This window comes from Photobacterium sp. DNB22_13_2 (assembly GCF_052873915.1).
The window spans coordinates 634385-734663 of record NZ_JBNNXU010000001.1; the positions used below are offsets into that span (position 1 = coordinate 634385).

General features: G+C 48.1%; 83 protein-coding genes, 1 other RNA gene and 1 pseudogene (1 of these 85 only partly in view). 41 read left to right on the forward strand and 44 right to left on the reverse strand.

The genetic code is table 11. From position 1 onward, the window contains the following. Together ACVA58_RS02700 and ACVA58_RS02705 are read right to left on the reverse strand one after the other, a co-directional pair. Window positions 1-73, reverse strand: partial view of a Nif3-like dinuclear metal center hexameric protein gene (locus ACVA58_RS02700; protein ID WP_446508899.1) — the 5' portion only. It extends 686 nt beyond the left edge of the window; only the first 73 of its 759 coding nucleotides appear in the window; it begins with the start codon at window positions 71-73; its stop codon lies off the left edge, out of view. A gap of 152 nt (window positions 74-225) precedes the next feature. Further along, entirely contained in the window at window positions 226-432 is a 207-nt protein-coding gene (locus ACVA58_RS02705) for a DUF2517 family protein (protein ID WP_446508900.1), read from the reverse strand. A gap of 167 nt (window positions 433-599) precedes the next feature. On the opposite strand from ACVA58_RS02705, the gene ACVA58_RS02710 reads away from it, so the two are divergent. Next, window positions 600-1403, forward strand: coding sequence for a DUF1853 family protein (locus ACVA58_RS02710; protein WP_446508901.1), 804 nt, complete (start codon window positions 600-602; stop codon window positions 1401-1403). A gap of 76 nt (window positions 1404-1479) precedes the next feature. Here ACVA58_RS02710 and pgm read toward each other — a convergent pair whose 3' ends face one another. Beyond that, entirely contained in the window at window positions 1480-3126 is a 1647-nt protein-coding gene (gene pgm / locus ACVA58_RS02715) for a phosphoglucomutase (alpha-D-glucose-1,6-bisphosphate-dependent) (protein WP_446508902.1), read from the reverse strand. A gap of 39 nt (window positions 3127-3165) precedes the next feature. Next, entirely contained in the window at window positions 3166-3720 is a 555-nt protein-coding gene (seqA, locus tag ACVA58_RS02720; RefSeq protein WP_446508997.1) for a replication initiation negative regulator SeqA, read from the reverse strand. 102 nt (window positions 3721-3822) lie between these two features. On the opposite strand from seqA, the gene ACVA58_RS02725 reads away from it, so the two are divergent. From ACVA58_RS02725 to fldA, 3 genes are all read left to right on the forward strand, one after another. Beyond that, window positions 3823-4590 carry an alpha/beta fold hydrolase gene (locus ACVA58_RS02725; RefSeq protein WP_446508903.1) on the forward strand — a complete coding sequence of 256 codons (768 nt, stop codon included), beginning with the start codon at window positions 3823-3825 and terminating at the stop codon, window positions 4588-4590. Between the two features lie 77 nt (window positions 4591-4667). Continuing rightward, the gene (locus tag ACVA58_RS02730; RefSeq protein ID WP_107298499.1) at window positions 4668-4889 is read left to right on the forward strand and encodes a DUF2788 domain-containing protein; all 222 of its coding nucleotides are present in this window, start codon (window positions 4668-4670) and stop codon (window positions 4887-4889) included. A 154-nt stretch (window positions 4890-5043) separates the two neighbouring features. Next, entirely contained in the window at window positions 5044-5571 is a 528-nt protein-coding gene (fldA, locus tag ACVA58_RS02735) for a flavodoxin FldA (protein WP_446508904.1), read from the forward strand. A 62-nt stretch (window positions 5572-5633) separates the two neighbouring features. On the opposite strand, the pseudogene ACVA58_RS02740 reads toward fldA, so the two are convergent. After that, window positions 5634-6151: pseudogene (locus ACVA58_RS02740) on the reverse strand (DUF4442 domain-containing protein). A gap of 208 nt (window positions 6152-6359) precedes the next feature. Between ACVA58_RS02740 and fcrX the strand changes: the two are divergent. After that, window positions 6360-6806, forward strand: a complete 447-nt coding sequence (fcrX, locus tag ACVA58_RS02745) for a ferric iron uptake transcriptional regulator FcrX (protein WP_107350256.1) — start codon at window positions 6360-6362, stop codon at window positions 6804-6806. A gap of 131 nt (window positions 6807-6937) precedes the next feature. Here the strand turns inward: fcrX and glnS are convergent, their stop codons facing one another. From glnS to nagE, 3 genes are all read right to left on the reverse strand, one after another. Continuing rightward, the gene (glnS, locus tag ACVA58_RS02750; protein WP_446508905.1) at window positions 6938-8602 is read right to left on the reverse strand and encodes a glutamine--tRNA ligase; all 1665 of its coding nucleotides are present in this window, start codon (window positions 8600-8602) and stop codon (window positions 6938-6940) included. Between the two features lie 175 nt (window positions 8603-8777). Further along, window positions 8778-11459 (reverse strand): beta-N-acetylhexosaminidase, encoded by a 2682-nt coding sequence (locus tag ACVA58_RS02755; protein WP_446508906.1) that lies wholly within the window; start codon window positions 11457-11459, stop codon window positions 8778-8780. A gap of 242 nt (window positions 11460-11701) precedes the next feature. Beyond that, a complete protein-coding gene (gene nagE / locus ACVA58_RS02760) occupies window positions 11702-13192 on the reverse strand; it encodes an N-acetylglucosamine-specific PTS transporter subunit IIBC (RefSeq protein WP_446508907.1) in 1491 nt (496 codons plus the stop codon). 255 nt (window positions 13193-13447) lie between these two features. On the opposite strand from nagE, the gene nagB reads away from it, so the two are divergent. The 5 genes from nagB to asnB all read left to right on the forward strand — a co-directional run bounded on the left by nagB (window position 13448) and on the right by asnB (window position 20416). Continuing rightward, window positions 13448-14248 (forward strand): glucosamine-6-phosphate deaminase, encoded by an 801-nt coding sequence (gene nagB / locus ACVA58_RS02765; RefSeq protein ID WP_428653239.1) that lies wholly within the window; start codon window positions 13448-13450, stop codon window positions 14246-14248. Window positions 14249-14262: 14 nt separating this feature from the next. Continuing rightward, window positions 14263-15399, forward strand: a complete 1137-nt coding sequence (nagA, locus tag ACVA58_RS02770) for an N-acetylglucosamine-6-phosphate deacetylase (protein ID WP_446508908.1) — start codon at window positions 14263-14265, stop codon at window positions 15397-15399. A 2-nt stretch (window positions 15400-15401) separates the two neighbouring features. Then, the gene (gene nagC, locus ACVA58_RS02775; protein ID WP_446508909.1) at window positions 15402-16616 is read left to right on the forward strand and encodes a DNA-binding transcriptional regulator NagC; all 1215 of its coding nucleotides are present in this window, start codon (window positions 15402-15404) and stop codon (window positions 16614-16616) included. 215 nt (window positions 16617-16831) lie between these two features. Next, entirely contained in the window at window positions 16832-18418 is a 1587-nt protein-coding gene (locus ACVA58_RS02780; RefSeq protein WP_446508910.1) for a cation:proton antiporter domain-containing protein, read from the forward strand. A gap of 327 nt (window positions 18419-18745) precedes the next feature. Continuing rightward, window positions 18746-20416 carry an asparagine synthase B gene (gene asnB / locus ACVA58_RS02785; protein ID WP_446508911.1) on the forward strand — a complete coding sequence of 557 codons (1671 nt, stop codon included), beginning with the start codon at window positions 18746-18748 and terminating at the stop codon, window positions 20414-20416. 62 nt (window positions 20417-20478) lie between these two features. Here the strand turns inward: asnB and ACVA58_RS02790 are convergent, their stop codons facing one another. From ACVA58_RS02790 to htpG, 5 genes are all read right to left on the reverse strand, one after another. After that, complete coding sequence (locus ACVA58_RS02790; RefSeq protein WP_446508912.1) at window positions 20479-21018, reverse strand: outer membrane beta-barrel protein; 540 nt, start codon at window positions 21016-21018, stop codon at window positions 20479-20481. Between the two features lie 142 nt (window positions 21019-21160). Next, entirely contained in the window at window positions 21161-22465 is a 1305-nt protein-coding gene (locus ACVA58_RS02795; protein WP_446508913.1) for an inosine/guanosine kinase, read from the reverse strand. A 163-nt stretch (window positions 22466-22628) separates the two neighbouring features. Next, complete coding sequence (gene hemH, locus ACVA58_RS02800; RefSeq protein ID WP_446508914.1) at window positions 22629-23624, reverse strand: ferrochelatase; 996 nt, start codon at window positions 23622-23624, stop codon at window positions 22629-22631. Between the two features lie 182 nt (window positions 23625-23806). Beyond that, window positions 23807-24451: an adenylate kinase gene (gene adk, locus ACVA58_RS02805; RefSeq protein ID WP_107350267.1), complete on the reverse strand. Its 645-nt coding sequence runs from the start codon at window positions 24449-24451 to the stop codon at window positions 23807-23809. 178 nt (window positions 24452-24629) lie between these two features. Further along, a complete protein-coding gene (gene htpG, locus ACVA58_RS02810) occupies window positions 24630-26531 on the reverse strand; it encodes a molecular chaperone HtpG (RefSeq protein WP_446508915.1) in 1902 nt (633 codons plus the stop codon). A gap of 257 nt (window positions 26532-26788) precedes the next feature. On the opposite strand from htpG, the gene ACVA58_RS02815 reads away from it, so the two are divergent. Together ACVA58_RS02815 and ACVA58_RS02820 are read left to right on the forward strand one after the other, a co-directional pair. Further along, window positions 26789-27655: a winged helix-turn-helix domain-containing protein gene (locus ACVA58_RS02815; protein WP_446508916.1), complete on the forward strand. Its 867-nt coding sequence runs from the start codon at window positions 26789-26791 to the stop codon at window positions 27653-27655. Continuing rightward, a complete protein-coding gene (locus ACVA58_RS02820) occupies window positions 27646-28194 on the forward strand; it encodes a regulatory protein ToxS (RefSeq protein ID WP_446508917.1) in 549 nt (182 codons plus the stop codon). Before ACVA58_RS02815 ends, ACVA58_RS02820 begins: the two co-directional genes overlap by 10 nt. A 937-nt stretch (window positions 28195-29131) precedes the next feature. Here ACVA58_RS02820 and ACVA58_RS02825 read toward each other — a convergent pair. The 6 genes from ACVA58_RS02825 to ACVA58_RS02850 form a co-directional block, all read right to left on the reverse strand. Continuing rightward, window positions 29132-30127 (reverse strand): porin, encoded by a 996-nt coding sequence (locus tag ACVA58_RS02825; RefSeq protein WP_446508918.1) that lies wholly within the window; start codon window positions 30125-30127, stop codon window positions 29132-29134. 365 nt (window positions 30128-30492) lie between these two features. Next, window positions 30493-31095 carry a recombination mediator RecR gene (recR, locus tag ACVA58_RS02830; RefSeq protein WP_446508919.1) on the reverse strand — a complete coding sequence of 201 codons (603 nt, stop codon included), beginning with the start codon at window positions 31093-31095 and terminating at the stop codon, window positions 30493-30495. Window positions 31096-31098: 3 nt separating this feature from the next. Continuing rightward, the gene (locus ACVA58_RS02835) at window positions 31099-31428 is read right to left on the reverse strand and encodes a YbaB/EbfC family nucleoid-associated protein (protein WP_107350272.1); all 330 of its coding nucleotides are present in this window, start codon (window positions 31426-31428) and stop codon (window positions 31099-31101) included. A 27-nt stretch (window positions 31429-31455) separates the two neighbouring features. After that, a complete protein-coding gene (gene dnaX, locus ACVA58_RS02840; protein WP_446508920.1) occupies window positions 31456-33729 on the reverse strand; it encodes a DNA polymerase III subunit gamma/tau in 2274 nt (757 codons plus the stop codon). A gap of 152 nt (window positions 33730-33881) precedes the next feature. Further along, window positions 33882-34427 (reverse strand): adenine phosphoribosyltransferase, encoded by a 546-nt coding sequence (gene apt, locus ACVA58_RS02845; RefSeq protein ID WP_446508921.1) that lies wholly within the window; start codon window positions 34425-34427, stop codon window positions 33882-33884. Window positions 34428-34581: 154 nt separating this feature from the next. Next, window positions 34582-34962: a YbaN family protein gene (locus tag ACVA58_RS02850; RefSeq protein WP_446508922.1), complete on the reverse strand. Its 381-nt coding sequence runs from the start codon at window positions 34960-34962 to the stop codon at window positions 34582-34584. A 470-nt stretch (window positions 34963-35432) separates the two neighbouring features. Between ACVA58_RS02850 and ACVA58_RS02855 the strand changes: the two genes are divergently transcribed. Beyond that, window positions 35433-35798, forward strand: coding sequence for a conjugal transfer protein TraR (locus ACVA58_RS02855; protein ID WP_446508923.1), 366 nt, complete (start codon window positions 35433-35435; stop codon window positions 35796-35798). Window positions 35799-35923: 125 nt separating this feature from the next. Here ACVA58_RS02855 and ACVA58_RS02860 read toward each other — a convergent pair whose 3' ends face one another. Both ACVA58_RS02860 and ACVA58_RS02865 read right to left on the reverse strand, forming a co-directional pair. Next, entirely contained in the window at window positions 35924-36565 is a 642-nt protein-coding gene (locus tag ACVA58_RS02860; RefSeq protein ID WP_446508924.1) for a YccT family protein, read from the reverse strand. Between the two features lie 107 nt (window positions 36566-36672). Continuing rightward, a complete protein-coding gene (locus tag ACVA58_RS02865; RefSeq protein WP_446508925.1) occupies window positions 36673-37641 on the reverse strand; it encodes a porin in 969 nt (322 codons plus the stop codon). A gap of 539 nt (window positions 37642-38180) precedes the next feature. On the opposite strand from ACVA58_RS02865, the gene dinG reads away from it, so the two are divergent. From dinG to lpxM, 14 genes are all read left to right on the forward strand, one after another. After that, on the forward strand, window positions 38181-40265 hold the full coding sequence (dinG, locus tag ACVA58_RS02870; protein WP_446508926.1) for an ATP-dependent DNA helicase DinG: 2085 nt from the start codon (window positions 38181-38183) through the stop codon (window positions 40263-40265). A 10-nt stretch (window positions 40266-40275) separates the two neighbouring features. Then, window positions 40276-41049: a sulfite exporter TauE/SafE family protein gene (locus ACVA58_RS02875; protein ID WP_446508927.1), complete on the forward strand. Its 774-nt coding sequence runs from the start codon at window positions 40276-40278 to the stop codon at window positions 41047-41049. A 26-nt stretch (window positions 41050-41075) separates the two neighbouring features. Next, window positions 41076-41627 (forward strand): primosomal replication protein PriC, encoded by a 552-nt coding sequence (priC, locus tag ACVA58_RS02880; protein WP_446508928.1) that lies wholly within the window; start codon window positions 41076-41078, stop codon window positions 41625-41627. Next, window positions 41627-42550 carry a histone deacetylase family protein gene (locus ACVA58_RS02885; RefSeq protein ID WP_446508929.1) on the forward strand — a complete coding sequence of 308 codons (924 nt, stop codon included), beginning with the start codon at window positions 41627-41629 and terminating at the stop codon, window positions 42548-42550. Before priC ends, ACVA58_RS02885 begins: the two co-directional genes overlap by 1 nt. Before the next feature lie 31 nt (window positions 42551-42581). After that, window positions 42582-42755, forward strand: coding sequence for a pleiotropic regulatory protein RsmS (gene rsmS, locus ACVA58_RS02890; protein WP_446508930.1), 174 nt, complete (start codon window positions 42582-42584; stop codon window positions 42753-42755). A gap of 328 nt (window positions 42756-43083) precedes the next feature. After that, complete coding sequence (locus ACVA58_RS02895) at window positions 43084-44490, forward strand: hypothetical protein (protein ID WP_446508931.1); 1407 nt, start codon at window positions 43084-43086, stop codon at window positions 44488-44490. Between the two features lie 616 nt (window positions 44491-45106). After that, window positions 45107-46405 carry a TolC family protein gene (locus ACVA58_RS02900; RefSeq protein WP_446508932.1) on the forward strand — a complete coding sequence of 433 codons (1299 nt, stop codon included), beginning with the start codon at window positions 45107-45109 and terminating at the stop codon, window positions 46403-46405. 8 nt (window positions 46406-46413) lie between these two features. Further along, a complete protein-coding gene (locus ACVA58_RS02905) occupies window positions 46414-47982 on the forward strand; it encodes an efflux RND transporter periplasmic adaptor subunit (protein ID WP_446508933.1) in 1569 nt (522 codons plus the stop codon). Continuing rightward, window positions 47979-51107, forward strand: a complete 3129-nt coding sequence (locus ACVA58_RS02910) for an efflux RND transporter permease subunit (protein ID WP_446508934.1) — start codon at window positions 47979-47981, stop codon at window positions 51105-51107. The genes ACVA58_RS02905 and ACVA58_RS02910 overlap by 4 nt, the downstream gene beginning before the upstream one ends. Before the next feature lie 42 nt (window positions 51108-51149). Continuing rightward, window positions 51150-51668: a cupredoxin domain-containing protein gene (locus tag ACVA58_RS02915; protein ID WP_446508935.1), complete on the forward strand. Its 519-nt coding sequence runs from the start codon at window positions 51150-51152 to the stop codon at window positions 51666-51668. A 16-nt stretch (window positions 51669-51684) separates the two neighbouring features. Next, window positions 51685-52203 carry a CueP family metal-binding protein gene (locus tag ACVA58_RS02920; protein WP_446508936.1) on the forward strand — a complete coding sequence of 173 codons (519 nt, stop codon included), beginning with the start codon at window positions 51685-51687 and terminating at the stop codon, window positions 52201-52203. Between the two features lie 199 nt (window positions 52204-52402). Continuing rightward, the gene (gene dmeF, locus ACVA58_RS02925) at window positions 52403-53356 is read left to right on the forward strand and encodes a CDF family Co(II)/Ni(II) efflux transporter DmeF (RefSeq protein WP_446508937.1); all 954 of its coding nucleotides are present in this window, start codon (window positions 52403-52405) and stop codon (window positions 53354-53356) included. 13 nt (window positions 53357-53369) lie between these two features. Continuing rightward, window positions 53370-53786 (forward strand): MarR family winged helix-turn-helix transcriptional regulator, encoded by a 417-nt coding sequence (locus tag ACVA58_RS02930; protein WP_446508938.1) that lies wholly within the window; start codon window positions 53370-53372, stop codon window positions 53784-53786. Window positions 53787-54086: 300 nt separating this feature from the next. Further along, window positions 54087-55025, forward strand: a complete 939-nt coding sequence (gene lpxM, locus ACVA58_RS02935) for a lauroyl-Kdo(2)-lipid IV(A) myristoyltransferase (protein WP_446508939.1) — start codon at window positions 54087-54089, stop codon at window positions 55023-55025. A 105-nt stretch (window positions 55026-55130) separates the two neighbouring features. On the opposite strand, the gene ACVA58_RS02940 is transcribed toward lpxM, so the two are convergent. The 3 genes from ACVA58_RS02940 to ACVA58_RS02950 form a co-directional block, all read right to left on the reverse strand. After that, window positions 55131-55640, reverse strand: a complete 510-nt coding sequence (locus ACVA58_RS02940) for a glycine cleavage system protein R (protein ID WP_446508940.1) — start codon at window positions 55638-55640, stop codon at window positions 55131-55133. A gap of 198 nt (window positions 55641-55838) precedes the next feature. Continuing rightward, window positions 55839-57284: a methyl-accepting chemotaxis protein gene (locus tag ACVA58_RS02945; RefSeq protein WP_446508941.1), complete on the reverse strand. Its 1446-nt coding sequence runs from the start codon at window positions 57282-57284 to the stop codon at window positions 55839-55841. A gap of 254 nt (window positions 57285-57538) precedes the next feature. After that, window positions 57539-58027, reverse strand: coding sequence for a hypothetical protein (locus ACVA58_RS02950; protein WP_446508942.1), 489 nt, complete (start codon window positions 58025-58027; stop codon window positions 57539-57541). A 928-nt stretch (window positions 58028-58955) separates the two neighbouring features. On the opposite strand from ACVA58_RS02950, the gene norV reads away from it, so the two are divergent. The 3 genes from norV to ACVA58_RS02965 all read left to right on the forward strand — a co-directional run bounded on the left by norV (window position 58956) and on the right by ACVA58_RS02965 (window position 62361). Further along, a complete protein-coding gene (gene norV / locus ACVA58_RS02955) occupies window positions 58956-60443 on the forward strand; it encodes an anaerobic nitric oxide reductase flavorubredoxin (RefSeq protein ID WP_446508943.1) in 1488 nt (495 codons plus the stop codon). Further along, the gene (gene norW / locus ACVA58_RS02960; RefSeq protein ID WP_446508944.1) at window positions 60443-61585 is read left to right on the forward strand and encodes an NADH:flavorubredoxin reductase NorW; all 1143 of its coding nucleotides are present in this window, start codon (window positions 60443-60445) and stop codon (window positions 61583-61585) included. Before norV ends, norW begins: the two co-directional genes overlap by 1 nt. A gap of 389 nt (window positions 61586-61974) precedes the next feature. After that, window positions 61975-62361: a hypothetical protein gene (locus ACVA58_RS02965; RefSeq protein ID WP_446508945.1), complete on the forward strand. Its 387-nt coding sequence runs from the start codon at window positions 61975-61977 to the stop codon at window positions 62359-62361. A gap of 135 nt (window positions 62362-62496) precedes the next feature. Here ACVA58_RS02965 and ffs read toward each other — a convergent pair. Next, window positions 62497-62593: signal recognition particle sRNA small type (gene ffs / locus ACVA58_RS02970), an RNA gene on the reverse strand. Between the two features lie 147 nt (window positions 62594-62740). Then, window positions 62741-63475, reverse strand: a complete 735-nt coding sequence (locus tag ACVA58_RS02975; RefSeq protein WP_446508946.1) for a hypothetical protein — start codon at window positions 63473-63475, stop codon at window positions 62741-62743. A 76-nt stretch (window positions 63476-63551) separates the two neighbouring features. Between ACVA58_RS02975 and ACVA58_RS02980 the strand changes: the two genes are divergently transcribed. Next, window positions 63552-63857: an MGMT family protein gene (locus ACVA58_RS02980; RefSeq protein ID WP_446508947.1), complete on the forward strand. Its 306-nt coding sequence runs from the start codon at window positions 63552-63554 to the stop codon at window positions 63855-63857. 27 nt (window positions 63858-63884) lie between these two features. On the opposite strand, the gene ACVA58_RS02985 is transcribed toward ACVA58_RS02980, so the two are convergent. After that, a complete protein-coding gene (locus ACVA58_RS02985; RefSeq protein ID WP_446508948.1) occupies window positions 63885-64304 on the reverse strand; it encodes a YbaY family lipoprotein in 420 nt (139 codons plus the stop codon). Window positions 64305-64445: 141 nt separating this feature from the next. On the opposite strand from ACVA58_RS02985, the gene tesB reads away from it, so the two are divergent. Then, window positions 64446-65312 carry an acyl-CoA thioesterase II gene (gene tesB / locus ACVA58_RS02990; RefSeq protein ID WP_446508949.1) on the forward strand — a complete coding sequence of 289 codons (867 nt, stop codon included), beginning with the start codon at window positions 64446-64448 and terminating at the stop codon, window positions 65310-65312. Window positions 65313-65372: 60 nt separating this feature from the next. Here the strand turns inward: tesB and ACVA58_RS02995 are convergent, their stop codons facing one another. From ACVA58_RS02995 to ACVA58_RS03005, 3 genes are all read right to left on the reverse strand, one after another. Continuing rightward, window positions 65373-67193: an ABC transporter transmembrane domain-containing protein gene (locus ACVA58_RS02995; RefSeq protein ID WP_446508950.1), complete on the reverse strand. Its 1821-nt coding sequence runs from the start codon at window positions 67191-67193 to the stop codon at window positions 65373-65375. Continuing rightward, entirely contained in the window at window positions 67193-68932 is a 1740-nt protein-coding gene (locus ACVA58_RS03000) for an ABC transporter transmembrane domain-containing protein (protein ID WP_446508951.1), read from the reverse strand. Before ACVA58_RS03000 ends, ACVA58_RS02995 begins: the two co-directional genes overlap by 1 nt. 217 nt (window positions 68933-69149) lie before the next feature. Then, a complete protein-coding gene (locus tag ACVA58_RS03005; protein ID WP_446508952.1) occupies window positions 69150-69611 on the reverse strand; it encodes an Lrp/AsnC family transcriptional regulator in 462 nt (153 codons plus the stop codon). Window positions 69612-69755: 144 nt separating this feature from the next. Here ACVA58_RS03005 and ACVA58_RS03010 point away from each other — a divergent pair, with 144 nt between their 5' ends. Beyond that, complete coding sequence (locus tag ACVA58_RS03010; protein ID WP_446508953.1) at window positions 69756-70823, forward strand: PLP-dependent cysteine synthase family protein; 1068 nt, start codon at window positions 69756-69758, stop codon at window positions 70821-70823. 198 nt (window positions 70824-71021) lie between these two features. Then, complete coding sequence (queC, locus tag ACVA58_RS03015; RefSeq protein ID WP_446508954.1) at window positions 71022-71720, forward strand: 7-cyano-7-deazaguanine synthase QueC; 699 nt, start codon at window positions 71022-71024, stop codon at window positions 71718-71720. A 147-nt stretch (window positions 71721-71867) separates the two neighbouring features. Here the strand turns inward: queC and prmB are convergent, their stop codons facing one another. Continuing rightward, entirely contained in the window at window positions 71868-72800 is a 933-nt protein-coding gene (prmB, locus tag ACVA58_RS03020) for a 50S ribosomal protein L3 N(5)-glutamine methyltransferase (RefSeq protein WP_446508955.1), read from the reverse strand. Window positions 72801-72853: 53 nt separating this feature from the next. On the opposite strand from prmB, the gene smrB reads away from it, so the two are divergent. Then, window positions 72854-73384, forward strand: coding sequence for an endonuclease SmrB (gene smrB, locus ACVA58_RS03025; protein WP_446508956.1), 531 nt, complete (start codon window positions 72854-72856; stop codon window positions 73382-73384). A gap of 137 nt (window positions 73385-73521) precedes the next feature. Here smrB and ACVA58_RS03030 read toward each other — a convergent pair whose 3' ends face one another. Further along, on the reverse strand, window positions 73522-73884 hold the full coding sequence (locus ACVA58_RS03030) for a hypothetical protein (protein ID WP_255043658.1): 363 nt from the start codon (window positions 73882-73884) through the stop codon (window positions 73522-73524). Window positions 73885-73988: 104 nt separating this feature from the next. Continuing rightward, a complete protein-coding gene (gene sixA, locus ACVA58_RS03035; protein WP_446508957.1) occupies window positions 73989-74462 on the reverse strand; it encodes a phosphohistidine phosphatase SixA in 474 nt (157 codons plus the stop codon). Between the two features lie 326 nt (window positions 74463-74788). Here sixA and ACVA58_RS03040 point away from each other — a divergent pair, with 326 nt between their 5' ends. Next, on the forward strand, window positions 74789-77554 hold the full coding sequence (locus ACVA58_RS03040) for an insulinase family protein (RefSeq protein WP_446508958.1): 2766 nt from the start codon (window positions 74789-74791) through the stop codon (window positions 77552-77554). Between the two features lie 642 nt (window positions 77555-78196). On the opposite strand, the gene fadJ is transcribed toward ACVA58_RS03040, so the two are convergent. Both fadJ and fadI read right to left on the reverse strand, forming a co-directional pair. Next, window positions 78197-80311, reverse strand: a complete 2115-nt coding sequence (gene fadJ, locus ACVA58_RS03045; RefSeq protein WP_446508959.1) for a fatty acid oxidation complex subunit alpha FadJ — start codon at window positions 80309-80311, stop codon at window positions 78197-78199. Then, entirely contained in the window at window positions 80311-81621 is a 1311-nt protein-coding gene (gene fadI, locus ACVA58_RS03050; protein WP_446508960.1) for an acetyl-CoA C-acyltransferase FadI, read from the reverse strand. The genes fadJ and fadI overlap by 1 nt, the downstream gene beginning before the upstream one ends. 620 nt (window positions 81622-82241) lie before the next feature. Between fadI and ACVA58_RS03055 the strand changes: the two genes are divergently transcribed. The 5 genes from ACVA58_RS03055 (at window position 82242) to ACVA58_RS03075 (ending at window position 87686) form a co-directional block, all read left to right on the forward strand. After that, the gene (locus tag ACVA58_RS03055; protein WP_446508961.1) at window positions 82242-82808 is read left to right on the forward strand and encodes a sigma-70 family RNA polymerase sigma factor; all 567 of its coding nucleotides are present in this window, start codon (window positions 82242-82244) and stop codon (window positions 82806-82808) included. After that, a complete protein-coding gene (locus tag ACVA58_RS03060; RefSeq protein WP_446508962.1) occupies window positions 82801-83514 on the forward strand; it encodes a DUF3379 domain-containing protein in 714 nt (237 codons plus the stop codon). The genes ACVA58_RS03055 and ACVA58_RS03060 overlap by 8 nt, the downstream gene beginning before the upstream one ends. 306 nt (window positions 83515-83820) lie before the next feature. Then, on the forward strand, window positions 83821-85092 hold the full coding sequence (locus ACVA58_RS03065; RefSeq protein WP_446508963.1) for an outer membrane protein transport protein: 1272 nt from the start codon (window positions 83821-83823) through the stop codon (window positions 85090-85092). Between the two features lie 355 nt (window positions 85093-85447). Then, complete coding sequence (locus ACVA58_RS03070; RefSeq protein ID WP_446508964.1) at window positions 85448-86767, forward strand: outer membrane protein transport protein; 1320 nt, start codon at window positions 85448-85450, stop codon at window positions 86765-86767. A gap of 271 nt (window positions 86768-87038) precedes the next feature. Next, entirely contained in the window at window positions 87039-87686 is a 648-nt protein-coding gene (locus tag ACVA58_RS03075; protein ID WP_446508965.1) for a trimeric intracellular cation channel family protein, read from the forward strand. A 116-nt stretch (window positions 87687-87802) separates the two neighbouring features. On the opposite strand, the gene aroC is transcribed toward ACVA58_RS03075, so the two are convergent. The 9 genes from aroC to ACVA58_RS03120 all read right to left on the reverse strand — a co-directional run bounded on the left by aroC (window position 87803) and on the right by ACVA58_RS03120 (window position 99967). Beyond that, window positions 87803-88888, reverse strand: coding sequence for a chorismate synthase (aroC, locus tag ACVA58_RS03080; protein WP_446506366.1), 1086 nt, complete (start codon window positions 88886-88888; stop codon window positions 87803-87805). Window positions 88889-89126: 238 nt separating this feature from the next. Further along, window positions 89127-90284, reverse strand: a complete 1158-nt coding sequence (gene rluF, locus ACVA58_RS03085) for a 23S rRNA pseudouridine(2604) synthase RluF (protein WP_446508966.1) — start codon at window positions 90282-90284, stop codon at window positions 89127-89129. A gap of 198 nt (window positions 90285-90482) precedes the next feature. After that, complete coding sequence (locus ACVA58_RS03090; protein WP_446508967.1) at window positions 90483-91814, reverse strand: transglycosylase SLT domain-containing protein; 1332 nt, start codon at window positions 91812-91814, stop codon at window positions 90483-90485. Between the two features lie 29 nt (window positions 91815-91843). After that, window positions 91844-92434: a hypothetical protein gene (locus ACVA58_RS03095; RefSeq protein WP_446508968.1), complete on the reverse strand. Its 591-nt coding sequence runs from the start codon at window positions 92432-92434 to the stop codon at window positions 91844-91846. A 6-nt stretch (window positions 92435-92440) separates the two neighbouring features. Next, complete coding sequence (locus tag ACVA58_RS03100; protein WP_446508969.1) at window positions 92441-93490, reverse strand: hypothetical protein; 1050 nt, start codon at window positions 93488-93490, stop codon at window positions 92441-92443. A gap of 30 nt (window positions 93491-93520) precedes the next feature. Next, complete coding sequence (locus tag ACVA58_RS03105; RefSeq protein WP_446508970.1) at window positions 93521-94501, reverse strand: hypothetical protein; 981 nt, start codon at window positions 94499-94501, stop codon at window positions 93521-93523. Window positions 94502-94515: 14 nt separating this feature from the next. Then, window positions 94516-95265 (reverse strand): ETEC_3214 domain-containing protein, encoded by a 750-nt coding sequence (locus tag ACVA58_RS03110; protein ID WP_446508971.1) that lies wholly within the window; start codon window positions 95263-95265, stop codon window positions 94516-94518. Window positions 95266-95726: 461 nt separating this feature from the next. Next, window positions 95727-98864 carry a multidrug efflux RND transporter permease subunit gene (locus tag ACVA58_RS03115; protein WP_446508972.1) on the reverse strand — a complete coding sequence of 1046 codons (3138 nt, stop codon included), beginning with the start codon at window positions 98862-98864 and terminating at the stop codon, window positions 95727-95729. Further along, complete coding sequence (locus ACVA58_RS03120; RefSeq protein WP_446508973.1) at window positions 98864-99967, reverse strand: efflux RND transporter periplasmic adaptor subunit; 1104 nt, start codon at window positions 99965-99967, stop codon at window positions 98864-98866. Before ACVA58_RS03120 ends, ACVA58_RS03115 begins: the two co-directional genes overlap by 1 nt. Window positions 99968-100279 lie beyond the last annotated feature (312 nt).

A 100279-nucleotide genomic window follows, 5' to 3' on the forward strand; every position in this document is an offset into this window, starting at 1 on the left:
TCGGACAATAGTCTTTGATCTGGTGTGGGCTCAGCAGCTCGTTAAGCACTGATTCTAATTGGATATTGTTCATGGTCTATTTCCTTCTCCGCAATCTCGATATTTTATACCCAAATCCCAGTGCCTGTTGATCTAAAAAAGCTGCCGATCGGCAGCGTTATTTAGTAAGGTCACTATATAGCCAAGCACATTGAGGTTACTCAGGTATAGAGATGACAGATATGCTTAATAGAGATGTTGAGCTGCAAGCTCAGTTTGGATCAGCCAGACCGGCTTAGTACTGGTTTTCAACCATACCCGATGCAGGTAACTGTATAGCCGTGAGCGTGTTTCCATTGCGGTAAACATCATGACAGGAAAGGTCACTACACCGACAGTGATAACGAACGCACGGCGAGCAAAAATACGCAATGGTGAATAGCGAGTATACATAACGCCTCCTTGGCCAAGCAGAACAACATACTGGTCAGATACTTAGCTGATGAATGTGCTTATCCAATCAGCTCACCTTTAATGTAAAAAATAGGTTTAGGCATCACTACCTAAAAACAGAGACTTATTAGTCTTTATCATTATAAAAAGAAGGGTTTTATAGCAAAATGTCGATCCTTTACAATAAAACAACAGCTAGAGAGCATATTAATAACAGCCTCAATGCCATCCTAAGGCTCTCTCCTCTCTTGGCCGCCCATCCTTTTATTGCTGACCAACACTGGCTTGACGATTTTGCTAGCCAAGCCGTACTCCCCGATGAGATTGAATATCAAGGTGGGCGCCGTTTGGGCTTTTTCTATCAATGGTTATGGCAACAACTGCTCCTACACCACCCTCGTTATGAGCTACTTGCTGAGGAAGTCCAACTGACGGTCAACAAGCGAACCCTTGGCGCGATTGATTTTTTGGTGAAGGATTTACGCAGCGGGCAGGTCGAGCACTGGGAGGTGGCGATTAAATTCTTCCTTGCCTATGAAGATAGTTGGCCCGGCCCCAACGCCCGAGATAACCTGGATAAAAAAGCCAATAAGATGCTCAGCCACCAGCTGATGATTTCTGACCATCCCGCTTTCATTAAGCAGTACCAAACACAATTTGGCAAGATTGAACACCGCCGCCTGATCATGCAAGGTCGCTTGTTCTATCCAGCCTTCATGGGTTATACCGGCTCAGATATCAAATTAGCAAAAGGTGCCACGCATGGATTGTGGTGCTACTCCCAGCAAGCAGCTGACTTAGATCTGCGTCCTATTGCCAAGCCAGAATGGATCGCACCACCGCGCTTTAGCCAAGTAGCCGCTGAGCCTGCACTAACATCCGTTAGTAATCCGACCATGGCAATCGCGCCAGATGATAAAGTATGGTTCGTCATGCCCGAACACTGGCCGCAGTCTTCCATGAGTCGGTAGACCAATAAAAAAGACATAAAAAAACGCCCGCTGATAGCGGGCGTTTTTAATATCAATATCGAGAGAATACGAAAGGTTAAAGACCAGCGTCGGCAAATACCTTGCTAACGATTTCCTGTGCTTCTTTCTCAAGCAAGGCCAAGTGCTCTTTGCCTTTGAAGCTCTCGCAGTAGATCTTGTAGATATCTTCTGTACCTGACGGACGCGCTGCAAACCAGCCGTTTTCAGTGGTCACTTTCAGGCCACCAATCGCAGCACCGTTACCCGGCGCATGCGTCAGACGTGCAGTGATCGCATCACCCGCCAAAGTTTCAGCGGCAACCATTTCTGGAGACAACTTGCTTAGTACCGCTTTCTGCTCACCGTTAGCCACAGCCTGCAGACGGTTGTACTCTGACGCACCGTGCTTGGCAGCCAATTCTTCGTAGTATTGCTGCGGGTTCTTACCGGTAACGGCAGTAATTTCTGCCGCCACAAGGCAAAGTAGAATACCGTCTTTGTCGGTAGCCCAAGGCGTGCCGTCCATGCGTAGGAATGATGCCCCCGCACTTTCTTCACCACCGAAGCCAAGCTCACCGCTGTACAGTCCATCAACAAACCATTTGAAGCCAACCGGCACTTCGCAAAGCTCACGACCAAGATCGGCAACAACACGGTCGATCAGTGCACTGGATACCAATGTCTTACCCACGGCAACTTCCTGCGCCCAATCAGGACGGTGGCGGTAAAGATAATCAATACACACCGCGAGGAAGTGGTTCGGGTTCATCAGGCCAGCAGGCGTCACGATACCGTGGCGATCGTAGTCAGGGTCGTTACCGAATGCCAAGTCGTACTTGTCTTTGTGTGCCAGTAGGCCAGCCATCGCGTAAGGCGACGAACAGTCCATGCGCACAACACCGTCTTTGTCCAGAGACATAAAACGGAAAGACGGGTCGATAGACTCATCCACCAGCGTAAGATCCAGGCCGTAATGAGCGGCAATCTGGCGCCAGTACTCAATACCTGAACCACCCAGTGGATCAACACCAATTTTCAGGTTGGCTTTCTGGATCGCTGCCATGTCAATGACATTGACCAGATCATCAACGTAAGGGGCCACCAAGTCACGCTCTTCAACCAAGTCGCTCGCAAAAGCGTCTGCGATTGGCACGCGCTTAACATCAACCATGCCCGCGGCAATGATTTCATTGGCACGGGTTTCAATTGCTGTAGTCAGTGCACCTTCCGCCGGGCCACCGTGGACCGGGTTGTATTTAATCCCGCCATCTTGCGGTGGATTGTGTGATGGCGTGATAACGATACCGTCAGCTTTGTCTTCCTGTGCGTTGTTGTGGCACAAAATAGCATGGGAAATACCCGGTGTTGGGGTGTAGCCACTATTTTGCTGAATCACAACCTGCACACCATTTGCCACCAAGACTTCAAGCGTCGAGGTAAATGCTGGCTCAGACAGTGCGTGGGTATCTTTACCGAGGAAAAGTGGACCTGTTACGCCGTTGGCAGCTCGAACTTCAGCCACAGCTTGAGCAATCGCCCAAATGTGATGCTGGTTAAAGGTTCCTTTGTCGGCGGTTCCGCGGTGACCAGAAGTACCGAATGCGACCTTCTGATGCGGATTTTGAGCACTTGGCTCAATTAGGAAATAATTTGCCACCAACGCGGGAATATTGTGCATATCTTCTTGCAGAGCGCGCTGCCCCGCACGAGGATGAATAGCCATTAACGTATCCTTGTAAAAACTAAATTGGCATAATGCCAGTTAAATTACACCGCAAACTTTTTCAATGATATCGCCACCGAAGCTCATCTTGACCATCAGTTGCTCAACCATCTGACGTTTACGATCAGTATTCGTATTCGTGATCACCCAGAAAGGTGTTTCCGGAATTGGCTTAGGCTTAGTGGTTTTACCACTCGCTAGCAACTTCTCTTCAGTATCGGCGAAGTAAATACGGGTACGCCCTTTAATAGCAGCCGCTTCAGAGAAGCCTTGAGGATCAATACGATAAAGCGAGGTTAATACCAGCATAAATCGGCCAATCGCTTTTTCCTGCACGGCAAACTCGTCAGAAATCAACAACGAACGCATTTCTTTCACGCGATCATTATTAGGTACCACGTTACCCGCATCTTTGCTCACCACGACCCCTTTAGGACGCACCGGCATTACTACCTCATGCTGCAAGGTCGCAACAGATTGATGATCAGGCACCATCAGCAAGCGACGCAGGATATCCGAAGCACTTTCACCAATGTGCTGGGTCTGGCTCGCGATATAACGATATAGCTCTTCGTCTACCTCAATAGTCTTCATCGTAGTGTTCATTATCGTTCCGTTTAAAAATCACCGAGAGATTATAACGTGATCCGAAGTTATACTCTACGGTAAAGCGTTAACTACAAGAGAAAATAGTCAGTGAATCTTAATTTCCAAGTCGATGGCCAAGGCGATGCGATCGTCTTGATCCACGGCCTGTTCGGCAGTGCCGATAATCTTGGCCTAATGGCCAGATCGTTGAAAGATAAATATAAAGTGATCAGTGTTGATCTACGTAACCATGGTCGATCCCCACACAGTGCTCATTTCACCTACCGCGAAATGGCTCAGGATGTCCTTACGGTTATAGACCAACTTGACATCGAGCGCTTCTCACTGATTGGTCATTCTATGGGCGGCAAGGTGGCAATGGCAGCAACCGAACTCGCCGCTACCCGTATCAACCATTTGTTGGTCTTGGATATGGCTCCGGTTCACTACCACGTCCACCGCCACGAAAACGTGTTCAATGGACTGCGTGAAGTCTCTCGCCACACTATTAGCAAACGCAGTGAAGCAGAACCTTTGCTTGCCAAACATGTAGTTGAACCGGGTGTTCGCCAGTTCCTGCTGAAATCCTTTGCTAAGCAAGAAAGCGGGCTGTTTGACTGGCGCTTCAATGTTGAGGGCCTGATAACCAACTATGCCACGATTATGGGCTGGCAGAGCATCACGCCGTTCAGCGGCAAGACCTTGTTTATCAAGGGCCAGAATTCTGAGTATATTTTACCGGAACACCGCACGGCGATTGGCACCCAATTCCCCAATGCTAAGGCACATTTGGTGGCTAATACCGGCCACTGGCTGCATGCTGAAAAACCAGAAACGGTTAATCGTATCATTTTGAACTTCTTGCAGACCGCTTAGCGTTAACAGGCGGGCATTGTCTATGATATAGTGCGCGCCTGGCTCAAAAGTGACGATAATGTGGAAAGGAGACACACATGTTGTATGAGCACATGGATTTGCTTGAATCTATTGGGCTGGATTTGCTCTTTGCCGCGATATTTTTCTTTATCGGCATGGCCATTAAAGACGTGCTAAAACAAGGCAATGTTCCGCCTTTTGGCCGAAAAATCGTCTGGCTGGTTCTTTTCCTTGGGTGTGCCGGTTTTATAACCAAAGGCCTGATCCAAATCAGCTGGGAAGGCGCAGGCATCGGTTAATACTTAACGAATACTGTCATTGATTGCCAAAAGCAGCAGCATGCTGACTTTACTTACCGCGATCATTGACCATCAGGGTATACTCCTGACAAGGCTATTTCTATCGTTGGCAAGTAGGCTAACAGTCAAACATTAATAACGGGTAATTTCTACTATGGCAAGTGTAGGACTCTTCTTTGGTAGCGACACTGGTAACACAGAAGCGGTCGCTAAAATGATCCAGAAACAACTGGGCAAAAAGCTAGTTGAAGTCAAAGATATCGCAAAATGCAGCAAAGAAGATATCGATAACTTTGACCTACTGTTGCTAGGTATCCCAACTTGGTACTACGGTGAAGCACAGTGTGACTGGGATGATTTCTTCCCAGAGCTAGAGCAAGTCGACTTCTCAACCAAACTGGTTGCTATCTTTGGCTGTGGTGATCAGGAAGACTACGCTGAGTACTTCTGTGATGCGATGGGCACGGTACGTGAAATCGTTGAAGGTCGTGGCGCGACTATCGTTGGTCACTTCTCTACCGAAGGCTTTGAGTTCGAAGCATCTAAAGCCCTTGTAGACGACAACCACTTCGTTGGCCTGTGTGTTGACGAAGACCGTCAGCCAGAACTAACCGAAGAACGTGTACAAAAGTGGGTTAACCAAATTTTTGATGAAATGTGCCTAGCAGAACTTGCTGACTAATATTTTATCGACCTGAAATTAAAATGCCGGGCCTGATGCCCGGCATTTTTATATCCGAAAGCCTAAGATAGCGCCTCACGTTCCTCTACCGAGCTTTGATCATCTTCTGCAACACCTTCACGATACTGTGTTTTTTTGCGCACATATAAAACCCGCTTTACTTGAGAAACAACATCACCACGGGTGTTTTTAACCTGCACCACAAACTCAGCGAAATGCTTGTCTCCGTTGTCTGTCACACGGTGTATTTGACCCAGTTGCTCCTTGCTGATCACAAAGTCCGCATACAAATCGGTATTACCGGGCTTAACAAAATGAACTTCAGCCTGCTTATCCCAGATGAAATATTCCTTTCCGAGTATCCCTATCAACATCAAGGCGTACACCGGATTGGTCAGCGAAAAAACGCCTCCACCGTATTGAGTACGATTAGCATTTTTATTCCACCATCTTAACTTTAATTTGATTTGTACTTCGTGGAAATCATCTGAAATACGAACAATACGTATTCCCGCCCCCAAAAGGGAGGCCATAGATTCAGGGCAAACTTAACGATTGGCGGTCGGAAAAATTGATACACGGCAACATACCCTCAGAACGGGTACGATGAGTTTGTATTATCGTGCAACCGTACATTTCCACAACACTTAAGTAACAAAAAGAAAAGTTAGATATCAGCAAGATTGACCTGTTTTTAGGTTTATTGTTACCTTGTGGTCACTTATAATGAGGAAAGAAGAGAAAGACTACCGTATCATGAGGGTGCGGGTAGCCAATAGGAAACTCCAATGTCAGATAACAATCACGCACTAAAACAAGCTGGCCTGAAAGTAACCCTTCCACGCCTAAAAATTCTGGAAGTGCTACAACAGCCGGATTGCCAGCATATCAGTGCTGAAGACTTGTATAAGAAGCTAATCGATATCGGTGAAGAAATTGGCTTGGCGACGGTATACCGCGTTTTGAACCAATTTGACGATGCCGGCATTGTTACGCGCCACCACTTCGAAGGCGGCAAATCGGTATTCGAACTGGCAACACAACACCATCATGACCACCTAGTATGCCTAGACTGTGGCAAAGTTATTGAGTTCTCTGATGACATCATCGAAGAGCGCCAAAAAGAAATCGCTGCTAGCTTCAATGTTCGCCTTACCAACCACAGCTTGTACCTATATGGACACTGTGCAGAAGGCAACTGCCAAGAAGACAGCACGCTACACGACAAAAAATAATTAGGCCCAAGTAAAAAACAATAAGGCCATGAGCTCAACACTTGGCCACTCAATCAGCCGCGTTTTTGTTGTTGTACACAAATAAAAAACCAGCCATTAGGCTGGTTTTTTCATATCTAACTCTGGGAGGCTTAGTCGCCAATCTTCGCCCAAGTATCACGCAGGCCAACAGTGCGGTTGAAGACCAACTTCTCTTTCGAGGAGTCTTTACTATCAACACAGAAGTAGCCCATACGCTCAAACTGGAATGCTTTTTCCGCTTCGCCTTCAACCAATGACGGCTCAACCACGCCATTCATTACGCTCAGTGACTCAGGGTTGATCACAGAGACGAAGTCATCTGCTGCACCTGGGTTTGGCACTGTAAATAGGCGGTCGTACAAACGGATTTCAGCTGGGATACCCTGCTCTGCAGATACCCAGTGGATCACGCCTTTAACCTTGCGGCCATCAGCTGGGTTTTTACCCAACGTTTCATTATCGTAACTACAGAAGATAGTGGTAATGTTACCGTCTTCGTCTTTCTCGATACGCTCGGCCTTGATCACATACGCGCCACGTAGACGCACTTCTTTACCTAGTACCAAACGCTTGTACTTCTTGTTCGCTTCTTCGCGGAAGTCTTCACGCTCGATGTATACTTCACGAGTGAATGGTACTTGACGGCTGCCCATCTCTGGCTTGTTCGGGTGGTTAGCCACTTCCAGCATTTCAGCATCGCCATCGAAGTTTTCGATCACAACTTTTACTGGATCCAGAACGGCCATCGCACGCGGTGCGTTCTCGTTCAGATCATCACGGATACAAGATTCCAACGAGCTCATTTCAATGGTGTTATCTTGCTTGGTCACACCGATACGCTTACAGAACTCACGGATCGACGCAGAGGTGAAACCACGGCGGCGCAAGCCCGAGATAGTTGGCATCCGCGGATCGTCCCAACCATTTACCAAGTTCTCGGTTACCAGCTGGTTAAGCTTACGCTTAGACATCACTGTGTACTCAAGATTCAGGCGGCTGAACTCGTACTGGCGAGGCTGACAATCAATAGTGATATTGTCCAACACCCAATCATAAAGACGGCGGTTGTCCATGAACTCCAAAGTACAGATAGAGTGCGTAATGCCCTCTAGCGCATCCGAAATACAGTGGGTGAAATCGTACATCGGATAGATGCACCACTTGTCACCAGTTTGGTGGTGAGTGGCAAAACGTACACGGTAAATAACCGGATCACGCAGCACCATAAACGGTGATGCCATGTCGATTTTAGCGCGTAGGCTCATTTTGCCTTCTTCAATTTCGCCGTTCTTCATTTTCTCGAACAGCTCAAGGTTCTCTTCTACGCTGCGATCACGGTACGGGCTGTGCTTACCAGCTTCGGTAAGGGTACCTCGGTATTCGCGCATTTGCTCTGGACTTAGCTCATCAACGTACGCTAAGCCTTTATTAATCAATTCAATAGCAAACCCGTGCAGCTTATCGAAGTAGTTCGATGAGTAACAAATCTCACCGCTCCACTCAAAGCCCAACCAGTTAACATCGTTCTTAATAGACTCAACGTATTCGATGTCTTCTTTCTCAGGGTTTGTATCATCAAAACGAAGATTACATTGACCCTGATAGTCCTGAGCAATACCGAAGTTCAAACAAATAGATTTCGCATGGCCGATGTGCAGGTAACCATTCGGCTCCGGCGGGAATCGGGTATGTACGCTTGTATGTTTGCCACTAGCTAAATCCGTATCAATAATCTGGCGGATAAAGTTAGTTGGACGAGCTTCAGATTCACTCATCAATTAGACCTCGTGTGCTTACAGGATTTTTAAGTCCCCTATGATCCATAAATATAGGGGCCGACTCAACAAATAGTGTACATTGTTTGTCGATATGAATAAAAAAACCCCGCAATAGCACGGGGTATCTAAAAGAATAGGCCGAAACTAGCGGGGTTACCCCCGCCAATTGCAATTACAGCGTGACCGAGCGGCTGAAACGCTGACGGTCTGCACTCATTGCACGGACCTCAACATCCCCTGTGATCGCAGGCTTGCGCTTGGCATCATAATTTTGCCATGTGGCTCCTGCATCAATCGAATATTGCAACGTCAGACCCGGCATACTGATATTCATATGCAACACACCACTGTCTACTTTGGCGCCCGGTACCGGCACCCGATACTGGATGCCAGCGGCATCTAGCTTGGCAAGCTCACGTTGGCCCAGTAAGTTAGCAAACTGCGACCAATCACTATGCAATGCTACTTTGTCGACATACTGAGTAGACTGGCTGTATTCCACACCCGGTTGATAATCACGTTCCCAATTAGCTTGGTGCCATGCTCGCTCTGCTGCTGCGAGAACACGCGGGAAGACCATGTATTCATATTGTTCGTCAGTTCGAACTGTCTCGCTCCATAGTTGGGCTGAAAGTCCATGGAAGCCATCGAACTGTGCGGTACCTTTACTGCTAAAGCCGTTACCGTCGCGATCGACTGACGTCTCGGCATTCTGCGGCAGGTTCTCCGGTGCAAAACCGAACATCTTACGGGTGTCGGTCGCACGGGTTGCCCAGTAATAGCCACGCTCCTGCGGATCCACTTCGTATGGCATGTCCATATAGACATAATCCGGGTTGGAGAGGATCAGATCGTACCCTTTCGCAGCCCAGTCATAAGCTGACGCACCGCCGCCCCAGTACAGTACGTCCCAGAAGTTGACACGCACATTGTCAGTCGCAAATGCATCGGCACCCTCGGAGTACTTCAGGCCATCCTGCCATGCTTGGAAGTTTGCGATACCCTTGTCCGCGACCACCTTGCTGACTTTCTCGGCAAAGTAGCTTGGCAGATGGGCGAAATCCGAGACCACACCTTCAGCAATTGCCTGCTGGCACATTGGTGATTTAGCAAAGGGCTTATCTTGCTGGGAAAGTTCCAAGTCCCCTTTCCACTCAACTTGGTCGGTGGCATTGATATCCTGGAAACCAGCCCCTAACTTGATGTTCTTGGCTTCATCACCACCGAAATGCCAGGTATTTAGTGGCATACCTACCTGCTTGTGCATTGCTGCCATTTCACTGATCACTTTATCGACAAAGTTCAGCGAAGAATCCATACAAGGGTTGATGAAGCTACGCTTATCATAGAACTGAACTGTCGTGACATTCGACGTATCTTGCGGATCCATCAGACGGTACTGGTTGGCAGCCGCCAAATCCCCTTCGCCAACCAAGCGCTGGTAACGCGCTTCCATGGCCACGACAGCCGCGCGTGAGTGCGCCGGCATATCAATTTCCGGGATCACCTCGATACCACGCGCCTTGGCGTAAGTCAGGATATCCAAGTAATCCTGCTTGCTGTAGAAGCCGGAGCCAAAGTTATCATTTTCAGGCCCTGAGCCCAATTGCGGTAACAGACAAGTGGTCTCCGACAAATCATGGCAGCGCTGTCCACCGACTTCCGTCAGCTCAGGCAAGCCCGGGATTTCGATACGCCAACCTTCATCGTCCGTCAGGTGGAAGTGGAATTTATTCATTTTGTACGCTGCCATTTGGTCCAGCGTACGCAATATAGCGTCTTTCGAATGGAAGTTACGGCCAACATCCACCATAACACCCCGGTAGTCAAAGCGAGGTGCATCATTCACCGTCAAGGTCGGTATCGCCTGCTCGGCACCCGTGCCCATCAAAGACATCAGCGACTGCAAACCGTAGAAAGCACCTTGGGAGTCATAACCGGTGATTGTGGTATTGCCTTTTTTGATCTCAAGCTTGTAGGCACCAGAAACCTTGTTAGCCTTGTCAAAGCGCTGTGGATCCAGTATCAGTTTCACTGGATACTGTCCTTGGGTATCGACCCCCAGGGTTGCCATACGCTCAGTAGCAGCCTTCAGCATTGGGGTCGTCAGTGCTTGGTTATCAATGCTTAGTCCCTCAGATAGAGACACTGAACCACCTGTCAGGCGAGTTGCCATCGGTGTTGGGATAATGGTTCCAGCCAAATCTTCCTTGGCCAGCAAATCAACATCACTGTTTTTCTCAAAACGCGACTGGGCTGTCGCCAGAATATTGTTATCTGATGGAGTACGTTTCCAGTTTTCGCCGTCGATGGCAGACAGGTATGCCGATGGGTCTTCGCTGTCCATGCTTGCCAGCGTTTTCGGCTCAGAGTCGCCAGCCACCACGTAGGCGCGAGGCATGTAATCATTTTCAAATAGGGTCCAGTACTCACCGATATACGGGATCACGACACTTTCCCCAGCACCAAAGCCCTGAAACTTGTCCGTTGGCTCCAGAGTATGCAAATCACCCGTAATATGAGTGACTTTGAACTGTTCATTCTGAACATCCAAGATCATACGGATACTGTGGAAATAGATTTTCCAGTCAGTATCGTTCAATGCTGGACCATTATTGGTCAACGTCAGGTTGATCAAATCACATGACGCCCACTCCGCGGCCAACTCTCGGCATTGCAAGCCTTCGTTTGCACCATGATTGGTAACGACTTGATAATTTACGCCCAAGTTTGCCGCCAGCGCATCAGCAAGTTGCTGATCGAAGTGGGCATTTGAACGAGATGAATCAGAAGCACAACCTGTTGCTGCTATAGCAACTACAGAGGCCAATAGGCTTAATTTGAATGTTCTCACGAGTAACTCCTTATCCCGAACCCCGTGGCAGTACCAACCGCTGGTACCCTCCCGGGAAAACAAACATAACAATGATCTGAAACCGTAGGCACCAAGCATCGCCCTTGATGACTCAGGCGCAAGCCTGTAAGGGGAGAGATTGCTTTGATGGTGTGTGGTAGCAGGTGATTGTTGAGTCTGATGGAATATCGGCCTCCGAATGGAGGCCGATATAGTCGTTATCTATGACTTAAGAAAAGTCATTAAGGAAGCTTTACCGCTGATAGGTCTTCGTTTGGAGAGACTTTCTTCATCTCGCCGGCAACGATTTCAGCTAGAGGGCCAAGAATAACCTGTAGGTTGTTAGAACCTAGTTTCACCACACCCATTGCACCCAATGCCTTCAGTGTCTTCTCGTCAGCAAGGCTGCTGTCTTTTAGTGTTAGACGTAGACGAGTGATACATGCATCGATGTTTTCTAGGTTAGATACACCACCTAGAGCGACAACGTACTGCTTAGCTAGCTCACCAGTTTCCTGAGAACCACCTACATCAGACGCTGTTTCATCATCGTCTTCACGGCCAGGTGTCTTCAGGTTGAACTTAACGATAACCGTACGGAAGATTGCGTAGTATAGGCCGAAGAATACTAGACCCTGTACAATCAGCATGTACCAGTTAACCGCTAGCGGGTTACGTGTTGATAGAACCATATCAACCAGACCTGCAGAGAAACCGAAGCCAGCAATCCACTGCATTGAAGCTGCGATGTATACAGAGATACCCGCTAAGAATGCGTGAAGTACGTATAGGCCTGGTGCTAGGAACATGAATGAGAATTCTAGCGGCTCAGTAACACCGGTGAAGAATGAAGCGAAACCTGCAGCAATCATGATTGATGCAACTTTTTCTTTGTTCTTCGCTTTAGCAGTGTGGTAGATAGCTAGCGCAGCACCTGGTAGACCAAACATCATGATTGGGAAGAAACCAGCCTGGTACATACCAGTAACACCTGGGGTTGCAACGCCTTCAGCAATTGACTTCGCGCCACCTAGGAAGTTAGGGATATCGTTAATACCAGCTACGTCGAACCAGAATACAGAGTTCAGTGCATGGTGTAGACCCACTGGGATTAGTAGACGGTTGAAGAATGCGTAGATACCCGCACCTAGTTCACCCATCCCCTGAATACCTTCACCGAAGTTTACTAGACCACCGTAAACTGTTGGCCATACGTACATTAGTACGAAGGCAATAAAGATACCGGCAAAAGAGGTCAAGATAGGTACAAGACGCTTACCAGAGAAGAATGCCAAGGCTTTATGCAGCTCAACGTGTGAGAAGCGGTTGTAGATCTCAGCAGACACGATACCGACTAGGATACCCACAAACTGGTTGTTGATCTTACCAAAAGCCGCTGGAACAGTGCTTGCGTCAATACCTTGAATCTGAGCAACTGCGCCCGGAGAAAGCAGTGTGGTCACAACAAGGAATCCAACGAAACCAGATAGTGCTGCTGCACCGTCCTTATCTTTAGACATACCGTAAGCAACACCAACTGCAAACAGTACCGACATGTTATCGATGATTGCGGCACCAGCTTTAATCAAAAAGGCTGCCAGCGCACTGTTCGCACCCCAACCGTTCGGATCAATCCAGTAACCAATACCCATTAGAATTGCTGCTGCAGGAAGCGTGGCGACTGGCACCATCAATGCTTTACCTACTTTTTGAAAATATCCAAGAATGTTCACCCTTAGTTCCCCCTATGGTTTTCTTAGATTCGATTTGGATAACTTATTTTAGTTATCCGATTAAGTTACTTGCAGTTTAAGAATTTTATTTCGCCCCGCAAATTAAAAGGTCATCATTTGTGATCTTAGTCACCAGTATTGGCAATTGGCAGGCGATTTTGCTAGCTCGATCATAAAACTTATTTTATCATGCAAAACAAATGCGGTATCACGCTATGATTTAAATGTAATCTAATTTTGGAATGAGGTGTCACTGTGAGACTAATCCCACTGAATGAAGCTAAAGATGTAGGTTTGTGGTCAGCACGCTATATTGCTGATCGTATTAACAAATTTAAGCCAACAGCGGAACGTCCTTTCGTATTAGGCCTACCGACAGGTGGCACCCCGCTAGCTACGTATAAGCGTCTTATCGAGCTTTATCAAGCAGGCGAAGTAAGCTTCAAGCATGTTGTTACCTTCAACATGGATGAATACATTGGTATCCCAGCTGACCACCCAGAGTCATACCATAGTTTTATGTTCAACAACTTCTTCAATCATGTTGATATTCAAGAAGAAAACATCAACTTACTTAATGGTAACACTGAAGATCACGACGCTGAATGCCAACGCTACGAAGACAAAATTAAGTCATACGGCAAAATTAACCTCTTCATGGGCGGCGTGGGTAATGACGGTCACATTGCATTCAACGAGCCAGCGTCCTCTCTTGCTTCTCGTACCCGCATCAAGACCCTGACTGAAGATACCCGTATTGCGAACTCCCGATTCTTTGATGGTGATATCAATCAGGTACCAAAATACGCACTAACTATCGGTGTCGGTACCCTACTCGATTCCGCAGAAATTTTGGTTCTAGTGACCGGTCACAACAAAGCCCTAGCACTGCAAGCGGCGGTTGAAGGTTCTGTTAACCACTTATGGACAGTTTCTGCGCTTCAGCTTCACCCTAAATCGCTTATTGTGTGTGATGAGCCATCCACACAAGAGTTGAAAGTGAAGACTGTTAAGTACTTCCGTGAGCTTGAAGCTGAAAACATCAAACATCTGTAACCAAGGAGTTATTCATGTACGCGCTAACCAATTGTCGCATTTACACCGGTAGCGATGTGCTGAATAACCACGCCGTCATTATTGACGGCGTGAACATTCACGCTGTCTGCCCTGTTTCAGAACTTCCTGCGGAGATTGAAATCCGTGACCTTGATGGTGCCAATCTGACACCAGGCTTCATCGACCTTCAGCTGAATGGCTGTGGTGGTGTTATGCTCAATGATGAAATCAATGCCGACACCATCCATACCATGCACCGTGCAAACCTGAAATCAGGCTGCACCAGCTTCCTTCCAACGCTTATCACCTCTTCAGACGAAGATATGAAAGCAGCTATCGCTGCCGAGCGCGACTACCAGAGTCAATATCAAAACCATTCACTAGGCTTGCACCTCGAAGGTCCTTACCTGAATGTGATGAAAAAGGGTATCCACTCTGTTGACCATATCCGCCGCTCTGACAATGCGATGATTAACGCCATCTGCGAAAATGCCGATGTGGTGACCAAAGTAACCCTTGCACCTGAGCAAAACGACCACAGCCATATTGAGCAATTGGTCGAAGCCGGTATCGTGGTATCAGCGGGTCACACCAATGCCACTTACGTCGAAGCCCGCAAAGGTTTTGCGTCAGGGATCACTTTCGCTACCCACCTGTTCAATGCTATGACCCCTATTGCAGGTCGTGAGCCGGGCATGGTAGGTGCCATTTATGACACGCCAGAGGTCTATACCGGTGTGATCGCTGATGGTTTCCATGTCGATTATGCCAACATTCGTATGGCCCATCGTATGAAGGGCGACAAACTTGTTTTGGTCACCGATGCAACTGCACCTGCAGGAGCAGACATGGATCACTTTATTTTTGTCGGCAAGAAAGTATATTACCGTGATGGTAAGTGTGTTGATGAAAATGGCACACTTGGTGGTTCGGCACTCACTATGATCGAAGCGGTTCAGAACAGTGTCGAACATGCAGGTATCGCCCTGGACGAAGCGATTAGAATGGCAACCCTTTACCCTGCTCGTGCAATCAGCGTCGATCAGAAACTAGGGGCCATCAAAAAAGGCATGGTTGCAAACTTGGCCATTTTTGATCGTGACTACAAGGTTCGGGCGACTGTTGTTAACGGTGAATACGAGCAGAATTAACTATGACAGGCGGACAAATTGGTAATGTTGATCTGGTAAAACAGCTGAATAGTGCAGCGGTTTACCGGCTCATCGACTTGCAAGGCCCTATATCTCGAATCCAGGTTGCTGATATCAGTCAGCTCGCACCTGCAAGTGTTACTAAAATCACCCGCCAACTGCTGGAGCGCGGCCTGATTAAAGAGGTCGCGCAGCAGGCTTCCACTGGAGGCCGGCGTGCAATATCGCTGACCACAGAGTCAGCACCTTTCCACTCGATTGCGATTCGCCTAGGGCGAAACTACATCGAGCTTACGATTTATGATCTCAGCGGCAAGCATATTGTTGGTACTGCGCATGCTTTCCACTACGCCAACCCGCAAGAACTTATCGATGGCTTGCTTGAGCATATCCGCAAGTTTATTGCCGATAACCAAAATGTTCTCCGCGAGCTGGTTGCCTTCGGGATCACCCTGCCGGGCCTGATTGATCCTGAAAGCGGTGTGGTTGAGTACATGCCTCATATCGACGTTGATAACCTGCCATTGTCGGAAATCATCACAGACAAATACGGTGTTGCCTGCTTTGTCGGCAATGATATCCGTGGTTTGGCACTGGCTGAGCATTATTTCGGCTCGAGCAAAGACTGTAAGGATTCTATCCTTGTTAGTGTCCACCACGGTACCGGTGCGGGGATCATCGTCAACGGTCAGGTATTCTTGGGCTTTAACCGAAATGTCGGTGAAATAGGTCATATCCAGATCGACCCACTTGGCGACAAGTGCCAATGTGGCAACTTTGGCTGCCTAGAAACCGTGGCTGCCGATCCGGCGATTATCCGTCACGTTCAAGCCCTGCTTGACCAAGGCTACCCGAGTTCTCTGCAAGAGCTGGAAGATGTCACCATGCCAGCTATCTGCGAAGCGGCCAATAAAGGCGACGAGTTGGCAAGCCAAGCGCTGATCAAGGTGGGGAACCAGTTGGGCAAAGCCCTGGCAATGACGATCAACTTGTTTAATCCACAAAAAATTGTCGTAGCGGGTAATATCACCCAAGCAAAAGACGTGATTTTCCCAGCAATTCGCCGCTGCGTGGAAACCCAGTCGTTATCGACCTTTAATAAGGATTTGCCAATCGTAGAGTCAGTGCTTTACACCCAGCCGACCATTGGTGCATTTTCAATGATCAAGCGTGCTATGCTCAACGGCGTCTTGTTACAGCGTTTGCTAGAAGAGTAACGAGAAAACAAAGACGATGAATATCTTTCTAAGTTATTCATCCTGTTACAAAATATTAAGGGCAGACTTCGGACAGAAGACTGCCCTTTGTGTTATATTCCGGCCATTAATAAAGTACCCGCAAACACAAAGGTACCTACCCAGTAGCCGGTCCACACATCTAATAAATCCATTTTTGGGCCTGGCGAAGAACCATAAAGGAACGTCAGCCTAACATGGAACTTATCTATATCATCGCCGCCTTTTTGGCCGGTTTCATCGCACTTCGGTGCAAGTTGCCCCCGCTCGTGGGCTTCCTTGTCGCAGGTTTTGCCCTCAATACAGCAGGCTATGAATCAACCCCGGTATTATCGACTCTCGCTGATCTTGGTGTAACACTACTGCTTTTTACCATTGGCCTAAAGCTCGATGTCAGAACCTTGCTCGCCAAAGAAATATGGGGTGGCGCCACCCTGCACAACCTGCTCACAACCGGCCTGTTTACCCTCGCCTTACTTGTGCTCAAGCAACTAGGGATTGGTATGATGGCGGGCCTCGATGTGGCCCAAATTGCCTTGCTGGCCTTTGCTCTTTCGTTCTCCAGTACGGTATTTGCTATCAAAGCGCTACAGGAAAAAGGCGAGCTCAACGCAACTTACGGTACCCTAGCCATCGGGATCCTGGTTATGCAGGATATCTTTGCAGTGCTTTTCCTCACCGTCTCGACCGGGAAAATCCCTGAGATTACGGCCCTAGCCCTGTTTGCCTTACCACTGCTTCGCCCTTCATTGTTTAAGATCCTCGACCGTGCTGGTCACGGTGAGATGCTGGTGTTATACGGTATTTTCCTAGCATTGGTCGCTGGCGCCGGTTTATTTGAGTTTGTCGGTATGAAAGGCGATCTCGGGGCGCTAATCATGGGGATGATGCTTGCCGCCCACCCCAAGTCCTCTGAGATGTCGAAATCGCTTTTCAACTTCAAAGAGCTGTTACTGGTTTGCTTCTTCCTCAATATCGGCTTAGCAGAGCAACCGACCCTCGACGGATTACTGATGGCACTGTTGCTTATGGTTATGCTGCCACTCAAGGGAATCTTGTACTATGTTATCTTCAATTTGTTCCGTTACCGGGTCCGTACCTCCCTACTAGGTACCCTAACTCTGTTCAACTACAGTGAATTCGGTCTTATCGTCGGTGGACTCGCCTACAAAATGGGTATGCTCCCAGGTAACTTCTTGGTCGCTATCGCCATTGCGGTCTCTCTATCATTTCTTGTTGCCGCCCCGCTCAACAGCTTGGGACATCGCCTATACAAAGACGCTTCAAAGTGGCTCAAGGAATTCGAACCTGAAAAACTCAATGCCAGTGATCGCCTTATTGATCTGGGGGATAAGCAAGTCCTGATCTTGGGGATGGGTCGGATTGGTAGTGGAGCCTATGACGAGCTGGTTGCAACCTACGGCAATAAGATCATCGGTGTTGAGGCGCGAGAAGACTCCGTTGAGCTACACCAAGCTCAAGGCCGCCATGTCATCCACGGCGATGCAACTGACTCAGATTTTTGGGCCCGAGTGATCTCCAAGCAAAATATCCAACTGATCCTACTTGCCATGCCGCACAGCCAAGCCAACAACTTTGCCCTCGAACAAATCCGTGAGCGCAATTACCAAGGCCAAATCGCCGCCATCGCCAAATACGGTGATGAAGAAGAAGAGCTCAAAGCACTAGGAGTCGATGCTGCCTTCAATATTTACCATGAAGCCGGTAGCGGTTTTGCCCGCCATGTGTGTGAACATTTGACGCCACAAATTAAGTCTAACTAATTTTCATCTCTTCACGGTAAAACGGCAGCTTCGGCTGCCGTTTGTTTTTGTGCGCAAAATATCACCCGCAATTAACTTTCATTCGGAATTTGATGTTTATTTTAAATAACATTCACCAAGAGCTCTTTTTGTTTATCGAATTGAAATTGATGGTTGCATTTCATTGTTGAATACGCAATTTTAACAATTAACGAAAGGACAGCGATGATGTGGCCAAGATCTGCTTGGCACATAACAAAGTGCTAACGCATCAGAGATGTAAACCGCCACGCTGGTTCCGGCAATTTTCATGGATAGCAACATTTAGTTAATTTTGGGGTAGGTAGTATGTGTTCAGTATTTGGGATCCTAGACATCAAGAGTGATGCAACGGCATTACGTCAAACCGCATTAGAAATGTCTAAAAAAATGCGCCACCGCGGCCCTGACTGGTCTGGTATTTATTCATCGGATAAAGCCATTCTTGTTCACGAACGTCTGGCTATCGTCGACCTGAACAGCGGTGAGCAGCCTCTTTATAATGCTGATAAAACACATGCCCTTGCGGTAAATGGTGAGATCTACAACCACAAAGAGCTACGTGCTGAATTTGCCCCAGACTACCCTTTCCAGACCGAATCTGACTGTGAAATCATTCTGGCGCTATACAAAGAGAAGGGCCCAGAACTACTTGATTACCTCAACGGTATTTTCGGCTTTATCCTGTATGATGAGCAGGAAGATGCCTACCTGATCGGCCGTGACCATATCGGCATCATTCCGCTATACCATGGTTATGACGAGCACGGTAACTACTACGTAGCCTCAGAAATGAAGGCATTGGTTCCGGTTTGTAAATCAATCAGTGAATTCCCTCCTGGCCACTTCCTATGGAGCAAAGCCGGTGAACCAACACGCTATTACAAGCGAGATTGGATGGAATTTGATGCAGTGGTTGACGCCAAGACGGATAAAGTCGCGCTGACCGATGCATTGGAAGGTGCGGTTAAACGCCAGCTAATGACTGATGTACCTTACGGTGTACTGCTTTCCGGTGGCTTGGATTCCTCTGTAATTTCAGCCATTACCAAGAAATTTGCCGCCAAGCGTATTGAAGATGATGAGCAATCACAAGCATGGTGGCCAACGCTTCACTCTTTTGCCATCGGCCTTGAAGGTGCACCAGATCTGAAAGCGGCCAAAGTGGTTGCCGACAGCATCGGTACAGTACACCACGAGCTAACTTATACCGTACAGGAAGGCCTTGATGCTATCCGTGATGTGATTTACCACATTGAAACTTACGATGTGACAACCATTCGTGCTTCAACGCCAATGTACCTGATGTCACGTAAAATCCGCGCTATGGGTATCAAGATGGTTCTGTCTGGCGAAGGTGCCGACGAAGTGTTCGGTGGCTACCTGTATTTCCACAAAGCCCCGAACGCACAAGAATTCCATGAAGAAACGGTCCGCAAGCTACTTGCACTGAACATGTTCGACTGTGCCCGCGCCAACAAGTCGATGGCAGCATGGGGTATCGAAGCCCGCGTACCATTCCTTGATAAAGAGTTTTTGGAAGTGGCTATGCGTCTTAACCCTGAAGACAAGATGTGTGGCAACGGCAAGATGGAAAAACACATTCTCCGCGAATGTTTCGGCCATTACCTACCAGAATCGGTTGCTTGGCGTCAGAAAGAGCAGTTCTCTGATGGTGTAGGCTATAGCTGGATTGATTCTCTGCGTGAGGTTGCGGAAGCTAAAGTCTCGGATCAGCAGCTTGAAACAGCGAAATTCCGTTTCCCATACAACACACCGACAACCAAAGAAGCTTATGTGTACCGTGAGATCTTCGAAGAGCTGTTCCCGCTAGAAGATGCAGCCAAATGTGTTCCAGGCGGCCCGTCAATCGCTTGTTCGAGTGCGAAAGCTATTGAATGGGATGAGAGCTTCAAGAACAGTGCCGATCCATCAGGCCGAGCTGTGGCAGCCGTACATAACGAAGCCTACGGCGCCTAACAATATTGAATAAAATACAACGGGAGCCCTAGGCTCCCGTTTTTATATCAACAGCTGTGGTACTAAAAGTAAAAGCGAGTACCGAAGACAAAGCGGGTAAAGCTATCTTCAACACCGTCTTTGGTCACATTGATATCATCAGTTGCAATGTTGTAATTCACCTCGGCACTGATAGCGACATGTGGGTTAATGAAGTATTTAACGCCGCCAGACAACTTGATATTCAATGCGGTCGCATCTTCTAAATCAAAGTCAGCATCGTCACCACTAACCGATAAGTTTGCTACCTGGGCGGCCGCACCCAAATATGGCACCCAGTTACTTGTATTAGTAAAGTTATATTCCGTAAAAGCACCAAATTGAAACTGCTTATTATTATCACTCATACTGACATCCAGTACGCCACCAACTTCCCAGTTCTCGCGAACAAAATAGCCATAGGATGTGTTAAGGACAAACAGATAGTCATCAACATAATCAAGGTCAAGACTACCCTGGAGGCCAAACTCTTGTGTTCCCTGCTCCAAAGTAACCCCTGCTAACGCTGGCGTTGCTGCTCCCAACGCCAATAATGTTGCGATTGCCACTGCATGCTTCTTCATGATTATTCTCTCCTTGTTGTATATTGCAAAATAATCATAGATGCGAAAGCAAAAAGTTACTAAGTTGTTGCCTTTTTTATTTAGACACAAAAAAGGCCAACTTTCGTTGGCCTTCTTTTTTAGCGTCTACCGGCATTAAAACTTAACGTTCCCAGTATGCTTCTTCCAAGCTGTCTTCACGCTCAGGCAACCCACGAGACAGGCGAGGAGAATGCTGCGCCAGTACTTCGTAACTCACGCGGTTCGAGTACAAGCAAACCTGTGAGAAAGACGAGTAAGTCAGGAAGTCAAACTGATGCTTGCTCGACTTAGGTACATTATCTTTGTGATAACGGTTTGCAGACATATCGTGCAACAACGCAGACAAAGCACCATCACCGGCACCGTTGGTATTCTTGATACGCTCAGGGCCACCCATGTATGGGGCAATATGCGAGTACACCTTGATTGGAGTCTGACACTCTGATTTCAGCATCGGGCGGCTGAATTCGTAACGGTTGAACTCAGGAATTTCACCCGGCAGCAACGGTAGACTCGTTTCGCGCTTGGCTTCATCTTCGGTGTAACCCGCAGTGTACAAACCAACAGGGCCCGCCGTGCATAGCACCAAGTCTACCCACTCGAGAGTCTTCTCAGAGGCAACCAACGGATCGGACTCACCGGTCAGGGCTTCGGCTTCATCTTCGTTCATCGCAACAACCGTCACATGATCACGAAGGAAGTCACGCCACCACTGTGGATCATCTTCAATCACAAACTTGGTACCCAATGTCAGAACGACAGGCACATCATGCTTCTTGGCATATTCAATTGCCTTCATGGTGGCTGCAGGCATTGGGTCGCCGTCTTTACAACGTACCAAGTAAGCCGTCAATACCAAAGCAGAAGCCCGCTTGAACACATCTTCAGGGATACTACTAGGATCAAGTTGGTTCATGCGGCCTTCGTTAATCGCGAAAGTACGCTCACCTTCTTTAGAGATCAGAGCAAAACAACGGCCAATAGGACCATTGACTGGCTGTAAGTAGTTCATATCCATACGGCTTGACGTGTTGCACAGATAGCGGTAGGCATAGCTGCCGATCTCGATATCTTTACTCATCACGCCCAATAGGACTGATTTGTCATCAGCCAACACCGAGTAGTTATGAAGGGTATTACCGATAGTGCCACCAGCAAATTCATGGCTGATCAATTCTTTTTCTTTCAGCTCACGGTAAAGCGCTTCGGCTTTCTCATCGGAGATCACCAGCGAGTGACCTTTACTTAGCTCATAGCGTTCCAGGAATTCATCTTCGACGCAGGCTTCAATATCAACCAGAGTCTGGTCAATACCGACAATATGCGTACGTGTTAGTCGCTTGTCTTGCTTGGCTTGACTAAGAAGGGGATCACGAGCATGGACCGGGAAGTAATGCTTCGATTTGCGTTGGCCTGGAAATTTCATGTCAATGAGCTGTCTGTTGAGAAATTTTTGCGAATTCTATCACAGAATATAGAACAAAAAAGAAAAAGCTCTCACAGAATGTGAGAGCTTTATTACTAATAAGGAAAGTTATCCATACAGGGCGTTAAGCTATGCCGACACTCGGTCGCTATTAGGTTGATCCCTACCACCCTTGGCTATGTTGCTGTACCAGCGAAGCCATCAATTTGATATGGCCAGGGCTGTCATTCAGGCAGGGGATCAAATTGAAACTCTCCCCGCCGGCTTCAATAAAGACCTCTTTGCACCCTTCGGCTATCTCTTCCAGCGTTTCTAGGCAGTCCACCGAAAATGCCGGGCAAATCACGTCAAGACGCTTCACGCCTTTTTGAGCCAACTCTCGAATCGTCCCTTCAGTATAAGGCTTGAGCCATTCTTCACGGCCGAAGATAGACTGATAGCTCATACTCATTTTCTCACGCGGCATATCAACCTTTTCCGCTAGCAATGCAGTAGTACCGTTACAATGCTCAGGGTACGGATCACCATTGTCAGCATAGCGCTTCGGGATCCCATGGTAAGAACACAGCAAATAATCAGCTTTGCCGTTCTCTTGCCAAAAATCAGCGACTGATTCAGCCAGCGCTGAAATGTAGTCAGGATGGTCAAAATAGTGGTTCACAAAACGTAACTCTGGGATCTCAGCCCTCGCCTTCAGCACCTTCGCCACTTTATCGAACACCGCTGCAGTGGTGGTGCGTGAGTACTGCGGATATAAAGGAAGCACCAATACGCGTTCGCAGCCCTGCAGCTTGAGCGCATCAAGACCATCAAGCATACTCGGACTACCGTAGGTCATCCCCAACTCTACGGGTACACCCAGGGAGTCTTTCAATGCCTGCTGCTGACGTTTCGAATACACCATCAGTGGGGAGCCCTCATCCATCCATACCGACTGATACAGCTTGGCAACTTTCGGCGCGCGGACAGGCAAAATCACCCCGTGTAAGATCGGACACCATAGCCAGCGGCTCATATCAACCACACGGTGATCATGAAGGAATTCAGACAGGAATCGCTTCACTCCAGTCGGTGTTGCTTCATCAGGTGTTCCTAGATTAACTAGCAGCACCCCATACGGGCGGGTTTGATTATTGTTATCTACGCTTTGCTCGCTCATATCATCCTTCACGCTAACGGCGGTAATGGCCGATCAAGTCAACTATGGGTTGGTATAACTGTATCAGTTTTCTTTTCAGTCGGTTATACCTTATCAGGCAATAATTGGATCATTTTTCTGCAATAAAAAAACGGGCTGACCCTAAGGTCAGCCCGCTTGTGAACTTGCTAAGCAGCTTGCAATTAAGCCAGTGCTTTTTCCAGCTCTGCGCTTACAGCGGCTACAGGCTGAGTACCATCGAATTTCAGGTACTTAGTGTTGCCTGCGTCTGCTTCTTTGTTGTAGTAAGCAATCAAAGGAGCAGTCTGCTCGTGGTATACACCTAGGCGAGCACGTACAGTTTCTTCTTTGTCGTCATCACGAACAACAAGATCTTCACCAGTTACGTCGTCTTTACCTTCAACCTTAGGCGGGTTGTAAATTGCGTGGTAAGTACGACCAGAAGCTAGGTGGGCACGACGGCCAGCCATACGCTCAACGATCACGTCGTCAGCTACGTCAAATTCGATCACGTAGTCAACTTCAACGCCAATTTCTTTCAGGCCATCAGCCTGAGGAATTGTGCGTGGGAAGCCGTCAAGCAGGAAGCCTTTTGCACAGTCGTCTTCAGCAATACGCTCTTTAACCAGACCTAGGATGATGTCGTCTGACACAAGCTGGCCAGCATCAATGACGGATTTCGCTTGTTTACCTAGCTCAGTACCTGCCTTGATTGCTGCACGTAGCATGTCACCAGTAGAGATTTGTGGAATACCAAATTTCTCCATGATGAATTGTGCCTGAGTACCTTTACCTGCACCTGGAGCGCCCAGAAGAATGATGCGCATCTTGTTCCCCTATAGATTTGAATGGAGTTTTCAAAGAAGTGAAAAATACACTGATTACGGCACAGTCGCAAGCCCAGTCCCTGACTAGGCTGCGATTACATGCTGTATCAGAATACAATTTGACACCGGTAGCTGGCGATTAGACCTTAGTCATACCTGTTCCGGTTTGTTGTTTTTGCTATTTACCCAGTAGTTTATTCACTGCGGCAAGGAACTGAGACGGATCATCCATAGTACCCTTCTCCGCCAGCATCGCCTGCCCCAATAACATTTCAACCCAACGGCCAAAGACTTCCTCGTCAGCTTCATCGGCCATCTTAATCACCAAAGGGTGCTCCGGATTCAGCTCAAAGATGTATTGGACTTCTGGTGCGTCATGGCCTGCAGCAGCCAGAAGTTTCGCCATCTGGGTACCCATCTCATTTTCATCGGTGACCACAACAGCTGGAGTGTCTTTTAGCTTGAACGTAGTACGTACGTCTTTCACACGCTCGCCAAGGTATGTCTTGCTTCGCTCAACCACCGACTGGAAGGCTTCTTCTGTTTCCTTGCGCTTCTCTTTCTCTTCTTCCTGTTCAAAGGCTGACAGATCAAGGTCGGCTTTGGTGATCGCTTGGAACGACTTACCATCGAATTCTGGCAAGTGGCCCATCAGCCACTCGTCGATGCGATCGTGCATCAGCAACACTTCCAACCCTTTGCTGCGGAACTGCTCAAGGTGTGGGCTGTTCTTCGCCGCGCTGAAACTGTCGGCCGTCAGGAAGTAGATCTTATCCTGACCTTCTTTCATTCGTTCGATGTAACCAGATAGCGAAACAGTCTGCTCAACGGTTTCGGCATGGGTCGAACTGAAACGAAGTAGCTTCGCGATCTTCTCACGGTTAGTGAAATCTTCCACCGGGCCTTCTTTCAGTACCTGACCGAATTCATTCCACAATGTTTGGTATTGCTCAGCGTCTTTGTTCGCTAGACGCTCCATCATGGTCAGGGCACGCTTGGTACATGCCTTGCGCAGTGACTGAGTCACCTTGTTGTCCTGTAGGATTTCTCGCGATACGTTCAGCGGTAAATCGTTCGAGTCAATCAGGCCGCGCATAAAGCGCAGGTAAGACGGCATAAACTGCTCAGCATCATCCATAATGAAGACGCGTTGAACATACAGTTTCAAGCCGTGCTTGCTGTCGCGATTGTGCATATCCCAAGGCGCTTTAGACGGAATATACAGCAGGCTAGTGTAATCCTGCTTACCTTCGACCCGGTTGTGGCTCCAAGTCAACGGCTCAGCAAAGTCATGGGAGACATGATTGTAGAATTCTTTGTATTCTTCTTCAGAAATATCTGACTTATTACGGGTCCAAAGCGCTTGCGCTTTATTGATTTGCTCCCACTTACGACCTGTTTCCTTGCCTTCCTCGTCGCGCTCAACGGTTTGGATATGAACCGGAATACCGATATGATCCGAGTATTTGCCGATGATCTCGCGCAGGCGGTGCTCACTCAGGAATTCCTTCTCGTCTTCACGAAGGTGAAGCACGATCTCGGTACCTCGGCTCTCTTTCTCTATATCTTCAATCGTGTAGTCACCTTCACCACCCGACTGCCATGACACAGCTTGATCGGCTGCCACACCGGCTGCACGGGTATTCACTGTCACTGAATCTGCCACGATAAAAGCAGAATAGAAACCGACACCGAACTGGCCGATCAGCTGAGAGTCTTTCGTCTCATCTTCGCTCAGCTTGGCGAAAAAATCTTTGGTACCTGATTTGGCAATCGTTCCCAGATGCTCAATGACGTCGTCACGGCTCATACCGATACCATTATCACTGATAGTTAGCGTGCCAGCCTGCTCGTTGAAGGATAGCTTTACGCCTAACTCGGCATCGTTCTCATACAAGTCTGGCTGAGATAGTGCACGGAAGCGCAATTTATCTGCGGCATCGGACGCATTAGAAATCAACTCGCGCAAAAAGATTTCTTTGTTGGAGTACAAAGAATGAATCATCAATTGCAGCAGCTGCTTCACTTCAGACTGAAAACCACGTGTTTCCTTGTTCTTGTGGATAGTGTGTTCGCTCATTTCAACTCCGAAACTTATATCAATAAACATTCAGGGGTCTAAAACAGCCGCATACCTTGTGCTGCATCCCTTTAAGTTCACTTTAAGCAAAGTGCCTTGAGTATATAGATGTGGCCAAACGCATCAATTTCAACCTAAAATACACCTTTTATGTTTTTGATGTTTTTTCAGAACCGTTTTTTATAATTTTTATATTCAGAAGAGATTCAGGGTATACATGATATATATTCGCCGTAGGCGTACCCTTGGTGCTAAAAATGAATAAATTAGAAAGTAAATTCCTTATTGGTCAACGCTTTTTGTTTGACCCATATGACAACAGCTTGATCGACCAACACGAAAGTGATGAACTTACCCGCCTCGGCAGTAATGAAAGCCGGGCACTCGGTTTGCTCATAGAAGATCCAGGAGCCATCATCACTCGCCACCGTCTGCATGAATATGTATGGCGTGAGCAAGGTTTTGAGGTTGATGATTCAAGTCTAACCCAAGCCATTTCTACCTTAAGAAAAGCGCTTAAAGACTCCACAAAATCACCGGAATTCATCAAAACCGTTCCTAAACGCGGTTACCAGATGATTGCCACTGTTGAATCGCTGTCGGAGATCGCCTCTAGTGTGAGTGCCGAGCAGGCCGACTCCCTTGCTGAAAAGCTGGATGAACCTTCAGACATTGAGCGTGAGTTGTTCGAACACAGCCAACAAGCAACTTCAACTAACGCATATTCTGCGCATTCTCATCCGCAAACAAAAAAACGTCCGCTACCGATGGCAGCCATTTCAGGTGTACTGGTACTAATTGCCCTACTATTACCTGTTATTGTTAACCTTGGTGTACCACCCAAATCAGCGGCTTTCGAATCTTTTACAGTTGTCGATGATATCCCGGTACTGACCCCTATCAATCACCCATCGCTAACACAATGGGAAACCATGATCACCCAATGTATTGAAAGCTACCTTGACTACCACACGGCAGACAAACGCCCGATGGAAGTGATTGTTTCTGGCGGTCAAAATTCTCAGCTTTGGGTCAACTACGTCCATTCACTGGAAAACCCAGCCGAAAATGTCACCCTACGTTTGTTGACTAGCCAAAAGGACGATATCTCGATATGTCAGTAAATACTCACCAAACGCCAGTTAAGCATTTCGTTTCTAAATACTGGGCGTTTATCCTACTTGGCCTATCAATCCTGTTCAGTGCTTGGTTTTATTTCTCTAGCGACTACAAGCAAGAGCAACTGTTGATTTCTCGCGAATGGCAGTCAAAAACAGTTAGTCGAATTCAGGAAACCGAACTTGAGCAACTGGGTATGCTACGCCGTGTAGAACAAACCAGCCATGTGGTATATTTGCCGAACAATACCTATTCGCGCATTACCCTGATGAGATTATTCAGTGATAGTGAACAACCTTTGACCATTCATATTTCAGAATCAGGTAACTGGAATGTCAGCGGTAAGTATCTACTGACCGAGCCTAAAGAGTTCAAAGATATCACTTCGGGCACCAATGAGGACTTCCAACCGGAGCACTTGCGGATCATCAACCAAATCTACCGTATGGATGCACAGCAAAGCCGTCGCATGGATATCATTGATGAGAAGACTATCTTGCTTACCAGCTTGTCGTACGGCTCGCATATTCTTTACTCCCTGTAAGCCAAACATTCGAATTGAATGACTATTTAAACCGCTCAGCAATGGGCGGTTTTGTTTTATTGGGATATTAGGCAAGGGCGATGGGTGCTGGGTGCTGGGTGCTGGGTGCTGGGTGCTGGGTGCTGGGTGAGTTTGTTTTATCGTTTTCGAAGTCAACTAATTATCTAAATTTAACTGCTCTCCCTAGGGTGAGACCCGCTTTTCCCGCTCTAAAAACAAGAACGGGCGCAACTTTCGTTGCGCCCTTAGGTCTTACATGCAGCATTCCCGCTACTATGGTGCTCCCTGCATCATTCCATTGAATTGCTGTAGTCCGTCAGCATATTCCTTTTATTCTTCGTCCTGAAGTTGTCCTTTGGCCATCCTGACCTGCCAGCATATCCTATACTGACTCTCAACATCCTTCCTGGAGGGGTCCTTGACTTCGTCCTGAAGTGGTCCTTTCGTCGTCCTGACTGGCAAACATCCTGCTTACCACTTGCCGTTCCTCGGCATTCCCTTCACAGTCCTTGTTCGACATACCATCCTAGTACACCGGCCTCATCCTGAGACTCCCCAATCCTTGGGTATTTCCTGTTCCGTTCCGTCAGCTCCTTCCGACACCTATAAATATACGCGGATCGGCTGAATTAAGTATCCACCCTAAGGTTAAATCTTGGCTGCAATAGCATTGAAACACAGGTAAAACCAACAAAAACATTTTATAAACAGTAGCTTAATTAAAACACGAGCGACTTAAACCTATCTATATCACCTTTATCTCCCACAAGCTTGTAAGATATCTCTCACAAGATGGACAGAGTATTACTGATGAGACGTTTAAGGTTATGGATGATGGCGCTTTTGCCTATAGCCACTAGCCCGTATGTTTTCGGCAAAAAAGGGGGGAAGCCAAGCTTCCCCCAAACACAATGAACAGTCTAGCAATTATCTAAAATTAGAAGTACAGACGCATACCAATGGTGAATGCGTTATCGTCATTACCAGCATTTGCCTTATCGAAGTCTTGATCAGCGTATTCCATGTAAGACACGACTTGGCTAGTTAGCCAGTAGTCAGCACCAATGGTGTACTGGTTCAGTTTGTCGTTTTGTGTATCGTAATCTACGTAGTCATACACACCGTACAGACCGAAGCCCATTGGGAAGTCGTAGCGCGCCATCGCACCAACACCGGTTTGCTCATCACCCGCGAAGTCGTAATCAGAGTACATTGCCGCTAGAGACAGCGCCTGCCATTCATAAGTAGCGTTCAACGTCCAAGACGTGTCTTTGTCGTCACCGTAGATGCTCTTTTCAGTACGCTCTGATTGGGTGTAAGTACCTGATAGTCCAAGACCGAAGTCAGATGCCCACGCCGCACCTAATGCAAACGCCTGATCAATTTCGATATTATCGTTACCTTCAGTACCCGTGTGGTACTGCGCCATCAATGTGAAGTCGTTGACATCAATCTTGTACTGGATACCGTTGGTCAAGCGATCAGTCGCAGCGTCATCAGATTTGATGTTTGCCGTACCGCCGTATTCCCACGTGATATCGTACTGACCAGCCAAGGTATCTTGAACTGCTGACATACGACCCATGCGGAACTCACCGAACTCACCACCAATGGCAACCGAGCCGAATTTCAAGAAATCTTCGTCATCAAAGCCATCACCGTCTTCAGGGATGATATTGAACTCTTTCAGTACATCACCGTTGATGTACATGCCGTTATCCATAAAGTAATTGATACTTAGGCCAAGTTCAGTACCTTCACCGGTGAAAGTGCTGTCTGCACCCATCAGACCATTGTCTGTCGTCTCATAACGGGCACGTAGGTTACCGTACACGTTAACAGATAGATCATCAGACTTATAAACCTCTGCCGCCATTGCTGACGCGCTAGCCACTACCGAGCCAATTACGGCTGCAACTACTGTCTTTTTCATGTTCACTCCTAATCGTTCCCTGACCTTAAATAGTCGAAAACTTAGTATTAATTTTTTATGTGATACGCCGTTTAATGACGGTCCATTTACAACCATCAATAATAATTCTCGGCAAGTAACGCTATTATTTAATACATGAAAACAATCAGTTAGAAACAAAAATTCTATTAAAGAATATTTTGATAGAAATAATTAGAAAGCAACTTTAACTAAAAACTAAATTTTTCTTTAGCGCTCTAAAATAGCAAAATTCGGCTTTTTAAGTGATTGATAAAACAAGAAAGTGATAAAAAGACAAAAAAATACCAACGATGAACGTTGGTATTTTTATGAAATAACTTTATATAAAACAGGTTTCACATTTATCAATAAAGTTTTTGTCGCCCAGCAAGTGAGTGTGACAATGTTGTACCATCAACGAGCTCTAGCTCACCACCGACAGGCACCCCATGAGCAATCCGAGAGGCCGGAATAGAATACTCACTGCACAGCTCGGCAATATAATGAGCGGTCGCTTCGCCTTCCACTGTAGGATTAGTGGCCAAGATCAACTCATTGATCGACTCGTTTTGTAAACGAAACTCAAGAGTATCCAAACCAATGTCCGAAGGGCCAATGCCATCAAGTGGTGACAGGTGTCCCATCAAAACAAAATAACGGCCAGAGAACTGCCCCGTCGCTTCTACCGCCACGATATCCGCCGGTGATTCCACCACACAGATCTCACCGTTCTCCTGACGACGAGGGTTGGAGCAAATCGCACAAACCTCTTCTTCAGTAAACGTACGGCAATCACGACAATGTCCAATCTCGGTCATTGCCTTGCTCAGGGCATCAGCCAGTTGCAGGCCACCCTGTCGATTTCTCTGTAACAAACTGAAGGCCATACGTTGCGCTGACTTGGGGCCGACCCCAGGCAGGCACCGTAAGGCCTCCATTAGTTGTTCCAGTAAGTGACTGGTACGCATTAATTAGAATGGCATCTTGAAGCCGGCTGGTAGATTCATACCACCGGTTACGCCTGCCATTTTTTCTTTCTGCGCTTCTTCGATACGACGAGCGGCGTCGTTGAACGCTGCCGCAATCAGATCTTCAAGCATATCTTTATCGTCTTCCATCAAGCTTTCATCCAGCTCAACGCGACGTACACTGTGGCTACCAGTCAGAGTCACTTTTACTAGGCCAGCACCAGACTCGCCAGTCACTTCCATATTTGCGATCTCTTCCTGCATTTCCTGCATGCGCTCTTGCATCTGCTGCGCCTGCTTCATCATGTTAGCCATACCGCCTTTACCAAACATATCTTCTCTCTCTGTGGTCTGGTTAATCTATAAGGGTCTTACGCTATCTTCATCAAGTACAGCAGAAAACCGCTGACAAATGAAATTAACGTTCGGATCGGACATTAAGCTTTGCTTGGCCTGATCCAATTTCTGCTGATAAATCGCCTCACGCCATTCAAGGGGCGAGCGGCCATTATCATTCAATTCAACTTCCAACGACACAGTCTCGGCAAAAAGTTCACCCATTGCCATCGCCAGTTGCTCCCGTGCCTTGGGGGTATTCAGGTGCTGCTGAGAAGGACGAAGGCTTAATTTCACCCGATTACCTTCTCTTTCGAACGCTGAATTAAGTGCCAACTGCTGAACCATACGTCCAACCTGCAGCTTGGTCACCCAATCCGCCCAACTATCCTGATTTGCTGCTTCCTTGACAAGCAATTTCACCATTTCAGGTGTCTTTTCATGCTCTAAGGCTTGTTTCAAAAGCTTGGGAGCAACGACTTGCTGAGTCTCGGTCGGTTCAGAAAGCATGGTTGGGCGCCATCGGTACTCAGAGGAATCATCTCCTCGCTGATCCATGGCGTCAGCCTGCGCTGCCGCTGTTATCGGTGCACCCGGTACCGGCATCGCATTTCCAGCCGTCGCTACCTGACCATTTTGCTTATTGGCAATACGATCAAGTACGCTGCTGCTTGCAATCTTTTTAGCCCGTACCGGTTCACCCTTTTTTCCGTTGTCCGGCGCACTGCCGTCACGCTTGTTTTTACTACGAAGCTGGTTTCTTGCTGCCAGTAACCCAGACGCTGCCGATGATGGAGTGGACTGGGATTGAGCCGGTGCTGTCGGAGCCATTTGCTGTTGAGGAGCAACCTGAGTTTGTGCTGGCTGATTGCTTGGTACTGGCGCAGTGCCGACTGAATCATAACCCGCTGGCGGCTGGAGCCCAGGCATCGACTGTTCATAACCGGTTTGTGGTTGACTATACTGCGGCTGACTTTGCTGTGGTTGACCAGGCTGCAGCTGATCCTGTGGTGACTGCCCCTGAGGCGACATAGTCGGCTGCGAAGCTGGCGCTGCCATTTGCTGAGACTGAGGAGCAGCCGCCTGACCGCTATTCATCTGTGCTTTCAGTGCCTGCACCCGCTGAATTCCCTGCCCTTGTGCCTGCGACGGTTGTGCCGCTGTTGGCTGAGTTGCTGGTACAGCGATAGGCTGAGGTGTCACGGCATTAACCGATACCGGCCTAAAGGCCAACATACGAAGTAATACCATTTCTAGGCCGGTTCGGCCATCAGGGGCAAAAGCCAAGTCCTGGCGTCCCTGAAGCGCAATTTGATAACACAACTGGACTTCTTGCGGTGATACCGATTGGCTCAGCGTGCTAATTCGCGATGCATCTGGAGCACTGTCATCCAGCGAAGCCGGCAGGGCCTGATGCATAGCCACACGGTGAAGCTGAGTCGCCATTTCACGTAGCAGGCTGTCCCATTCAACACCGACCGAGGCGAGCTCTTCCAGACAAGCCATTGCGGGCTGAGCTTCGCCGCCAGCAACCGCTTCAAGCAGATAAAGTGCCTGTTCGGTATTGAGGGTACCCAGCATTTCCGACACGGCATCCGTCTGAACCTGACCATTACCCAGCGCAATCGCCTGATCGGTCAAGCTCAGTGCATCTCGCATACTGCCTTCGGCTGCACGAGAGATCAGTCCCAGAGCCCGAGAGTCGAATGCAACTTGCTCTTCGCCCAGAACCTTTTCCAGCTGCGTCTGGATCTGGCTATTGTCCAGGTGCTTGAGATGGAACTGCAGACAGCGGGACAGGATAGTAACTGGTAGTTTTTGCGGATCGGTGGTCGCCAGAATAAATTTCACATACTCAGGCGGCTCTTCAAGCGTTTTCAGCAAAGCGTTAAAGCTATGGCGAGAGAGCATGTGCACTTCGTCAATCAGGTAAACCTTGTAGCGACCACGCGCCGGCTTGTACTGGACGTTATCCAGCAGATCACGGGTATCTTCTACCTTGGTACGCGATGCCGCATCGATTTCAAGCAAATCGACAAATCTACCTTCATCGATTTCTCGGCAGGTTTCGCACTGGCCACATGGCGAGGCGGTGACACCTTGCTCACAGTTCAGGCCCTTGGCAAAAATACGGGCAATCGTGGTTTTACCTACCCCTCTTGTTCCACTGAACAAGTAGGCATGGTGAAGACGGTTATGGGCAAGCGCATTGGCCAGTGCCGTCAAGACATGGGACTGACCGACCACATCATCAAACTGGTGCGGACGCCATTTACGTGCCAGAACCTGATAACTCATGTTAACTAACCTTACAGAATCAAGAACTCAATGCTAGCACAGGGAGGATTTTTGAGCGAGAGGACGCTCCAACAAGCGCCCAATGAATAGCCAGCTACCACAGAAAAATATGACTTAGAGGTAGGCTGAATGACCAAAACAGAAGAAGATGATTAGTGGCCGTCGAAATCACAGATACTGAACACGTTCAGGTCGATCCCTTTCAGGCGCTCTTCACCACCAATGTCCGGTAGGTTGATAACAAAAGCAGCATCTTCAACGATACCACCCAAGCGGCGAACAAGCTTAGTCGTCGCTTCAATCGTGCCACCGGTTGCTAGCAAATCATCGACTAGCAAGACCTTATCACCTTCTTTGATCGCATCGACGTGGATCTCAAGCGTATCCTGACCATATTCAAGCTCATAGCTCTCGCCAATCACTTCGCGTGGCAGCTTTCCAGGCTTACGAACTGGCACAAAACCTACGCCCAGTTCAAGGGCTAGAGGTGCACCGAACAAAAAGCCACGCGCCTCAGTACCAATGACCTTAGTGATCCCTTTATCTTTATATTTCTCGATAAGAATTTCCATGGTCGCACGGTAAGCCGCTGGATCTTCCATCAGGCTAGTCACATCGCGGAACAGGATCCCTGGCTTTGGATAATCAGGAATGGATTTGATGCTATTTTTGATCAACGCGAGCTTTTCTTGAGTCATAATATTTTTCCAATAAACAAAACGGCAGCATGATGACACACAGCCGAAAAAACTGGTTCAGATAGTAGTTTTTTTCCCATGGCGGGGCAAGGATTGCGACCGACTCAGCACCAAGAGGATGATCCAGATAGCATCAATAGCAAACTTGGGCCGGTTAACCCTGTAGTGTGGAATTATCCCGTTCAGGCAGACGATTGAACCATACCAGTAGAATGACCAGCATGGTCACCAGCATGACTTTGTGCCAAAGCAGCGGCACGAGAAAAATGGACAGGCTGAAACTGGCGACAATCATGATATTGGCCCGACGCTTAACATGCTTGGACACCGCTCGGTGATGGTGCCAATTCTGTAAAATGGGACCAAACCTCGGGTGGTTAAGCAGCCAATGGTTGAGCTTTGGCGATCCCCGCATGAAACAGGCACTGGCCAACAGTAAAAAAGGTGTCGTGGGTAACAACGGCAGAAATGCCCCAACTAGCCCCAGGGCAACACAGACCCACCCACATAACAACAGAAGTGTTTTTCTAACCATACGACCTAACCAATGTGAAAAGGCTTTTACCCTTAATTACGAGTTTATACCTATGCGGGCACAAACAAAAATACCAACACCCCATATCTGCTCGGTATGCATTATTGGTATTGGCATCATGCCTAGTCAAGTTCGTTAATTGCTTACGATGAAAACATGCCGACGAAGGTCAAGATAGCGGGCAGTGTCGGCAGTGCCAACACGGCTATAAACCCGAGGAAATATTTAACGTTGTATGGATCTTGAAATCCCTGCTCCATGGTAGACTTCCTTTATTGACTGATTAGATGTTAACGGCTCTTGGGCCATCAATTATTTGTCCAGCCAATATAGCGGAAAGCGACAGGGACAAAAACCGAGGGAATTTAAGGTTATTGCCATACAACCCCATAATTGTTTGATTCAAATCACAATCGTTCTCAAGAATCGTCTTAGACTGAAATAATCACTAATAAAAAAATAAAAGGCTTATGACAACGTCAGATAAACTTTACGAGCAGCTGCAACAGCGCCTGGAACAAGAGCACAGCATGTTGTCACGCGAGCTCAAGCACGAGATGCTGCTTAATACCTTGGTGCCGTCGGCAACAGCGATTGAGAATGCAGAATTGAGTGAGTTAATCGTGATGGCCAAATCTGCTTTCATTCCCAACCTGTTCGACTTGGCCGTTCGGATGGAACGCATCGATGCTGCAGTTTGCTCAGTAAAACTGGGAATGTATGGACTCTGCGTAGATTGCGAAGAAGAAATTGCGATAGACGATCTTGAAAAAGACCCAGCTCAGCCACGCTGCAGCAGTTGCCGCGAGCACAGCCGCTACCACCACGACAACTAATCCAACAATAAGCGGGCTTTCCCGCCTATTGTTTTAAAGGTGCTGTTTTTCTAGACCGGCTTCGTTGGCCTGCTTTTTTAAGTAGCGCTTTGGTCTAGATACATCAGGAACAACAAGCAACTGAATTATGGCGCTGACTGTTGCTTAACCCACTGCTCAAACGCCGCTCTTTCTTCCGCATTGGCCTTGCTGTACCACAGCTTAAGCTGGACAAACGCATCACCTGTAATGCTGACTTCCCCTTTTTCACTCACTTCTACTGCTGCCTGCTCTAGATCAACCGCGTAGCCTTCTTCAAAGGTAATACCGTGTTCGCGGTTGTAATCAGCCACCAAGCCTTCCATATCACTATAGGCAGCGAAACCTTTGCCTTGTAGCTCAACATGATCAAGGTTTTTGGTCGTGCCATCGGCCAGCTCAAGTTGCCATTCAGGGCCTCGCTGGAAATACGCTTTAGCCTGGCTCATAGAAGAGAGTCGAGGTAAGACAATAGTGGCATCTTGTTTGGGTACATCCATCTCAAACAGGTATGGGCGCGTAGTGTACATCTTACTCTTCGAGCCATCTTTGAGTTCACCGTCAAAGCGTACCACCACCTGATGGCGACCTTCAGTCAAATCGATGCTATCCGCTTCAGACCAAAAAGACGACTCAACTTTTTTACCATCCACTACCAGCAGTTTGATATTCTGGCCGGTACTCAATGTGGCTGCCTGCAGGCCCATCGGCAATGCCAATAGCCCAAGGGTCACTAACCATTTTTTCATTGCTATTCCCTTATTCACTGTCATAACACAATTTTGTCATCACTAAGATAACAAAAAGCCGCCTGGAGAGGCGGCTTTTTTGGGAGAGTTTTAACCGAAAAAGACGATTAGAATACTACTTCCATACCTACTAGGTAACCTACATCTAGGTCTGCATCATCAGAATCAGCCCAGCCTAGTTCACCGTAAACTTTCACGTTGCTGTGTAGTTGGTGAGTCACGTTACCGTATACGTTGTCGATAGTGTCGTTAGTCACATCATCATCAAGACGGTTGTAACCTAGAGCAAAGGTGTTTTTGCCCATAGTGTAAGAACCCGCTAGTTCGATAACGTCTGCATCAACAGTTTTAACGCCCGCAGCTTTGTTCTCGATCTGACCGTAAGAAGCAGCAAATGCGAACTGACCCATTACGTACTCACCTTCAAGGTTGAAGATGTCACGCTCTAGCTTAACAGCGTCTAGAGAAGAGTTCTCAGCTGTGTAGTAGTATGCACGAACGTCGAAGTCACCAAAACGCGCACCGATACGGCCGTCAGTGATAGTACCGTCAGAGTTTAGGAAGTCAGTAGCAGCATCTGCTTTTGAATCAGCATCTGCATCTAGGTCGTGAGAAAGACCTACGTAGAATTGACCGTTGTCAAATACGTACTTGATAGTTTCGTTACCTTCAGTAACACCGAAGTCGATTTGCTCGAAACCTAGCTCGTAGTCTTTACCGATACCTGCGTCATCAGAGATAAGTAGCTGACGACCGAAAGTTAGCGTACCGAAATCGCCGCCAAGACCAACCCATAGCTCATCGTTAGTTACGTCGCGGTCTTCGAACGCAAAACCGATACCTGCTACAGCGTTTAGCTGGTCATTAACTGCGATAGTGGTGTTTAGCTGTAGGTCACCGTCATCTAGGTGTAGACCTGAGTCAGCGTTGCTATCTTTATCTTGGATTGGCTGAAGGTACTGAACTTCAGCTGCACCAGAAAGGTCAACAACTACGCCGTTTGCGTCATATAGATTGATGCCAGCTTGCGCTGAACCTGCTGCTAGTACTGATAGTGCTAGAAGAGTCTTTTTCATGATATCCACTGCCTTTTCTTATTTTAGACTGGAATTCCTGTTCCCAGAATTCCTTTTCTTTTTTTATCCCCAATTTTCCATGCCCTATAAACATATAACGCATGAAGAAAACTAAAGAGTCGAAATTTATGGAACTCATCCTGACAGAAGATTCCTCTTGGTGTCAAATCTTCTAAAGCCAAACTAAAAAAACATCAACGCCCATTAAATTCAATAAGTTACAAACCAAAAGAATGCTAATTGAGCATTGTTTTTATATAAAAAATGTCTATTCATAAAAAAGTAACCTGCGAATTATCAACACAAAAAACTACAAACTTAGCAAAATAAAGCCAATAGGAGCACAAAACACCATGCCTGGCAGTTATTTGTGGTGATTTAGCATTGAAAACCTCTTGCACAGATCTGCTTCTAACTAGTTCAATCTTATTTCGTGAACTGGTTCTCATTTTTAAAAGGCAAACCTCAAAAACCTGCGAGCGGTCACATTCAGATGTTCATGCTATAATGCGCGCCCCAGTCCCGATGAAGTTTCAGATATGTTACACAACCAGATAAAGAGTGATATCAAGCAGTGCTATGAGAACCTGGGCAACCAGCTCGATAACTTTATACCTAGAAGGGCTCAAAACTATCTGGTTGCCGAGATAGCCAAGACACTTGGCGGTGAATACCATGCCAAACACCGCATGCTGGTCGGCGAAGCCGGCACAGGAATAGGTAAATCACTCTCCTATCTATTGGGGGCGATCCCGTTCGCGGTGTTCAACAACAAGAAAGTGTTGATTTCAACCGCGACCGTTGCCCTGCAAGAGCAGCTGATCAATAAAGACCTGCCTCTGTTCAACCGTATTTACCCCAAAGAGTTCAGTTTTATCCTAGCCAAGGGCCGCCAACGCTATTGTTGCAACCATAAATTAGAAGCTAGCTGTAATAGTGATGAAAGTCAGCAGGTTAGCCTATGGGATGAAAAACCTAAAAAGTCAGATTTAGATCTTTTGAAGCGGATGTTGATAGCCAGCGAGGGTGGGAAATGGGATGGCGACCGGGACAGTTGGCCCACGACCATTCCCGATCGCATCTGGCAGCAGATTGTCGCCGATAAGCATAGTTGTCATGCCGGCTTGCCCAAACACCGGGACTGTCCATTCTCCAAGGCCCGCGAGCATTTGGAGAAGGCCGATGTCATTATTGCCAACCACGCCCTACTGATGGCAGACATTGAATTGGGCGGCGGCATTATCTTACCTGAGCCAGAAAAAACCATCTATGTCATTGATGAAGCACACCATTTGCCTCAGGTCGCACGCGACTTTTCCTCGGCAGCGGCTAGCCTTAAAGGCGCGGCTAGCTGGCTTGAAAAGCTCAATCAATCTGTCGGTAAACTGGCAGAGCTGGCCGATTACAAGAAATCAGGCCGATTCCAGACCGCACTGAGCGAGAACATTGCGACACTAATCCCCACCCTGCGCCAAATCGCCAGCAGTATCGATGACAGCCAATTCAATAAAGACGGTGTTTACCGCTTTGAACATGGTGAACTCCCAGCATGGCTGCAAGAAGAAGCCAAGGGCTGCAAAGATGCGAGTAAAAAGGCCTTGCAAGCGCTGGGGAAAATTCACGATTTGATCTCAGAACGTACGAAAGACAATGAAATCTTACCAAGGCTCGGTGAGCAAGCGCTTGCTGAATCAGGATTTTATTTACAGCGACTTGAAAACCTTGAGAAAGTCTGGAGCTTGATGGCCCAGCCCAACAAGGATAAAGGCGCCCCGCTCGCACGTTGGATAGAAAAAAGCCAAGACCGTGAGAATGACTACATCATTGAAGTCTCCCCACTTGAAGTCGGCTACCGCCTCGACCAATTACTTTGGAGCCGTGCTGTGGGCTCCATTCTGGTATCGGCAACCCTACGGGCATTGAACCAGTTCGACTACTTTTGTCGCCAAGCCGGTATTTATGAAAAAGAAGCCACCCGGTTCTTGGCTTTGGCCTCACCGTTTGACTACCAGAACAACGCTCGATTGGTGATCCCGGCCCTGCCTCTTGAGCCGCAAGCAGATAAATTTACCGATTTGCTCATCGACACCCTGCCAGAATACCTCGAAGGGGAAACATCTAGCCTTGTCTTATTCTCTTCCTATTGGCAGATGAACCAAGTCGCGGACAAGCTGCGACCTCTGGCGAAAAATAACCGCTGGGAACTCCTTGTTCAGGGTGAAGAGTCACGTCAAATCACTCTAAAAAAACATAAAGAGAACTGTCAAAAAGGTAAAACCAGCATTTTATTCGGCACTGGTAGCTTCTCTGAAGGTCTTGATTTACCAGGCGATTTACTTAAAAACCTAATAATTACCAAGATCCCATTCGCGGTGCCTACCTCGCCAGTAGAAGAAGCCCATGCAGAGTACATTGAAAGCCGCGGTGGTAACCCGTTTTTGCAAATATCGGTACCAGAAGCGAGCAAAAAGCTGATCCAGTCAGTGGGCCGCCTGCTGCGTAAAGAGGAAGATACCGGTAGAGTCGTTCTGCTCGACCGCCGGGTGATCACCAGACGCTACGGCAAAGCCTTGCTCGACTCTCTGCCACCTTTCGAACGTGTCATCGAACACGTCAAAAAGTAGATAACGACTCATGATTGAAATGATAGAGCCAGGAGTGTGGCTCTTACTTGGATTGGTAGCCCTTCTGGCCGGTTTTATCGACGCAGTCGCGGGTGGAGGCGGTATGCTGACCGTCCCTACTCTGCTGTCTATTGGTCTGCCACCCCATATTGCATTAGGCACCAATAAACTGGCGGCTACCTTTGCTTCATCAACAGCAGCTTGGACTTATTATAAGAAGCAGCTGTTTTCACCCTTATTTTGGCGCCAGTCCTTCATTGCCACTCTAATCGGTGCGATAGGCGGTACCCTAGTGGTTGATATGATTTCTACCGAGTGGTTGGAGAAAGTACTGCCGCTGATCATCCTGACCACTGCGGTATACACCCTTTGGCACCCACATCCCAAAGGAAATAACCGCTGCTTACCGCAGAAATCCCCAGCTCTGACCAAAAAACAGTGGGTACAGGGCACAAGCTTGGGTTTTTATGATGGTGTTGCAGGTCCTGGAACCGGTGCCTTCTGGACTGTGTCGAATATGGCGCTTTACCGCCTTGATATCCTGATGGCATCCGGCCTTGCCAAAGCCATGAACTTTACCAGCAACCTGACCTCGCTGGTGACCTTTGCTATCTTAGGGCATATTAATGTAGTACTCGGCCTGACAATGGGTGTCTGCCTGATGATCGGTGCCTATATCGGTGCCCACTCCGCCATTCGCTTTGGCGCACGCTTCATCCGCCCTGTTTTTGTCACCGTTGTGATCATTTTGGCCGTCAAACTGGCCCTGCAGGCTTGGTTTTAACCCGCCGCTGAATTTGGAGTCATACCATGCTCGATTTCCAACGACTGGAAGAAATCGCCACCCAACTGGCCGACGAGGCTACCAGTACCGATAGCAAGCGGGGAGAAGCCCAGCGCCCGTTATTTGATGAGCAATTGTTTCATTGTCGTAGCAAACTGCTGGTTCCTTGTGTCGAAGAGATCCGTGAAGAAATCCTCGCGCTAAGCCGTGAGCACGCTCAAGGCAAACTCGATCCCAGTCGTACCCAGCATGTTTGTGAACGCATCGTTTCACAAATCCAGGCGGTACAGCGGGAACTTGCCACACAGCAAATTCGCAAAAATGAACCACAACGAACGAGAAGCTGGCGCAAGCCGATATATGAGCTCAAGCAAGATCTCGCCCAGCACCAAGAATGGGCCAAACGCTTAGCCACTATGCAGCGCACCAAAGAGCAAGCCGTGAACCGATGCCGCTCAGTTGAAGAACGACAGAGCTTGGAGAGCGAAGCCGCAACCTTAGCTGATCGCTTGTACCGCTGCCGTGCCGCACTGGCAAAACTCGAAAAACAGATCAGCATGCGGGAGCGGAAAGGTTAATGGCACTTCATTTGGTTTATCACCCTATTTACTCAGAGCTTGATCTGCCACCGCAGCATCGCTACCCCATCCACAAATATCGGATGCTGTATCAGCACCTGAACCAACAGCTGGGACTCGACGGCCATCCACATATCAAGCTGCACCAACCGCACCCCATTGATATTGACGAGATCAAACAACTGCACCACCCCGATTACATTGATGCCCTGTTTAGCAACACCTTGCCTGCCGCGAAAATGCGCCGAATTGGTTTTCCATGGAGTACGCAGCTTATTGAGCGTACCCTGACCTCTTCGGGTGGCACCAAGTTGACCGTCGATTTGGCCTATCAGCACGGGATAGGGATCCACCTTAGCGGTGGCTATCATCACGCCCATCATGATTTTGGCAGTGGTTTTTGCCTTATTAACGATCTGGCACTTGCTGCCCGCCACGCCCTTACCCTCGACGGTATAGACAAGGTCATGATCATTGATTGTGATGTCCACCATGGTGATGGGACGGCGACCTTATTGGCTGATGATCCGGAAATAATTACCTTTTCCGTTCACTGCGACAAGAACTTCCCTGCCCGTAAGCCAGCATCAGATATCGATCTCGCCCTTCCCCGAGAAACGACCACCGAAGAATACCTTGATGCTTTTGCTGGTATCTTGCCCCTTGCGCTGGCACAGCACCAACCGGATATGGTGATCTACGATGCTGGTGTCGATATCCACCAGCACGATGAATTGGGCTACTTCAATGTGTGTACCAGTGGTATTTATCAGCGCGATCATCTGGTAATGAGTCATTGCCGCAATACCAGTATTCCCGTTGCGGCTGTCGTCGGCGGTGGCTACCGCAGTGAGCATCAACAACTGGCCAACCTGCATGCCCAGCTTATATACTCGGCATTAGATATACTGGCGCAGCGCTAGCTCTTGTAACTAACCAGACGATGTGAACATTATGACTGAATCAACTTCATCCCCCCTCGACAACGCTCCGGACGATATCAAATTGGCGGTAGATCTTATCTACCTACTCGAAAACAACGAGGTTGATCTTAAAACGGCATTGTCAGCAATCAATATCGTGAAGGGTGATCTAGAAGCCAAGCTAAAAGCATCCAAAGGCCAATAGCCCGACACATTGTTAACCCTTCATTACTGCATTTCAGCACAAGCAGCTTAACACCTAACGGAGTCACTCTCAGGCTGCTTGCCTATTGCCATAGCTGCTAATGTTATGAGCTATATATTCCTAACAGCAAATCGTCAAAATAATGACCATCTCGTTATTTTCCCGTCATCAAAATAACCACTAACTTCAATTGAAATATTTTTAAATAAATAATTAAACCGTTGGTATTCCACTTATTTTTATATCGTTCTACAATCTTTGCCGCAAATAAATCTAATTATATTTTCAGAACATATTTTTACTCATATACATACCAGTTGGAGCTGTAATGAAAAAGGGACTAACACTAACGGCTATTGCTGTTGCTGTGCTTTTATCGGGCTGTGCGTCTGATTCTGATGCAACAAAAACACTTCCTCTAGAAAGCAATCAGTCTGAAATCTCCACCCAGATCAATTCAATTGCTCAGAACATTAATCAAGCTAAAGAAAAACTTAGCAATGCAAAAGCGGATGACCTTCCTTGGTTTGCAACAAAATCATTCCAGGATGCAGATAAAGCACTCAGCGACGCTAAAGAATACTACGCGGTGTTTGAGACGGACCCAAGCAAAGCACACAGCAGTACCGGCTTCTTTAGCTCAAGAACCAATATTCAAGCGACAGAAGAGGCGCTGAACCTATTCAATTTAAATATTGCAAAAGCAGAAATGACCCGCGAAAAGGCATTATCTGTTCTTGATGAAGCATTTTCTTACCGTGCACAATTAGCGTCTTTAGACGTCAATGAATATTATCCGCAAACCAATGCACGCTTAGAAACCCAGCTTAAAACATTGGTCAACTTTATTGCCGATGACAGAACAGAGCGTGCTACGTCTGGCCAACCGGATTTGGTTAGCCGACAACGTGCGCTAGAAGTCAAAACGGTCACTCGTATTTATCTATCCGACGCACAAAAAGAATTGGCGCGATTGAAAACGAGTAACACGGCACTACATGCGCCAGATACCCTAGCTGTAGCCGCAACACGTGTAACTGCTGCTGAAGCCTTCATTGGTGCTGAGCCTCGTTCGATTAACAAGATTGAAGACAAGGCAGCTGAAGCCATGTTCTCTCTAAAACATGCCGAGCATATTGCTGACGTAGTACAGAAACTAAAAGCATTACCAGAAAAAGACTATGAGCGTCATGTACTGACGTTTGAAAAACTACTGGTCAACATTTCCAAAGCACTTGGTAGTGACGATCTGCGTGATAACCCAATTAATCAACAAGGCAAGCTTCTTGTCTCTCTGATTGAACAGCAGAAAGCCCAATCAAGCGAAGGTGAGCAGAACTTGCAACAACTTCTGGCACAGCTGACTGACGAGCAGGAAAAAAACACAGAGCTTGAAGCATCACTGACAGCAGAGCAGCAAGCTAGCGTTCAAACCAGTGAGAAAGTGAAGCAATTGGAAGCCAAGATTGCCGAACTCAATGCTTCCCTTGTCGCAGCTTACACCCAAGCGAACGACCAAGGCGAAGATGCTATTGTTCAACAAGAGCAAAACGCTAGTAAAGAGGACGCTGTAGCTGAAGAGTCAGTCACAGAAGAAGTAGCTACAGAAGATGTTAAAGTCGCTGAAGCAGCAGATAAAACGTCCGATGTTAAAGCAACGGAAGTAGAGGCCGTAGAGGTAGAAACGGCACCTCAAAAGCTTACTGCTGAAATTGAACCAGAAGCGGCAAGCTAACCCCCCTAAACCATCTCAATAATAAGAAGTGGCCAATTGGCCGCTTCTTTTTATTGACGTTTCCCCTAGGGGAAGGTTTACACTTATTGGTAATCTTATAATTTACAGTTAGATATTGATGACTTTGCGCCGACCGCACAATATGCTGGCATTACTTCTGGTGTTGATGATTAGCCTAGCGATCAACCCAGTTTTTGCTATGTCTGGTCATCAAGTAATGCTCAGTCAACAAACAGTTTCAAGCCATCATACAGACTCTGCATCATCGACGGCCCATAACACTGCTCATCACAGTGTTCATAACCAAGGCATGCTTCACTGTGATAACTGCGTTGATGGTTCTACAATGGACGCTAACCACTGCGGCAATGATGGTGATAACAAGCATTGTAAAAGCTGCAACAGCAGCCATTGTCAGTACTCCACTCTGCCCGAATTCTATTTCGCACAAGCAAACTTATCCGCTCAAGGTGCTCCCCAACGCTTATTGGTAAGCGTTCCAATTTCTCGCCCCGAAAATAGCCTCCGCCCCCCTATTCACTAATTCGCTTCCGTTTACAACACTGGGCCAGTTCGCTTGTCCAGTCGCTATTTACGTCGAAAAAGTGAAAAACATATGCATAACAACAAGATCTACCGTGCGATCTGCATGGTGTCTCTCATTGGTTTTGCTGCCAGTTCTTGGGCGAACTCTTATCCAGACAACGCCCTTTCTGAGCCAGCGACATTAAATGGGTTAATTAACTGGGCGGTTGAACATGATGTTGCCCAACAGCAAATACAGTTTCAGGCTAATGCGATCAGCGAAATGGGGATTGCCAATAGCCAACTCATGGATCCCAAAGTGAAGGTTGGTATCGGCGGTTTACCGGTCGATAGCTTTGCTTTCGATGAAGACCCAATGACCAACATTTCAGTCGGCTTAATGCAACAATTTGGCCGTGGCGATAGCTTATCTCTGCAGCAAAAGCTGAGCCGGCAACAAGCTGGGAGTGTTCGCAAACAAGCCGATATCCGCAAGCTGGATGTCACCAAAGCGATTACAACAAGTTGGATCGAACTGGCCTACCTTGAACAAAGCCAGCTATTGATTAAACAAAACCAAGATCTCTTCCGCGAACTCACCCGCTACCTCAGCACCAACTACGGTGTTGGGGCTAGCCAAGCGCAGGATTTGATCCAAGCCGAGTTACAGGTCAACAAAATTGATGATCAACTTCAGTCAAACCAACAGATGCAACAGCAGCTGCGTGCCCAGTTATCTGAATGGTTAGGCGAACAAGCTTGGCAGATCAAACCCAAAGCCTATCCACAATGGCTGGCTCTGCAAACCTATCTAGTAGCGTCAACACAGGATCATTATCAACAACTCGCCAGCCATCCGAATATTCTCGTGACAGATGAGCTGATCAAAAGTAGTGAAACCGGTGTGGAAATTGCCAATGAATCCTACCAACCGCAGTTCGGCGTCGAGGTGATGTATGCCCATCGTCAGGCGGATCGTATGGATGGCTCTGCCGCTCCGGACTTGATCAGCGCCTATATCACCATGGATCTCCCGCTGTTCACCGAAAAACGTCAGGACAGAAAGCTGTCTGCCGCCCAGCATCAGGTCGGTGCGGCCAAAACACAGCGTGATCTCATGCTGCGCCAGATGCATGCACAGATCAGTGCTGCCGTTATCAACAGGGATAACACCCAGCAGCGTCTGGATCGCTACCGCTCAACCTTGCTAAAGCAAGCCAAGGAAAAAACCCAGGCGGTCGAGCGAGGCTATCAAAACAATACCAGCCAGTTGGATGAATATATCCGGGCTGCCAGTGAAGAGCTGGCCATAGAGCTGGAACAGGCACGCCTTGCCGCCGACTTACAACAAACAAATAACACCTTGGCTTACCTGCTGAACAAATATTAAGGGATATCATGAAACAGTCATTTTCTGTTGCCTTCATCGCGCTCGCCATTGGTGCTGGCCTGGGTTATTTCAGTAACAGCTACTTCGCTAATAAACAATTAGGCACAAGCCATGACACAAACAGCCAAGCAGCTAGCAACGAGCCTCTTTACTGGGTCGCTCCCATGGATCCGAACTACCAGCGTGATAAGCCCGGTAAATCACCGATGGGGATGGATTTAATCCCAGTCTATGAAGAAGATCTTGCAGGCGGCAATGATGACCCGGCCGGTACCGTCACTATCAACTCAGCGGTTGAGAACAACCTCGGCGTCAAAACAACCCAGGTTGAACGCCAGCAGCTCGCCCCAAAAATTGATAGCGTGGGCTATGTTAGTTTTGATGAAAGCCAGCTATGGCAGATCAACAGCCGTGTCAGCGGCTGGATCCAAAACCTCAGTGTCAATGCCATTGGTGAGCGAGTACTTGCCGGACAAGTATTATTCGAGATCTACTCACCAGATCTAGTCCGAGCCCAGGAAGAGCTGATCAATGCCAAGCGCATGGGTAAAGCGGTGCTGGTCAATGGCGCCAAAGATCGCTTGCGTTCATTAGGCGTGGATAACGGCCAGATCAGCGATATTCTTCGCCGTGGCAAACCGCGTCAGTATATTGCGATCAAAGCCCCTGCCGATGGGGTCATTGCCACCCTCGACATCCGTAATGGTGCTTACTTGTCGCCACAGCAGACTGTCATGAGCGGGGGGTCACTGTCTGATATTTGGGTCGATGCCGAAGTGTTTGAGCGCCAAGCCCATTGGATCAAACCTGGCACCAATGCGGATATGTGGGTCGATGCCCTTCCGGGTAAACATTGGCAGGGCCAAGTTGATTATATCTATCCGATTTTGGATCCTGCTACCCGTACTTTGCGAGTACGTTTGAAATTCAGTAACCAAGAAGCCAACCTAAAACCCAACATGTTCGCCAACTTAACCTTGATCCCGCAGACCAAGGAATCGGTGTTCGTGGTACCGGAACAAGCGGTGATCCGCTCAGGCAATATGGCCCGTGTTGTCCTCGCTCTTGGTGAAGGTAAATACCGCTCGGCAAGAATTGAAACAGGACGAACCGCCGCTGGCATGATTGAGGTAATTGATGGGCTAACGGCTGATGATACCGTCGTGACCTCGGCTCACTTTATGCTTGATTCTGAATCGAGCCAAAATGCCGATCTCAGCCGCATCAACACCCAGACACCGAGTCAACCTTCCAGCCAAGTCCACACCACCGGGGTGATCCGAAATATCATGCTGGATCACAAGATGCTAACGCTGGAGCACCCACCCATCCCTGAATGGGGCTGGCCTGCCATGACCATGGATTTTACGGTCAGCGATGACAGTGATCTAAACCATTTAGTCGGTGGCCAGTCGGTACGGTTTCTAGTGACCAAGCAGGACAATGGCCAGTACACGCTTTCAGGTATAGAAGCAGATGACGGGGAAAGTGGTGCAATAATTGACCACAGCGCCCACGACCATCAAAACATGGAACATGATACCCAGACTCCAGCGACCAAGGAGACTGAACAATGATCGGTGCCGTGATCCGGTGGTCAATCCAAAACCGTTTTCTGGTTTTGGTTGCCACCGCTTTTTTAATTGCTTCCGGCCTATACAGCGTCAAGCAAACTCCGATTGATGCCATCCCAGATTTATCGGATGTACAGGTCATAATCAAAACCAGCTATCCCGGCCAAGCACCGCAAGTGGTAGAAGATCAAGTTACCTACCCGCTGACCACTGCCATGCTGGCAGTACCAGGGGCAGAAACGGTTCGTGGTTATTCCTTCTTCGGCGATTCCTATGTCTATATCATCTTCAACGATAATACCGATATGTACTGGGCACGCTCGCGGGTATTGGAATACTTAAGCCAAGTCGCCCCAAACCTACCTGACAGCGCCAAGCCAACACTAGGGCCCGACGCTACCGGTGTCGGCTGGATTTACAACTATGTTCTGGTTGATAAAACCGGCCAACACGATTTGAGCGAGCTTAGAAGCCTACAAGACTGGTTCCTGAAATACGAGCTGCAAACCGTGGAAGGCGTATCGGAAATCGCCACGGTTGGCGGTATGGTAAAACAGTACCAAGTCAAGATTGATCCCAACAAACTACGCGCCTATAACCTGACGCTACAACAGGTCAATATGGCGATTCAGGCCGGTAACCAAGAAGCAGGGGCCTCGGTGGTTGAGCTGGCCGAAGCTGAGCACATGGTGAGGGCAACCGGCTATGTTTCCAACATCGACGACCTCAAGAGTATACCGCTCAAAGTCACCGACAAAGGCACACCACTGCTACTTGGCGATATTGCCGATATCAACCTCGGACCACAAATGCGCCGGGGGATCTCGGAGCTAAACGGTGAGGGTGAAGCGGTTGGCGGGGTTGTAGTCATGCGCTATGGCGAAAATGCTCAAGAAGTCATCAACAACGTTAAAGACAAGCTCGCAGATCTAGAGCGCAGCTTGCCTGATGGCGTGGAGATCGTAACCACCTATGACCGCTCAGGCTTGATCGACAGCGCAGTAAAGAACCTCTACGAAAAATTACTTGAGGAATTTATTGTTGTCGCCATCGTCTGCGCCCTGTTCCTATTCCACTTCCGTTCATCACTGGTAGTGATTATCAGCTTGCCTATCGGCATTCTGTCTGCATTTATCATCATGCACTGGCAGGGGATCAACGCTAACATCATGTCACTCGGGGGGATTGCGATTGCGATCGGCGCTATGGTCGATGGTGCCATCGTGATGATCGAGAATGTCCACAAACACATTGAACGGACCCCACTTACAGATAAAAACCGCTGGCAGGTGATCAGCCGAGCAGCAGAAGAAGTCGGCGCACCGCTTTTTTTCTCGCTGATTATCATCACCCTAAGTTTTGTACCTGTGTTTGCCTTGGAAGGCCAAGAAGGCAAAATGTTCTCGCCGCTGGCCTTCACCAAAACCTTTGCCATGGCGTCGGCTGCTGGCTTGGCAATCACCTTGGTACCGGTACTGATGGGCTACCTGATCCGTGGCAACGTGATGCCCGAGCATAAAAACCCGATCAACCGCTTGGTGATTGCACTCTACCGTCCATTGCTTAATTTCAGCTTGGCGTTCCCAAAAACAGTGATTGTTATTGCACTGGCGTTGATGGCATCGGCCTACTATCCAATGCAAAAGATGGGCAGCGAATTCATTCCACCGCTGGATGAAGGCGATTTGATGTATATGCCTACCACCTACCCGGGAATATCAATCGGTAAGGCGCGCGAACTGTTGCAACAAACCGACAAGCTGATCAAAACCATCCCTGAAGTAAAAACCGTCTGGGGCAAAATCGGCCGGGCTGAAACCGCGACTGATCCCGCACCGTTGACCATGATCGAAACCATTATCCAGCTCAAACCGAAGGAAGAGTGGCGCGAAGGTGTCACCACAGAAAGCTTACGTCGTGAGCTGGATAGCTTGATTCAGTTCCCCGGTTTGACCAACGCCTGGGTAATGCCAATCAAGACCCGTATCGACATGCTGGCCACCGGTATTAAAACCCCAATAGGGATCAAAATTGCCGGCCCAGATCTCAAACACATTGAGCAAATCGGTGCCCAGCTGGAAACCGTACTGCAAGGCGTTGAAGGCACAGCGTCGGTCTATGCCGAACGAGTCGCCGGAGGCCGCTACATCACCATGGATATCAAGCGCCGAGAAGCCGCCCGCTATGGCCTAAGCATCCGTGATATTCAACAGGTGATCAGTACAGCGGTTGGTGGCATGAACGTTGGAGAATCTGTCGAGGGACTGGAGCGCTACCCTATCAATGTCCGCTACCCGCAGAGCTACCGCGATTCATTGGATAAATTGCGAAATCTGCCTCTTGTTACTCCTAATGGTGCTCGGATCGCACTGGCTGATGTCGCTGATATCCGCTTTGAAGATGGCCCACCTATGATCAAAACCGAAAATGCCCGTCCCAACGGCTGGGTCTTTATCGACATTGATGGTCGCGATCTCGGATCTTATGTTGAGGATGCCCAGCAGGTGGTTGCCGAGCAACTTGAGCTACCCGCAGGGTATTCGCTGGTGTGGTCAGGCCAATACGAGTACATGGAACGGGCCAAGGCCCGACTGACTGTGGTAGTACCTGCCACCATTGCCATCATCATGCTGTTGTTGTACTTGAGCTTCCGCCGTGCTGGAGAAGTCATGATCATCATGGGTACCCTGCCTTTGGCGATGGTTGGTGGGGTATGGCTGATGGAATGGCTAGGCTACAACTTCTCGATTGCCGTCGGTGTCGGTTTCATTGCCCTTGCCGGAGTGGCGGTAGAAATCGGGGTCATCATGCTGGTTTATCTCAATCAGGCCTGGAAGTACCAACTGGAAGAAACCGAGCACACCAACAAGCCATTGACGCTTGCGTCTCTCAACAAGGCAATTCAGGAAGGGGCGGGACTGCGGGTGCGGCCAATCATGATGACCGTATCAACCGTCATCATCGGCCTTATCCCTATTATGTACGGCTCAGGGACTGGCTCAGAAGTCATGCAGCGTATTGCCGCACCGATGATTGGCGGTATGTCCTCGGCGCTGTTACTCACGCTTGTGGTATTACCTGCCTCCTTCCAGCTTTGGAAACGCTTTAGCTACAAACTCACGCAATAACGACAAACACAATTCCCGGTGCCCTGCACCGGGTAAGGAATTATGATGAAAATAAAAACCACCTTATCACTGGCTCTAATACTGGCTACTCCCTTGAGCTTTGCCGCTGGGGGCCACGCTCATCATCACGAAGGGCACGGTAATATGTCTGGGCACCATGAGATGCCTGGCCACGGCGCGATGGCCTCAGCAGTTGGTATGCCTGCACCAGTCGCTCAGGCGAGCCAAACCTATCAAGTGGTACTAACCGACGATATGAAAATGCAATTCGAGCCAAACTTGTCCATCAAACAAGGTGATGTGGTTCGGTTTGTTATCACCAACCAAGGCCAGATCCCCCATGAGTTTTCCATCGGCAGTCTCGACGAACAAGCCAAACATCGCGAAATGATGCGGGCAATGCCGGATATGGAGCATCATGACGGAACCACTCTCACCTTAGCACCAGGTGAAACCGCAGAAATGGGATGGCACTTCATGGGCCAGAACTTTGTTGAGTTCTCCTGCAACATTGCGGGCCACTCCGAGGCTGGCATGAAGCGTAATACAATTTTGAAATAACGAGATGGAACACACGATGAAATACCTACTACCTGCACTTCTACTCTCTTTAAGCAGCGCACAAGCACTAGCAAGTACAGATGCACAAGCTTTCAGTGAGCTGTCACCGCAAGCGGCGCTTGAACAATCCCATCAGTGGCACCGGACTGGCGAGGCAACCGTGAGAATCATGCCTGACGCTATCCATGCAGAGTTCGCCGATGGCACAAAGGCGACCGTCCCTGTTGAAGAAGAGTTTCTACTCTCTATTGCCCCGTTCGAAAAAGTGACCCATGGTTGTACCTTCCATGTTCCAACTGGCTGCCAAGGGGAAATGGTCAACAAAGCCATGACGGTGGAAATTACCGATACCCAAACCAATGAAGTGGTTCAATCTGGCATGGTGAAAACCCAAAAAGACGGTTTTATTGATTTCTGGATGCCGAAAAATGGTAACTACCAGTTCACATTCACCTACCAAGGCAAAACAGCTACGGAAGTACTTAGCACAGAAGGTAACAGCCGCACCTGTATCACCACTATGCAGCTAATCTAAAAAGCGTCATCACGCTATAGCCTCCCCCTGCAGACCATAATTCTGCAGGGTGTTTTTCTATGCGCCACACATTCCCTCGTCTCTCGTCTCTCGTCTCTCAATATACTTTGACTTTCAAACTATATGATTACAAAATACCTTGACCATCAAAATATATTATTATCAAACAAAATAGCTTATACCAATCTGGGGAACGCTCATGCACAGCTCTAATTTGCAACAATGGCAGCATAGCCATGACTTTGTTTCAATCAACCATAAAGGGGAACAGCGGACGCGATGGGTGCTAGGGTTGACAGTCGTGACTATGGTGGCAGAGATCACCGCAGGTACACTGTATGGCTCGATGGCGTTATTGGCAGACGGTTGGCACATGGGGACCCACGCAGCCGCTTTCCTCATTACCTTGTTTGCCTACCGCTATGCCCGCAAGCACACCAACAACCCAACGTTCTCGTTCGGAACAGGCAAAGTCAGTGTTCTCGGAGGGTTCACTAGTGCCATCGCACTTGGCCTTGTTGCCTTATTGATGTTGGTTGAATCTTTAGACCGCCTGCTTAATCCACAAACCATACAATTCAATGAAGCCATTCTTGTGGCTGTGATCGGTTTATTAGTCAATATCGTCAGCGTATTCTTGTTGCACGGTAGCCACCATGATGATCATGGTCACCATCATCATGAACATAGCCATAGCCATGACCACGGGCATAGTCATGGTCACGATCATAACCTCCGCGCAGCCTATTTCCATGTATTGGCAGATGCCCTGACATCTCTATTGGCCATCGTTGCCCTGTTGTTTGGTAAATACCTTGGCTACGACTGGCTCGACGCCATCATGGGCATGGTCGGTGCGATAATCATTACTCGCTGGGCATGGGGCTTGATGAAGCAAACCAGCCCAATCTTGCTTGATGGCAGTATTGACCATGAATACCAACAAAAAATTGTCGACACACTTGAAAGTAATGCCGATAACAAAGTCAGTGATATCCATATCTGGAAAATCAGCGCCGACCATTATGCTGCGATGATTTCGCTGGTGACCCACCAACCCAAAGCAGCCAACGAATACAAGCAATTACTGAAAGAATTCGATAAACTTAGTCATCTCACGATAGAGGTCAACCCGTGCCAAACGGCACACTGACAACGAGACAGAAATGAAAGACATTGAACAGTTGAACCACACCATCATTGAATTCTACGAAAAGCTCTCTTCTTGGGAGCAATCCGTTGTCCGTGGCAAGGGCTTCTCCCTGCCACAGATTCATGTCGTTGAAATTCTAGGTGCCCATGGTGCGATGAGGATGAAGGAGTTGGCGGATAAAATTGGCGTGACAACCGGCACCCTGACTGTTCAGGTCGATAAAATGGTCAAGTTGGGCCTTCTGGTGCGCCGTCCACATGAATCAGATCGTCGATCGATTTTGGTTGAGCTGACGGCAAAGGGAGAAGAGTTGTATCAAGAACACGATCAACTTCATCTCAGCCTGACGCAAGACATCACCGCCAAGCTCAGTACTGATGAGCGGCAACAGCTTCTTGCTAGCTTGACCAAAATGAACCAAGAGTTCTAAACACCACGCTCCTACCGACTTCTTGCTATCCATCCTAAACAGGTACGGACTCGTACCTGTATGCCCTACTCCCTTCGCGCCATAAATATGCACCCTCTATCTTATGGAGTGGTTGAATAAACATCACATAATCATTAATTTAGCAATAAAATGTTGGTAACGTCACATCACCTGCTTACAATCCTGAACCTTTACTGAATAACAGTTGTCTGCTTCTAGATACGAATTTCAATGCACGCTGCTTGCAGCACCGGCCACTAAGGTTTACCTAACTGATTTTGGCCAAATATGGACATGGATATGAGCGATACCACCTACGGCCAGTACAACCCGGCCTTTCAGTTTTCCTTTTTACACCCTCGTCATTGGCTATTATGGGCTGCAATACCCGTCATTTTTTTACTGGCCCTACTACCACACAACGCCCGCAAAGGCATTGCTCGCTTTGCTGCCAAGCTAATTCTAAAGAAAAAAAAAGGGGCCAAACGGCGCGCATTGAAAAACATTGAGCTTTGCTTTCCTGACTACAACGAAAAACAACGGCTCGCCTTGCTGGAAGACACATTCACCGTTGCTGGTTGTATATTATTAGGCTTCGCCCAGCCTTTTATCAAAGGCCGCCGCTACATGCTCAATAGCCATGATGTTCAAGGCCTGGAGCACCTGGAAGCCCTACAAACCCAAGACAAAAACATTATCATGCTCGTGCCCCACAACTGGGCCATCGACTTTTCGGCGCTTTATTTTGCGGCCAATGACATGCCAATGGTGGCAATGATCAAACCGCAAACCAACCCAATCATCAACTGGCTGATGAACGTGCAGCGCAAGCAATTTGGCGGACGTATTTACCAGCGTAACCAAGGCATCAAACCTTATCTGCGTTCGATTAAAGAAGGCTATCTTGCCTATTACTTGCCAGATGAAGAGCATCAATTACAGCAAAGTGTGTTCGCTCCATTTTTCGGCCATGAAAAATCCACGGTCAAGGGGGTGGGCAAACTGGCCAAGCTCTCCAAGGCTGTCGTGTTACCGGTTTTTCCTTCTTATGATTTAAACACCGGTAAATTTACCATTACCATCCAGCCACCCTTAACTGACTTTCCTTCAGGCAATGAACAACAAGATGCGACAAGAATGAATCAAGAGCTGGAAGCGATGATCCGCCAACAACCCGAGCAGTACATGTGGATCCTCAAAATCTTGCGTACCCACCCTGACGGCAGCAGGCGCTATTAACTTCACCAACAGACATGAAAAAGGGCCAGATGCAAGTTGCATCCGGCCCTTGTTCTTTCTTTTTGTTATTATCTTCTTCAGCGTCGTGTTTAATACGCTATAGCGTTAAGCCGTTTCTAACACTTTCACTATCAGACCATCGTCGACTTGCTGCAACGCTTCAAGCAACTGTTCAGTATCCACTTCGATAGGCACATCAACCTGCAACTCGGCAAAGAATAAAGCCTGTCCTAGATCAGGGACACCTATACGGTGATTTTCAATCTTCACAATACCGATGCCGATATCATCCAAAATACGGGTTATATCATTGACGATACCCGGGCGATCCTTCGACTCGACCTTCAGTGTAAGGTGGTCGGTTTTGATCTCACCAACTTCCGCCGCTTCAATGATCCGGATATCCAATTCTTGCTGGGCTTGGAAAAGCTCCCTTAGTTGACCCACAGACTGCGCAGGAATATCAATCTTCAAAATCCCGACAACTTGGTTATCCAGCCTGTTAATTTTACTGATCAGCCACTTGCCCCCAAGCTCGTGAGTCTTGGCTGCCAATTTATTGATAAGTTGAGGATGATCTTGTCCCGCCAGTGTTACGGTTAGTTGAGTATTCATACGCTCTCCCCCTCTACAATCCAGCCAGAAACACACTGGCTATATAGTCAGACTAGCAAGCAAGTCGGCAATGTGCCGTGACAAGGCTCCATTCTGGTTATGAAAATCATTGTATTCCCATACTGAATTCACAGATCCATGTAAAAAAGCCAGTTACTGACGTAACTGGCTCATTTGTAATGTGCTGGATTATTGATCTCAGCTATTGGTGCGATATTTATGCAAAATCTCACCCAACTGACGAGAGGTATCCCCCAAGCTAGTACTGTTATCAATCGACTGTTCACTCATGGTACGGATCACTTCCGACTGAGAGCGGATATCATGCAGCTCTGAGGCAATATCATTGGCAACCGTTGTCTGTTGATGTGCAGCCGTTGCAATCTGGGTACTCATATCCATCACCTGACGGGCTGATAGGGCAATGTTGTCCACATCACGGCCAATTTCAGTGATCATCTCGCGGCTGTGATGAGACTGCTCTAAAGTCACAGCTGTAATGTTAGAGATACTATTTGTCTCAAGTTGCAGCTTATCGATCATTGCCTGGATCTCAACCGTCGCCTGTTGAGTGCGTCCAGCCAGCGTCCTCACTTCATCTGCCACTACCGCAAAACCACGGCCCTGCTCACCGGCACGGGCCGCTTCAATTGCCGCGTTCAGAGCAAGCAAGTTGGTTTGTTCAGAGATCGCATTGATCGTGGTGATCACCGCATTGATTTCTTCAGCTTTCTCATTAAGGCTACCAACAGCACGTGAAGCTTCGTCGGTTTGCTCAGACAACTGGGTCACTTTTACAATAGCCTGTTGGACATTGCGGTTCCCCTGCTCGATGCTTTGCATGTCAGCATCCGATTGATCTGACGTTTGCTGTGCCAAACCAGCGATGTCTTTAGCCGACGCTGTCATTTCTTCCATCGCCGTCGCTACTGAATCGAGCGAAGCGTATTGCTGGTTCACTTGTTGGCCAGCGCCTTGTGCATCATTACCAAAATTACCGGCCGCAACCTGCAGATCCTGCGCGCTGTGTTTCACGGTATTCACTAACTCGCTCAAGGTATCCATGGTACGGTCTAGTTCATAACCGATAATACCAAACTCATCCCTACCAACGTGGAAGCCCAAACGTGACGTCAAATCACCATCGGCAATACGCTTGGTGGCCTGATGCATTACCCACAAGGCACCACCAAGGAAAGTCGCCATCCAGTAACATAACAAGCCAATTGGAAGCAGTGTTGCCAGTGAATAGAAAAAGCGCTGCAGAGCCTGATCTTTTCCGGCCTGTAATGATACCGATAGTTCCTGTGAAAGGCTCGCCGTGCCCATGGGAGTTATCACCTGCGCTTGCTCTCGGGCTGCCCCGTAAGTATTGCCGGTAAAATTCACACCTTGTTGTTGCAACAAACTACGCTGGGCATCATCGTTCAAGCCTGATACCCGAACGGTTTCGACCATTGCTACAAGCCTTGCTTCGGTCACCGCCAGTTGTTGCCGTTCAAGTTGGGTCACGCTTTGGCGGTAATGCAGCCCGGCAATCGCCGTGACGACCGTGGTAATCAGTGCAAAGAGCACCCAAAACTTATCGTTGACCGACATCTTGACGAACAGCCTGTCAACGGTACGAAATTCAACCTCTCTCATCCTCGTTCCCTGTAGTTATTATTGGGTTTCGCTATATGGTAACAGCTCACCGCTTACAGTTGTGATGTGGAGTTTATTTTTCAGATAACAAGAGAGGAGCATTTCACAAAAAGTCGATCCCTATCACGATTGATGTCATTTAATGGCTTGTACGTGGCGTCCAGGCATAAAAAAACCGGCCAGTATCGCTCCGAAACTCAGAGCGATACCAACCGGTTTTGCATGTTACTTTTCGCGGATAAACGAAGGTGAGCTTAGATACCTGCGCGTTTGAACAGACCTGCCATCAAAGGCGAGTTTGCTTTAACTTGCTTGGCTTTATTCTTGAACTCACGTGCCAGCGACGCATCTTTGATATCGTTGGCAATATAAATCATTGACTGGTACATATCACCAGCGGTCTTGATTCGATCTTTATCGTTCATCGGGCTGATGATTTTCACTACATCAGAACCCTTCATGCCTTTTTCAGTTGCATAAATCTCAACCGAGTCCAACAGCTTATCTAAATCATTCACGAAGTCAGAATTTTCAACACCTAACTTCTTAATCTCTTTCAGGTTACGTTTGCGTACCTGCTTAATAATAAATGCTGGCTTGTTGATTTTCTTATAGCCGAAGAAACCGGCAAGAATCAGCAAGGCAACACCACCAGCTACATAACCCCAAATCGAACCCGAAGATTCAGCAACTGGCTGGATCACTTCGGCGGCGGTTGTAACAGACACTGGTACATCAGACATATTGGTAACCTTTCATTTCTCTGGAACAGAACAACAGTGACATTATGCACTCCAGCAACAAAGAACTATGCGTTTTATCAATTTTTGTTGCAAATAGGGTGACCGACTTCAAGCTTTGGGAAATAAGCCAGCGAATATATCGTGCCACAAAGCATAACATTTCACAAAACTCAGTTCTGGCATTCAATATAGATGAAGTTAGGCTTCATCGTTAACTGCTCAAAACGCTGTGGATCAATGTCCGCTATTCCAGGCGCTGGGTTGCCTTCCGAGAATCCAACCACACTTATGCCCGATGTAAATACCGCCTCAAAGAGTTCGGTAAGCGACCGGCGATAAAACGACACTTCCACCGGTTGACCAATCGTATCCCATTCTTCCGTGATCAGCTCTCGCTGGAAATCATTGCCAGACGGTTATACTTCAAAATCAACCAATAGATGATGAGTCGAAAAGACAGAAGCCCCGCCTTTAGCCAAGTATCTTTGGACAGCGACGACCTCAGCGCATGCTTGAAGAGGCCGAAGCCCAAACTAGTGATTGGTCTTTTCACTCATTGCTGACGCCTTTTCAGGTATATACAAAACCGTATACCAGCGTGCAGACACGCCTCCCCAGATGAAGCCTAATGCCCAACAAACAAATAATTTGCCCGGTTGCGGCGAAAAGCAGCGGATTTGCGACGCTCGGTGAAAAATAGCCAGCTAATCCACTGTTTTTGTCGTGTCGAAGCAATGTCATATTGACAATTAAATTGTCAATATGACACTTTCAGAGCTGTCATATTGACACCACAAAATCCGACAGCACTCGAAATTCGCATAAAAATCAAGCACGCAAACCTTTGCGTAAGCGATTTAAAAGTTGGCACGGCTAGTGCAATACCCTGTTCAGTTTTTATGTTTAAGCCAATAGAGTAAAAGTCGATATGAACATTCAAGTTAAGAACAATGTGAAATGGGTAGGTATCAAGGACTGGGAAACAGAATACTTCCACGGTACAGAATATAAGATGGGCCGTGGTACCAGTTACAACAGCTACCTAATCCAAGAAGAAAAGACTGTTCTCATCGACACCGTAGATCATCAATTTGACGAACAATTCATTGCCAACCTAGAGCAAGAAATCGATTTAAACCAGATTGATTACATCATCACGCAACACGCTGAGCATGACCATGCTGGCGCATTATCGACGTTGATGGCAAAGATCCCAAACACGCCCATCTACTGCACTGAAGCGGGTGTTAACAGCATTGTCGGTCATCACCACAATCCAAACTGGAACTTCCGCACCGTCAAAACCGGTGACACACTAGATATCGGTAACGGTAAGGCACTTGTATTCGTTGAAATGAAGATGCTTCACTGGCCTGATTCCATGGCTACCTACATGACAGGTGATAACATTCTGTTCTCGAATGATGCCTTTGGCCAGCACTACTGCGACGAGCATCTATTCAATGACGAGATGAACCAGACTGAGCTCTTTGATGAATGTCAGCGCTACTTCTCAAACATCCTGACGCCGTTTGCTCCGCTAGTAAAAGCCAAGATCGAAGAGGTGCTCTCCCTTGGTGTCCCTATCGATATCATTGCCACATCTCACGGCTGTATCTGGCGCGAGAACGCCACTCAAATTGTCGAGAAGTACTACGAGTGGTCACAGGCTTACAAAGAAGACTACATCACGCTGGTCTATGACAGCATGAGTGGTAACACGCGCATGATGGCCGATGCTGTGGCTAAAGGTATTCGCAGCCAAAGCCCGAATACCACCATCAAGATTTACAACGTATCCCGTCATGACAAGAACGTTATCCTTGCCAGCCTTTTCCGCTCTAAAGGTGTGCTGGTAGGTAGCTCTACCATGAACAATGTGATGATGCCAAAAGTGGCCGCACTGCTCGAAGAGGTGCATGGTTTGCGCTTCAAGGAGAAGTCAGCAGCAGCCTTTGGTTCTTCTGGCTGGACGGGCGGTGCAGTCACGCGTATTGATGCTCGCCTACGTGAAGCTGGCTTTGAGGTGGAAGAGCCTTTGCACCTTCACTGGAAACCTGACACCGATGGCCTGGCTGAATGTTTTGCATACGGTGTGAACATCGCCAAAGCCTGGGATGATAAAAATGCTGTAATCGCTGATAAAGGTGAGAAACCACAAGATGCTGAAACCGTTTCAACACAACACGTTGAAGAGTCGACAGTGCTTGCAGAACAGCCACAAGAGACAAAAGAGGAAGCGCACCCAGCAGACTGCAGTTGCTACCAGTGCACGGTCTGTAACTGGATTTACGATCCAAAACTGGGCGAGCCAATGCAGAGCATCGAACCGGGTACAGCATTTACCAATCTGCCTGATTGGTTCTTGTGCCCGGAATGCCAGCTAGGTAAAGAAGTCTTTGTGGAGGTGAAATAATGGCTCACCCAATCATTATCATTGGTAGCGGTTTTGCGGCTCTGCAAACCGTAAAAATGCTCCACCGCAGCGGCTGTGCCGATAAGATAGAGCTGTTTACTTCAGGTGATGGCAGCGAATACAACAAGCCGGACTTGAGCCATGTCTTCAGCAAAAACCAAATGCCCGAAGAGCTGCCAACAAAAACAGCTGCAGAGCTTTCACAACAATATGGAGTGACGATCCACGCGCATCATCTTGTGAAAGATATTGATCATGAAGCTCATACCATCAGGGTCAATGATCAGTTCCACACATATTCTAAGTTGATTATTGCAACAGGTTCTAGCGCGTTCATTCCGCCAATTGAAGGAATTAATAGCAATAGAATTGTTACCCTGAACAGCCTTGATGAGTTTGCCGCGAGCAAGAGTAAGGTTGACGAAGCCAATAGTGTCTCTGTTATTGGTGGCGGTCTTATCGGTGTCGAGCTGGCCCTTGACCTCGCTAAAGCAGGAAAAAAAGTCACCATTGTTGAGCCAACATCTCATCTATTGTCATCGTTAATACCTGAGTTTGTCGCCACTGAGCTACTCAAGGCATTATCGAAGTTTGATATTAACGTGCTGACAAACAACTATGTCGTCAGGGCGAGTGAAACGAATAATGGGATGACAGTTACCACTAACCAAGGTCTCAATATTTCCTGTGACATTGTTCTGAGCGCGGCAGGTGTGCGTCCAAACATCAAATTAGCCGCGGAGGCAGGGATAGCAACCAACAGAGGGATTGTTGTTGATGATGCAATGAGAACAAGCGCACCAGATGTGTATGCGGTTGGGGATTGCGCTGAAATTCATGGCCGTGTTTTGGCATTCCTCCAGCCAGCAATAATGTCAGCGAATGTTATTGCCAGTCAGCTGGGTGGTGGCTCAGCCACGCTTAACCTTCCAACAATGCTCGTTAAGGTTAAAACACCAGAGTATCCCATCCAATTAGCAGGTAACTCTATGCATGACATTACCCGTTGGTCTGCAGATATGAAAACAGATGGCATGGTTATTAAAAGCTATGATCCTGATGATAATTTTGTTGGTTTCATCTGCACGGGTGAACACGCGAAAATGGCTTTCCCCATGCTAAGAGAGCTTCACGCTTCATAAAAGTAAGTCTGTAACGACTACCTTTCTCCTAGCCGGCTGTCACAAGCTGGCTTTGTTAGACTCGATCGTTTCGCTGTGTAAGGATAACCGGAGTTTGCTATGCCAACCTCGTGTTATGTACACCCCATCCTCCCCGAAACTCACTTAACCTGTGCAATAAGTACTGCGGTAATTTGACTAATTGAATGCACAAGAAATAGGATATATACCCAAGCTACCTCAATATGCAGGTTCAGCGAGAATTTATAAGCTTATAAACAAGGCATTGTTTTAAAGATCTAGTGGCTCTAAATCAAGAAACAATAACGCTGTATATGAGCTTAGAAAACTCGCCCTTCGGGAGGGTGTCAGCTAAACGAATACATCCTTGATTAGTAAGAGTTATCCAAATGTCTAATATCGTTCAGTTCTCTAAGTTCAGTGGTAGTAAGAAAGCCAACACCACCCCACCTAACAAATTACCGAGCCCTAAAGCTGCAAGGGAGCAGGCAGCATTGAAGCAAGACAACCGCTGTTACTTCTGTGGTAAGCGTAAAGAACCGAAAGAGCTAAACTGGCTGGATAAGACTGGTTTTAAGGCAAAGGCTCATGTTGTCTGCAGTACTTGCAGTTCTGCTGCAAAGTCACGTTCAATGGATGAACTGCGGATAATCCTTGCGCTGAAAGCTATGGATTTCAGAACGGTTAAGCTTCAGCAGTACCTTGAGTTGAGAGAAAAAGGTGTTCATATAGACGGTGTACGAGAATACAAGTTCTACTTTGAAACTGCTGAGTGACTCGGGCGATGAGTTAAAGGCAAGTGAGGTTGTCTATTAAAATGACTATGTCAGCTTACGCTGCAATTTATGTACGGTACGAGGGAATATTTGCAAGGATATGGTGCAGATTACCAAACGCTAGATGGGTGGAAGCCCCACCAGCCACATCTCGGCACACACGTCGCTCGCTGCGGCTGCTCCCTTCCAGGCCTGACCGGGTTCACGAGGTAGTGTTGCGAGAGGACCAGCAGGGCCTCCATAGATTCTTTGTCTCTGTTCGAGAACGGAATGGATTATCCGCTATGGCCGAGGTGATTGCAATAGCTCACTAGCAGATTACCAACCGACTGCTGATTTATTGGTCAAGGCTCCCTATTTTCACACAGTTAGCTTAGTCCTAGAGCTCTTCTTCCGGGTCTTCCAGCAAGTACTCACCCAACAATGCCCCGCCCAGTACCAACAACCAAGCAACCAATATCGGATTCGGCACGTCAAACCATGGCACCAACACCAAGGTGGCAAAACCGACAGCAGGGAGGATCCACATCATCCGGGGTACCCACTCGCTGAGTTTGCTTTTTGACATCCCCTGCAGGGAAGCAATTAACCCGGTGACACAAAGGGCAACCAGTGCAGCATGGGCTAAACCACCGACCCAAAGCGGAACCACCAAAAACAGCGGCCACCAAGTATTCCCTTCTACCGGCCGCCAACTGCGTGCAGCTATCCAAATTACGCCGACAGCAAGGATCTGAATGATGGTGTAGATAGGACTACCCTCTAGCTTACCTTCAGCTTGCAGAGCCATCAGACCAACATCCATAGCAAGGACGATGGAGATCAACAATGCAGCTAGTTGCCAAGAACTCTTTGCAGAGAAACTCACAGCAAAAACCGGCAGCATCATAAAGACACTCACCGATAAGGCAATGGGTTGTTCAGGGAGAACAATACCGAATGTACCTAGGCCAATTAATAATAGCCAGGCAGACACGCCACCTTGTGGTAATAACCATAAGGCGGGTATGGCAAGGGCCAATGCAGGCAGCTCTCCTTGGCTTTGCCCCAATCCACTGACTCCGACAATGGTCAACGCTATGCTGACCATAACAAGTAACGCGGCATACAACATGGCAGCACCTCCTTGCGTTCTCTGATAACCGTAATACCATATCCAGCAATCAGGTTTGTTTGGTACAGGTATAAATATGGATGATTTTTCAGCGCAAATCTACACCCAAGTTCACCAAATTCCACATGGAAAAGTCACAACTTATGGCGATATTGCCAAATTCGCCGGTTTTCCTGGATATGCACGCCAAGTTGGTCGCCTGATGGCGACGTTGCCAGAAGGTTCAACCCTGCCATGGCACCGAGTAGTGAATTCAAAAGGGGAAATTTCCCTGACGGGACATGATTTACAACGCCAACGCCGTAAATTAATTGATGAAGGAGTCGAGGTGAGCGAAGCCGGACGGCTTAAATTGAAACAATATCGATGGGATGGGATCTAATACCGCCGAGTGGGCGGCATCTAGAAATTACTTCACCTTTATCAACACCAAGTCTTTGTAAGTAGACTCAAACTGATCGGTCAGCACATGGTTAGCCGTATCGGTGATAAACAGCAGTTTGCCATCCAATTCTATACGAGCACTGACAGCATAAGTATGGTTAGGAACAATTTCCTGGCGAGAAAAGTTTAACTGGTATTCAAACGGCACCTGTTTGCCACCGGCCAAAAAAGCCTGGCTACTCAGTACCTCCGCAGCAACGTCCATTTTAGATACATCCGCCAGCGTCACGGTAATACGGGCATTATCAGGTAATGCTATACGCTCTTTGTAGGTTAAGGTTCCCTTCACTACTTCCAAGTCTGCATCTTGTTCGATCAAACTGGTACACGCCGATACGACCAGCGCTATCGCTAATGCCGATATCAGTGCCAAAACCCTTTTCATTGTCTCTCCTAAAGCAAAACTGTCATTTTCTTGTGTGACAAGCACTTGAACTCACGTTTAAACTGAATGATCATCCATTCATTAGGAATGATTGTTCCACTCCTCACAGCGCTTAATAATAACATTATTTATGGAGTCCCAATGAGCAAAGAACTGAATGAACTTCTCACTCTGCTACATTTAGAGCAGCTTGAACAAGGATTGTTCCGTGGACAAAGTGAGCATTTGGGCTTACCACAAGTCTATGGCGGCCAAGTCCTTGGCCAAGCCCTTTCAGCGGCGAAAGAGACCGTCGATGAAGATCGTCAGGTTCACTCGTTTCATAGCTACTTCTTGCGACCGGGAGATCCACACAAACCCATTATTTACGATGTCGAAAACCTACGTGACGGTGCCAGTTTCAGCACCCGTCGGGTAAAAGCGATTCAATTCGGCCGCCCAATCTTCTATATCACGGCGTCTTATCAAGCTGAAGAAAAAGGCTTCGAACACCAGTCACCGATGCCACAAGCGCCTTCGTATGAAGGGTTGATGTCGGAGCAAGAGTTGGTGATGTCACTCGCCGACAAACTCCCTAAAAGCGCCGTGAAGCATTTTGGTTGCGATCGCCCGATAGAGGTCCGTCCGGTCAATGTGATTAACCCTCTCGCCCCGAAGCCAACCGACGCCAAACAGTACCTGTGGATCAAGGCTAATGGCGAGATGCCGGACGACCCACGTGTCCACCAGTACCTATTGGCCTATGCCTCTGACTGGGGATTCTTGGTCACCGCATTACAGCCCCATGGCGTCAGCTTGTTCAATCCCCAGATGAAGGTAGCAACCATTGATCACTCTATGTGGTTCCACCGCCCTTTCCGTATGGATGAATGGTTGCTCTACGCGATCGACAGCCCGTCGGCGAGCAATGCTCGAGGTTTAGTTCGCGGTGAGATCTACAACCAAAAAGGGGAGTTGGTGGCTTCTGCGGTACAGGAAGGTTTGATGCGCCATACCGGGAGCAAATAGTCCGCCGGTCGTCAATGTTCACTGGCAAGCCACTGACAAGATACAAACTTAAGAGGCGGCTTACCCCGCCTCTTGTTTTTCGGCACTGGGTACTTGGGTGTCACCACTTTCACTTTCCAGCTGCTTAAGGTGCTCACCAGCTTGCTGTAGCTGGTACATCTGACGGTAATAGCCGTTCTGCCCCAACAGTTCATGGTGTTTCCCTCGCTCAACCGCCTCTCCGTGGTGCAACACCAATATTTCATCGGCTTCCATCACCGTCGATAAACGGTGGGCTATCACAACCACACTCATATCACCACGCAGCTTGTTCAATGCCTGCTGGATATCGCGCTCGGTACCTGAATCAATGTTGGCCGTTGCTTCATCGAGGATCAGGATTCTCGGTTTGCGGTACCATACTCTTGCCAGTGCCAATAATTGTTTTTGCCCAGCCGACAGGTTCGCAGCACCACTGCCCAACTGGGTATCCAAGCCGCCTTGGTAACAGCGGATTTGCCCAGCAAGCCCAACCGCTTCCAGAGCTTGCCAGATGGAATCGTCCTCGGTTCCGTCATCCAAGCAACAACTCAAGGTGATATTCTCCCGTACCGACGCACTGAGAATATGCGGATCCTGCTGGACCATGGCGATCCCAGAACGCAATACATCATGGGATAGGCCTACCAGCGGCCGGTCATCAAGAAGGATCTGACCTTTCGACACCGGGTAAAAGCCCATCATCAACGAAGCCAGAGTACTCTTGCCGCTACCGGTATGCCCAACCAAGGCCAGGAACCCCTGATGCGGCATTGCCACATCTATCCCCTTTAGAATGGGCTGCTTACCATCATAGCTAAAGTCAATCCGACGACATTCGAGCTTTCCAGAGGTCAACGGTGCAGTATCACGACCATACCCTTGTTGCTCGGCGTCAATGAATCCAAAGATACGCTCGCTGGCCATCAACGCCTGCTGCAACAATGACAGCTGTTGGGTTAGCTCAATTAATGGCTCGGTCACTCGCCCCAAATAACTGATAAAGGCATATAAGACCCCGACGCCAATAAGCTCGACGCCACTCACCCCAAACAACGCCACCAGAGAGAGCAAGGCGACACCAGAAAGAACGTCGATCAACGGCCGTAGCATGATGCCATTAAGCCTGACAACACTTTGCTGCGCTTCCAGATGACTGTCTGTCAGTTCAGAAAATTGGCTGTAGAATGTTTTTTCCTGTCGCATCAACTGGATCAAACTCATACCCTGAATCGATTCACTCATCGAGGCGTTGATATCAGCCAGCAAGTCTCGCATTTTTCTATAGGCATCCGAGCTACGACGCTGGTAGAGCACCATGATACCGACCACTATAGGTAACAACACCAGCACCACCAATGTTAGACGCCAACTCAACAACGCCATAGCCACCAGCATCACCAGGATTAAAGTGATATTCCTAAGTGCCGTACCAATAACATGCACATAAAAATCCTTGAGCGATTCGGTGTCATTAGTGATCCGTGAGATCAACTTACCTGACGGCATATAATCAAAAGCTGACAGAGGTTGGTTAATGATCCGCGAAAATAGCTGTTTACGTACCGTCTGTACGACCCCAACCGCCAGCTCATTGAATCGCAATGCCTGCAAATACCGCAACCATGCCGTGGCGAACATCAAACCGATATAGCCCGCTGCCAACATAACCAACTCGAACGTTGGAAAGCTGTCCTTGGCAATATTGTTATCAATAAAATGCTGGATCAACCATGGTCCCGAGACATCTGCAATAGAAGCCAAGAACAATAAACCCATTGCCGCCGTCAACTGTCTCTTATCCGCCAACGCGAAGTGTAACAAGCGAGTAAACGTCGACCTTTTTATGGTGTCTTTTTCCATTATGCGTCCTCCATCGCCTGCTCTAATTTTTGATAGCGGTACATTTCCGCATACCAATTATCCTGAGCCAGCAAACTGCGGTGATCACCCTGTTCACTGATCCGCCCCTGATGAAGAACCAACGTCATATCCGCCTCTTCTAGTGCCGTTAAACGGTGGGCAATCACAATCACCGTCCGCTTTTTCTGGCCGCGCAAATTAGCGAGGATATGGTGCTCCGTCTTACCATCGACGGCTGACAGCGCATCGTCCAAAACCAGAATCTCCGCCTCCAGCAGCAACGCACGAGCAATTGCAATACGCTGTTTCTGACCGCCCGATAAAGTAATACCTTTTTCGCCAACTTGCGTTTGGTAACCTTCTGGGAACTGCATGATATCGTCGTCAATACAGGCCACTCTGGCCACTGCACGGATTTCCTCCATACTGGCCTGCGGCTTACCAAGGGCAATATTGTCAGCAATGGAGCGGGAGAATAGGAAAGGTGACTGACTCACCACGGCAAACCGGCTACGCCACTGAGAAAGATCCGCCTGCTTGAGCGCGACATCACCATAGCAAATCTGCCCATCCTCGAGTTCCTGCTGTCGCAGTAGCAACGACAGCAAGGTCGATTTACCACTCCCGATAGGCCCGGCAATACCCAGCATATGGCCACTCATCAGGGTAAAATGGACATTATCCAGCGCAGGCTGAGTTTGGCCAGGCCAGGAAAAGGTATCAATCGCTACCTTCAGGGGCTGATAGTGACGATCAAGCGCCTGCTCACCGCTGACAATATCCGGTTTTTCATCAAAAATATCAGCCAACCGGTTCCATGCCGCCGAGCCGCGCTCAAGAATATTGAACAACCATGCCATCGCCAACATTGGCCAAATCATCAGACCCTGATATAGGGTGAAGGCCGTCAGCTCACCTAACGTCAACCTCTGTTGGCTGATCAGATAGGCACCACCGGCAATACTGAGAAAAAAAGACATCCCAATGGCAATTTGAATCACCGGATCAAACTTGGCATCCACTCGCGCCACTGCCAAGTTTTTCTCACCCACATCATCGACCACTCCAGAAAAATCTTGTTGCTGACGATTTTCCAACCCAAAGGCGCGGATCATCCTTACCGCATTGAGACTCTCCTGAGTTTTGTCCGTCAGGCTTGAAAATGCCGCCTGTGATAAAGAAAATCGACTGTGTAACTGGCGGCCGAGGAAGAAAACGACCACCGCCATTAGCGGCATCGGTAACAATGCCAAGATCGTTAGCTCCCAGCTAATGAAGGTGGTCATCACAAACAATACGGCAATCCCTGTGATGAGAGAGTCAGCAGCCGTCAATACACCTTCGCCGGCAGTCATTACCACCGCATTGACATCATTGGTTGAACGGGCCATCAAATCGCCCGTTTTATAGCGTTCAAAAAAGGAAGGGGAATGGGATGAAAAGTGGCGATACAGACGATTACGAAGCACGGTACCGAGCTCATGCGCCGCGCCAAATAACCAGCAACGCCAGATGATCCGCAGAAAATACACCACCAGCCAAACGACAGCCAAACCCATCAACCAGCCAAGCATCACGGTAGGCGTCATACTTCCGCTGACAACATCATCAACAATCCAGCCGATCGCTTTGGGTGGTAACAGCTCAAACAGGGAGACAAGGACCAAAATACCAATGGCACCACCATAGCGCCGCCATTGCTGTCGGAAATACCACCTTAACTGCCAAAATATTTGCATTTATCCCCCTCCCTGCCGTGTCACCCTTTAATTGCGAGTGATATTATGCTGTCTTCTTCTTTTTTATTTCAATTACTTATAACGCTAATTTTGTGATTTGGTATTTCATCCTGATTTTTATCTCTTCACATTCCAAAGCACTGAAATATAGGGAGCGAGTCACCATCATATGGAGGCAAATATGCGTATCGGCAGAATAGCTGTACCGACACAATCGCTATACCGGTAAAGCGGTGGTGTACTTCAGTGGCTCCATGGCAAATGTCGACGTGACATTGGTCAGCCCCTCGATGCTATTGACCAGCTTCTTGTAGAACAGATCGAAAGCGGACATATCGGCTACCTGTACCTTCATCATGTAGTCATACTCACCGGCCATGCGGTAGAACTCCATCACTTCGGGGAAATCGGATACCGTGTCGACAAACTTGTGGTACCACTCCTTGGAGTGATTACTGGTTTTGATTTGCACGAAAGCAGTAAACGATAGGCCGAGTTTTACCGGATCAAGCAAGGCAACCCGCTGGCGTAAAATACCACTTTCTTCAAGCCGCTTAAGTCGCTTCCAACACGGTGTGGTAGTCAGGTTCACTGCTTCAGCCAACTCAGCCAAGGCCAATGTGCCATCCTGTTGCAGTAAACGAAGAAGCGTTCTATCTGTTTTGTCTAGATTAGCCAATTTGTTTCACCTAAAAAATAAGTTTTAGAAAAATTTTCTCTATTTTAAGTGATTGGGAGTAATATTGATAAAGTTTTTTTCTGCTCTTCGTCATACATTATCACCATAATATAAATAGTCAGACACAGCGTAAAAGGAACTCCCATGAGCCACGACCCACAATGGATCCACACCGCGATCCGCAAAATTGAAGCCGACTTCCAACGCTCAGCCGATACACACCTGATCAAGTTGGACATTCCTTCTCTGGAAGGGATTGATATCTACCTAAAAGATGAAAGCACCCATCCAACCGGTAGCCTCAAACACCGCCTGGCTCGTTCGCTGTTCCTGTTTGCTCTGTGTAATGGCTGGATTAGCAAAGATACTCCAGTCATTGAATCCTCTTCTGGCAGTACCGCTGTATCAGAAGCCTATTTTGCCCGTTTGCTTGGCTTGCCGTTTATTGCCGTCGTACCGCGTAAAACCGCACGCAAGAAAATCGAGCAAATCGAGTTCTACGGTGGCCGCGCGCATTTCGTCGACAGCCCAAGCGAGATCTATGAAGAATCCCGCCGCTTGGCGAAAGAGCTCAATGGCCACTACATGGATCAGTTCACCTATGCTGAGCGGGCCACCGACTGGCGAGGCAACAACAACATCGCTAACAGTATTTTCGACCAAATGAAACTCGAAGAGCACCCGATCCCAAGCTGGGTGGTGATGAGTCCAGGAACCGGCGGCACCTCTGCAACCATTGGCCGCTATATCCGCTACCAAATGCATTCGACCAAGCTTTGTGTGGTTGACCCAGAAAACTCAGTGTTCCATCAGTACTACAAAACCCGTGATACCTCGCTGACCGGTGATTGCGGCAGCCGCATCGAGGGAATTGGCCGGCCACGGGTCGAGCCGAGCTTCATTCCTGACGTAGTCGATGAGATGCGCACCATTCCTGATGCTGCAAGTATTGCCACGGTACACTGGTTGGAAAAATTGCTTGGCCGCAAGGCTGGCGCATCGACCGGTACCAACCTTTATGGTGTGCTACAGCTCGCCTGTGAAATGAAAGCTCGCGGCGAGACTGGCTCGATTGTTACCTTGCTGTGTGACAGTGGTGAACGCTACCTCGATACCTATTTCAATAATGAATGGGTTGAAAGCAACATTGGCGATATCAGTAGCTACCTTGCCCAGCTCGAGACATTTGAGCAAACCGGAAAGCTAAGCTAACTCCCCCCTGTTTTCATCTAGCCGCAGCGATGACTAACAAGAACTGCGGCTTTTCATCACAACGCTTTTTTCTTTGCCATTGCTGCGGTAGCATGAGCCTGCCAATAGAGAACCTGCTGTTGGCCTATCCTTAATTTCAATAAGGGGTAGTCCCTACCGACTGTTTTTCGGTACGACAACAACATAGGAAAATTTTTCATGCGCAAAGCCGTAGTTGTATTTAGTGGCGGCCAAGACTCCACGACCTGCCTGATCCAAGCCATGGCCCATTATGATGAAGTGCACTGCATTACATTCGATTATGGCCAGCGTCATAAGCTGGAAATCGAAGTGGCTGAATCTGTCTGTAAAGAATTGGGTGTTAAAGCACACAAAGTGATGGATGTGGGCCTGCTCAATGAACTCGCGATCAGCTCCCTGACCCGCGACAATATCCCTGTCTCCCACGAATTACAGGAAAATGGCCTACCAAACTCATTTGTTCCTGGCCGCAACATTCTGTTCCTGACCCTTGCCGGTATTTATGCCTACCAGATCGGTGCCGAAGCGGTGATCACCGGTGTTTGTGAAACCGATTTTTCCGGCTACCCGGATTGCCGTGACGAATTCGTCAAGTCACTGAACCAATCGCTGGTACTGGGAATGGATCGAGCACTGAAAATTGAAACCCCGTTGATGTGGCTCAACAAGGCTGAAACTTGGGCGCTGGCCGACCAGTACGGTAAACTCAACTTCGTCCGAGAGAAAACCCTAACCTGCTACAACGGTATCATTGGTGATGGCTGTGGTGACTGCCCGTCATGCGATCTGCGCAAAGCCGGTCTTGATGACTATCAAGCCAACCAAACCGACATCATGGCAGAGCTAAAATCTAAGCAACAGGCTGGTACCGCTTAATAGTCAGAACCTGCATTGAACATGTTTGCAAAGAAATTGCTCATAGCTGGCTGGCAACGAAGAATCAACACTACCCCAGCCTAGCAATAAAAATGCCGCCAACCTTTCGGTTGGCGGCATTTTTTGTAACTGTGAGAATGAGGCTAATTAATCGCGGTACAACGCAAACTCATCAGCACACTCAAGCAACTGCTCACGGGTCATCATAAATACGCCGTGGCCGCCGTTTTCAAACTCAATCCAGGTAAATGGAATATGCGGATATTGCTCTTCCATGTGGATCATCGAGTTACCCACTTCGCAGATCAACACACCGTCTTCTTTCAGGTAATCCGGCGCGTTGGCCAAGATACGGCGAACCAGCTTCAGACCGTCGGTACCCGCAGCAAGGCCCAGCTCAGGCTCATGGCGGAACTCATCCGGTAGGCTGTCCATATCTTCCTGATCAACATATGGCGGGTTGGTCACGATAAGATCGTATTGGTCTTTCGGCACATCACGCAGCAAATCAGAGCGCAGTGGGATCACCTGCTGCTCCAGACCGTGGTCCTGAATATTCTGCTCAGCAACCGCCAGCGCATCGGTCGAGATGTCAACGACATCGACTTCAGCTTCCGGAAATGCATGGGCCGCAGCAATACCGATACAGCCAGAACCGGTGCACAGATCCATGATGCGAGTCGGGCGTTCTTTGAGGAACGGTTCGAAGAAGTTCTCAATCAGCTCACCGATTGGCGAACGTGGCACAAGCACACGCTCGTCGACAAAGAATTCTAAACCACAGAAGTACGCTTTGTTGGTCAAGTAAGCAACAGGAGTGCGTTCGTTGATACGGCGGATCACTCGCTCAACAATACGGTGACGCTCGCTGCTGGTCAGGCGTGAATGACGCACTTCCGAAGGGACGTCAAGAGGTAGGTATACTGTTGGCAGAACAAGCTGAACGGCTTCGTCCCACGCATTGTCTGTACCGTGACCATAAAAAAGACCGGCAGCATTGAAACGGCTAACCGTCCAACGTAGCATGTCCTGCAATGTATGAAGTTCGTTGACAGCTTCGTCGACAAAAATCTTATCCAAAATAGACTCCGAATGGCGCTACAATACCGCTATAAAGTTGTTGGAATTTCACTATGAGCAAAAAAGATACTAACCTGGACGATGATCTGATGCTCTTCCAGGAAGCGGTTAAGGGCGTAAAAAAGATCACCAATGATACCATAATCACGCCTCGCCGACAGGGTCCAAAGAGTGATAAGCCGAAACTCTCGGCAAAAGAGACACAAAATCACGAGTTTTACTTCTCTGACGAGTTTGAACCTCATCTCAATGAGAATGGCCCGACCCAATATGCCCGTACTGGTGTCTCTAAGTATGAGGTCAAAAAATTACGCCGTGGGGTGTACGTGCCGGATATGTACCTGGACATGCACGGAATGACGCAGCAAGAAGCCAAGCGTGAACTAGCCGCTATGATAGCCGCTTGTATCAAGGAAAAGGTGTCCTGTTGCTGTGTCATGCATGGCATCGGCAAGCATATCCTAAAGCAGAAAGCGCCGATGTGGTTAGCACAGCACCCTGATGTGATGGCTTTCCATCAGGCACCATTAGAATTTGGCGGGAATGGTGCTCTACTGGTACTGCTGGATATTCCGGAAAGGTAATGTCTTATACCAATCTGGATAAGTCGTTGTTCAAGTATTTATGTAGATTGGTATTGGCAATAGTTCTCGGGGAGAGCATCCTCTCGCCAATGTCTGGCAACACTCTCCCCCTTCCTGCAAAACTCAATTCGCCACGCTTATCCGTAGTTGAACCTCGCCAGTGCACCGACGTTGATCACCTGGCCTTCCGCTATCAGGGTAACTTCCCCACTGCCACAGATGTTCAGTCGTGTCTTGACCGCCTGCTCACTGTAATAATGTTCGCAACTGCCATTACGAGCACTGTCTATCCGCGAGAAAATGGTGATCCCGCCGGGATTAAATAGGCTTTGCGGTGCAGCAAATGTCAGGGTACTGCCTGACGCTGAAATGTGCATTTCTTCGGTGATACCATTGGCCCATTTAATGGCTCCATTGGCATTAATGCTTGGAGCTGGCGGCATTTGCACACATCCAGCAAGCAGTGCGACACCCATCGCAAGGGATAATTTTGCTTTCATCAGAAGGTCTACGACTACAGAATACAACTTTCTCTTGTATCGGCGCCGCCCGGAAAAACCTTAGGGATTTTCCGCAAAGAATTCCGGGGGCATATCAGACTACCTTACCCTTCTGGATTGGTATGCCACAGCAGCTCACCGTTGCCACTGTCAGGCTGGTAATCAATGGCAGCAATGGAAGAGGTAATAAACATTGGCGGCTGCAGACCGGGGACCATTTCCGACGTCAGGTATCCCACCAAAGGAAGGTGTGAAACGACCAATAGGTTCTTCGGCTGCTCAATGCTGACTACAGCTTTAATGTAGGAGGCAACATCTTCGGCATCACCATAAGGGGTAATTTCATCAACCGTCATGACCCGCTTTGGTGTCGGCAAATGTGAAGCCATGGACTGCCATGTTTGCTGCGCACGCAAATAAGGGCTCACCCAGACCATATCCAGATCATTGTCGAACTGGCCAGCCAGTTGGGTTGCCATTTGCTCGGAGAGGGCAGCTCCCCTGTCGGTCAACGGGCGCTCTGCATCACTGGCTGCAAAGTGCTGGGCTTCACCGTGACGCATAATATAAATTCGCATAATTTTTCCAATATCACAGTCTGATACCCGATCTCACACCTAATTATTATTACTATTAATGGCAAGAGAACGATCAAACTCAAGGCTTACTTATCCGTCTATTTGGCAACCTATCAGCAACCAAATAGACGTACGTCGGGCTATGCTAGCAAGTAACGCATGGGGAAAACAGCGATCCCGCTCACCCTGTGAATGTTCCGTGACCAGCGTGGAAAATCTGTCAGCTAACCTTTTGTTTATTGGCAAATAAAGATGGGTTAAATTTGCCACCCTTTCTAATGAGCGTCATAATTAGTCTACTTTCCTTTGAAAAATAGGCTTTTCCTGTGCATACAAGTCCTAATGACCTGAAGCAATACCGCTACCTCAACCTTGCCAATGGATTGAGAGTATTGCTGGTCCATGATGCTGAAGCCCCGCGCTCAGCGGCTGCACTGTCGGTAAAGGTCGGCCACTTTGACGACCCACTTGATCGTCAGGGTATGGCGCATTTCCTTGAGCACATGTTGTTCCTCGGTACCGAAAAATATCCACGCGTGGGTGAGTTCCAAACGTTCATCAACCAAAGCGGTGGCAGCAACAATGCTTGGACAGGCACCGAAAATACGACCTATTTCTTCGAAGTAAGCCCCCACACCTTCAGCGAAGGACTTGACCGTTTTGGCCAATTCTTTACGGCTCCGTTATTCAATGAGGAAGCCGTCGACAAAGAACGTAATGCTGTCGACTCAGAATATAAGCTAAAGCTCAAAGACGATGTTCGCCGGCTGTATCAGGTTCACAAGGAAACGATCAACCCCGAACACCCATTCGCCAAATTCTCGGTCGGCGATCTAACCACGTTGGCAGACCGTAACGACCAATCGGTCCGCGACGAGCTCATTACCTTCTATCAAACCCATTACTGTGCCAGCCTGATGGGGTTAGTATTGCTGGGACCGCAGTCTCTGGAGGAGCTGGAAGCCTATGCCCAGACCTTCTTCCGTGACATACCCAATACCGGCTTAGCCAAACCAGCCATTGCCGTCCCCTTGGTAACAGAGAGCGAACAAGCCAAGTTCATCACCATAGACCCGATCAAAGAAGTGCGCAAACTCACCCTGTCGTTTACCCTTCCGGCCGTCGACCAGTACTACCGTGAGAAACCACTTTCTTACATCGCGCACCTGCTGGGGAACGAAGGCAGTGGCAGCTTGATGTCACTATTAAAATCAAGGGGCTATATCAATACACTTGCGGCTGGTGGCGGAGTTAGTGGCAGTAACTTCCGTGAGTTTACCATCGGCCTCAACCTCACGCCCAATGGGCTTGATAACGTTGACGAGATTGTCACAACTGTTTTCCAGTACATCGAGCAGATCCGCCAGCAAGGGCTGGATGAATGGCGCTTTGCCGAGAAAAAAACCGTGCTGGATATGGCGTTCCGCTATCAGGAAAAAAACCGACCACTCGACACCGTCAGCTATTTGGTGATGAACCTACTGCATTACTCGCCTGATGATATTATCTATGGCGATTATATGATGGCGACCTATGACGAAGCGCTGATTGCTTCCTTCCTTGGACAACTTACGCCGCAAAACATGCGTCTGGTACTGGTTGCCCAAGGTCAAGACAATGACAAAGTTGCTCAGTGGTACCACACGCCATACAGTGTCAAACCGTTCACCGACGAACAATTGGCCAACTGGCTAACGCCTGGCAGCGACCCGAAATTACAGCTGCCGGAGCAAAACCCTTACCTGTGCGAAAAACCGGATCCGCATCCGCTCGCCGATAACGCCGCCGAGCCTCCGCAGCTGATTCAAGATCTTCCGGGATTTCGCCTGTGGCACAAACAAGAACATGAATTCCGAGTGCCGAAAGGCATCGTCTATGTGGCTATTGATAGCCCACATGCGGTCAACTCTCCGCGCAATATCGTCAAGACTCGGCTTTGTGTCGAAATGCTGCTCGATGCAATCAATGAGTCGGCCTATCCGGCAGAAATTGCTGGCATGTCCTACAACCTCTATGCCCATCAGGGCGGGGTAACTCTGCAGCTATCCGGTTTCAGTGAAAAGCAGCCACTACTGCTTAAGCTGCTGCTCGACCGCTTTGCCAACCGTGACTTCGATCCCGAGCGGTTCAAAAACATCAAAGCCCAGATGTTGCGCAACTGGCGCAATGCCGCGCAGGACAAACCGATTTCACAGCTGTTTAATGCCCTGACCGGGGTGTTGCAGCCCAATAACCCACCCTATCCTGTTTTACTCGAAGCCCTTGAAAGTATTGAGGTCGACGAACTTCCGGCCTTTGTCGAGGCGATGTTTGCCGAGCTTCACATCGATACCTTTGTCTATGGCAACTGGCTTAAAGAGGATGCCATTGCTCTGGCTGAAACCCTCAAGGATGCTTTCCGAGTTACCGACCAGCTCTATGGTGAATCCCAAAGACCCTTGGTCAGATTGGGCGATTCTGGCACCCTCAGCCATGAAGTCAGCTGCGATCACGCCGACTCAGCCTTGCTGATGTATTACCAGTCACGTGAAACCACGCCAAGAAAGATTGCAATCTACACCTTGGCCAATCACCTGATGTCGACAACGTTCTTCCATGAGCTACGTACTCGCCAGCAACTAGGCTACATGGTGGGCACTGCCAATTTACCGCTTAACCGCCACCCAGGATTAATTTTATATATCCAGTCACCGGTCGCTGCGCCTACCCAATTACTTGAGGCTATTGATGAGTTTACCAATGCCTTTGCACTGGTCCTGCTTGAGCTCAACGAAGCCCAGTGGCAAGCCAGTAAACAAGGATTGATTGCACAAATTTCGGAGCCGGATACTAACTTGCGCTCCCGTGCCCAGCGCTTCTGGGTCAGCATTGGTAACAAAGATGCCGAGTTCAATCAGCGACAAAAGGTGATAGAGGCCTTGGACGATATCAGCCGGGCTGACATGGTGAAGTTTATTGTCGATGTGGTTAAGCCACGCACATCAAACCGCATAGTGATGCACTGCCAAGGACAAGCCCACAGTAATTTGGACCCACTGGAAATCGGTAACCCTATTGGTTCAATCGATGAGTTCCAGCAAGGGGCTTACTGATTCGTCACTTTGTTCTAAACAAAAACTCAAAACCCGGATTTACCGGGTTTTGTTTTATTTCAGGCAGTTGCAATATAATATTTTGCTGATTTTATCTGTTTTATAATTTTTCACCGCAATTCGCATACCGAGCAACAATTTCTCAAAACTATTCAGTAGCGGTTTGTGACGAAAAACTGAATCATCCTTCTTATCGGTCGTCTTATCCATGTATAAGCAATCACCTTAAACGAGATAAGTGAAGGAGTTCCACCACCATGAGCCAGCACTGCCCACATTGCCAACAACAATTAGAAGTACCTTCACTGTATAAATATGATGACTACTTTACATGTTCCAACTGCTACAGTGCTTTAGCTCATCACGAAGCGGATATCATCTTCCACGCATTTATATTTGTTGCTTTGGCAACTACGTCAATAGTACTTATTTCTGGATTAAATATGTTTGTAAGTATGTTATCTATGATGCTGACCTACCACTTCTTACGCCCTAAATTTTTCGAGCCCCGCTTTCGCTTGCGTATCGTGAAATTCTTTCCCGTACAAGATCTCTGACGGCAAAAACGAAAAAGCCAGCTGAGAAGACAGCTGGCTTTGATAAGGGTTTACATTTCTACACTTTTACAGACTAGCAGGCGCTTTACGCAGAGTAATAGCTCTGCCCCGCTTCAGCCATATCCACCAGTGCCTGACACGGCTTGAAACGCTCACCATATTTATCTGCATGATCAATCAACAGCTCGACGACCTGCTTGATACCAAGCTGATCCATATAGCGGAATGGGCCACCCAAGAATGGTGGGAAACCAATACCGAAAATCGCCCCGATATCGCCATCGCGTGCTGAACGCACAACACCTTCATCCAAACAACGTGCTGCTTCATTGAGCATCATCAGAGTACAACGTATGGCAATCCCCTCGGCATCTGTTTTCTTTTCAGGGTTAAGCCCCAACAGCTTGTAGACACTCTTATCGACCGCTTTCTTCTTGCTATCGTACAAGTAGAAACCTTTACCTGTCTTACGCCCTTTACGACCATCATTGAGCAGTTTGTCGAACACATCTGGCCCCTGGAAACGGTCGCCCAGTTCACCGACCAATACCGGCATGATTTTCGCGCCAATATCGACGCCCACTTCATCAAGTAAGGTAATAGGACCAACAGGGAAACCAAAATCAAGCAACGCTGTATCTAGATGCTCAATCGGCTCCCCAGACAACAGCACTTGTGCCGCTTCATTCATGTACGGCGCCAAAATCCGGTTGACGTAGAAACCGGCTTTGTCACCCACCACAATCGGTGTCTTACCTTGTTTCTTCGCCAGAGCAACCACAGTGGCCACCGTTTCATCTGATGTCCCATCATGTGGGATCACTTCGACCAATGGCATTTTTTCTACCGGGCTGAAGAAATGCAAGCCGACTACATTTTCGGGGCGCTCTGCCGCTTCGGCGATCTGGTGGATCGGAAGCGATGAGGTGTTGGTAGCAAAAATCGTCTCGGGCTTGGTGTTGGCTTCAATGTCTTTGACCATCTGATGCTTAAGACCAAGATCTTCAAACACAGCCTCAATAATCACATCCATACGGTCGAACGCGGTGTAGTCAATCCCGCCCGCAATACTTAACATCTGCTTTTGCAGCTCGGCCTTGCTAATGATCCGGCGCTTGCGCTTTTTATCCAATAATTTGTAGTTATACGACAAGGCATTGAGAATACCGTCGTTGTTAATGTCTTTGATACGTACCGGATAGCCCGCCTTAGAAGCCGTGACATGGCTGATCCCGCCGCCCATAAGCCCACCACCAAGCACACCGACATGCCCGATCGAACGCGGCTTGGCATCCGAACCTGACTCTTTCTTCATCGCCGTTGTGGCAAAAAAGATACTGCGCAATGCGGCCGATTCCGATGTCATCACCAAATCACCGAACAGTTTTGCCTCTCGGGCCAAACCTTTGGTCATGCCATTTTGCAAGCCGAACTTGATGACATCCAAAATCGCATCGGCTGCCGGGTAATTACCACGGGTTTTCTCGTGGGTTTTCTTGGCGGCCTGCTCGAACACCAAAGAGCGTCCTAGCGCATTACCGCCCATCGCACGGTCTTGCAGCGACAGCTGACGCTTTGGCTTGGGTTTAAGTGCTTGCTTCTCAGCAATATCCAACAAGATACTCAGCGGTACAGCCTCATCCACCACACCTAACTTCTTGGCTTTTTTGGCACGAAGCTGTTTACCGGTCAGGATCATATCCAGCGCGCTTGCGACACCAATCAAACGAGGTAATCGCTGTGTACCACCAGATCCCGGTAACAAGCCCAGCTGGACTTCAGGCAAACCAAGTCGGGTCTTATCATCATCTGAACAAACGCGGCTATGACACGCCAAAGCAAGCTCAAGCCCACCGCCTAAACAAGGACCGTGAATCGCCGCCACGGTATGGAAAGGTAAGCTCTCAAGTTCAGCAAACAGTTTTTGACCTTGCTCAGCTAGCGATGCAGCCTCTTCAGCAGTGGTGCAGGCCGCCAACATACGGATATCCGCACCGGCGACAAAATTATCGGGTTTTCCCGAATAAACCACCATCCCCTTGAGATCACTTTTGCTCTTCAGCTCTTCTAGCACCTTGCCGACTTGCTCGCCAAACTGTGCTTGCAGGGTGTTCATTTTCTCATTGGGCACATCAATTTTGAGCCAAGCAATGCCATTATCGGCATAAGATAAAGTGAATGCAGATTGTTGTTCAGTCATTATTCGGCCTCCAAGATCATTGCGGCACCAAGGCCACCAGCAGCACAGGCAGTATTCAAAGCTAAGCCACCACCACGGCGCTGAAGCTCCCTTAAGGTCTGGGTGATCATCCGCGCGCCAGTTGCGGCAAATGGGTGACCATAGGCAATCGAACCACCGAGGACATTGAATTTATCCATATCGATTTCACCAATGGCTTCACTTCGACCCAGTTTTTCTTTGGCAAACTGCGCCGAACCAAACATCTTGACGTTGGCCAACGCTTGGGCAGCAAAGGCTTCATGCATATCTATCAAAGTAAGATCACGCAAAGTCACACCGGCGCGTTCTAACGCCATCGGTGTCGCATAAGATGGGCCCATCAACATGTCTTGCTCTACGCCAATCGCCGAAAACGCATAAGAGCGGATATAGCCAAGCGGCTTCAGGCCTAGCTCTTTTGCCCTGCCCTCTCGCATTAGCAACAGCGCGGCAGCACCATCGGTCAGCGGCGTTGCATTGGCAGCAGTGACTGAGCCAAACTTGCGGTCAAAAGCAGGACGTAATTTGGCATACGACTCAAGGCTGGAATCTTCGCGAATATTGTTATCCTTGTTGATCCACTGACGGTAAGGTTCTGGGAAAGCAGTGATCACTTCGTCTTGGATCAAACCATCGCGCCAAGCTTGTGCGGCAAGGGTATGCGAGCGATGCGCAAGGGCATCTTGCTCTTGGCGGGTTATACCATGGCTTTTTGCCATCTGCTCGGCGGTCTGCCCCATGCTCAAGCCCGTTGAGTATTCGGCTACCGCAGGTGGTACCGGCATCAAGTCTTTAACGCTGAGCTTACTGAGCAGTTTTAAACGCTTACTCATGGTTTTGGCTTTGCTCAGCGCCAATAATGTTGCAGCCAAATGCTTAGACACACCGATAGGCAATACCGACGACGAATCAGCGCCACCAGCGATACCAATATCAATGGTGCCCGACAAGATACTTTCTGTCACATTGGCTGCCGCTTGGAAACTGGTTGCACAGGCACGGGTCACACTGTATGCATCGGTACCAATGTCCATGCCGGTTCCCAGTACAATCTCACGGGCAATGTTCGGGGCTGCAGGCATCTGGATCACTTGGCCAAATACCACCTGCTCAATCAGCTTGGGATCAATATCCACCTGCTGGAGCATTTCACTAACAACCATTTTACCCATGTCCAATGCCGATACGCCGTCAAACGCGGTCGACTGACGAGCAAAGGGGGTACGTAATCCACTTACAACGGCGATGCGCTCACCTTGAGAGGTGGTGAGCTTTTGGAGACGTGTCATCGCTACTCCTTATTAATATGTCGGGTACGGGGAAGCATGCCCCAGAATCTACTTTAGAGGTCTGACCACAACAATTGTAATGCAGTTGTTATCAGAATCAAACAAATGTTTAAAAAGTGGGATCTCTATGGCACCAGATGCATTATAGGTATAACGACATTGTGAAAATGCGCGCAGAAAAGAATAATTTGACGACAAGTGAAAAACTTAGCTATCAATTAAGACATGAAGGAAGTAGGTGGGATTCATTTTGCTAAGATAAAAAAAAACCATACCGAAACGGTATGGTTGTAATTCACACGGAAAGCAATCCATGTAAGATAGTAAGTCAATTAACATAAAGCCAATTGCAAATCAGGCAAGCCTGATAGGAGAAAGTAAAGTCAGCCTTCAAAAGGAAGTTGTCATCTTGCTCAACAGATACTGATCTTTATTTACGTACAAAATCCACTGTACGAGTCACAAAGCTCAATATCAGATGACGTGACTACTATAGCTTTCTCACCAAGTCACAATTTGAACCAGATCAATTTTAATGCGGATTATTGGATGAATCAGCGGATAATTGCAGAAATACCCCCTCTTTTAACGGCAGTTTTCCGCATGACATGGACACTTTTATGATTAAGTCATTTTTTCGAAAGAAAAAGCCTGATGCCTCGGTCTCTGTGGATATGAATAAGCAAAGACGATACGAAGCCCTTGTAAGGGCCTGGCATCGGGATCTCTACCGCTACGCCTACTGGTTGTGCCATGACCCCCATATTGCGGAGGACTTGGTTCAGGAAACCTGTTTGCGGGCATGGCGCTCCCTCGATAGCCTCCAAGATGATAACGCCGCCAAATCATGGTTGATTACAATCCTGCGCCGGGAGAATGCCCGACGGTTCGAACGCAAGCAGCTCGATTTGGTTGATATCGATGACTATGCCATTGCAGATACCCAGCAAAATGGCAGTGAAAGTGATTTGGAGCAACAAATGCTACGCAAGCAGATAATGAAACTGGCTCCGGAATACAGGGAACCGTTAGTATTGCAGGTAATGGCGGGCTTTAGCGGGGATGAAATTGCCGATATCCTTGGTCTGAACCGCAACACCGTGATGACGCGCTTGTTCCGTGCCAGAAACCAACTCAAAGAGCAACTAGAAAAACACACCGAGCGGGGGGGGCAGCAAAATGGATGATCTAGAATTCCGACGCCGACTCTTGGCTGATCCATTCGACAATAGCGAGGATCTGGCTGAAGCGCGAAACGCGTCAATCAACAACCGGAAGCTATCAGACGAATTACAACAACTCGATAATAAACTGGAACAGGCGATGAAAATCGATGTTCCCGACGACCTCGCTGATCGAATCCTGTTCCACCAATCAGGTCAACCGAGCCCAACAAGTTTCAAGCCACGCACGCTGGTCGCCTTGGCGGCTTCCGTTGCATTTGTCTTTGGCTTATTTATCGGTCAGTACAATCAAGCCATCGGTACCAGCAATCCACAACTGGAAATCGCCCAGATCGCGATGGAGCATGTTCGCGCTGAAGCTCCTTTCATTGACGGTATCGATGAGTCGGTCACACTCAGTCAGGTTAATGCCAAGTTAACGCCCTTTGGTTCAACCTTTAACGATATCCCTGGCCATGTTTACTATGTGAACCATTGTGGATTTGGCGATAAAAATGCCCTTCACATGGTAATGGATACCGCCCAAGGCAAAGTAACCGTGTTTGTGGTTCCCGAAAAATCTCCCGACATGACACCGTTTAACGACCAGTCAATGCAAGGGGTTGTAGTACCAGTAAGAAATGCCAGCCTGATTGTAGTCGGAGATAAAGGCCAAGATGTCTCGCCTGTCGCGACCACGCTTCGCAATGAGTTAAACTGGGAAATCTAACATTCCCTTACATTTTACAATTCAAAGCCGTAAAAGCATAAACTTGACCAATGCTTTTGCGGCTTTTTATTTGGCATAAGCATACTGATTGGAAAGTGTTAGCTTCGTTGCATATTTTAACTTTTTTGCTCCCTCTTCTTACCATTTTTACCATACACTCGTTAGCTGATTGTTAACCCCGCACTAACAATCAACAGGTTGCTAACTGGTCTGCTTTGATCAAATGCCAACCAACCATACAATCTTGCGCAATCTGCACAAAGAGGCAGATAAAAAAATGCTATATAATTAGGAATAACTATAAATATGAACAAGAAGCGTCTGTTTACTAAGTCACTGGTTGCTGTTGCAATCACGATGGCTTCACAACAAGCAATGGCAGCTGGTTTCCAGCTAAACGCACAATCAGCAACTGGCCTTGGCCGTGCATTTGCCGGTGATGCTGTTATCGCCGATAACGCATCTGCAATGTCTCGTAATGCTGCGGCTATGTCTCTATTTGATGCGCCTGCTATTTCTTTGGGTATCAATGCCGTTGACACGGATATCGAAGTTAAAAATATCACTTACGCAGGTCCATCTACTGGTGGAGCTCCGCAAGATCTAAACTCCCAGTCTGTGGGTGATGTGTCCCCAGTACCTAACATCTATTACATCCACCCAATCAATGAGCAGTGGACAGTCGGTGGTGGTATCTATTCGAATTTTGGTACCAAAACGGAATTCAACGATGACTTTGCCGCCAACGAATACGGCGGCCTGACCGATGTTAAGAGCATCAACTTCGCGCTTGCAGCTTCTTACCGCATCAATGAGCAGTGGAGTGTCGGTGGTGGCCTGGACATCATCTACGGTTCAGGTGAGCTAAAACGTTCAAATAAATTTATCGAAGGTGGCCTACAAGCAGGTACTGGTGTTGAAGGCCCACTACTTGACGTAGACGCTGATGGTGTTGGCTTTGGCTGGAACATCGGTACCGTTTATGAGCTAAACGAAAACCACCGCTTTGGTCTTTCTTACCGTTACAGCCCTGAGCTAGACGTTGACGGTGATATGCACTTCCAAACGGGTGGCGGCGATATCAGCAACCAAGACCTTGCTATCCCTCTTCCGGATATGGCAGAGTTCTCTGGTTACCACCGTTTGAACCAGCAATTTGCGGTTCACTATAGTGTACAGTGGATCGGTTGGAGCGCATTTGACAAGCTGGAAACCTCTGGCGGCCAAGTGCTTAACGAATACGAATGGCAGGATGGCTGGCACTACGCGATTGGTGGTACTTACTACCTGAACAACGACTGGACTCTACGTGCTGGTTACATGCACGACACCAGCGCACAGGACAAGAGAACATCTATCTCTGTACCTGATTCAGACCGTAACTGGTTCTCGGGCGGTTTCACTTACCACCTAGACAGCAAGTCTAACATCGACTTTGGTTTGACTTACCTTGTAGGTAAGGATGTAACTGCGACAGAAGCTACTGTTGCTCCAGATGGCAGCCCAGTATCTGCTATCACAGCAACAACACGCGCAAACGCGTGGCTATACGGTGTTCAGTACAGCCGTTCGTTCTAATTCAGCGAACATAAGCGTTAAAGCTTAATAAAAGGAGCCGAATGGCTCCTTTTTTGTACCTAGCCTAACTAGCTGTTCTGCCGCTATCTGCTTCTTCCATCTACCAATGAAATCACAAACCTCGCCTAACTGAGCGCACACCCCGTCGCTGAAATATGCTTATTAATATACACCTGTACGCTGAACAGTCATCCGACCAGAATATATTGAACAAGCATTACCAGATCTAATTCTGATTTTTCGCACAAATACGATACTTTCATCCTATTGAATGATTGAGCTCAAGAATAACTTAAAGCTTTTACTCTAAGGCGTATGATTCGCTCCATTGAATTTCAGCGAACATATTAGACTGATGAACAAAAATAAAATTACTCTTTCGCTAGCAGCAGCGTTAACACTAGGCATTAGCACCAGCACCATGGCAGCAGGCTTCCAGCTTGCCGAATATTCTGCAACTGGCCTTGGCCGCGCGTTTGCCGGTGAAGCGGCGATGGCAGACAATGCCAGCGCCCAGTTCCGCAACCCAGCAATGATGACTTACCTTGAAGGAACTCAGGTTTCTGTAGGTGCAATCTATGTTGATCCAAACATTGACGTTGAAGGCGATGTCAGCCTACTTGGTCAAAAAGTGGCGACAACTAAAGCCAGTGATATTGCACACTCTGCGGTCATCCCTAACTTCTACATCTCACACCGAGTGAATGAACAATGGGCGGTTGGCCTTGCGCTAGCAACTAACTACGGCATGGAAACTGAACTTGGCGGCGATTTCTTGGGAACTATTTTTGGTAACCAAGCCAATATTATGTCAGTTGAAATCAACCCTAACGTTGCCTACAAGATTAACGATCAATTCAGTATTGGTGCGGGTGTTCGCTATGTAATGGGCGAAGGTCACTTTGGTGCTTCAATTCCTAACAATCTGCCACAAACAGGCATTGATGACGTTGATAACCTTATCGGTGCAGCCCAAGGCGCAGATCTTAAATACATGGAAGGTGATGATGCGGCATGGGGCTGGCAGCTTGGTGCGGCTTGGCAGATTAACGATGCTAACCGCATTGGCGTAAACTACCGCTCTGCCGTAGATCTTAAGCTAAAAGGCGAAGCTTCCGGTGCATACTATGACATCGCAACTGGATCAGCTTTTGGTAGCAAGTACGCTGGTAGCATGGCGCTCACCCTGCCAGCAACAGCAGAAATTGCCAGTTTTCACCAACTAACTGACAAACTTGCGATGCATGCTAGCTTTAACTGGACCGACTGGAGCAGCTTCGACAAACTTGAAGCCAATATCCCATCTATCAGTGCTACCCCAGATCTTATCAAAGAAGAAAACTGGGAAGACAACTACCGTATCGCCCTAGGTGCGACCTACCAGTACACCAACAAACTGGCAGTGCGTACTGGTGTGGCGTATGACACATCAGCTGTAGGAAGTGAGCACCGCACCCAGACCATTCCTGAAACCGATCGTCTATGGCTGAGCCTAGGTGCAGGTTACCAGTGGTCTGACGCGTTGAGCTTCGATGCTGGCTTTACTTACATCTTCGCTAAAGATGCATCTATGAATGAAAGTCTAGATGTTGATGGTACTCCTATCGCAAGCTTCTCAGGAGAAACCACCGGCAACGTCTGGCTAGCAGGTATTCAGGCTAACTACCGCTTCTAATATTGGCTATTGGCTATTGGCTATTGGCTATTGGCTATTGGCTAAAATATCAAAGAGTGCCCATGTGGCGCTCTTTTTTATATTTCAGCCCTTTCTCTCTCGACTTCTGCTGTTGCTCTTCCAAGAGCCTATGGCCCAGAACCTGCTTTTCCCGCCCTTTAAGCATGAATCACATTCATGTATCAAAAAATTCATTTCATTAGACGCCAGTAAAAACGCGGCATAAAATCGCAATCACTCTCAGGCATTCTTATTTACATCGATTATTCTCATGCTATTAACAACTCTCTACATCATCGGGATCACCGCGGAAGCCATGACTGGTGCATTGGCTGCTGGTAAGCGTCATATGGACTGGTTTGGTGTCATGCTCGTTGCCAGTGCCACGGCTATCGGTGGCGGTACGGTGCGTGATGTATTACTTGGCCATTACCCATTGGGCTGGGTAGCTAATCCGCAATACCTAGCGATCACTTGCCTTGCCGGGCTATTCACGACCATGGTTGCACCACAGGTGGTTCGCTTCCATAAGGTATTTGTGTTACTTGATTCGCTAGGCTTGATTGTCTTTAGCATTATCGGCTGTCGTGTGGCGATGGATATGGGCTTGTCACCATTAATCTGCCTCGTTGCTGCTGTCGTCACTGGCGTATTTGGTGGCCTGCTAAGAGATATGATCACCCGCCGCCCTCCACTGGTACTGCAAAAAGAGTTTTACGCATCAGTGGCCTTCATCGCAGGTGCCATGTATTACGGTTTGCTTTACTTGGGTGTGGAGGAGACGATTGTCACTATCAGTACATTAGTGGTGGGTTTCAGTATTCGAGTTGCCGCGGTACAGTTTGGCTGGAGCTTACCCGTCTTTCGATTGGAAGAGATTGAGCCTGCCGCAGAGAAGCTAGAAGCACCAAAAAGTTAATTCAAAGTGATACCAACCTACATAAACATTTGATCAGTCTTGCAGGTTAAAATCGCTGTTCTCTGTGGAACACAAAAAAGCGAGGACATGTCCTCGCTTTTTTGCATCTGGAGCAATTAAATCTTTGGCGTCTCTGTTAGCACATCGGCATTCTGGCCACGATGACGCAACAGATGATCCATCAGGGTGATAGCCAGCATCGCCTCAGCAATCGGTACCGCACGGATCCCCACGCATGGGTCATGGCGACCTTTAGTGATCACCTCAGCAGTCTCACCTTGGCTGGTAATCGTCTCACCCGGTACCGTAATACTTGAGGTAGGCTTCAGCGCAATATGAGCCACAATATCTTGGCCTGAAGAGATCCCGCCAAGAATACCGCCAGCATGGTTGGACTTAAAGCCTTCAGGCGTCATGGCATCACGGTGCTCACTACCACGCTGCTCGACAACCTCAAAGCCGTCGCCAATTTCCACACCTTTTACGGCGTTGATGCTCATCAGTGAGTGGGCAATATCCGCATCAAGACGGTCAAATACCGGCTCACCTAGGCCAACCGGCACATTGTTCGCAACGACGGTCAGCTTGGCACCGATAGAGTCACCGTCTTTCTTCAGCTTACGGATCAGTTCGTCGAACGCGTCAACTTTATCCGCATCCGGGCAGAAAAAGGCGTTCTGCTCTACTTGCTCCCAGTCGACCTTGTCAATTTTGACATCGCCCATTTGCGATAGGTAAGCACGCACTTCAATACCATGCACCTGCTTAAGGTATTTCTTAGCAACGGCACCGGCAGCAACACGCATCGCGGTTTCACGGGCAGACGATCGGCCACCACCACGGTAATCACGGATACCGTATTTCTGGTGATAGGTGTAATCGGCATGGCCAGGGCGGAACAAATCTTTAATGTTCGAGTAGTCCTTAGAGCGCTGATCAGTGTTTTCAATCAGCAGGCCGATCGACGTACCTGTTGTCTGGCCTTCGAACACGCCAGAGAGAATTTTGACTTCATCAGGCTCACGGCGCTGAGTGGTATATTTTGAGGTACCCGGACGACGACGGTCCAAGTCATGTTGCATATCCGCTTCAGTCAGTTCGAGTCCCGGAGGGCAGCCGTCAATAATGCAGCCCAGCGCCAAACCATGACTTTCACCGAAAGTGGTGACGCGAAATTGTTGTCCAATAGTATTGCCTGCCATTACTTCCTCTGTGAATTCGTACCGCTTTTCGCCCCGCAGGACGTGTAACCGACATTGTTGGCAAGGCCGGCCAAGTGATAACTCGGTTATCAAGTGTTTTCGTCAATGAGTACAATATTGCAAATTCGTTGGCGTGATTGCAAGCGCGAATATGGCAGAAATTATTCCACCGCTGAAATACAAAAAAAGCGGACAACCTATGTCCGCTTTTTTGATACCCATTCAGGCTAGTAAAGTGTTATTCACTCTTCGGCGATTTCCACTTTTGGATTTTGCTTGAACCGCCACTGCTGTTGCGAGAGCCTGAACTGTTACGAGAGCCTGAGGCTTCGTCATCACGCTGGTTGCGGCGGTGGCCTGGCTGTACGCCACGCCCCGGACGTGGGCTTCTGCGCTCATCCTGACGGTCCTGACCGTTATTCTGGCCTTGGCTGCGACCTTGACCACCGCGGCGATCATCACGGCGGTCACCACGATCACTGCGCTCACCACTATGGCGACGGCGATTCGGCTCTCCCTTACCTTGGTAAGTCTTATACTTGATCTTACCTTCGCCTTCTTGCTGACGGCTATCAAACAGCTTGGCATCCGTCGCTTTCTTGATGTTCTTGCCTTCACCATCCACTTTAGACGCTTCTTCGGTCTTGCTCGAATCGGCTATCAGACTGTTGATCTCGCCAATTTCCGCATCAGTCAGATAACGCCACTTACCGTTTGGCAAACCATCAATGCTGATGTTCATAATACGCACACGGCGCAACTTGAATACATCGTAACCCAACGCTTCACACATACGGCGGATCTGACGGTTCAGGCCCTGCGTTAGTACAATGCGGAATGAGTAGTTGGTTTCCTTGGTGACCTTACACGGCAAGGTCACGGTGTCGAGAATTTCGACCCCAGAAGCCATTTTATCAATAAATTCTTGGGTAATTAGCTTATCGACACGCACTACATATTCTTTTTCGTGTGAGTTACCGGCACGCAGAATTTTGTTTACGATATCACCGTCATTGGTCAGGAAGATCAAACCATCAGAAGGCTTATCCAAACGACCAATTGGGAAAATACGCTTACGGTGACCGATAAAGTCAACAATGTTATCCGGAATATGGCGCTCAGTCGTACAGGTAATACCTGCAGGCTTATTCAACGCGATATAAATAGGTGCTTCCTTCGCGCGCAGCGGCTTGTCGTCAACCAGGACATCATCGCCAGGCATGACTTTAACGCCCATCTCTGGCTCTTGACCGTTAACCGTCACCCTTCCTTGATCTATAAGCTTGTCCGCCTCCCGGCGTGAGCAATAGCCTGTATCACTGATAAATTTGTTAAGTCGCACTGCTTGGCTCTGCTCGCCGTTTGCAGCACCCTTGTTAGGCTGATTTTGAGACATAGTTTTCTTCTATACTGTGCGTTTCACAACGCGATCAAGGTTGCGCCAAATACTATTTGGCCATCATTGCCTTAATTCTATCAACACCGATGAAAAGAGGGAAAGAAAACCTTGAGAGAGGATGCCATTGGGCTAGAGATCAACGATATACAGGCGGAATAAAGAAAATGCCACCCATTGGTGGCATTTTCCGTCAGTTTACACGCTATGCTGCTCGTAGAGTGCAATGCGAGTCGTCACCTTTTTAAGGTAGTTTTTGGTCTCATCATAAGGCAAATCTTGCAGCAGTCTCTGGTACACCTCATCCGAGCTAAGTGTATTAATCACTTTTGCTGCTTTTCGAATATTGCGAGAGCCATCGGCATTGAACGCTTTGGCAACATTCCCTGCGCCGGTATTATATGCCGCTATCGTACAATACAAACGGCTCTGCGGATCCGTGATCGATTTTAGGTAGCTTTTATCCAAGATATTCAGATAGGCCGTGCCTGTTTCGACATTCACATCAGCAAGATAGAGTTCATCAGGCTGCATTGGTGCATTGATTTTACGGACTCGAGCATTGACATCATGTCCCGCGGTTGTCGGCACAATTTGCATCAAACCATAGGCTGGGATCGGCGATTTAGCCTTCGGATTAAAACTCGATTCAGAGTGCATAATTGCCATGACCAATGCCGCTGGGATCTCAAAGCGCTCACTTTCCTTTTCGGCGAAATCAACGTATTTGGCCGCCCGCTGACTTAAACCATTGGCAGGTAGCTGGATACGGTATTCAACCACCTTTTTCTTGGTCAGTACCGATGCCTTGGCTCTCGCCTCGCCATAGATTTTCTCGAGCTCCACCACGCGCTCCCGTGTTTGGGCAATGAGCTGCTCTTTTTTCTTGACCGTGATACTTTCAACCAGGTTAGCGCTGATTTCTTTGCTCTTGTTCAGCAACGCTTCCGACTCTTTATCAATCTCTTGAAGTTGTGCCCGTGACTGCTCAACAATCACTTTTTTGGCGGCGATTTCAACGTCTTTAGCAAAGCTTACTGACGCTTCAATCACCTCGCCAACAGGCAGCTCTTTCGAGACGCCAACCGCTTCTCGAAGCACGGTTTCCCCCGGAGACAGAGCCTTTTCAGCCGCTTGTTTCAACAGCTTTTTTGCCTGCTCTGGGCGAGTATCGCTGTCAACCAACAGAGCGACCGTTGCTTCATTTTTTTCAAAATCAATAATGGTTCGAGCGTCTTTGTCTTCGCTGTATTCAACGTTGACATGGCTTTGCGACACAATACCGTCACCCCACTTGGCGATGACCTGGGCGCGGTATTCATCAAACTCATTGAGGTACTCACTACGCCATGCTTGGTACTCAGCCATGTACTCAACTACAAACGCTTCAAACTCTGCATCGCGGGCCGATTGCGGTTGGTTCGCTTCGGCAACAGCGGCATCAAGTTCAGCAAATGGGTCGCTGCTAGCATGGCCAAGCGGGACAGATAGCAACAGCGCGCAATAGCACGCAAGTCGGGTTAACTTCATTTTTAGCCTTTTAGCCGTATTGGCGCTGCTTACTGAATCATTGAATCCAGAGCTTGCTGCAGGTTTTCTTCCGCTTTCTTATTGTTGAACTTATTCCACAAACCAGATTCTTTGTTGTTTGCCGCTTCAACAACCTGGACAACATTGCTGTCGTATGTCGCCTGATCCATACCCACTAAAGTAAATAGGCCACCAGCAGGGCTGCGCTGAGTAACAATCACACGGCTATTCGATAGTGAGCGTGATGTCATGGTTTTAGTCACCGACTCAAACTGCTCGTTCACATCTTCAGTCACAGCTTCACCGGTCGATTGCACCGTTGCAGACATCGCTTGCTTGAACATGGTATTCACATTTGATTCAAACTGCTCAGCCAAACCGCGACGCGCATCATTCACCGCGATAGTACGCATCACGCTCATGCCTGCTGCGCTTTTCTTAGCGTAACCAACACTGCCGATAACAATGCTGTCAGGCATGACATCGCACACCCACTTTGGCGCTTCATGCTGGACAGAATCAGGATAATAGCAGGTCAGCTCCTGAACATTATTACCGCCTGTTGACTGACAGCCGGCCAGAGCAAATACCAAGGCGCTAGATAGAAGTAACTTTTTCATTATTCATTACCCCTTGGTAAAAGATTCATAGATTTCCCAACATGCTTGCTGAAGCACCTCAGGCATATCATTACAGCCGCTGTCGTAGCGAGCTTCGACCAAATCACCACGTTGGATTTTCAGCGCATTTTCCGCATCAATGCCAACCCAAGAGTAGTTCGCTCTCAAGCCATAACGGTTATCTTCTGCAGCCACTTTACCGTCACCAACAGGGTAAGGCTCATCGTTGTTACTACCGTCAGCCTCTACCACTCGTTCATACGTCGTTATTTCAACCACCTGTTCTGGACGAATACCCAAGGTCGTTCCCATGTTAACGCGCACCATGGTACCGTACTCATCACACTGGCGTAGCTCTTCAACCACACCGCTTGGCGCTAGCTGGTTTTTCAGATCGTCATTACGGTTCACGGCGTTCTTTGCCGCTTCTTGCATAATGCGCTTATATTGGCCATTGGAGATAGGGCAATCTGAATCTGGGTAATCCTGCTCGAATGAGCTTACTTCCGCTGATTTCAGTTCGATACGCTTCACTACCTCCATGCTTGGTAGCTCAACGACCTTTACAATACCTTCTACTTTACCTGTAAAGGTACACTCGGCTGGGTAGTATTTCTCGTCACCATCATCGTTGGTTTTGTATTCTTCATCATCAAATGAATAGCTCAAGCTTGATGACGTTATCTCTGCCAATACGGCGTAATCAGCAATTGCGACACCTGATGTGTTGAAGCGGCCGCTTTCTTCTGCCAGCTGAATTTCTTGCTTAAGTTTGCCAGCCAAAGAGCGGTCGACCAGTTTAGCTCCAGAGTCATCCACCTGGCTCTCAAGGCGGTGCTGGAAAGCCGAAGACAACACTGATGGGTAATCAACACCACGGGCAACGTCAACCGGCAATACGATGGCTTTTTTGCCCTGAGAGGTTTTCACTTTAACGTCACTTTGCGGAATGTTAATCGCGGTGCTCGAGTGACAGACACCTTCTGGTGCTGGCGTGCTCATACACCCCGTTAGAACAGTGGTGATACTCGCTGCTAATAGTAATTTTTTAGACATGAACCTAATTATCCATTTATTGTAATAGAGTTAAATTAGCCCTAAAAAGTGCCATATTCCTTGGTCACTTATTTGGGCAGAAAAGTGGCGGGATGTACTCTCTTTCGAACGGGTAAAATTCGAAATAGAGTTCCCGGTTGCAATCACTTCACGACTTGCGATGGTTTTACCATTTTTATTTTGCAGGGCGATTTTGGCGATAACCGTAGAAATATATGCATCTCCAACCTTGCTTTGACGCCAGTCTGTGGTCAGCGATATTTGGTGGGTCGCACCATTATTCTGTTGCGGGCCGCTAGTGACAGAAATTTGTTTCTCTGATAGATGATTTTTAATAAATTCACTCATCCATGCATCACGGTTTTCAGCTTTAACACTAAATAGCAATTGACTCTTTGTTTTATTAGTTTGGCGTTCAAGTTCTATTACACTGTCCATGGGTACACCATGGTCATTGCCATTACTTGCGGCAAGTAACATCGCCCTGCGAGTCAGCATGTTCTGTTTTACATTTTTTGTATCACGATTATCCAACCACCAAATTAATGGGTCGGAGTGCTTAAAACTCAGTAATTGTGTTTTTGAACTCTCATCAATAGTTACCAACTCTTGATTGAGCTGATGAATAATATTTTCGCGAGATATCTTTGCTTCCACATAATAAACACCATCACTATTTTCGCTACGACTATATTGAACACCAGCTAAAACAAGCGGCGCTGTTTTTACATTCACATTTGAATCACTTTGGGTCAGATAATCTTCGCTACCATTCACATCGCGTACAATTTGACGCAAGGATCCTGACGATTCAACCTGAATCCATAGCTTTTTATTAATATTATCCATCGCCAAATTTTTGGCGTTACGAAGTGTTCCACCATGGCCAACAGCATAATATGATATGTTGGTATCAGGTGTTTGATGCAACACCCATTCTGGTGTTTGAGTTGATTGACAGCCAGCGAGTAGTAAACCACCCACTAATGCTAACAGAGTTTTCATCTTCATTGTTTTAATGCTCATTAGTTAAAAAATGCTGTAAATTCAAACCGTGTGAGCATCGCTTCCACCATCAGATCAGCAGGAAGCTCAGAGATTGCATAGAAGTTTGGCGCAGCAGCACGCAACGCAGTTAAGTCACTGAATAATAACTCACCTCCGCTATTTAACTTGTGGTTTATCGCTTGAAGTCGCTGAGATGCGCTTTCCCCCATCAAGCCATAATCCACAACACCAAGTCCTAGGTTGTAAAACATGGCATTACGGCCAAGAGAATAAGACTCGGCGTAATAATCAAGGTTACCGTTGTCAGTAAAATAGTTTTCGAGGTCATTGTTCAATGCTGATATTGGCGTATCAAGCAAGGTTAACTCGGTAAAAGGAACGGTCATTGCAAAGTGGTCTTTCAACGCTGTGACGCTATACCCGGCAACCCTGTTCTGCTTTATTGCTATGGTTAATAAATACTTCTCTTCACCATAATAAAAAAAAGTAATGTCTGGGTTTAATTTGGATTTTTTTGACGCTTGAGCGACACCCATTAATTCTTCAATATAACCTTCAGTTTGACCCACTTTAATTTTTGAAAGTTGTTCATATTCGATTTCATTTGTCCAATTCGTAATGATGGACTCATAAATCATTTCAACAGCATCTTTAGTATCATTCCATTGCCCTAGAGAAAGCATAATGGCGACAACAGCCAAAGAAATACTATGCATTTTTATCCAAAAATTAGATTTTGAATTTAAAACAGATTCGTCGTTTTGCATAAGTTTTTATTTAATTGATGAATAAAGGCTCACTACTGATAATTTCCAGCAGAATTAAATTCAACAAAACATACTATTAACCAAGCAAAAATCATTCAACATAGCAAGCATCTAACTGCTTGCAAAACACGCAAATCAACCTTAACTGATCACCAAACGATCACTTTTATAAAATTAATATTAATCCCAAAATAAAGACTGCTTAATATTCACCTCAATAGTTCATTGCTATTTAAATAATAAAACAACCTTTTTTATTACCCCTTATTCCCTAAAGGAATTTTTTTGTTATTAAAAACGGCCAATTCATATTCGGTATAAGCCCAACTATGCACATTGTTATCATCTAGCTTCGCCCCTCCCATGCGAATAACTATTCACAAAAAGTAAAACAAATAAAAAAGCCGCCCTAAGAGGGCGGCTTGTTTGGCAAAGGATGTTATTGCTCACGGCATCAACCGCTATTTCGAATCCGTTACAGACGTATCACCATAGGCTAGTTGGTCTGAGTGCTCTTGATGAAGTGCTTTCTCCAACTGCTCAGCCACATAGCCCGGCGACTTGGTATTGGCGGCCATCAGGCGGTACATTGCCGGAATGACAATCAGGGTAACAAAAGTCGCGAACGCCATACCGAAGAACACCACAACACCCACCGCAATACGCCCTTCCGAGCCAGCACCAGTTGAAAGGATCAACGGAACCGAACCGAACAGGGTGGTAAATGCGGTCATTAGAATTGGTCGCAAGCGACGCTCAGAGGCATCAATGATCGCCTTCTCGAACGGTACACCTTTATCACGAAGCTGGTTGGCAAACTCGACAATCAAGATACCGTTCTTGGTCACCATACCTATCAGCATGATCATACCGATCTGACTGAAGATATTGAGGCTCTGATCCATGATCATCAACCCGGCTAATCCACCGAAAATCCCCATTGGTACTGTTAGCATTACAACCATCGGGTTAATAAAGCTTTCAAACTGCGCTGCCAGCACCAGATAAGCAACTAACAGTGCCAAACCAAACACCATAAGGATACTGCTCTGGTTTTCACGGAAATCTTTCGACTCACCAGCATAATCAATAACGATATCGCTAGGGAGCATCGATAAAGCTTGCTCATCCAAGAAATCCAGTGCCTGACCCAAGGTGTAGCCTGGAACCAAATTCGCTTTTAGGGTGATCGACTTCTGCTTCTGGTTGTGGCTTAGCCGCTGTGCCGAGGCGACCTCTTCCACTTCCGCCAACGACTCCAATGTAATCAATTGACCAGTACGGGTACGGACATAGATCTGACTCAAATCCGAGGCGTTATTAAAACTGTTTTCATCACCGCGCAAATACACATCGTATTCTTCACCGCGGTCAATGAACGTCGTTTCACTGCGGCCACCCAGCATAACTTCCAAGGTCTCGGCGATATCATTGACCGGGATCCCCAGTTCAGCTGCACGCTCGCGGTTAACCGATACCACCAATTCAGGTGTAGTTTCAGCGTAATCGAGATCGGCACCTTCCATCATCGGGTTATCTTCGGCAAGGTCTTTCAACTTACTTGCCCATTGGAACAACTCGCTATAATCCGCACCGTTAAGCACGAACTGGATAGGCTCGGACGATCCACCACGGAAGCCCGGCATAAACGGCCACACGCGTACATCCGGGATCCCGTTCAGCGATTTACGCACCATGTCCAACGCATCTGTTGCCGAAACATCGCGATCTTCCCAGTTCTCGAGCTGCATGATCACAAAGCCAGTCTGGTCACCGGCACGGCCGCCAAACGCAGGGGTCTGGATAGAGACTGATTTAATGACTCCTTGACCGACCATCGGCAACAAACGGTCTTCCACTTCTTCGATGTTACCGACCATACGGTTGTAGCTGGTCCCTTCAGCACCTTTTACGAAGGCAAAAATAACGCCACGGTCTTCCTGCGGGGCTAGCTGTGAAGGCACCGTTTTCATCAGTACAGCGCTCAGAACAACGAAGGCCAATACGATAAATGGTGCGCCATAGCGGTAACGCACCGACGCCGTCACGATCTTGCGGTAGCTGGCTTCCAAACGGCCAAACATACGGTCAACCCAAAGATTGAATTTGCTCGGCTTCACATTGGCTTTCAGTAGCTTACTGCCCAGTACCGGGCTCAAGGTCAATGCGACAATCGACGAGAAAATGACTGCCATTGCCAACAGTACCGCGAACTCGGTGAACAATGGCCCAACCATACCGTCCATAAAGGAGATCGGCAGAAACACCATGACCAATACAACCGTGGTCGCAACAACCGCAAAGCCAACTTCACGGGTACCTTTATAAGCGGCCAGTAGTGGCGGCTCACCGCGCTCAATGTGGTGGTAGATGTTTTCCACCACCACGATGGCATCATCCACCACCAGACCGATGGCCAATATCAATGCCATCAAGGTCAACAGGTTAATAGAGAAACCTAAGAAATAAGCCACCATAAAGGCAGAAATCAACGATACCGGAACAGTCACCGCCGGGATCAAGGTTGCACGTGCCTGACCGATAAATATGTAAAGTACCAATACCACCAGCAAGCCGGTAACAAACAAGGTGCTATAGACTTCCTGAATCGAGCGGTCGATAAAGATCGTCGAGTCATAGTCAACATACAACTCAGTGCCTTCAGGCAAGAAGCGCTGCATTCGCTCAACTTCTTCGTATACGGCTTTAGAGACATTCAGCGGGTTGGCGTCGGTCATGGTCACCATGCCAAGGCTCAGGTTTGAGATCCCGTTGTTTTTAAAAGTGGCATTTTCGTTCTGCGCACCAATCCCGACTTGAGCGACATCTTTGAGGTAAATTGGCGAACCATCTTCGGCGGTGCGCACAACGAGATAATCGAAGTCTGACGCATCTTGGTACAAGCGCGCGGTACGTACCGACATCGTCGTGGTGTCATTACGCACTTCACCGCCCGGCAATTCAACGTTTTCCAACTTCAGCGCATTAACGATGTCACTGGTGGTCACACCACGCCCAGCCATTTGATCAGGCATCAACTTGACGTACATGACACGATACAAAGCACCGCTGAGGTTGACGGAGCTGACACCGTTGATCAGACTGAATCGGTCCATCAGAACACGCTCGGCATAATCGGTCAGCTGCGTACGATCCATCACACTTGAAGTAAGATTGATATACACCGCAGGCTCACCCGAGCCGTTATCCTTCGATACCACGGGATCATCGGCTTCATCAGGCAGACGGCGCTGAGCACGCGATACGGCATCACGTACATCACTGACACCTTCGGTTAGATCCCAGCCTAGTTCAAATTCAATGGTGATTCGCGACGAACCATTACGAGTGGTAGAGGTAATACTCTCGATCCCACTGATCCCCGAAAGCTGATCTTCGAGTATCGTGGTGATCCGGCTTTCCATAATGGTGGCAGAGGCCCCCGAGTAGCTCGTCGACACCGTCACTACTGGGTTTTCAACATCCGGCATTTCTCGTACCGACAGCTTGGAAAAGGACACCAAGCCAAACACCACCAACAGCAAGCTGAGAACGATAGCGACAACCGGACGCTTTACCGATACATCAGATAACCACATTAAGCATCATCTCCAGTTGGGACTTGTTGTTTCGGCGCACCATTGGTTTGCTGCGCCATAATGTCATTAACCTGTACACCGTCACGCATATTGACCAGTCCCTGGACGACAATGCGATCACCAATACCGATCCCTGACTCGATAACCACTTCATTTTCCACCCGAACACCAAGCTGTACTTCAGTGCGGTGAGCTTTACCGGCTTCATCAACCAGGTAAACAAAACGCTTGGTACCGGAGTATTCCAGAGCCTGCACCGGGATCACGGCAGCATCTTGCGGGGCAAAACCAATATTGGCCGCCATCAGCATTCCCGGCTTGAGCAAGCCGTCTTGGTTATCAAACACCACACGAACGCGAATATTGAGAGAATCGGCCTGAACACGCGAATCAATGGCTTTGATTTCACCGCTAAAAGTTGTACCCAACCATGCCTGACTGGTCGCTTCGACGGTCATCCCTTCGCGCAAGAATGACAGGTATTGTTCTGGCACCTGGATATCCAAACGCATCAGCGACAAGTCATCTAGCGAGAACAGCTCGCTGCCAACAGTCAGCATGTGCCCTTCGCTAAAATCGACCAAACCCACCGTACCGCTAAAGGGTGCGCGGATAGCATGGTCATCCAAATCTGCTTTTGCCGCCTGCAATCGGGCATCAGCGATACTGACACTCGCAAGCTGGGCATCCAATTCGGTTTGAGTGATCGCCCCACGGCTCACCAGCGTTTGATATTCGTTGTACTTTCTTTTTTCATCATTTAGGTACGCTTGGGCTTCTGCATAAGCGGCTTTCGGCTTGGCATCATCAAGCTGCACCAACAGATCACCTTTCTCGGCCTTGCTATTTACCCCAATCGCAATTTGCTCGACACGGGCAGCAACTTGAGTAGCAACATTAACGGAACGCTGCGCTTCGAGCTTACCAACCAATGACAGAGACTGTGCAACAGGATGGGCGCTAACTTCACCAAGCGTCACAGGGATCTCTCGCGCCGAGCGCGCAGCGGGCTGTTCAGCTGCCATAGATTGACTCTGGAAGTAAAAATATCCGCTACCTGTTAACGCGGCAGTCACCAGTGCCGCAACAAGGACCTTTTTCATTATGGAATCCATTTATTTTAAACTGCAGGCATGATATCTGAACCAACCCTTAAGCGGGGTAAAGAAGTGTAAAGAAAAGCAATGTCACATTTACCTAAGGGGGGAAATTGTTGCTAAAAACGTCGATAACGCCAGCTCAATCAACAATATGATGAAAATAGCAGCAAGCAGTCAAAAATAGTAAGGAAAAGGGTTTACAGTTCATCTCGGTTTGCTAATATGCGCTCCGCACTTGTGGAGGGGTTCCCGAGTGGCCAAAGGGATCAGACTGTAAATCTGACGGCTCTGCCTTCGATGGTTCGAATCCATCTC

What these genes read in the sequence shown, in the direction of transcription:
- rsmS (WP_446508930.1), top strand. Translation starts at nt 42,582, where the DNA reads ATGACTGAATCAACTTCATCCCCCCTCGACAACGCTCCGGACGATATC.
- ACVA58_RS02975 (WP_446508946.1), bottom strand. Translation starts at nt 63,475, where the DNA reads ATGTTGTATGCCGCGTTACTTGTTATGGTCAGCATAGCGTTGACCATT.
- hemH (WP_446508914.1), bottom strand. Translation starts at nt 23,624, where the DNA reads ATGAGCGAGCAAAGCGTAGATAACAATAATCAAACCCGCCCGTATGGG.
- ACVA58_RS02865 (WP_446508925.1), bottom strand. Translation starts at nt 37,641, where the DNA reads ATGAAAAAGACTCTTCTAGCACTATCAGTACTAGCAGCAGGTTCAGCG.
- ACVA58_RS02885 (WP_446508929.1), top strand. Translation starts at nt 41,627, where the DNA reads ATGGCACTTCATTTGGTTTATCACCCTATTTACTCAGAGCTTGATCTG.
- ACVA58_RS02710 (WP_446508901.1), top strand. Translation starts at nt 600, where the DNA reads ATGTCGATCCTTTACAATAAAACAACAGCTAGAGAGCATATTAATAAC.
- apt (WP_446508921.1), bottom strand. Translation starts at nt 34,427, where the DNA reads ATGACTCAAGAAAAGCTCGCGTTGATCAAAAATAGCATCAAATCCATT.
- ACVA58_RS02965 (WP_446508945.1), top strand. Translation starts at nt 61,975, where the DNA reads ATGTCTAATATCGTTCAGTTCTCTAAGTTCAGTGGTAGTAAGAAAGCC.
- ACVA58_RS03110 (WP_446508971.1), bottom strand. Translation starts at nt 95,265, where the DNA reads ATGCAAAACGACGAATCTGTTTTAAATTCAAAATCTAATTTTTGGATA.
- ACVA58_RS03070 (WP_446508964.1), top strand. Translation starts at nt 85,448, where the DNA reads ATGAACAAAAATAAAATTACTCTTTCGCTAGCAGCAGCGTTAACACTA.
- ACVA58_RS02945 (WP_446508941.1), bottom strand. Translation starts at nt 57,284, where the DNA reads ATGAGAGAGGTTGAATTTCGTACCGTTGACAGGCTGTTCGTCAAGATG.
- ACVA58_RS02905 (WP_446508933.1), top strand. Translation starts at nt 46,414, where the DNA reads ATGAAACAGTCATTTTCTGTTGCCTTCATCGCGCTCGCCATTGGTGCT.
- adk (WP_107350267.1), bottom strand. Translation starts at nt 24,451, where the DNA reads ATGCGCATCATTCTTCTGGGCGCTCCAGGTGCAGGTAAAGGTACTCAG.
- ACVA58_RS02950 (WP_446508942.1), bottom strand. Translation starts at nt 58,027, where the DNA reads ATGTCTGATGTACCAGTGTCTGTTACAACCGCCGCCGAAGTGATCCAG.
- ACVA58_RS03060 (WP_446508962.1), top strand. Translation starts at nt 82,801, where the DNA reads ATGGATGATCTAGAATTCCGACGCCGACTCTTGGCTGATCCATTCGAC.
- nagA (WP_446508908.1), top strand. Translation starts at nt 14,263, where the DNA reads ATGTACGCGCTAACCAATTGTCGCATTTACACCGGTAGCGATGTGCTG.
- ACVA58_RS02780 (WP_446508910.1), top strand. Translation starts at nt 16,832, where the DNA reads ATGGAACTTATCTATATCATCGCCGCCTTTTTGGCCGGTTTCATCGCA.
- aroC (WP_446506366.1), bottom strand. Translation starts at nt 88,888, where the DNA reads ATGGCAGGCAATACTATTGGACAACAATTTCGCGTCACCACTTTCGGT.
- fcrX (WP_107350256.1), top strand. Translation starts at nt 6,360, where the DNA reads ATGTCAGATAACAATCACGCACTAAAACAAGCTGGCCTGAAAGTAACC.
- ACVA58_RS02985 (WP_446508948.1), bottom strand. Translation starts at nt 64,304, where the DNA reads ATGAAAAGGGTTTTGGCACTGATATCGGCATTAGCGATAGCGCTGGTC.
- seqA (WP_446508997.1), bottom strand. Translation starts at nt 3,720, where the DNA reads ATGAAGACTATTGAGGTAGACGAAGAGCTATATCGTTATATCGCGAGC.
- ACVA58_RS03095 (WP_446508968.1), bottom strand. Translation starts at nt 92,434, where the DNA reads ATGAAAAAGTTACTTCTATCTAGCGCCTTGGTATTTGCTCTGGCCGGC.
- ACVA58_RS02995 (WP_446508950.1), bottom strand. Translation starts at nt 67,193, where the DNA reads ATGGAAAAAGACACCATAAAAAGGTCGACGTTTACTCGCTTGTTACAC.
- ACVA58_RS02895 (WP_446508931.1), top strand. Translation starts at nt 43,084, where the DNA reads ATGAAAAAGGGACTAACACTAACGGCTATTGCTGTTGCTGTGCTTTTA.
- ACVA58_RS02790 (WP_446508912.1), bottom strand. Translation starts at nt 21,018, where the DNA reads ATGAAGAAGCATGCAGTGGCAATCGCAACATTATTGGCGTTGGGAGCA.
- ACVA58_RS02910 (WP_446508934.1), top strand. Translation starts at nt 47,979, where the DNA reads ATGATCGGTGCCGTGATCCGGTGGTCAATCCAAAACCGTTTTCTGGTT.
- ACVA58_RS02815 (WP_446508916.1), top strand. Translation starts at nt 26,789, where the DNA reads ATGAATAAATTAGAAAGTAAATTCCTTATTGGTCAACGCTTTTTGTTT.
- fadI (WP_446508960.1), bottom strand. Translation starts at nt 81,621, where the DNA reads ATGACACGTCTCCAAAAGCTCACCACCTCTCAAGGTGAGCGCATCGCC.
- ACVA58_RS02860 (WP_446508924.1), bottom strand. Translation starts at nt 36,565, where the DNA reads ATGAAAAAATGGTTAGTGACCCTTGGGCTATTGGCATTGCCGATGGGC.
- ACVA58_RS03055 (WP_446508961.1), top strand. Translation starts at nt 82,242, where the DNA reads ATGATTAAGTCATTTTTTCGAAAGAAAAAGCCTGATGCCTCGGTCTCT.
- ACVA58_RS02915 (WP_446508935.1), top strand. Translation starts at nt 51,150, where the DNA reads ATGATGAAAATAAAAACCACCTTATCACTGGCTCTAATACTGGCTACT.
- ACVA58_RS02900 (WP_446508932.1), top strand. Translation starts at nt 45,107, where the DNA reads ATGCATAACAACAAGATCTACCGTGCGATCTGCATGGTGTCTCTCATT.
- ACVA58_RS03065 (WP_446508963.1), top strand. Translation starts at nt 83,821, where the DNA reads ATGAACAAGAAGCGTCTGTTTACTAAGTCACTGGTTGCTGTTGCAATC.
- ACVA58_RS02835 (WP_107350272.1), bottom strand. Translation starts at nt 31,428, where the DNA reads ATGTTTGGTAAAGGCGGTATGGCTAACATGATGAAGCAGGCGCAGCAG.
- smrB (WP_446508956.1), top strand. Translation starts at nt 72,854, where the DNA reads ATGAGCAAAAAAGATACTAACCTGGACGATGATCTGATGCTCTTCCAG.
- ACVA58_RS02855 (WP_446508923.1), top strand. Translation starts at nt 35,433, where the DNA reads ATGACAACGTCAGATAAACTTTACGAGCAGCTGCAACAGCGCCTGGAA.
- ACVA58_RS03105 (WP_446508970.1), bottom strand. Translation starts at nt 94,501, where the DNA reads ATGAAGATGAAAACTCTGTTAGCATTAGTGGGTGGTTTACTACTCGCT.
- dmeF (WP_446508937.1), top strand. Translation starts at nt 52,403, where the DNA reads ATGCACAGCTCTAATTTGCAACAATGGCAGCATAGCCATGACTTTGTT.
- ACVA58_RS03010 (WP_446508953.1), top strand. Translation starts at nt 69,756, where the DNA reads ATGAGCCACGACCCACAATGGATCCACACCGCGATCCGCAAAATTGAA.
- ACVA58_RS03120 (WP_446508973.1), bottom strand. Translation starts at nt 99,967, where the DNA reads ATGAAAAAGGTCCTTGTTGCGGCACTGGTGACTGCCGCGTTAACAGGT.
- ACVA58_RS02705 (WP_446508900.1), bottom strand. Translation starts at nt 432, where the DNA reads ATGTATACTCGCTATTCACCATTGCGTATTTTTGCTCGCCGTGCGTTC.
- fadJ (WP_446508959.1), bottom strand. Translation starts at nt 80,311, where the DNA reads ATGACTGAACAACAATCTGCATTCACTTTATCTTATGCCGATAATGGC.
- ACVA58_RS03000 (WP_446508951.1), bottom strand. Translation starts at nt 68,932, where the DNA reads ATGCAAATATTTTGGCAGTTAAGGTGGTATTTCCGACAGCAATGGCGG.
- ACVA58_RS02820 (WP_446508917.1), top strand. Translation starts at nt 27,646, where the DNA reads ATGTCAGTAAATACTCACCAAACGCCAGTTAAGCATTTCGTTTCTAAA.
- lpxM (WP_446508939.1), top strand. Translation starts at nt 54,087, where the DNA reads ATGAGCGATACCACCTACGGCCAGTACAACCCGGCCTTTCAGTTTTCC.
- ACVA58_RS03090 (WP_446508967.1), bottom strand. Translation starts at nt 91,814, where the DNA reads ATGAAGTTAACCCGACTTGCGTGCTATTGCGCGCTGTTGCTATCTGTC.
- ACVA58_RS02980 (WP_446508947.1), top strand. Translation starts at nt 63,552, where the DNA reads ATGGATGATTTTTCAGCGCAAATCTACACCCAAGTTCACCAAATTCCA.
- ACVA58_RS02795 (WP_446508913.1), bottom strand. Translation starts at nt 22,465, where the DNA reads ATGAAATTTCCAGGCCAACGCAAATCGAAGCATTACTTCCCGGTCCAT.
- fldA (WP_446508904.1), top strand. Translation starts at nt 5,044, where the DNA reads ATGGCAAGTGTAGGACTCTTCTTTGGTAGCGACACTGGTAACACAGAA.
- nagC (WP_446508909.1), top strand. Translation starts at nt 15,402, where the DNA reads ATGACAGGCGGACAAATTGGTAATGTTGATCTGGTAAAACAGCTGAAT.
- ACVA58_RS02730 (WP_107298499.1), top strand. Translation starts at nt 4,668, where the DNA reads ATGTTGTATGAGCACATGGATTTGCTTGAATCTATTGGGCTGGATTTG.
- priC (WP_446508928.1), top strand. Translation starts at nt 41,076, where the DNA reads ATGCTCGATTTCCAACGACTGGAAGAAATCGCCACCCAACTGGCCGAC.
- tesB (WP_446508949.1), top strand. Translation starts at nt 64,446, where the DNA reads ATGAGCAAAGAACTGAATGAACTTCTCACTCTGCTACATTTAGAGCAG.
- ACVA58_RS02825 (WP_446508918.1), bottom strand. Translation starts at nt 30,127, where the DNA reads ATGAAAAAGACAGTAGTTGCAGCCGTAATTGGCTCGGTAGTGGCTAGC.
- ACVA58_RS03100 (WP_446508969.1), bottom strand. Translation starts at nt 93,490, where the DNA reads ATGTCTAAAAAATTACTATTAGCAGCGAGTATCACCACTGTTCTAACG.
- htpG (WP_446508915.1), bottom strand. Translation starts at nt 26,531, where the DNA reads ATGAGCGAACACACTATCCACAAGAACAAGGAAACACGTGGTTTTCAG.
- asnB (WP_446508911.1), top strand. Translation starts at nt 18,746, where the DNA reads ATGTGTTCAGTATTTGGGATCCTAGACATCAAGAGTGATGCAACGGCA.
- ACVA58_RS03075 (WP_446508965.1), top strand. Translation starts at nt 87,039, where the DNA reads ATGCTATTAACAACTCTCTACATCATCGGGATCACCGCGGAAGCCATG.
- ACVA58_RS03030 (WP_255043658.1), bottom strand. Translation starts at nt 73,884, where the DNA reads ATGAAAGCAAAATTATCCCTTGCGATGGGTGTCGCACTGCTTGCTGGA.
- ACVA58_RS02920 (WP_446508936.1), top strand. Translation starts at nt 51,685, where the DNA reads ATGAAATACCTACTACCTGCACTTCTACTCTCTTTAAGCAGCGCACAA.
- recR (WP_446508919.1), bottom strand. Translation starts at nt 31,095, where the DNA reads ATGCGTACCAGTCACTTACTGGAACAACTAATGGAGGCCTTACGGTGC.
- ACVA58_RS02930 (WP_446508938.1), top strand. Translation starts at nt 53,370, where the DNA reads ATGAAAGACATTGAACAGTTGAACCACACCATCATTGAATTCTACGAA.
- ACVA58_RS02850 (WP_446508922.1), bottom strand. Translation starts at nt 34,962, where the DNA reads ATGGTTAGAAAAACACTTCTGTTGTTATGTGGGTGGGTCTGTGTTGCC.
- norV (WP_446508943.1), top strand. Translation starts at nt 58,956, where the DNA reads ATGAACATTCAAGTTAAGAACAATGTGAAATGGGTAGGTATCAAGGAC.
- dinG (WP_446508926.1), top strand. Translation starts at nt 38,181, where the DNA reads ATGTTACACAACCAGATAAAGAGTGATATCAAGCAGTGCTATGAGAAC.
- queC (WP_446508954.1), top strand. Translation starts at nt 71,022, where the DNA reads ATGCGCAAAGCCGTAGTTGTATTTAGTGGCGGCCAAGACTCCACGACC.
- dnaX (WP_446508920.1), bottom strand. Translation starts at nt 33,729, where the DNA reads ATGAGTTATCAGGTTCTGGCACGTAAATGGCGTCCGCACCAGTTTGAT.
- ACVA58_RS02875 (WP_446508927.1), top strand. Translation starts at nt 40,276, where the DNA reads ATGATTGAAATGATAGAGCCAGGAGTGTGGCTCTTACTTGGATTGGTA.
- sixA (WP_446508957.1), bottom strand. Translation starts at nt 74,462, where the DNA reads ATGCGAATTTATATTATGCGTCACGGTGAAGCCCAGCACTTTGCAGCC.
- norW (WP_446508944.1), top strand. Translation starts at nt 60,443, where the DNA reads ATGGCTCACCCAATCATTATCATTGGTAGCGGTTTTGCGGCTCTGCAA.
- pgm (WP_446508902.1), bottom strand. Translation starts at nt 3,126, where the DNA reads ATGGCTATTCATCCTCGTGCGGGGCAGCGCGCTCTGCAAGAAGATATG.
- ACVA58_RS02940 (WP_446508940.1), bottom strand. Translation starts at nt 55,640, where the DNA reads ATGAATACTCAACTAACCGTAACACTGGCGGGACAAGATCATCCTCAA.
- ACVA58_RS03115 (WP_446508972.1), bottom strand. Translation starts at nt 98,864, where the DNA reads ATGTGGTTATCTGATGTATCGGTAAAGCGTCCGGTTGTCGCTATCGTT.
- glnS (WP_446508905.1), bottom strand. Translation starts at nt 8,602, where the DNA reads ATGAGTGAATCTGAAGCTCGTCCAACTAACTTTATCCGCCAGATTATT.
- rluF (WP_446508966.1), bottom strand. Translation starts at nt 90,284, where the DNA reads ATGTCTCAAAATCAGCCTAACAAGGGTGCTGCAAACGGCGAGCAGAGC.